The organism is Brevundimonas sp., from assembly GCF_041911375.1.
GTDB lineage: Bacteria > Pseudomonadota > Alphaproteobacteria > Caulobacterales > Caulobacteraceae > Brevundimonas.
This window is the reverse complement of record NZ_JAYRPA010000018.1, coordinates 1-111,030: the sequence shown is the minus strand read 5'-3', so window position 1 is coordinate 111,030 and position 111,030 is coordinate 1. Positions and strand designations below refer to the sequence as shown.

Sequence of the window (111,030 nt, the reverse complement as noted above, 5' to 3'; positions counted from 1 at the left end):
TTGTGCCGTTGACATTATAGCCGAGCACAACGGCGCCCGCCGCGCTAGGCGACCTAAAGGCGTAGCTGCTGCTGAACTTGTAATGCTCGCCGTCTCGCACCAGAACACCGGTCGCCACGAGTTCTCGTATGAGCTCTGAGTAGGACCCGATGCCGAGTCCGAAGTCGCTTTTCCCTTGGGCGAGCGATCCTGCCTGAACGACGAACTCCCCATCTATCAGGAGCGCGTCGGCGCGCAGTCCGTGTTTGCGATTTTCCAGGTGGAACGCCGTGGCCTCGGTAGCGGTAGGCATAGCCGTTGTCCGGGACGCCATTTCCACAGCGGGGCCGGTGGGTCGCATCTTCTGGACGAACATGTCGATCCGTACGGCAGGCAGGACCATGAACAGGTAGTCGAGGAAGGCTTCCATGTTCGCCCGCGCTGATTCCGACAGCCCGGGACGCGGCGGCGTGTTGCCGTTGTCTAGTGGCATGACGCCGACCTTGCGGGCCTCTTCGACCAGCCGAGATTCCAGAAATTTGGCGTGGGCCTTGTGCAGGTTGTTGGCTGCTGAGGTCACCAAGACGGCGGTGCTCCACCAGTCCTTGCTAGCTTCGTGGCTCTTCATCCGCGCGGCGATGTCCTCGCCTTCACCGATATAGGCCAGTGGCTTTCCGTCTCGCTCCCCAATCAGCAGGTAGACGCCGGTGAACGACGACTGCGTCCGCGCCAGCGCCTCCTTCAGCCGAGTGCGCGGCGCGACGAGGACGTGACCGGTCCAGTTGAAGACCTCAGCGGTGAGCATCCCGTCCGGGCGACCCTCGATGAAGTATAGTTCGAGGGACCGCCCCAAAACGCCCCCGTTCATGCCGCTTCCGCCCTTTCCATCGCGAGGCCGCGCACATCAATCTTGCCAGTGACGGCGGCGGAGATGAGAGCGGCGCGACGGTCTTGGAGGAGGCCAATAAACCGTTCTGATTGGCTGAGAAGCTCGTCATACTTGCCGATTTCTTGGTCGAGGAACTCCGCGATCTCCCCTTGCTCTTCGACCGGGATGACCGGCAATGGGACCTTCGCGAAATGGGAATACCGCAGCTCCTGACCATCACGAATGAGGTCCGTCGTAGACCGCAAGGCTTGGATATAGGGCAGGCACTTGAACAGGTAGGCGAAGAACGCAGCATGTACCCACTTGATGGGAGTCACCATGACGTAGTGAAAGCTGGTGCAACCTCTCAAGCGCGACCACTCAAGGCCGCCTTGGAAGCTCCTCATGCTGATGATGAAATCGTCTGGCTCGACGTGTCGAAGGCTGTCTTTGCCCATGATGACTTCGACGACCCTTCGCCCTTCGCGCTCGACGAAATCGGATTGAAGCAAAACACCGTACTTTTGGGAGGCGGTAAGCATCTGGTCTTCAGGTAGCGCGGGCTCGCTTCGAACCGCGAAGAGCCTTCGGCTTTGTGAAACCTCCCAATGCGCCGGCACTTTGCCCAGCCATTCGACGCCGGAGTCTTTCATCGGAGCGGCGGGGTCGAGGCCCTTGGTGACGGCGTGGGAGATGACGGCCTGGCGCTTCTCCTTCAGCAGCTCGATCAGCCGCCGCTGCGCCTCCACCAGCGCATCGATCTTGCCCGTCTCCCGGTCGAGGAAGGCGGCAATGGCGGCCTGTTCTTCGAGCGGGGGAAACGCCAACGGCAGGCCTCCCATGAACTCCCATCCGACCCTCGGCATCCGAGCGCCGAAGGTCGAGCCGTTCAGCTGAGACACGACTTCACGGGTTCGCAGTTGGTAGGCTGCAAACTGTGGAAGCACCGTTTTTTCGCTGCGGAGCACGTGAAAATCGCCGACGGCCTCGCCGTGCCGCTCTGTGACGTAGACCTTCGATAGGTAAGGGCGCAGCTTTCCGTAGAGGATGTCACCCGCTTCGAAGCCCACACCTTCGCCCTCGAAGTCGGAATCCGTTTCCACAAGGCGACCAGACCAACTTTCAATGTTCTCAAGCCCGACCGCCCATGAACGTCGGTCGGTCCGTTCCGTAACCAGCCGAAGGCCTCGCTTCAGCGACTTGACGTCCCAGTGGCTCGGCACCACTCCGAGCCACTCGACCCCGCAGTCCCGATAACTCTCGTACCTCGGTACAGTCACGCCGCCAGCCCCTCGATCATCGCCTTAATCCGGTCGGTCACCGCCAGCAGGTCGGCGTCGATCTCGGCTAGGTCACGCGGCGGCTCGAACACGTAGAAGTGCCGGTTAAAGGGGATTTCGTACCCGACCTTTGTCTTGCTTTCGTCTATCCAGGCGTCGGGGGTGTGGGGCACAATCTCACGTTTGAAGTAGGCCTCGACGTCCTCCGCCAGCGGCACGTTCTCGGTCTCACGCAGGGTGCTGTCCGGCTGGGGCTTGCCCTTGGCCTTGCCTTTCAGCCCGACCACAGGCTGGCCCTGGTCGTCCAGCAGGGGGCGTTCGACGGTGATGGTGCGATAGCCGAAGGCCTCGTTGTCGAAGAGGCGCGAAAGCGGCTGCAGCCTGACCTTAACGCCCTCGGGTGCGGCGGGCGGGGTCTCGCCATCGATCACAACCTCGCGCGCGATCTCCTTGCCGGCGGCGTCGATCATGGTCGCCAGCTGCGCCGCCTCGAAGCCGCCGAACAGGCGCGTCACCATGGCGATGTCGTCGTCGGACATCTCGCGCCGCTTGGAGCCCAGGCTCTTGCGCATCTTCCGCCAGAACACGCTGGCGTCGATCAGCTGCAGCTTGCCCTTGCGGCGCGCCGGCTTCCGGTTCGAGACGATCCAGACATAGGTGGCGATGCCGGTGTTGTAGAACATGTCCGTGGGCAGGGCGACGATGGCTTCGACCAGGTCGCTTTCAAGCAAATAGCGCCGGATTTCGCTCTCGCCCGAACCCGCGCCGCCGGTGAATAGGGGCGAGCCGTTCAGGACGATGCCGAACCGGCAGCCGCCCTCGGAGGCGGGCCGCATCTTCGACAGCAGGTGCATCAGGAACAGCAGCGACCCGTCGGACACCCGGGGCAGGCCCGGCCCGAACCGGCCGTTGAAGCCCTGTTGCTCATGCTCCTGGCGGACGACCTTCTCGACCTTCTTCCACTCCACGCCGAACGGCGGGTTGGACAGCATGTAGTCGAACTTCCGTGTCGGATGGCCGTCGTTGGACAGGGTGTTGCCCGGCATGATGTTGGCGACTTCTTGGCCCTTGATCAGCATGTCCGCCTTGCAAATGGCGTAGGACTCGTCGTTCAGTTCCTGGCCGAACATGGTCAGGCGCGCGGTCGGGTTGAGGCCCGCCAGATAGTCCTCGGCCACCGACAGCATGCCGCCGGTGCCGGCTGTCGGGTCATAGATGGTCCGCACCACGCTGGGTTTCGACAGCAGGTCGTCGTCCTCGACGAACAGCAGCGACACCATCAGCTTGATGACCTCGCGTGGGGTGAAATGCTCCCCGGCGGTCTCGTTGGAGAGTTCCGCGAACCGTCGGATCAGCTCCTCGAAGGCCAAGCCCATCTGGTGGTTGTCGACCGAGCCAGGGTGAAGATCGATGCGGGCGAACTTCTCGGCCACCTGATACAACAAGCCCGCCTTGGCCAGCCGGTCGATCTGGGTCGTGAACTCGAACCGTTCGAAGATGTCCCGGACCGCCGGCGAGAAGGCCTGGATGTAGGCGTAAAGGTTCTGGGCAATGTGGTCGGCGTCGCCGATCAGCTTCGCCATATCCATCGGCGAGATATTGTAGAAGCTCTGCCCCGCCGCGCGCAGCAGGAACGGCTCTGGGTTCAGGCCTTCTCCCGACCGCTTCTCGAGCTCCGCCAGCACAGCAGGCTTGGTCGCCGCCAGCACGCAGTCCAGCCGGCGCAGAACCGTGAACGGCAGGATCACCTTGCCGTAGTCGGACTGCCTGTAATCGCCCCTGAGCAGATCGGCGACCGACCAGATAAAGGCCGACATGGACTGATGATTCATGCGTTACTCCCGATACGGCGAGATAGCACACGAGAATGCACAACCATCAAGGCGTGCGCACAATTCTCGATAGACCACGCGGAGCCAATCCGGTCGATGCGTTCCGGGAATGCCGCTTATGCGCAGAGCGCGCCTCGCGCCCGTCAACGACGCGGAGCTGGACATCAATCCTTACCCTGGCGTTTAACGACGAACGTCGCGGGCTTGTGCATCTCCAATCGCCATCGATCGGCAGCTGCAGGGGAGTACAGTCGCGCTAACACCAATGCGTGCCAGATGCGGTCACATCCGGTCGGGGGATCAGACCCTCGTCGCGTATTGCAGGCGAAGTGTTTAAGCAGTCCATTGATCAGGCTATGGCCCCCGCCTCGGCATTTTGGCACGACGTGATCATAGGTCGGATAGCTGGGGCGATCTCGCGGAAAACCCCGTCTGAGGCTCATCGGCTCGCCACATCCTGCGCACCGCCCGTTCTGAGCCCAATGTAGAATTCGACGCTGCCGGCTCCGACGCTTGACCTCGCCATTCATTGACCGGCCACCATCCAGCTCTCCATGAGAGCACGGTCGTAAAAGCCGTGCCCCAAGCTCCCGCCTGCGCTGAATGCCTGCAGCTCGGGCCAAAGTTGAGCCGGCAACTTCCCTATCCGGGCCGCGATCTCTCGCGTTGTGATCAGCCGCCGCCCCAGTGCTTCGACTTCTGGCCGGGCATATTGGGTAGCACCTTTGGCGACCATCGGTGTGAGGTACTTGCGATAACGTAGCCAGCTAACGTCTTGAGCCGTACAGTTGAGGTGCTCTTCCACCTCCGATGACGTCATTTCCTCACGCCCCCAATCGGCAAGGTCGCCCGCTTGAAAAGCGAAGGGGTGCCCACCTTCTGAGCCGCCCATGAGAATGTGCCGCGCGGTCACCGGATGAACTCTCAGGTCGATGACGCGATTCTCAGGGCGACCGCCTCGCAGCCCTCCAGGAAGGTCTCCGTTTAGCGCTGCTCTAAGAAGCCGCCCCCACGGCTTCGGCCTCCCTCCAACGCCCTGCATGACTTCTCGAAGAGGGACGTCCTCGTCAGAAGCATCAGGCATCGCCGCCTGCGCCAGCTGGTCTAGAAAAGCTTCGGCGCTTTCCCGGGTGATGTGAAGGCCGTCATAAACCAACCGTGCCGCAGCGCTCGTCGTTTCGGCTAGCATGCCGAGCCCAAGCAGCTGTTCCACCGCCGCACGATGCATGCCGGTGCGTGATTGAAACTCCCGCAGAGACATTTGTGCTCTCAGCTCATCGCGCATTCGGTCCACGTGCACTTTCTGGAATGAGCCGTGCGTACGGCGCTCGCCTCCAATCTTCACTTCAGCAGGCAGGAGACCAGAACTGGCGAGCAACTTAACGTCCCGCCGCTCGAGCCGCAGCAAGCCAGCGGCCTGGGTTGTGCTAAGCCATGTTGCCTCCCAGCCGGGCGTTATGTTGCCTTTTTCGGGCCGCCCAAACTGCAGAATTTTAATGACGTCGGCTCTCACTGCGGGCCTAAGCGGGAACCGCAGCAGAGTCTCGAGGCGTTTGCGAAACGCCGACACGACGCCAGCACCATGCTGATGAAGGTCCCAGTGCGCGCGGTGAAAATCTAGGAGAAATTGGCCAGCCGCCGCGACATCGCAGACTTCCAGATTCACGCGGCCAAGGATTGACGGATCGCGCATCACCCGAAGGGGGCGGGCGATGGCGAGGATCAAGTCGTAAACGTCTGTTGGGCATCGAGCAGCGTAGATTGGCGGCAAGGCCATCATCGACCTCTCCTGCGCGGCTTCGTCGCCGAAAAACCCAAGAATCCAAGTCAGCGCCCTGCGGTCCTGTCGAGGTACGGTCTGGCGCTTGGCATCCGAGACAGGCGTTCTGCAATGACCGCAGATGTGGAGCGCGGTTGCACTCATCCAGGTGAGGGGTAGGCATCCACGTCTCGGGCACTGACTAATCAACAACTCCCAGGTACGCGGACAAAAGCCCAGGTCTTTAACCATCCATATGGCTTGGTCGGGGTCGCCAGCTGCATGTCGCGGGGGCACACGCCGTATGCCGCTCTCTATTTGACCGGGCGTCAGCCAAACACCGCCGAGGCGTCGGCGACCGCCCTGCAGACCCTCCACGCCCCACAGTCGGGCCCACGCATCTGGGGGCGCCGCGAAGCTTGCAAATAGCTGATCGGCGACCTTCCCCACCTTGTCGATACAGTTTCCCGCTAACGTGACGTTTAGGCCGACCGATCCGAAAATCGGCCGGATTCCCGGAAGGAAGTTGGGTTCTACGTTTCGAAGCAGGTATCCCGGGAGTGTTTCCCCGGGCGCAGGCATTACGGGGAAGAGCATGCTCTTCCCCGTCTCCTGACGCGCCGTCTCCGGCAGCAAGTCAGATGAGCTAGGCATCCGACAACTTTCGGAACGGATTAGTCTTGGCGAAGGCCTGTGGGATGGCCCAGCGATCCACGGCCAACGCCAGGTCGTACAGTTCCAGCCTAGTTGCGCCACGCCGGATGGCGATATCCAGCGCCGCGAGAAACAATCGAGATACACGGCCTACGACCCCTTGCGAGACCTCAAACAGTCCGGGCAAAAGTCCCGCCTCACCGAGGCATGAAGGTTCGGGGAGTATATCCTGCGCGACGATGACGGCCTCCAGCTTCGCCACAAATGCAGCGAACAGACGCCGATCTTCCGCACTTTTGCTATTCAGAGGATCCAGATCGCACGGCGCTAGGAGCCGACCATTCAGCTGAAGGTTGCACTTGAACATTTGTTCGGCGTCTTCGGTGCCGAGGAACACCATCGGGACAACGCCGCCATCAAGCATGCCTTTTAGGGTGTCTGTGACATCGTTGTTTTGGCCGTTGCGGTAGTTTAGATGCTGCACCTCATCGACGATCAGCAACTCGGTTCTAAATCGTTCAATGCAGGCAAAAGCACGCCGCTTGAGAGTAAGCTCGTTTCCGTACGCAACATACGGATCGCCGAACTTGTTGAGAATCGACGTCATAAGTTTCTTGGACGTACAAGCTTTCTCCAGGTCGATCTTCAGGATCGGCAGGAAGGTGTCGGTGCGAGGCCTCCGCCGCTGCACTAAGTCAATGTAGGCCTCGGCTGCCTTGGATTTCCCCGAACCGGTGGGAGCAAGGATGCGCAGTCCCATCTGCGGCTTGCCGACGGTTCTCCGACCGAGCTTCTGCAGGTAGTCGAAGCGATCATGAAGCTCTACGTGCTTGGGGTAGGGGACGAAGATCGATCTGAAGCGGTCAATTTTTTCGGCGACGAAGTCGTTCAAGTCAGCGCCCGACGGCGGATCGGTGAAATCCTCGCTCATTGGAATTCCTTCCATTCGTCGCCCCCGTGATCGAACACCGGAAATGCTCCTGTCTCAGGTTCACACGATGTTTGCTGGGGCCGCCTGTGAGCGGGCTTTCGCTTTCTTCCCCTAGGTGGCCGGACGGGCTTGATGCCGTTGTCTGAGCGCTCGTTGGCGAGGGCGTTGGTGGGCACGATGGGGGCCATGCCGTCATGACGCGGCTCCGCATAGGCGATCCTCATGCCCTTGCCTGCGAGTTGCTGGATCCGAGGAGAGGACAACAGGCGCGCTGCGGTACGCTTGCGTCGGCCGAGCTGACCATCCGGCCACGCCTCCTCGAAGGCATCCTTCAATGCGATGGTCGCTTCCGCCTCCTTCGCGGCGCGCTCATCGCCCCCTTCGCGCTTCCATTCGCTGATCCGTTGGTGCCGCCAAAGGGACAAGCCGCCCGCGTACTCAGGATCTGCGCAGGGCAAGGTGACGTACTGGCCAGCCGGAGCATCCCAAACGTGGATCTCACCTAAGTTGGCCGGATTGTATTTGATCGTCACCTTGGCCCGGGCCGAGCCTTCAGCCTTACTGCGAACCGGCTCACGAGCGGCTAGCTTCTCCAAAAGCGGGCCAGTGATCGCTGGGTCATGATACTGCAAGTTAAAGATGGAGACGCCGGACCTAGAAAGTGTACGGGTCTCGTAAGCGCCAGCCATCTTGTCGAGCTGCTGCTCATCGCTGATGACCTGGATCCCGCATTCCCGAACACCTTCAGACCAAATGCGCACAGGTGCGGCGCCGAGCGTCCGGTGTTGCTGAAGGTGATAGGTGCTGATCGTCGCCCAGATGAGCCTTTCCAGCTGATCCAGGGTTAGGACTGCGTCCTTCCTCGGATCGAGTTCCCACGCGCGTAGTTGAGCGATTGGAAATGTCCCTCCAGGGAGCTTGCGATTCAGCATCGAGTTCAGCGTGCCGAAAAACCGTTCGACCACGGCCTTGTAGGTTGGAGAGCGAGTTGGCGCCCACCTCACGGTCGTACCGATGTCTGTCATCGCTGCTTCGAACGATGTGCCCGAAAACTCCCACCCGTTGTCGACAACGATCTCGTCAAACTTGCCGAAAATGTCCTCCAGTTCGGGATTGTCGGGATATTGCTCGCGAAGGTGAAGCTTGGGGCGGTTGGCCCGCTTGATGCACTCCATCACTGCGAAGAGAGATGGAGGTTCGAATGACAGGACCCACCCGACGATGCAGCGAGAATGAACGTCGATGAGGACAGTCAACGTAGGCCGTCCTAGCAGCCTCCACCCCTTGGCGTTGATCACTGCGAAGCAGTCCAGGATCGTGTGATCCATCGCGCCCAGTAACAGCGGGCGGTTGGACACCAGCCCCTTCCCGCAGGCTTTGAAACGCTTGTCGGCCTCCTTTGGCCCGTACTTGGCGGCGACCGTCTCCCAGCACTCGGTCAATCGTACGTGGAGGCGAAAGCTTTCCTTGCTGGGAACCGCCAACACCCGGCGTTCGTGACGGCCAAGCCACCTATTGATCCTGGCAACTCTCGTACAAAGGCGTGCGTACGCTTCGCCGATGCTGGTCCCTCGCTCGGCCCAATAAGCCATAGCGCATCGATGCATCTGACGGTGGATACTTGGAGCGAGGCGCAGTGATCGAGGTACGCGGCTAGACATGCTAGTCATCGACCGAAGCTGACGTAGTCCCGGAGCCCCACGGTCGTTTAGCCATCGCCGGACGGTCGAGGGAGCAGGTTGCCGATGCTTGCCCAACTGCAGCGGCTTAGCCTTCCAAATCGAGGCGACTGCTCGCCTCAAGCCTTGGTCGCTGCGCGAATAATGACCCATGCGGTCCAGACCGATCAGTACTGCTTGGCGAACGAACGCACGGGGGTCTCGCGCAAGGATCGCTTCGAAGGAGTCCTCTCGGCGCTCCGCGATTCTTCGAGCTTTCGAACCGCCGACCGCGTCGATGCGTCGAGCCGACCCAGAAGCTATCTGCGCCTTAAGCCACGCCATGGTGGGCGACACGACCCCGCCGTCCCCGACGTCCACCTGGTAGGGTGCGGATGTGCGCTCGGAGCGCAGCAGTAGGAAGCCGCCGCCCATCACCTGCTCGAGATAGTGGCGCTCACCGTCGATCTCCCAGAGCTCGCCGGTCTTCAGCTGAATGTCGATCATTGGACTGCCTCCAGCGGACCGACGGGGGGCTGCGAGCTGACTGCTACGACCTCGCTATCGATGCTGAGCCGTTCCGAAAGGTCGATGCGAACGATCCGGCCAACCATCATCGCCTTCAACTTGGCCATTCCGACGGGCCGGCCACCGATGAGATCAGCCAGTGATCCAAGGGCATGCCTACCGCAGGCATCCAGACGGTCGAGCACGCGGTACACATCCATCTCGCCGTAGTTGGCAAGCCGCCAGGATTGAACGTCCTGGACGTTGTCGAAACGTATCCGGGGCTTGAATAGCGCTTCACGATACATCACCCGGAAGCGCCACCCGATCTGGCGACAAACTTCGGCTACACAATCGAGTTTGAGCGCGTAGTTGGGATCCTTCTGGAAACGCCGATCATTCTTGATCTCGACGACTTCCACCAAGCCGCTATCGAGCAAGCGTACGGCGTCGGCTATGTAAGTCCGCTTCTCGCCGTCGAGGACGAACTCGAACCGAAATGGCTGCGCTCGGTAGTCGACGACGGCTGTGTCGACCTCACTGTGCATCAGGAATGCGCGCTCGTTCATTCCTTCAAACGGGAACGCCCGGCCGGCTTTCCTGCTGGCGTAGGCGCCCGTCGTGATGCGTCGGCGACCAGTAATGATGGTGCGGATCGGCTGGCCCTTTGGCGTGATCACCAAAGTGGCGGAAGCCGCCAGGGCCTCCCAGCACCATGTTGTAACGGCAGGCGTTGCGACCTGCTCCAACGCATGCGCCAAGGTATCCGCCTGCATAATGGCAGGCGTGCGAGGGTTATGAGCGATGTTTGTCATCCTCAACTCCATGGATTTTGATGAAGTTGGGAACCGTGCAAGCGAAGACGGCCGGCCTGACTTGGAAGGCCGTTGACTTCGTATCTCATTGGGGAGATGCTCTGCCCATCGTCGTCAAACGAAGGGACCTTGCTTGGTTCCCAACAGAAGCCCGGGGTGGCAGCCCCGGGTTTTGTTGTTTCCGCCTCTAGGCGACGGATATTGTTGGATTTCTTAGGGCGGCCTCACGTCTTCCTCCGGCACTGCTATGGGCGAGGCGAAGCGCGATCTAATAAGAGCATCGCATAGGACTCACCGCTGGACGGGCGGGAGTTTCGCAGGCCATTAGCCAAGAGTCCAAAGTAATAATTTTGCTTACGGACGGAATGTGTCGGTCAGCTGTAATATATGTTCTTTGCAATATTCAGTGCGGACGGAGGGGCGAGTATCCGGCGTTAATTCTAAGCCAGATTCAGTTCAATCATGATCGACCGTTTGGTCGCATCCACATTCCGCTCAAAGGCCGCATGACGCCAGTAGTAGGCATTTGCTCTGCGCCCGGAATCCGACGTCCGGCTCGGAAGAGGCTCCAAGCCCAGCCTTCGACGGTCTAACGCTCGGAACCTTCGGCACCCGGCTCCGGACGCCGCTATGGCGGTAGCTGACCGCGCGCGTGATTAGAAGCCGGCAACCAGGGGGCGAGGGTTGATGTATCCTGGGCGGCATCTATGGTGAACGGCGTTGTCTAACGGTTGGGAGGGGATGATGAAGCGATTGGTGTTTTGTTTCGACGGCACCGGGAATACCCTCGACCGTCCGCACGCCACCAACGTGGCGATAACGGCGTCGGCGGTGAAGAACCTGCACAGGGGCGTCTCTCAAATCGTCTACTACGACGAGGGCGTCGGGACAGGAGGCTGGAAGGATAAACTGGTCGGCGGGGCCACGGGCGAGGGCCTCTTTCAGAGAGTCGTCGAAGGCTACAAATTCCTAGTCTTCAACTACGAACCCGGCGATGAGATTTTCATCTTCGGATTTTCCAGGGGTGCCTACACCGCTCGGTCCTTCGCCGGTTTGCTCCAGCACGTGGGAGTGGTGAACAGCTGCTTCGCCGACAAAATCCACGTCGCGGCTTCATTGTATCAGCAGCGGGAGAAGAAGGCCGCTATTGAAGAGCTCGACGAGATCAACCGTTTTCGAGCGGAGTTCTCACCGGATCTGTGCGCCAGCGAGCAGGACCGCGACTGGCGGGCCAAGTTCCAAGACGCGGCGGGCGCTCCAGACCTGCCGGTGCTCAAAATTAAGTACATCGGAGTCTGGGACACTGTGAAAACCCTTGGCGATCCTATGCTGGGGGATGATGACAGAGACGGCGAGTACGACGCTGCGGAGTTTCACGATCACCGCCTCCACGCATCGGTGGAGGCCGCCAGACATGCGGTCGCGATCGATGAGCGCCGCAAGAAATTCGACGTCACCCCTTGGGACAACATCGACGAACTGAACGCCGCGCGCGAAGTCTCGCCGGATGACCCCGAGCGGCCGTATCAACAACAATGGTTTCCCGGCGACCACGGCTCCGTCGGCGGCGGGGGCGAAATCCGTGGCCTGTCGGACGAGGCGCTGGAATGGGTATGGGCGGGTGCCAAGCGCCAGGGCCTGGGGTTGGACATCTCGCCCCATTCCAAGGTCTGGGGCATCCGGCCCGACGTCCTATCGCCGACAAGCAATTCCAACCCTGAGAAGAAGTCCTGGGACCTAGCTTCCGTGGTGATGCGCAATCTCCCGAAGGGGGACCGGGACGGGCCCATTGCGATGCACGAGATCTCAAAGGCCGCGCTTGTCCGCTGGGCGGCCCCGGAGGGGCAAAATCTCGCGCGTTGGAGGCCGAAGCCCTTGGACAGACTAAGGCGCGATATGGACGAACAGACAGCGGGCTACGAGCCGTGGGAGTTCATAGCCCGAGGGGGCTTCGAGGCTGAGGGCGACTATCCAGCCGCGGTTGATGGAAGAGGACAACCTCTTCGTCGCTACACGATCAGGGCTGGAACCCGCAGCCTCGCGGATATCGCCGCGCAGGAACTCGGAGACCCGGGGCGGACGGCGGAGATTCTAGCGCTGAATCGAACAACCATACTTGATCCTGATCGCTTCTACGCCGGTCAGGTAATCAACTTGCCCAATGTGTGACCGGCGGCCGATTGCCTGCTTCCCAGGGGGAGACGTCGCAAGGCGGCTGAAACATCCGATGCCGACGATGCAGGTGATTCCGAGGTTCAGATCATCCTCATGCTATCGTTTCCGGCGTAAGCTCCAGACCAGGCCAGAGAACGCGGTGATGAGGATCGCCAAGGCGCTAATGTGTTCCGGTGTAATGTTCATGACGCGTTCCTCCTGGATGTCGAAGAAGGAATATATTCCTACGTGACGTCAGGACTGGTCGTACGATGAGGCGGACCGTCCGTGTCTCCGGGGCTGCTCTGCGCCAGCACCGGACATCGCTCGGCTCCCGAAAAGCAGTCATCCAGCCTCTTCAACGGAACTTTTTGACAAACTCCGGACCTTCAATAAATCGTGGGGTTGAATCGTTGTTATCTCCCGCGCTTCAGAGGCCTCAGACTGTTCAAAGAAGACGGGCGGCACACGAATAGCCTGTCGTGTAGACGGGACTGCGCACCTCGGCGTTCGATCTACAGGCGCGGCGGACACCCGACGCGCGCGTCACTCAGCTCCCACGAGAGTAGGATGCCCAGCCCTTGGCGTTTCTCCAACGCACCGATCCGAACCGCCACGATTCGGTCTCAGGCGCGACTTCCGCCTGGACGGCTGCGATCTCGCCTGTTTCCCCCTTGTTCAAATATGTTGGCCCGATCGCGACACCCATTTCTTGGCCGGTGAAGGGCACCGAACGCCAGTTGTTCATCGCCAAGCTGCTCACCACGACGAAGCGGGTTTCTCCCCGCGTGGCCAGATCGCGCGCGCGCCTTGCGGGCCATCGATTCAATGAGGTCCCTGTATCAAGGATGGGCACCAAGACCCAATCTGGGCGAAAGGCATCGAGTAACTGGTCGACCACGGACATCTGCAGATCCTGACAGATCAGCATCAGACAGCGACCAAGCCCATCCAGATCGGCGATGTCGACGGCGTCAGACCAAGTGATCCGCTCCATCAGCTTCACCGCACCGTCCACCCCCGGGATCTCAAGGCCCTTTGCTGTCTCCTCGTGCATGGCATAGGCCGAAACCTTGCGATGCTCCCACAGCAGGCGGCCATTAGCGTTCAGCGCCGCAGCCCGATTGAAGGGACGGCCCTCTTCGACCGGCCCGTCCGCTGTTAGTCCCGAACCCGCAATGATGAGCCGCGCGGCGCTTCCTCCCAAGGTTGGAAGGCTCTGCGCAACCGTCTCCAGATCTTGATCATCGACCGCGAGCTCAGGAGCGATCAGGATGTCGCTGTCGGGGTTTGCGGCGACGGCCTTCAGCAACGCAGCGGAGGGATCGTATTTCGCGCCTTTCAGGACATCCAGATAGACGGTCCCGCCATCCCGGATGACTTCAGGGCGAAGGTCGGCCCCGGCTTCGGCCAGAGGTACAAATGTTACGACCTCGCTGGCCTTTCGTTCGCGTCGATGCGGGACGCCAGCGTCCACGGACTGATCGATGACCCGAACGGTCACCTCCAGCCGGCGGTCGTCTTCCCGGAAGGAGTCGAGATCCACGACCTTGAGCGCGGCGAATTGGTCTCCCAGCGAAAATGTCGCCTGATCAGGCGGCAACCTCGGACATCGCATGAGCGGCCCCTTGGCGATGAGACTCAACGCGCCGTCCGAGGCGTACGCCCCGGTGAGGGTTCGACGCTCTTCTACGTCCGCTAGCCAGTCCGGCCAGTGCGTGACCTGCGCGAGCGAGGGGCGCACCGAGCGCGGGTGTATGGCCATGAGGATATCGTCGAGAGTGCGCAGAGCTAGAAGCGTCGCGCTGACGCGCGCGCGCTTCGAGACGAAGTCGGTCCCGCTTCTCCAATCCTTGGCGAGAGCGTCACAGAAAGCGGCGACGGCGTCGCGACCATTCGACTGCCGAAGGGCGTCCAGCAGATCGCCATGAAGCTCTGGAGGCGGGGGGTCATTGCGTGCGAGGCGCGTGGCGCTGACACCCCGGACATAAGCCCAGATCACGAGAAATAGGGACGCCGGGTCCGGGGCACCCCGCCAATCGTCGGGATGGCTCATTCGTCAGGACGCGCGGGGCGCCCCTGCAGCTGCAGAATACGCTGCCGCAAGACGGCGAGCGGAGGCTCCGGGGCACCAGCTTCGTCGAGCGTCTCGGAAAGCGAAATATAGGTGCCAACGACCCGCTTAAGCTGGCGCGGATCGTCATGCCGCCCGCCGGATCGGGCATAGCGCAGAACCTGACTTTCAGCGCCCTCGGTTAAGGCACCTAGAGCTTCCGCCCGCCGGGGCGCGTCGGAGCCGATCGCCAGCGCCAGCCGCTCAATCTGGCGTACGAAGGTCACCGCCTGCCGACCCCGATAGTTGACCCCGAGACTGAGCCTGGACGCCTTTGTCCGAGGAAACACGGCAATGGCGAAGCTTGCCGCGAGGGTCTCGGCGTCGGGAGCCGCGACGACAATGTCGCAAAGTCGCTCAAACGTTGTGGTGTTTCGGATCACCATCGCGGGCGAGTATCTCGCGGCGGTCAGGATATCGGCGCTGGCCGATTGCGGATCTATCAGCAAGGCGCGCCCAATATGCCCTCTCGCCGCCATGTTGCGTGTGCGCGGGTCTTCGGGATGTCGAAGGAGGTTGATCAATCGCTCCCACTGATCCAGGGCAGCGTCCCGGTTCCCTGCGGCCATGTGAGCGTTCGCGCGGATCTCCGCGATCTCCGCGTGCATGAGCCTAAAGCGCTCCTCCTCCTCTGGCTGCGACGGTCCACGGATGTCGCCAAGCAGGGCTTCCGCCGCTGCAAGCTCCTGCTCCTGGTCCGCGGCGCGCGGGAGAGTGAGAGTCCGCGCAGTCATGATGCGCAGTTGCGCTCGGCGCATGAGGATGTCGGTCGTCTGAGGACCGTCCTTAAGGATGTCGTCCTTTTCAGCGGTCAGCTTGCCGAATGATCCCCCGAACGAGTAACGAAGGTCGAAGTTATCGATTGCATTGACCAGCTTGAGCCGCCAGTCGCCGTCACCCATGGCGTGCAGCTGACGAAGCAACAGAAGGGCTTTGCGGCCCAACTCCTCGCTTGGATACTCGCGCTCATCACTCCACAGCCAGTCTTGGGCCTGAAAAGCTGACGACACGAGGGCATCGACATAATCGGCGTCGAGTTCCCGGCTGGGATCGGCGTCGAGAGCTCCGTCCAGAAAGCGATCAAGTTCCTCGAAGGCGCGATCAGGATCGGCCGTCTCAAGCGACGCAAGATACTCCGGTGTAGTCATTCGAGGCTGCAGACGACGGCGGACCTCTTCCACCCATTCGGCGTCAATGCGCGGTGCCACGATCGCGTCGGATGCGATCTCCTGCGCCAGCCTTAGGTACTCGAACGTGAGAGGGTCGGCGGTAGGGCTCGTAGCCACGAAGGGCGCTAGGGTCTCGTAGAATGGAACGTTCGGCGCCGCCGCGATGGCCAGCTTGACCATGTCCGTCTCGACCCTGACCGGTGACAATCCCGCCTTGCGCATCTCTCGCTGAGCCCGGGATCGCGCATCGGCCTCCTCCGTCGGCCGGTCTTTGGACACGCGCATCGGCGCGAGCCTGATCTGGACGTCGTCGCCGCGCGTAGCGAGGATCGAGGCGGCGATATCGGCGACGCCCTCGGTGTTCTGGCGGTTGAGCACAAAACAGAGCACGACCTGATCGGGCAGCTGCATGGTGCAAATCCCTGCGACATCCGCCAGTCCCGTCCGGCTGTCGATGAGGATCATGTCGTAGCTGCGCCGTGCCCATGCCTTGAGGGACTCGAGCATCGCCCCTCCGGCGAATTCGCTGAAGAATGTCGGCCAATGGAATTCAGAAAGCGCTTCGGCGTACGGCGTCTCGCCGTCTTCGCCGATGAACTTCGATCCCGCCCCGATGATGTCTAGCTTGGCGCCCTTGGGCAGTCGGGCCTTCGGCACCAGCGGCTGGGCGCAGGCCTTAAAGGGCGCGCCTCCGGCGTAACGGTCGAATACGGAGCTGACGTCGTCCGACGTGGCCGCATTGAGCAAACTGGCGCGCCAGTTCACGAATAGGTCGAGCACTCCTGGTGCCTTACGAATTTCCCCCGCCGCTTCGTGGCCAGTGATGCCACGGAAATAGACGGCAAGGCCGGGTGCCTCCAGATCCCAATCCATCAGCAAGACGCGCTTGCCGGCCATCGCGCCTAGGAAGCCGACATTGGCGACAGCCATAGTTCGTCCGACCCCTCCCTTGTAGGAGAAGAAGGTGGTGATCCGCCCCTTCCGGCGACGCGAACCGGCCGCGGCCATCAGGCGGCCTTGTGAAGGCGCGCCGGGCGCTCTGCGAACGAAGGGATGCCCCGCATGTGCGACGGCAAGGCGTTCCGCTCTCCGTCTAGAGCTTCGCGGACGTCGGGTGCTCGAACTACGGGAACGGTTTCGACGACCGGGTTCAGGCCCAGCGCCTCCATGGTCGCCGCGGCGGCCGGCGTTAGTATATTGATCACTTCCGTTCCCTGCCGCCGGGAGGCCACAAGGCCCAGCTCGCGCAGAACAGCGAGTTTGCGACTGACAGTCTCAAGGCGCGTGCCGACCTTGAGTTGCAAGGCGTTGACAGTGAGAGGCCCGCCGAACAGCGCTTGCAGATAGGGCAGGTAGTGCCGGTTCCGGACATGCTCCACGAAGCGGCTGTCCGCGCGAGTATCCGCGATCCGCCCCGCAAGCAGTTGGGCGAAGGCTAGTTTGCCCAGGGCGTAGCCGGTCGCCATCTCATGCGCGCCCTCTCCTCTTGCTGCCGCTTGCACGGAGGCCGGTGATGCGACTAGCGCAGACTGAAATGCAGCTTGCAGAAGATCCGAAGCGGTCTGGATCCGCGTCGCATCGGTGCTTTCGATAGCGGTGCGCAGGCGATCTGCGAGCGCGGTATAAACCTTGGGCGGAAGGCCGCTGCCCTCTGCCCAAGCCGATAGAGCCTGGTCGAGAACGGACCAATTTGACGGTTTCTTGATTTTCAGGTTTTCCACGACCTCAACCTATATATCAACGCGCCGCGTATCAAGTAGCAGTCAATAAAGACGCTTGGGTTTCAATTCCGTTGCCCGGCGCTGCGCGATCGGCGTGCGGTGGGGTGTCGTTGGACAAGCTGGGCGCGGCCGATGAACATCCCATTTGGAGGTCTGGGCTTGAGCACCGCCTGCCCGAAGGCGGACATCGCCAAAGACCGCGTCGAGTCAGGAGCGGCCGATCGTGCCTGGCAGCAAGCGAACGGCGTATGTCAATCACACTAGGTGCAGATTCTGCGCCACTTAAGCTGGTTCTGAGCCAGCGTTAGGTGGTCTCGACACAGCATGGCGACCCCGGGAGGACTCCAACCTCCGACCTCGGCTTTAGGAAAGCCTTGCTCTATGCAGCTGAGCTACGGGGCCACGGGGCATGACCTAGCGGCTTGGCGGCGTCAGGAAAAGACGCCGCGCGTGTCCGACCATAAAAACCGTTGAAGAGCGCCCCGACCGGGCTGCGCGAACGAAGGCGTCTTGTGGCCGCGGCCGACTCGGGCACAAGATGTCGTGGCGAACAAAGGGCGAAAATGGCCGTGTCGGTGATTCGGTCCTGATTCGTTTCGCCCTTGTTCTCCAGCCGCGGACAGCGTCGTTAACCGATGTCCCAACCGCAGGGTTCAATCGCCCGGTCGCGCTTCACATTAGGCAAAGCCGCCGGTCTGGCGCAGGCCCTCCCACAGGGCCATGCCGGCGGTCACGGACAGGTTCAGCGAGCGCGCGCCCGCACGAAGCGGAATGACGACGCGGGCGTCGGCGGCGGCGTGGACATGGTCGGGCGCGCCGGCGCTTTCCTTGCCGAACAGCAGGGTGTCGTCGGGACGGAAGGCGAAGTCGGGCAGGGGCGTGGCGCCCCGGGTGGTGAAAAGGACCAGCCGGCCGTTGGGCCGGTCGCGCTGGAACGCCTCCCAATCGGCGTGACGCGTCATGTGCGACAGGGGGCCGTAGTCCAGCGCGGCGCGCTTCATCGCCCGATCGTCGAAGCGGAAGCCGGTCGGCTCGATCACATGCAGGTCCACGCCGAAGCAGGCCGACAATCGGATGCAGGCGCCGACGTTCTGAGGAATGTCAGGTTGAAAAAGGGCGAGACGCATTCTAAGGCCCTCCATACGCGCGACCTGGGGGTTTGTCGCGGTCTGTTTTGCGAACGTTTCTCAAGAAGCGTCAGCAACTTGCGGCGAGAGGCCGTGAGCCGCGGACCGTCGGGGATTTCTGGGTTCGTACAGTGGTCCGCGCCGGGCCCGGAAGGCTTCCGGTGAAGGCGAGGGCGGTGTTCGAGAGGTGAAACGTGGCCGAATCGGTCGTGCATTCTGAAGGCCCCCACGGCCCCGAGAGCGGTGATCCCAATCGCCGTGACTTCATCCATATCGCCGCGGGCGCCGCGGCCGTCGGCGCGGGCGCGATGATCGCCTGGCCGCTGATCAACCAGATGAACCCGGCGGCGGACACCCTGGCCCTGGCGTCGATCGAGTTCGACCTGACCAAGGTTCAGGAAGGCCAGCAGGTCGTCATCAAGTGGCAGGGCAAGCCGGTGTTCGTGCGCTATCGCACCGCCGCCGAGATCCAGAAGGTCGTGGCCGAGGGCGCCGTGGGCAGCCCGCCGCAGACCGATCAGGAACGCACCAAGGCCGGCCACGAGCCTTATCTGGTCGTCGTCGGCTCCTGCACCCACCTGGGCTGCGTGCCGACCTTCAACGCGGGCGACTACGGCGGCTGGTTCTGCCCGTGCCACGGGTCGCACTACGACGCGTCGGGCCGCATCCGTAAGGGGCCGGCGCCGCTGAACTTGGTCGTGCCGGACTATGAATACGTGTCCGACACCCGCGTGAAGATCGGCTGAGGACCAGGGGAGGATCATGAGCGATCACGAGAGCACCTACGTCCCGAAGACGGGCGTCGAGAAGTGGCTGGACAGCCGCCTTCCCATCATCCGCTTCGGCGCCGACTACATGTCGCTGCCGACGCCGAAGAACCTGAACTACTGGTGGACCTTCGGCGGCATCCTGGCCCTGTGCCTGATGACGCAGATCGTCACCGGCATCGTGCTGGCGATGCACTATACGCCGAACGTCGACCTGGCCTTCGCCTCGGTCGAGCGCATCATGCGCGACGTCAACGGCGGCTGGCTGATCCGCTACGTCCACGCCAACGGCGCGTCGATGTTCTTCATCGCCGTCTATCTGCACATGCTGCGGGGCCTGTACTACGGCTCCTACAAGGCGCCGCGCGAGATGATCTGGATCATCGGCTGCGTGATCTTCTTCCTGATGATCGCCACCGCCTTCTTGGGCTACGTCCTGCCGTGGGGCCAGATGTCGTTCTGGGGCGCTGAGGTGATCACCAACCTGATCGGGGCCATCCCGGGCATCGGCGAGCCGATCCTGATCTGGCTGCGCGGCGGGCCGGCGATCGACAACGCCACGCTGAACCGTTTCTTCTCGCTGCACTACCTGCTGCCGTTCGCCATCCTGGGCTGCGTCGTTCTGCACCTGTGGGCCTTGCACCACGCCGGTCAGAACAACCCGGTCGGCATCCTGATCCCCAAGGACCGGGCGAAGAAGGACCTGGTGCCGTTCCATCCGTACTTCACGGTCAAGGACGGCTTCGCCATCATCCTGTTCCTGATCCTGTTCGCCACGTTCGTCTTCTTCATGCCGAACGCCCTGGGCCACGCCGACAACTACATCCCGGCCAACCCGCTGCAGACGCCGGCGCACATCGTGCCCGAGTGGTACATGCTCCCCTTCTACGCGATCCTGCGCGCCATTCCGGACAAGTTCGGCGGCGTGGTGGCGATGTTCGCGGCGATCGGCGTGCTGTTCATCCTGCCGTGGCTGGATACGTCCAAGGTGCGCTCGATGCGCTACCGGCCGACGATGCGGACCTTCTTCATCATCTTCCTGGTGGTGGGCGTGGGTCTGGGCTGGTGCGGCGGCCAACTGCCCGACGCGCCGGTGATCCCCGGCATGCCCAGCTTCACCCTGTTCGACGGCCAGCTGAACTCGTACCTGTGGCTGACCCGCTTGTTCACCCTGTACTACTTCCTGTTCTTCCTGGTGATCATGCCGCTGGTGGGCCTGCGCGAGACGCCGCTGCCGATCCCAGCGACCATTTCCGAACCCGTGCTGCCCGGACCGGGCGCCCCGATGGGCGCCGCCTCGGTCGCCGCTCCGGCCTCGCCCGAGACGAAGGGCTGAGCGTCATGATGATTGGGAAACTCACCGTGTCGACGACCAAGATCATCGCTTCGGCGGCCGTTGCGCTGGGCCTGCTGGCCTCCGCCGCTCCGGCCCTGGCCGCCGGCGGCGCGGCGCACCCGCGTTCGGGCGGCTTCAGCTTCGAGGGACCGTTCGGGACCTTCGACCAGGGCCAGCTGCAGCGCGGCTACAAGGTCTATCAGGAGGTCTGCGCCGCCTGCCACGGCATGAACCTGATGCACTATCGGAACCTGGGCGACCGCAACGGTCCGTTCTGGAACCCGAAGTATCCGAACCCCAACGACAACCCGGTCGTGAAGGCGCTGGCCGCTGAGATCCAGGTGGCCGATATCGACAGCGAGACCGGCGAGCCGATCCAGCGGGACGCCACCCCGGCCGACCGCTTCCGGGCCCCCTATCCGAACGCCACGGCGGCGGCCGCGGGCAACGGCGGGGCCGCGCCGCCCGACCTGTCGGTGATGGCCAAAGCCCGCCACGACGGCGCCAACTACATCTACTCGCTGCTGTCCGGCTATCGCGCCGCGCCGGCCGGCCTGCAGATCCGCGACGGCCAGCACTACAATCCCTATATGGCCGGCGACCTGACGCCGTTCTGGACCGGCGACCACGACCACGTGCCGGAGGGCGGCTTCATCGCCATGCCGCCGCCGCTGCAGAACGGTCAGGTCACCTATGACGACGGTTCGCCCCAGACGGTCGACCAGTACGCCAAGGACGTCGCCGCCTTCATCGCCTGGACGTCCGAACCCAAGATGGTCGAGCGCAAGCAGGCCGGCTTCGGCGTGATGATCTTCCTGCTGATCTTCGCGGGCCTGACCTATGCCAGCTATCGCCGCATCTGGAAGGGCGTGGCGCACTAAGCGAAGGCGATCCGCCGATCGAATTCAGCCCGCCGGAGCCTGGCTCCGGCGGGCTTTCGTTTGCGACGAAAGGCGTCGTGCGCCGGAATCGACAGGCGCGTCCGCGCCCCCTAGGGTCTCAACCTGTTTTGGCTTAGGGGCTTTCCATGCGTTTGATATCGTCGTTCGCCGCCATCCTTCTGACGGGCGCGGCCCTCTCGGCCTGCGCCACCGCCGGCGGTTCCGGCGCGGCCCCGGCGTTCGACGCCGCCCGCATCTCCGAAGACATCCGTGTGCTGTCCGACGACAGCTTCGAGGGGCGCGGCATCGCCACCCCGGCCGAAGAGAAGGTCGTCCGCTATCTGAGCGAGCAATACGGCGCCGCCGGGTTCGAGCCGGGCGGTCCGAACGGCCAGTGGACGCAGGACGTAATCCTGAACCGCTTCACCCAGTCCAACGTCAGCGCCGCCCTGAAGCTGGGCGACTGGAGCCTGCCGCTGACCCAGGGGCGCGAGGTCGCCATCTCGACCCGCCGTCCGGCCGAGCATGTCAGCCTGAAAGACGCGCCCCTGGTGTTCGTCGGCTATGGCATCAATGCGCCCGAGCGTCAGTGGAACGACTTCAAGGGCCAGGACCTGCGCGGCAAGATCCTGGTGGTTCTGGTCAACGACGCCGACTTCGAAGAACCCGCGCTGAACACCTTCGGCGGCAAGGCCATGACCTATTACGGCCGCTGGACCTACAAGTACGAGGAGGCCGCGAAGCACGGCGCGGCGGGCGTGCTGATCGTGCACGAGACCGCGCCGGCGTCGTACGGCTGGGCGACTGTGGCCAACTCCTGGGGCGTGCCCCAGTTCGACATCCTGCGCCAGAACGCGGCGGCCGAGCGGGTGCCGATGGAGGGCTGGATCCAGCGCGACGTCGCCGTTGACCTGTTTCGCCGCGCGGGCCTCGATTTCGAGGCGCTGAAGGTCAAGGCGCGCAGCCGCGATTTCCAGCCGGTCCCGCTGCCCGGCGCATCCTTCTCGACCGAGTTCGACGTGGCGACGAACCAGGTCACCACCCACAACGTCATCGCCCGGCTGCCGGGAACGACGCACCCCGACGAGACGGTGCTCTACACGGCCCACTGGGATCACATCGGCATGGGCGAGCCCGACGCCAGCGGCGACCGGATCTTCAACGGCGCGGTGGATAACGCGTCCGGCACGGCAGGCCTGCTGGAGCTGGCGCGGATGTACGGCCGGGCGCCCCGCCCCGAGCGGTCGATCGTCATGATCAGCTTCACCGCCGAGGAAAGCGGCCTGCTGGGCGCGGAATACTATGCGTCCAACCCCGTCTATCCGCTGGCCCGGACCGTGGGCGGCTTCAACATGGATTCGATGAACGTCTACGGCCGGGTCACGGGCCTGGGCGTGACGGGCTACGGCCAGTCCGACTTCGACGAGCGGCTGGCGGCGGCGATCCAGCCGCAGGGGCGCACCCTGGTCCCGGACTATGAGAACGCAGCCGGCACCTATTACCGGTCGGACCACTTCCCGCTGGCCAAGCGCGGCGTGCCGATGGCCTATGCCGGCAGCCGCGGCGAGTTCCGCGACGAGCCGATCGCAGCGCGCGAGGCGTCACGCAGCGAATATGGTGCCAACCGCTATCACCAGGCGGCGGACGAATGGTCGCCGGACTGGGACTACAGCGGCATGATCGAGGACCTGACCGTCTTTTACGACGTGGGCCGCGCCCTGGCGAACGGCCGCGACTGGCCGCAATGGAAATCGGGATCGGAGTTCGGTGCGATCCGCGCCGAGACCGCCTCGCAACGCCAGGACTAAAGATGACGAAAATGTAAGGCGGCTGGCGCGCCCCGCCGCCTTACAGCTTCTCAGCCTTTTTCGTTGAGAGTGCCCAGATGCGTCGTTTCCTCGTCTCCAGCGTCGCCTGCGCGGCGATGATCGCCTCCGCCGCTTCGGCCCAGGATTTTTCCGCCCAGCGCCTGTCGGACGAGATCCGCACCATCAGCGCCGACGACTTCCAGGGGCGCAAGCCGGGGACCGAAGGCGAGCGCAAGACGCTGTCGTTCCTACAGGCGCAGTACGAGGCGATGGGTCTGCAGCCCGGCGGGCCGGACGGACAGTGGCTGCAGCGGATCGAGCTCAAGCGCTACACGCCGGCGGCGGGCGCCGCCGTCTTCTCGGTGACCGATCCGGCAGGCCAGGCCCATCCCTTGACCGTCGGGACCGATGTGGTCGTTCGTGCGGTCTCCAATGACGGGCAGGCCGATATCCAGGGCGCCGAACTGGTGTTCGCCGGCTTCGGCATCACCGCGCCCGAACGGAACTGGGACGATTACGGCGACATCGACGTGCGCGGAAAGGTCGTGGTGGTGGTCGGTGGCGAACCGGACGGCGACTTGTTCAACGGCGAGTACACCACCAACTATCAGTCGGCCGCCTACAAGGCCGACGAGGCCTTTCGCCGGGGCGCGGTCGGCCTGGTCACCCTGGCGGGCGAACGCGACTGGCGACGCGCCTCAGGCGGCGCTGCGCAGGAACGGACCCTGACCCCGGGCGCGGCGGACCTCGAGTTCACGGCGACCCTGAGCCAGTCCGGCAAGGCCTCGCTGGCCCAGGCGGCGGGCGTGGACGCCGCGCGTCTGGCCGGGGCGCAGGACGGATCGTTCAAGGCCTTCGCCCTGTCGGGCGCGACCCTGTCGGTAAAGCAGTCCGAGACGATCGGAACCCTGGTCACCCATAACCTGCTGGCGAAGATCGAGGGCGCCGAACGACCGGAAGAGGTCATCGTCTACTCGGCCCACTGGGACCACGTCGGCGTCGGCGGCGATCATGCCGGCGGAGAGGACAAGATCTTCAACGGCGCCTGGGACAACGCCTCCGGCACCATCGGCGTCCTGGAAATGGCGCGCGAACTCTCCAAGGCCCCGCGCCCCGCGCGCACCCTGGTCTTCGCCCACATGGCGGCCGAGGAGATGGGCCTCCTGGGCGCCTACGCCTATGTCGCCGACCCGGTCTATCCGCTGGAGACGACGGTGGCGGACATCAACATCGACATGTTGCCGCTGTCCGGCCCGACCCGCGACGTGCCGATCTTCGGCAAGGGCCAGAACACCCTGGAGGATGATCTGGACGCCCTGGCCCGCGTCGAGGGCCGCTACGTCTCCGACGATGGCCAGCCGCAACAGGGCTTCTATTATCGATCCGACCACTTCCCGTTCGCGCGCGCGGGCGTGCCGGCCCTGATGCCCTGGCATGGGGTGGATTTCGTCGAGGGAGGCAAGGAGGCCGGCTGGGCGGCGTGGCGGGCCCGCTTCGGCGCCGTCTATCACCAGCCGTCGGACGAGTGGTCGGCCGATTGGGACCTGACCAGCGCGGTCGAGAACCTGACCCTGCTCTACCGTCTGGGGCTGCAGCTGGCCAATGGCGACGAATGGCCGACGTGGAAGCCGACGTCGGAGTTCGGCCAGGTCCGCGTCCGCAGCGAGGCGGCGCGACAGTAGGGCGCTGAACCCGAGCTTGGCCTTGGCGTTAGGAGTGCATGAGACGTCTGTCGCCGCTGCTGCTTCTGCCTTTTCTCGTCGCCGCCTGCGACCACGGTCCAGTCAATCCGCCCGACGAACCCGCGCGTCCGATCCAGTCGCCCGAGGCGCTGCAGGAGATCCAGGCGCCGGGGCCGTCGTCGCTGGCCAATCGCGGGGCAAAGAGCTTTGTGGGACGCTGGGCGGCCAGCGCGGCATGGTGCGCCAATCCGCAGGGCGACCGGCGTCCGATCGAGATCACGCCGCTGCGTTTCGAGGGGTATGAGAACAGCTGCGCCATCGATCGCATCACAGAGGCCGCCAGCGGATACGAGCTGGCGCTGACCTGCGTCGCCGAAGGGCAGACGCAGCGCGAGCGGGTCTTCGTCGCGGCCAGCGGCGACATGCTGACGCTGGTCTATCTGGACAGGGGCCAGGACGCGACGACGCGGCTGGGCCGCTGTCCCGGCTCGCCCGTCCCGCCGAAGGAAGACACGCCCCTGGAAAAGGCGCTGAAGCGCTGAAGACGCCTCAGTTGTTGAACAGGAAGTGCATGACGTCGCCGTCCTTGACGACGTAGCTCTTGCCTTCGGCCCGCATCTTGCCGGCTTCCTTGGCGCCGGTTTCACCCTTCAGCGCGACATAGTCGGGATAGGCGATGGTCTCGGCGCGGATGAAGCCCTTTTCGAAGTCGGTGTGGATCACGCCGGCCGCCTGGGGCGCGGTGTCGCCCACATGGATCGTCCAGGCGCGCGCCTCCTTGGGGCCGACCGTGAAATAGGTCTGCAGGCCCAGCAGATTGTAGGCCTCGCGGATCAGGCGGTTCAGGCCGGGTTCCTCGAGGCCCAGGGTCTCGAGAAACTCCTTCTGTTCCTCGTCGTCCAGCACGGCGATCTCGGACTCGATCTGGGCGGAGATGACCACGGAGTTGGCGTTGTCCGCGGCGGCCCGGGCGGCGACCTTGGCCGATAGGTCGTTGCCCTTGTCGGCCGAACCTTCTTCGACGTTGGCGACGTAGAGGGCGGGCAGGGCCGTCAGCAGCTGCAGCATGTCCCAGGCCTTCTTGTCCTCCTTGGACACCTCGGCCAGGCGCGCGGGCTTGCCGGCGTTCAGCTGGGCCAAGGCCAAGTCGATCAACTTGAGGTTCAGCTGGCTTTCCTTGTCGCCCCCCTTGGCGCGCTTCTCGACCTGAACCCGGCGGCGTTCCAGGCTTTCCAGATCCGCCAGCATCAGCTCGGTCTCGATGATCTCCAGATCGGCGATCGGATCGATGCGGTTCTCGACGTGGGTGATGTCGTCGTCGACGAAGCAGCGGGCGACGAAGGCCACGGCGTCGCAGTCGCGGATGTTGGCCAGGAACTGGTTGCCCAGGCCCTCGCCCTTGGAGGCGCCGCGCACCAGGCCGGCCACGTCCACGAAGGTGATGCGGGCGGGGATGATCTCCTTGGACCCGGCGATGCCCGCCAGAACGCCCAGGCGCGGCTCGGGCACCGCCACGTCGCCGGTGTTCGGCTCGATGGTGCAGAACGGATAGTTGGCCGCCTGGGCCGCCGCCGTCTTGGTCAGGGCGTTGAACAGGGTGGACTTGCCGACGTTGGGCAGGCCGACAATCGCGACTTTCAGGGCCATGGGTATCCTCTCGAGGCGCGAGCCTTTAGCCGGTTCGAACCGGTTTGTCAGTCGTATGCGTGAAGGGCGGTGGTAAGGTGGCCGCTCAGGCCACCTTCACCCGCGTCGCGGCCTCGGGCAGGTCCTCGCCGAACGCGCGCTGATAGAACTCCGCGATGGTCGGGCGTTCCAGCTCGTCGCACTTGTTCAGGAAGGTCAGGCGGAAGCTCAGAGCCACGTCGCCGCCGAAGATCAGGGCGTTCTGGGCCCAGGTGATGACCGTGCGAGGGCTCATGACGGTGGAGATGTCGCCGTTCATGAAGGCGTTGCGGGTCATGTCGGCGACGCGGACCATGGCGGCGACCTGACGACGCCCTTCGGCGGTGGCGTACTCCGGCGCCTTGGCCACGACGATTTCGGCTTCCACGTCATGGTCGAGATAGTTCAGCGTCGTGACGATGTTCCAGCGATCCAGCTGCGCCTGATTGATCTGCTGGGCGCCGTGATACAGGCCCGTGGTGTCGCCCAGGCCGATGGTGTTGGTCGTGGCGAACAGGCGGAAGAAGCGGTTGGGGCGGATGACGCGGTTCTGATCGAGCAGGGTCAGCCGGCCCTGCGCCTCCAGCACGCGCTGGATGACGAACATCACGTCCGGGCGACCGGCGTCATATTCGTCGAACACCAGGGCGATCGGGCGCTGCAGCGACCAGGGCAGGATGCCCTCGCGGAACTCGGTGACCTGCTTGCCGTCCTGAAGGACGATGGCGTCCTTGCCGATCAGGTCGATCCGGCTGACGTGACTGTCCAGGTTGATGCGCACCAGCGGCCAGTTCAGGCGGGCGGCGACCTGTTCGATGTGGGTCGACTTTCCGGTGCCGTGATAGCCCTGGACCATGACGCGGCGGTCGAAGGCGAAGCCGGCGCAGATGGCGATAGTCGTCTGCGGATCGAAGCGATAGGCCTCGTCGATCTCGGGCACATGGCTGTCCCGCTCGGCGAAAGCGGGCACGGTCAAGTCGCTGTCGACGCCGAAGGCCTCGCGCAGCGTCACGCGACGGGTCGGCTCCAGCGTCAGCAGCGGATCGGGAGAGGCGTCGAGAGGGGAGGTCATGGGTGTGCGATTAGCGCAGGCGAGGGGCATGGTCGAGAGCGATCCTCCAGCGGGAAGCGGGGCAGGGGGACCGCCCGAAGGGGGACGGTGGGCATTTCGGGTCTGGCTGCACGCCTTCATTGCCGCGCGTGGCGTCGGGAGCAGGGACAGCCTAGTTCATGGCTGAAGGGCGAGAAGCGCCCTTCGGCCGATCAGGCCCTAGCGTCGGGGGGGCGACGCGGGCTAAAGCAGCCGTTCGGGGCGCGTCTGTCGGAGTTCATGGTGAAGATTGCCGAACGCTGGTTCGTCTGGGCCGGGATGGTCCTGCTGGGCGCGATCGCCCTGGCCGGCCTGGTGGTCGCCGTCTATGCGGCATGGCTCTTCCACGACCTGCCGGACGCCTCGGAACTGGCCGACTATCGCCCGCCGACGGCGACGCGGGTCTATGCCGGCGACGGCACTCTGATCGGCGAGTTCTCGGACGAACGGCGAATCTACGTCTCCTACGACCAGATCCCCGAGCCCGTCATCCATGCCTTCCTGGCGGCCGAGGACCGCAACTTCTTCCAGCACGGCGGCATCGACGTGTCGGGCATCGCCCGCGCCTCGATCAAGAACGTCCTGAACCTGGCCAGCGGCCGGCGCCTGGAAGGCGGATCGACCATCACCCAGCAGGTCGCCAAGAACGTCCTGCTGACCAACGAGACCAGTCTGAACCGCAAGCTCAAGGAAGCCATCCTGGCCAACCGCCTGGAGGCGACCCTGTCCAAGGAGCAGATCCTCGAGCTCTATCTGAACGAGATCTTCCTGGGCTATCGCTCCTTCGGCATCGCCTCGGCCGCCTACAATTATTTCGGCAAGTCGCTGGCGCAGCTGAACCCCCAGGAGGCGGCCTTCCTCGCGGCCCTGCCCAAGGGGCCGAACAACTATCATCCCAAGCGTCACCCCGGCGCGGCCAAGGGGCGGCGCGACTGGGTGCTGGGCGAGATGGAGCAGAGCGGCTGGCTCACCGCGGCCCAACTGCGGCAGGCCCGCGCCACGCCGCTGGTCACCCGCGACGCCCCCCAGCGCGCCGACTACAAGGACGCCGACTTCTTCGTGGAAGAGGCGCGCCGGCAGGCCACCGCCAATCCCCAGTTCGGCGAGCAGCTGCGGGCGGGCGGCTTCTACATGCGCACGACCCTGGATCCGACGCTGCAGACGGCGGCGCGCGAGGCGCTGATGCAGGGGCTCGAGAACTACGACCGCCGCCATGGCTGGCGCGGCGCCTGGGGCACGACCGACTTTGCGGACGGCTGGGAGAAGTCGGCGCTGGAGCAGCAGAAGACCCCGCCCGAGCGTCGGGCCTGGGAGGTCGCCGCCGTCGAGAGCGTCAGCGGCGACACCGTGCGCATTCGCACCGCCCGGGACGACCGCGCCGGCGCCCTGCTTTCCGCTGATGCGGCCTGGGCCAACGCCAACCGGCCGCTGAAGCGCGGCGACCTGATCCATGTCCAACGGACCGGGGGCCAATACGCCCTGAAGCAGGTGCCGCGCGTCAACGGCGCCCTGGTCGCGATCGAGCCGCAGTCCGGCCGGGTGCTGGCGATGGTCGGCGGCTACTCCTACGCCCTGTCCAGCTTCAATCGCGCGACCCAGGCCCGGCGGCAGCCCGGCTCGGCCTTCAAGCCGTTCGTGTACGCCACGGCGCTGGAGGGGGATTTCACGCCCGCATCCATCGTGCTGGACGCGCCCATCAGCTTCGCCGGCGGCCCGAACGGCCAGCGCTGGACGCCCGAGAACTACAGCCGCGAATACTACGGCCCGCAGACCCTGCGGCGCGGCCTGGAGCTGTCCCGCAACGTGATGACGGTGCGGCTGGCCCAGCAGGTCGGCATGAAGAAGATCGTCGATCAGTCCGCCCGCATGGGCCTGCCGGGCATGACCGCGAACCTGTCCGTCTCGCTGGGCGCGGGCGAGGTCACGCCCTATGACATCACCGCCGCCTACGCCGCCTTCGCCAACGGCGGGCGGCGCGTCCAGCCCTATCTGATCGACTACGTTCAGGACCGGAACGGCGAGACCATATTCAAGGCCGACAACCGCCAGTGCCGGGAATGCGGACGCGGCTTCTCGGGCCAGGAGTCGCCTCGGTTGCAGCCGCGCGGAACGCAGGTGATCGACCCGATCACCGCCTACCAGATGAGCTCGATGCTGGAAGGCGTGGTCCAGCGTGGCACGGCGGCCAGCGCACGGGGCCTCGGCCGCTGGGTGGCGGGCAAGACCGGCACGACCAACGAATACCGGTCCGCATGGTTTGTGGGCTTCACGACCGACATCGTCGTCGGCGTCTTCATAGGCTTCGACGACAATCGCCCGCTGGGCTATGGCGAGACCGGCACCACGGCGGCCGTGCCCGTCTTCGCCGACTTCATGCAGACGGCGCTGAAGACCCGGCCGGCGCGCCCGTTCGTGCGGCCCAAGAACGCGGTCTTCCGCACGGTGCGCGGCATCGAGGAAGCCTTCCGTCCGGGAACCGAGCGTCAGGCGCCGCCGCCCGTCCAGGCGCCGGTCACGCCGCAGGGGCCGCAGAACTACTATGACGTCATCCGTCGCGAGCAGGAGGCCGCCGCGGCCCCTAACGCCCCGCCGCCGCCGACCACCGCGCCGCCGCCGCCGAAGCGCGAGCCGGCCGAGGACCTGAGCGGCCTCTACTGAGGCCGCTCAGGCGCGAAACAGCAGCGAGCCGTCGCCGTAGGAGTAGAAGCGGTAGCCCGCGCCGATGGCGTGGCCGTAGGCCGTCTTCATCGTCTCCAGCCCCGCGAAGGCGCTGACCAGCATGAACAGCGTCGACTTCGGCAGGTGGAAGTTGGTCATCAGCACGTCCACCGCCCGGAAGCGGTAGCCTGGCGTGATGAAGATGGCGGTGTCGCCGTGGAACGGCCGGACTAGGCCGTCCTCGCCCGTGGCGCTTTCCAGCAGGCGCAGCGAGGTGGTGCCGACGCAGACGATGCGGCCGCCGGCGGCGTGGACGGCGTTCAGGGCCGCGGCCGTCTCCGCGGAGACCTCGCCCCATTCGGAGTGCATCTTGTGGTCGGCGGTGTCGTCCGCCTTCACCGGCAGGAAGGTGCCGGCGCCGACGTGCAGGGTCACGGCGTGGGTCGCGACGCCCTTCGCCCGGATCGCCTCGAGCAAGGCCGGCGTGAAATGCAGGCCGGCCGTGGGGGCGGCGACCGAGCCGTCGTGTTCGGCGAAGACGGTCTGATAGTCCGACCGGTCCCGGTCGTCCTCCGGCCGCTTGGCGGCGATGTAGGGCGGCAGGGGCATGACGCCGACCTCGCGGATGGCGTCGTCCAGCGCCGGACCGGACAGGTCGAACCGCAGCGTCACCAGGCCGTCGTCGCCCTTGGCCTCGACCGTGGCGTCCAACCGGCCCAGGTCGCAGGCGGCGTCGCCTTGGGCGCCGAACCGGATCAAATCGCCGGCCTTGATGCGCTTGCCGGGCTTCATGAAGGCGGACCAGACATCCGGCGCGTCGCGGTGGTGCAGGGTCGCCTCGATCTTGACGGTCAGGGTCTCGCCTTCGGGCCCGCGGCGTTGGCGCACGCCGGACAGCCGCGCCGGGATCACCCGCGTGTCGTTGAACACCAGGGCGTCGCCGGGTTGCAGGAAGTCGGGCAGGTCGCGGATGATCCGGTCGTCCAGCGCGCCGTCCTTCACCACCAGCAGGCGGGCGGAATCGCGCGGCTCCGCGGGGCGGAGGGCGATGTGCTCTTCGGGCAGGTCGAAGTCGAAATCTGCGGTCTTCATCAGGCGGCGCAATGGCCACGGGCCGGGCGTAGGGTCAAGGCGCGCCCGGCATGAGACCTTGTGTCTGACTGACACGACCCGCGGCACACGGCATGGTCGGGGCATGAAAATCCTGACCGTCCTCGCCATTCCCGTGTTCGCACTCGCCGTTTCGGCTTGCGAGATCGACACCTCCGCCCTTCAGGAAATCCAGGATACGGCCGCCACAGCCCAGGCGACCGCCGAAGCGATCAACAGCGGGTCGCTTCAGGCCCAGCAGCTGATGGAGAATCCAGCCGGCGCCCTGCAGGCCGCAATCGGCGCCACCCTGTCGAAGACGGCGACCGACCAGCCAGGCGTCTATGTCCTGACCGACCTGCAGACGGGATGTCAGTTCCTGGCCACCTACGCCGCCGACGGCGCGACCGTGAGTTCGGTGGCCCCGCGTGTCGAGCCCGCGCCCGGCGGCGGCACGCGCCAGCGCTGCATCGCCATTCCCGGCCTAAGCGGCGCTGCACAGGCCGAGGCTGAAGCCGAGGGCTAGTTTCGGATCGGCTGAAGGCGCGACGCCACGACGAAGAGGCAAGCGCGGCCGTGAACCGGATGCGGCGTGACGGGTTGGGCCGAGATGAACACCTTCGGCCTTCTTCCTTCCGCGCTCATCGGCGCCGTCGCCAGCGCCCGATCCATGACCCCGATGGCCGCCATCGCCTCGGCGCGGCTGGCGCACCGCGCCATGCCCGGGAAACTGATCCTGCTGGATCATCCGCTGTTCAAGTTCGGCGCCCTGGCCATGGGGGTGGGCGAACTGTTCGGCGACAAGATGAAGTCTGCGCCCGACCGCACCGTCTTCCTGGGCCTGCTGGCGCGCGTGATGAGCGCCGGAATCGCGGGCGCGGCGCTGGCGCCGCGGGGCCGTGAGCGGACCGGCGCGCTGGTGGCGGTCGGGACCGCGGTGCCCTTGGCCTATCTGACGCTGGCGGGCCGAAAGCGGGCGATGGCGCGAGTCGGACAGACCAGGAGCGGACTTGCCGAGGACGCGATCGTGGTCGCGGCCGGGCTCGCCGTGGTGCGTCTGGCGCTGCGCGGGCGACGCTGAGGCGTTGACCGGCGGGCCTTGGCGGGCCAAACGCTCGGCCCATGCTTCAGAACCTTGAAAATCTCGCCCGCGAGGCCCGGTCGTGGCCGTTCGAGCAAGCCCGTAACCTTCTGGCCCATGTGCTCAAGAAGCGGCTGTCGGACGCCGAGCGCAACGCGGCGCGGCTGCTGATCGACGCGGGCAAGGCGGACGAGGCGCTGGCGACCTTCGAGGCGCTTAATCGGCCGGTGATCCTGGAGACCGGCTACGGCCCCTCGGGCCTGCCGCACATGGGCACCTTCGGCGAGGTGGCGCGCACCACCATGGTCCGCAACGCCTTCCGCGCCCTGACCGGCGACCACTGGCAGACGCGCCTGATTGCCTTTTCGGACGACATGGACGGGTTGCGGAAGGTGCCGGAAGGCATTCCGAACCCCGAGATGCTGGCCGAGGATCTGCACAAGCCCCTGACCCAGGTGCGCGACCCGTTCGGCACGCACGACAGCTTCGGCGCGCACAACAATGCGCGGCTGCGGGCGTTTCTGGACAGCTTCGGCTTCGACTACGAGTTCATGAGCTCGACCGAGACCTACAGGTCCGGACGGTTCGACGAGGTGCTGCTGCGCCTGCTGGAACGGTTCGACGCCATCCAGGCCATCATGCTGCCGACCCTGGGCGAGGAGCGGCGGGCGACCTATTCGCCCTTCCTGCCCATCAGCCCGATAACCGGCCATGTGCTGCAGGTCCCCACCCTGGAGCGGAACGTGGAGAAGGGGACCATCGTCTTCGACGACCCCGCCGGCGGCCGCACCGAGGTTCCCGTCACCGGCGGCCATGTGAAGCTTCAGTGGAAGCCGGATTGGGCCATGCGCTGGACCGCGCTTGACGTCGACTACGAGATGTCGGGCAAGGACCTGATCGAAAGCGTGCGCGAAAGCTCCAAGGTCTGTCGCGCGCTGGGCGGGGTTCCGCCGGAGGGTTTCAACTACGAGCTCTTCCTCGACATCGAGGGCAAGAAGATCTCCAAGTCCAAGGGCAACGGCCTGACGATGGAGGAGTGGCTGCGCTACGGCACGCCCGAGAGCCTGTCCTGGTACATGTTCCAGTCGCCGAAGTCGGCCAAGAGCCTGCACTTCAACGTCATCCCGCGAGCGATCGACGACTACCTGGCCTTCATCGAGAGCTACAAGATCCAGGAGCCGGCCAAGCGGATCGACAACGCCGTCTGGTCGATCCATGCGGGAAATCCGCCAACCCACACCTCGCCGGTGTCGTTCGCCCTGCTGCTGAACCTGGTCGGCGTGGCCAACGCCTCGACCAAGGATCAGCTGTGGGCCTATTTCGCGCGCTACCTGCCCGAGGCGACGCCGGAGAACGAGCCGTTGCTCGACCGGCTGATGGACCACGCGCTGAACTACTACGAGGACTTCGTGAAGCCGGCGAAGGCCTATCGCCTGCCGGACGACAAGGAGAAGGCGGCGCTTGAGGATCTGGCGGAGAGGCTGAAGGCCCTGCCGGCGGACACCACCGACGGAGAGGTGATCCAGAACGAGGTCTATGCGGTGGGCAAGGCGCACGCCTTCGAGCCGCTGCGCGCCTGGTTCGGAGCGCTGTACGAAGTGCTGCTGGGCGCGTCCCAGGGCCCGCGCTTCGGTTCGTTCGCGGCCATCTACGGCCTGCCGCAGACGATCGAACTGATCGAGGCGGGCGCGCACGGGAAGCTGGCTCAAGGCTGATCCCGGCCTTGGGTGGAGGGTCTTTGGGGAGGCGGCGTTGCGTTACAGCATCGATGAGGACGCGCAGATCCTGCATGTCGACATGGCCGCCGGCGCGGCGGAAAAACTTCTGTCGACCACCCTGGCCCTAATCGGCGACCGGCCCGAGCTGTGCGGCTGGGACTGGATCGTCGAGGGCAAGCCGCTGCCCGAGGACGCGACGACCGATCACCTGGCCAGACTGGCGCAGTCGTGGGGGCCGCCGCCGGCGGTCGAGGCGGTCACGGTTTTCGTCGCTCACGATCCGCTGCTGCATCTGTGGGCGAGGGTGATGGACTTCCAGTTCGTGCGCCGAAGACACCTGGTGACGCGAGAGCTGGAGGAGGCGCGACGGCTGGTCGACAGTCGGCGCGCGCCTCGCCCTTCGGCCTAAACAAAGATGAACCGAAAATAACGGCCAGGCTCCGGCAGCCTTCAGCTTCGCCAATGCATTCTCTCACCCATCGGCAACGGGATGACAGGAGAACAGCCATGTCGAACAGGATCTTCAACACCGGTCTGGCCACGGCTGCGGCGCTTGCCGCTCTGGTCACCGCCGCCCCGATGGCGGCCCAGGCTCAGGCCAACGGCATCACCAACTGCGACGCCCCCGGCGGTCGTCAGCAGGTCGGCGCGCTGCTTGGCGCGGTGGTCGGCGGCGTCGTCGGCTCGAACCTGGCGCGCAACGAGCGGACGCTGGGCACCGTGGTCGGCGCCGGCGCGGGCGCGGCGGCCGGTTCCTACATCGGCTGCAACCAGCAGCGCACGCGGGCTGCGGCCCAGGCGAACGCCAACAGCTATCGCGCCGCGTCCAACCTGCGCATCCGCAGCGGTCCCGGCACCAACTATCGCCAGGCCGGCAGCCTGTCGGCGGGCCAGCCGTTCACCGCGATCGGCTCGCAGGGCGAATGGATCCAGATCGCCGGCGGCGGCTGGGTCAACGCCCACTACGTTTCGGCCTACTGACGGCCGCAGATGGCGTCGTGAGGCGCCGGCCACGCCCTTCTTCGCCCCTGGCGTGGCCGGCGTAGCATGATGAAAGGCTCGCGGCGCGCCGTTGAGCTTGGCCCCGTCCGGTCCGCCGGGCGGGGTCTTTTACTGGCTGACCCACAGGATGCGGGCCATCCACTCGATCTCTCGCCGCGGCACCACGCGGGCCGGATAGTCGGGGTTGATCGAGGCGAGGGTGGCGGTCCGTGCAGTCAGGGCTGCCAGTTCTTTGGCGACCACCTCGCCGGTGGACAGGCGGGCGACGACGCGGTCGCCGCGCCGGACCTGGTCGGCCTCGCGATCGACGATGACACGGTCGCCCTCGCGATAGAGCGGCGCCATGGAATCCCCGGTGATCCGCAGGCTGAACAGTCCGTCGCGGGGCCGGGGCAACTCGGTCTGGTCCCAGTCGCCGACAGGCAGGCCGGCGTCGTCGAAAAAGCCGTCCTCCCCGGCGCGCGCCAGCCCCAGCATGGGGATGACGGCGGGACGATCCGGCGCATCGTCCGCCAGCGCCGCGAAGTCCGCCAGCGAGACGCCTGTCGTTTCCAGGATTCGCGTCAGGCTTTCCGTTGACGGCCACCGCGGCCGGGGCGGCTCGCCCGGTCCGAAGCGCTTGGACGGATTGAACGTCGTGGGGTCCAGCCCGGCGCGACGCGCCAACCCCGAGGGCGACAGCCCCTGCTGGCGCGCCAGGTTGTCCAGGGCCTTCCACAGGCGGGCATGCGACAGGGGCAAGGCGACATGCTCCACGAAATGAGTCGCGGATACACTAGGCGAAAGCGATAGGAATGTCTGCCTATTCCAGGCCGGCGGCGCGTCGTTCCTGCCAGGCCCAGAAGGTGCCGACGATCAGGCAGGTGATGATCAGATAGCCGTTCAGGTTCATCACCGTGTACAGCGATGTGATCGGAAGGCGAGTGTCGATCATGATCAGGATATGACTCATCACCGATAGCAGTTGCAGGCCGGACGCCCAGACTGGCCAAGTCCGCCGGGATTTCCAGGCCAATCCGACAAAAACAGTGAGAACGACGACGTCTAGGGCGAACATCGCATAAGGAATATTGCTCGCTCCCATTCCCCCCTGAGTGAGGACCGATGCGAACCAAGCCATAAGATAGGCGCCGGCACCAATCCGTTCGGGATTGTCGCCTTTCAGGAAGGCGAACACGCCCATGCCCACCATGAACACCGCGCCTACCATCGCGTAGAGCATGTTCATACGAAATCACCCCCAAACGCCTTGGCGTCTGGGGGTGATAATGGCTCAGTTCAGCCCCGGAGAATACTCCTCAGGGCCAGATTACGGTAAATTCACGCGACGCGCAGATGGTCCTTGGTCCGATCGCGCGGCTGCGGGTCCAGCCAGTCGTCGGGCTTGCCGACGGGGCCGGCGGCGAAGGTGCCCCAACCCAGGCGGCGGTGATCCTTCTGCATTTCCGCGTGGCAGGCGATGATCGCTTCCCGCGCGACGGCGAGGGCGGCGATGGCTTCCATGGCCTTGGCCTGCGAACCGGTGGCCGCGACGGGCGACAGGGACAGGGCGGCGCGGGCGCCGATGAACGATTGCACCAGCGTCGTGGCCTGCGTGATGGCGGCGTCGACGGCGTGCTCGGTAGCGTAGAGGTCGCCTGCAACGCTGGCGACGACTTCAGTGCGGTCCATGAAAAGCCCCTGTGGGTTGGTCAGCAAGGGCTTAACCCTAACACGGCTTAACCTTGTTTGGTAGGGGCCTGTTTACGATTGTGCAATCGCGCGTAGTTGTCCATGCGCTCAGAGCGAGTGCATCGCGTAAGGCGTTGAAATTAATGCAGCGCTTGCGATCAGGCCTCCGCGTCCAGCAGGAAATGCGCTGTCAGCGAGGCGATGGGCTGCTCGCGCGTGTCCTGCCAGGCCTCGGCCAGGACGTGGGCGACGCGGCGGCCGGCGCGGCTGATGCGTGCGCGGGCGAAGACGTCCCTGGCGCGGCCGGTGCGCAGATAGGCGACCGTAACGTTGATGGGGCGCGGCAGTCGTGCGCCGGGGAAGCTGAGGGCGACCTGGGCGAGCGCGGTCATCTCCAGCAGGGCGGCGGTGGAGCCGCCATGCAGCGCCGGCAGCATCGGATTGCCGATCAGCTTGTCGTCGAACGGCATGACCACGGTCAGTTCGTCGCCGCTCATCCGCGTGGTCAGGTTCAGGAAGCGGGCGTAGGGCAGGCGGTCCAGCAGGGGTTCGGTCACGCGGCGGGCTCCGCGCCGGGGGTCCGGCTCTGATTGATGACGTAGGCGGCCTGGGCGGCGGCCACAGGGTTGGAAGGATCGTCCTCGAAAGCCCATCCGCGTACGAAGGCGACGGTGGGGCTGAGCCGGAAGCATTTCGCCTGGGCCAGAAGGTCGCGCCCCGGTTCGGCCGCTCGCATGTAGTCGACCCGCAGGTCCAGCGTCGCGACGGGCCGGAACGCGTCCATCGCCACCCAGACCGCCAGTCCGCCGACGTGATCCAACAGCGTCGTCACCAGTCCGCCGGCCAGCACGCCCGTCTCGGGATCGCCGACCCATTCGGGGCGCCAAGGCACGCGGATGCGCGGCGCATCGTCATGTAGCCCCTCGAACGTGAAGCCCAGGGCGTGGGTGTGGGCGGCGCCTGAGGCGAGCTGGGGCAATATGGTGGTCAGGAAGGTGTCGGACATGGCTGGGCCCCGTGGCGCGATTCCTTGAGCGTCCTGTATGCAGGGGCGACCCGAAGGCGTCGAGGGCGTTAGGACGACATGATCCGAGCCGAAGACCTGCTGCACCCCACGCCCGCCGGCCTGTACTGCCCGCCGGGGGACTTCTACATCGACCCCGTCCGGCCGGTGGATCGGGCCGTGGTCACCCACGGTCATTCGGACCATGCGCGCGCCGGCCACGGGGCGGTCCTGGCCACGCGCCAGACGCTGAACATCATGGCCGAGCGCTACGGCGAGGCGTTCACGGGACGCGAACAGGCCGCGGCCTACGGCGAGGCGACCGGGATCAACGGCGTGGACCTGCGCCTGGTCCCGGCCGGCCATGTGCTGGGTTCAGCCCAGGTGGAGGTGCGCTGGCGCGGCCTGACCATGGTCGTGTCAGGCGACTACAAGCGTCGTCGCGATCCTACCTGTGCGCCGTTCGAGCCGGTTCCGTGCCATGTCTTCATCTCCGAGGCGACCTTCGGCCTGCCGGTCTTCCGTCACCCGCCGGACACCGAGGAGATCGGCCGCCTGGTGCGGTCGCTGGGCCAGTTCCCGGAGCGGGCGCATCTGGTCGGCGCCTACGCCCTGGGCAAGGCGCAGCGGATCATCCGCCTGCTGCGCGAGGCCGGCTGGACGCGGCCCATCTATGTGCATGGTGCGATGGAGCGGCTGAACGCCCTGTATGAGCGCGAGGGCGTCGACCTGGGCCCGCTGCTGCCGACCCGGGACCTGCCCAAGGGCGCGCTGGGCGGAGAGGTGGCGATCGCGCCGCCCAGCGCGATCCAGGACCGCTGGGCGCGGCGCTTCGCCGATCCCATCGCCGCCTTCGCATCCGGTTGGATGGGCGTGCGGGCGCGGGCGCGTCAGCGGGGCGTGGAGCTGCCGCTGGTCATTTCGGACCACGCGGACTGGAGCGAGCTGACCGCCACTTTCGAGGCGTTGCGGCCCGAAGAGGTGTGGATCACCCACGGACGCGAAGAGGGGCTGCTGCGCTGGGCCGAACTGAACGGCATGAAAGGCCGCGCCCTTCGTCTCGTCGGCTATGACGAGGAGGACGATGCGGAAGACGAAGCGCCTTAGGCGGCGGAGCGATCGCCGTCTGCAGACCCGACTTCGGCCTCGGTTTCCGACAGGGCCGCGTTCATGGCCATCCGCAGCCGCTCGGGCTTGATCGGCTTCTCGACGACGGCGGCCATGCCGATCGACAGATAATGTTTGGCGTCTTCGGGATCGGCGTTGGCCGTCAGGGCGACGATCGGCGTCTGGCCGGCCGCGCCGGGCAGGGCGCGGATCGCCTGGGTCGCCTGAACGCCGTCCATCCGGGGCATCTTGATGTCCATCAGGATCAGGTCGAACCGTTGTTCCTGCACGGCGGCCAAGGCCTCCATGCCGTCTTCCGCCAGCTCGGAGCTGCAGCCGAACATTTCGCACAGCGCCTGGGCGACGACACGGTTGGTGGCGTTGTCGTCGACGATCAGAACGTGAGGCGCGCTCTTCAGCTCCAGGTCGGCGATGTCGGAGACGTTGGACGGCTGCTCATGCTCGATGACGGCGCGTTCGGCGGTGAGGTCGAAAGCGAAGGTGGCGCCGCGACCGGTGTTGTTCTCGGCCCAGATGCGTCCGCCCATCCGTTCGATCACCTGGCGGCAGATCGACAGACCCAGGCCGGCGCCGTCCGGCCCGGAGCCGTGCACGAACGGCTCGAAGATGCAGTTCACCCGGTCGGCGTCCACCCCAGGGCCGTCGTCGCGGACACGGGCCTCGATGTGAACGCGACCCGCCGCGGTCCACGCCTTCATGCCGGCCTCGACCACGCCGTTCCGGGCGAACTTCAGGGCGTTGCCGATCAGGTTGTTGAACACCTGCTTGAGCCGCACGCCGTCGATGACGGCCGCCAGTTCCGTATCGCCCTCATAGCTGACCAGCAGGGTCACGCCGTCCTGAGAGGCGCGCGGCGCCCACATGGCCTGGATGTCGTCGGTCAGCGCACGCAGCGGCGTCGGCGCGGGCGACAGCTCCAGTTCGCCGGCTTCCGCCTTGGACAGGTCGAGGGCGTCCTCCAGGATGCGCAGCAGCGTCTCCGAGGAATCCACGATGGTCTGGACGTGGGCCTGGGCGGCCTGGGTCAGCGGTTGTCGCCGCAGCAGTTCGGCCACGGCCAGGACGCCGTTCATGGGCGTGCGCAGTTCGTGGCTCATGATGGCCAGGAACTGGCTCTTGGCGCGGGCGGCCGCCAGGGCCTGGGCGCGGGTGTCGCTGAGGGCGGCCGCCTGTTCGGCCAGTTCACGGTTCTGGTTGCGCTGGCGCGTATTGACGGCCTGAAGCAGCGTCGCGGCGGTGCCGACCCCCAGATAGAGGCCGTCCCGCGTGACGATGAAGCCGCGCAGCAGGGCCGCCGGGCCGCCCTTGAGCATGATGTCGCAGAAGGAGTCGATCTTCACGCCCGCCTCGACCACGGCGGGCTCGGCGTCCATGACGAAGGTCACCGGCCGCCCCTCGTAGAGCGCATGTCCGTAGGGGCCGGCGATCTTTTCCAGGAAGGCTGTGCGTTCGACCAGGCCGATGGGTCGTCCGTTGTCGATGACCGGAATGACCAGGGTGTCCGGCTCGCACTGGAACCGCGCAAAGACCTCCGACCCGAGCATCGTCGGGGCGATCGGCTTCGGACGCTCGCAGAGGGCCTCGATCGTCGGCATGCGGCATGGAACTCCTGTACTTGGGCCACCATGCCCGCTGAGAATTTGCAGAATCGTTAAGCCACGACTGAACCAAGCCGAGGCGGCGCGCCGGTGTCGGCATCCGGCTTTTGCACCGAGCCGGCCGGTGATGTAGAAGGCCGCTCCGACCCGGCGTGGGTCTCCATCCCTTTGTGCATGCGCGCGGCCGACCGGCCGACCGCAGGTTTGTCATGAGCGTCATCCTGGAAAACACCCCTCCGACCTCGGCTCTCGTCCTGTTTTCGGGCGGACAGGACAGCGCCACCTGCCTGGCCTGGGCGCTGGAGCGGTTCGAGCGCGTCGAGACGGTCGGGTTCGACTATGGCCAGCGCCATGTCGTGGAGATGCAGGCGCGCCAGGCCGTGCGCGACGGGATGCGAAAGGCCCTGCCGCAAGGGGCCGACCGGCTCGGCGACGACCATGTGGTGGACCTGACGGGCTATGGCCGGATCGCCGAAAGCGCCCTGACCGCCGATCGCAAGATCGAGATGGATGCGCGCGGCCTGCCGACGACCTTCGTTCCCGGTCGCAACCTGATCTTCCTGGTCGCGGCGGCGGCGCTGGCGGACCGGCGCGGGCTCCAGGTGCTGGTCGGGGGCATGTGCGAGACGGATTATTCGGGCTATCCGGACTGTCGTCACGAGACGATGGAGGCGATGGCGCGGGCGCTGTCGCTGGGGCTGGACAAGCCGGTCGTGATCGACACGCCGCTAATGTGGCTGACCAAGGCACAGACCTGGGAACTGGCGGAGCGGATCGGCGGTGCGGCGCTGGTCGCGCTGATCATCGAGGACAGCCACACCTGCTACCAGGGCGACCGGACGCATCGGCACGCCTGGGGCTACGGCTGCGGCGAATGCCCGGCGTGCGAGCTGCGCGCGGCCGGTTATGACGAATGGGTCGCCTCGAAGTGACCTATTCGGCCAAGGAAGTCTTTCTGACGGTGCAGGGCGAGGGCGGGCAGGCGGGCCGTCCGGCCGTCTTCCTGCGTTTCGCCGGCTGCAACCTGTGGAGCGGGCGCGAGCAGGACCGGGCGAACGCGGTCTGCACCTTCTGCGACACGGACTTCGTCGGCGTGGACGGCGATGGCGGCGGCAAGTTCGCGACGCCGGATCTGCTGGCCGATCATGTCGCCGCCATGTGGCGGGGACGCGCGGGCGATCCGAAGCTGGTCGTATGCACCGGCGGCGAACCGCTGTTGCAACTGGATGCGCCGCTGATCGCCGCCCTTCACGCACGCGGCTTCGAGATCGCCATCGAAAGCAACGGCACCCTGGTTGCGCCAGACGGCGTCGATTGGATCTGCATCAGTCCCAAGGCCGACGCGGAGGTGGTCCAGACGCGCGGCGCGGAGCTGAAGCTGGTCTATCCGCAGGCCAAGGCCATGCCGGAGCGGTTCGAGCATCTCGATTTCGAGCGGTTCTGGCTGCAGCCCATGGACGGCCCCGATCAGGCGGCCAACACCGCCGCCGCCATCGAATACTGCCTGACCCACCCGCAATGGCGCCTCAGCGTCCAGACTCACAAGTACATCGGCGTCCGCTAATGCCCGTCTTCGAAATCACCAAACAGGCGACGTTCGACGCCGCCCACCACTTCCCCAACGAACCCGAGGGCAGCATCTATCGCCGCGTCCACGGCCACTCCTTCACGGTCGAGGCGACGGTGCGGTCGGAGACGCTGGACGACGAACACGGCTGGGTCGCGGACCTGGGCGCGCTGGACCGGGCGCTGAAGGCGGCGGCCGAGACGCTGGACCACGGCATGCTGAACGAGCACGAGGGGCTGGAGCTGCCCAGCCTGGAGAACCTGTGCCTGTGGTTCGCCAAGACCCTGAAGCCGGATTGGCCGGGGCTGTGCCGGGTGCAGGTGGCGCGGCCGACGATCAACGAGCGGTGCGTGCTGAGCCTGTGACGACCCGCGAGTGTCGCAAACACGCCGCCGGCATGGCGAACGTCTAGCGCCGTGCGCGCGCCATCGGAGCGCGCCCTAGCAGCTCTTGCCCTGGCGCTGGCGTTGCTCGCAGCGGCGCTGTTCGCGTTCCCACTCGCGCTGTTCGCGCTCGCGGCGGGCGCGCGTTTCCTCGTCCGAGGTGGTGACGGCGTCGAAGCCGGCGCCGACCACCGCGCCGGTGGCCTTGGCCGTGCCGCCCACGACGGCGGCTGTGCCGCCGACGACAGCCCCGACGAGGCAGCCCTGAAGCATCAGGCAGCCCCCCAGAACCACCACGATTTTAGAGACGGCGGAAAGGCGATTTCGACGGCGCATGCAGGACGACTCCAGAGATTCGCGATAGTCGCCCGATAAGGGTGAATGGAAGCTGACTTCAGGCGCCGCGTTGCGGAAGAAGTTTGCGACGTTGGCGCGCGATGGCCAGCGGGGTCCCGTCGGCGCCCCAGGCGACCGCTTCGTCCACCGTCCAGCCCAGGCCCAGGTCCAGCATGCGGAACTCGAAGAAGGCCCAGCCGTGGGGCGCGTTCTCCGGCGTCGGATCGGCCAGGATGTCGATGCGGAAGTCCACCGTGGTCATGGCGGCCGGCGTCTTCGACGTGGTCCAGGCCGGCGGATAGAGGGCGTCCAGCAGATAGCACAGGCCGACCTCGTCCAGCGGCCGGCCGTCGGCCAGCCGCATCCAGGTCCGCTCCACCGCCGCCTTGCCTTCGTTGCCGCCCAGGATGTTGGGGCCGCCGTCGAAGCGGTAGTCGACATGCCGCGAGAAGTGCGGCGCCATCGGGCCGCCGATGCGCGCCTCAGGGTCCAGACCGTCCAGCGGCGGAGGCGGGACATGGAGCGGCCTCAACGGCGGCGTCTGGGCGTCCAGTCCGTAGGTGCCGGTGGCGTGATGGGTCATGCGGCCGTCCTGGTCCGCCTCCACCGACGCATAGATGACGTTCCGGCCGCCCCGCAGCAGGCGGGGACGGAAGGCGACCGGCTCGCCGAACTTCGCCGCGGACAGATACTGGACCGACAGGGTGCGAAGCGGCGCCGTGATCGCCAGGCCTTGCCGCATGGCCTGGGCGCACAGGGCGGCCAGCAGCCCCCCGAACGGAAAGCCCTTTTCCGGCGGCAGGCTGTTGGGGCCGTTGGAGAAGTCGCCCGCCACGGCGGCGGAGAGGGCGCCGTCTTCCAGAACCCGGAACGACAAGGCGTCATCGAGGGAGAGGGGCGTCATCATGGCGCGATCCGTGGGCAGGCAAGGGGGACGGAGGGTCGGCGTCGACCCTCCGCCAGTCAAGGAACAGGAACGGCGAACCGAAAGGCCCGCAAGTCCGTTGTCAAACAAGACTGACCGACTGGGTTCGGATTGGCAACCCTCTTGCCAACAGGCTGACGCGGCGTCACCTTCCGCCCATGGGACGCACCGCCGACTACAGCCGCCAAAGCTGCTCCATCGCCGCCACTCTGGAGGTGATCGGCGACCCGTGGACCCTGCTGGTCATCCGTGACGCCTTCAACGGCGTCAGTCGGTTTGAGCAGTGGCAGGACAATCTGGGCGTGGCCAGGAACGTCCTGGCCGCCCGACTGAAGAGCCTGGTCCAGCACGGGGTGCTGGAGCCGCGTCTCTATTCCGAGCGTCCGCCGCGCAACGAATACGTTCTGACGGCCAAGGGCAAGGATCTGTATGGCGTGCTGGTCACCCTGCACGGCTGGGGCGCCAAGCACGTCTATGGCGACGCCGACAGCGGCATCGACATGGTCCACAAGACCTGCGGCCATACCCTGACCCCGCGCATCGCCTGCGGCTGCTGCAACGAGATCGTCAAGCCGAGGGATATTCGCCTGACTCGGGCCGAGAACCGGCCGACGGTCGGCGACGTCATGCCGAAGGAAGCGGCCTAGACGGTTGCTGCCGCTTTCTGTCAGCAGGTCTGCTAGGCTTGCGGCGTGTCTCGTTCCGAACGCCTCTTTGACCTGCTGAACGCCCTCAGGCGGCATCGCCGGCCGGTCAGCGGACAGACGCTGGCGGACGAGATGGGCGTCAGCATCCGCACCCTCTATCGCGACATCGCCAGCCTGCAGGCGCAGGGCGCCACCATCGAGGGCGAACCGGGCGTCGGCTATGTGCTTCGGCCGGGCTTCCTGCTGCCGCCGATGATGTTCACGCCCGAGGAGATCGAGGCCCTGGTCCTGGGCTCGCGCTGGGTGGCCGAGCGCGCGGACGGACGTCTTCGCGATGCGGCGCTGAGCGCGCTGGGACGGATCGGGGCCGTGCTGCCGAGCGACCTGCGCGACGAGATGGAAGCCTCGTCCCTCTTCGTGGTTCCAGGCGCGCCGTTCCCCGTCGATACGGTCGATCCAGCCCTGCTGCGCAAGGCGATCCGAACCGAGCGGCGGCTGACCCTGTGCTATCGCGACGAGGCCGGTGCGGCGTCGGAACGGGTGGTCTGGCCGTTCGCGCTGGCCTTCTTTGATCGAGTGCGGCTGCTTCTGGCGTGGTGCGAGCTGCGGCAGGATTTCCGCAGCTTCCGCACGGACCGGATCGTCGAGGCCGAGGTGCAGGAAGGGCGCTATCCGGCGCGACGTCAGGCGCTGATGAAGACTTTCCGCGAGATACAGGAAAAGCGGCGCGCGGAAGAACGCTGCTGACGGAAACTGGCAGTGTCGCGGTCTAGTTTGTTCCTGTCGAAACGATGGGAGGCGCTGATGACCGAGGCTGAAGACATCCTTCTGGACGTGGCCGATCCGGAGGCCAGCGCGCGGTTCTACGCCGGTCTTCTGGCGATCCGTCCGCTGGAGTCCGGGCCGGACCATGCGCTGTTCCTGCTGGGCTCCGGCCGGGCGCTCAGCCTGTGGCGACGGTCACGCGACCGGCCCGACGGCCTTAATGTACGTGAGGTGACCTTCCGCATGGACGGCCGGAGCGCGGTGGACGAAACCCATATGGACTGGTGGGACCGCGGCGCGCGTATCGTCCTGCCGCCGATGGACCTGGCGTGCGGCCGAAGCTTCGTGGCCCGCGATCCGGACGGGCATCGGCTGCGGGTCTACGCCGAGGCGTGACCGTCGGCGCAGTCCAGCGACCGCGCGCCGAAGCCGCCTATTCCCGCACATGCTTGTCCAGAAAGGCCAGGTAACCGTCTTGCGCCGTGATGCCAGCATCGGCCTTGTGATGCGGTCTGCGTGAAACAGGGGGGGCGAGACGGCGCGGCGCCGCTCGGCGTCGGTGGCGGATCGTCCCAGGGCAGGCGGCCCAGCGCATCGGATCCTCGCGACGGTTGATGACTTAAGGAGGCTTTACAACAGCACGACGGATGTGTCCTGCCTTCTTGAGGCACGGCGCTAGGCGACGGCCGCCTTGGTGTCGCGGATGAAGCCGCCGCCCAGGACCCGGTCGGGGTCGGCCGGATCGTAGAGCGCGCAGGCCTGGCCGGGAGCGACGCCTTCCTCGCCCTGGTCGAAAACGACCGCAACGGCGCCGTCGATCAGGGCCAGACGAGCAGGGGAGGGCTGACGCGTCGAACGCACGCGGGCCAGCACGGGGGCGCCGCTCTGGGCGGCCTCGGCGATGGTGGCCTGGTCGCCCAGCCAGTTGGTTTCTTCCAGCGTCAGCGAGGCCGTCAAAAGGGCTTCGCGCGGGCCGACGATGACGCGGCGCGTCTCGGGGTCCAGCTTGGTCACGAACAGGGGCTCGCCCACCGCGACGTTCAGGCCGCGACGTTGGCCGATGGTGTAGTCGGTGATGCCGGCGTGGGCGCCCAGAACGCGGCCGTCCATATGCACGATCTCGCCGGCCTCGCGCCCCTGCGGACGCAGGCGGTCGATCAGGGTGCGGTAATCGCCTGACGGCACGAAGCAGATGTCCTGGCTGTCCGGCTTGGCGGCGATCCTCAGGCCCAGCTCGGCGGCGACGCCGCGCACCTGCGGCTTTTCCAGGTCGGCCAGGGGGAAACGCAGATAGTCGAGTTGGTCCTGAGTGGTGGCGAACAGGAAGTAGGACTGGTCGCGCGAGTGATCGACCGCCTTGCGCATCTGCGAGCGATTGCCTGCGGCGGCGCGGCGGACGTAATGGCCCGTGGCCATGGCCTCGGCCCCCAGGTCGCGCGCGACGTCCAGCAGGTCGCGGAACTTCACGGTCTGATTGCAGCGGATGCAGGGGACCGGCGTCTGGCCCTTCAGATAGCTGTCTGCGAACTGGTCGATGACGGCGTCCTTGAACCGGCTTTCGTAGTCCAGGACATAGTGGGGAATGCCGATCATCTCGGCGGCCAGACGGGCGTCGTGAATGTCCTGGCCAGCGCAGCAGGCGCCCTTCTTCTTCAGCGCGGCGCCGTGATCGTAGAGCTGCAGGGTCACGCCCACGACGTCATAGCCGGCCTTGTGCAGCAGGGCCGCGACGACGGTGGAATCCACGCCGCCGGACATGGCGGCCACCACGCGTGCCCCGACGGGCAGGCCGACCGCCCGGCGCGCGCTCTCGACCGCCGCATCCATGTCGGTGCGGACGATGTCGGGGACGGCGCAGATGTCTTCGACCAGGGTCATCGCCGCCATTTAGGGCCGATCCGGCGCGATTTCGAGGCCCCGAACGCAACAAGGGCCGCATCCGTCGCCGGATGCGGCCCTTGTCGGTCTTCGGGGAGATCCTTCTAGGAGCGATAGCTCTGGATGCGCGTCGTGCGCAGCCCCTGCATGCCCCACTTGTCGATGGCCTTCTGCCAAGCGAGGAATTCTTCGGCCGTCAGGCGATACTTCGCCAGGGCGTCGTCCAGGCTGATCAAGCCGCCGCGCACGGCGGCGACGACCTCCGCCTTGCGGCGGATCACCCAGCGGTCCGTGTTCGACGGCGGCAGGTCTTTGAGGGTCAGGGGCGTGCCGGTGGGTCCGACCACGTATTGTTCGCCTTTGCTGTTAAGGCGTCGCTCTTGCAACATGGGCTTATGCCTCTTTCACCAACACCGTAGTCCGGTGAAGGTACCCACGCGCCGCTAAAGGCCGTTTAAGCGTCGTGGTGAAGGAACGACTAACCGCCGTCCCTTCCCGTGCGACTTTCTCAACGATGGTTGAGCGACGATTCATGGAGTTCAACGCTTACTTACCCGCCGATCAACGTTTGATGTTGATCAGCTCGGCCAGCATTTCGTCGGCCGTGGTGATGATCTTGGACGAGGCGGAATAAGCCCGCTGGGTCGTGATCAGGTTGGTGAATTCCTGCGACAGGTCGACGGTGGAGGCTTCCAGCTGCTGGGCGGCGATGAAACCCGCGCCGCCCGTGCCCGCCGCCTTCAGATTGAAGGTGCCGGACTGAAGGCTGACGGCGTAGGCGTTGCCGGACACTTCCTTGAGGCTGTCGGGGCTGGGGAAGGTGGCGACCGCCACCTGAGCGATGCGGCGCATCACGCCGTTGTCGAAGATGGCGGTGACGAAACCGCTCTCGTCGATGGTGATTTCGCTGAGGTTGCCGAAGGCCGTGCCGTTGGTGACGGTCGATTGCACCACCGAGGCCGTATTCAGCTGGCTGAGGCCGCCGGCCGAGGTGTTGAGGTCCAGCGTCACCGTCTGAGCCGCGATGCCCAGGCCGTCCGCCCACTTCACCTTGCCATCGTCCAGGGGATCGTTCGGATCGATCGTGTTGGTCGGGTCCGACTCCTCGAAGGTCAGGGTCGCCTGGGTCGGGTCGGCGAACAGGCCCATGCCCGCCGGCCAGCTCTGCATGGTGTCGACATCGAGGCGGCCGGAAGGGGTGAAGGCGATCAGGCCCGTCTTGATCTGCCCGTTCGAGTAGGGGGCGCCTGTCACCACGTCGTCAGCGGGAACCGCGACGATTTCGGCGTACCACTGGTTCGGCTCTTCGCTCTTGAGGAAACGGATTTCCAGGTTGCGTTGACCACCCTTGGAGTCGGACACCGGGATGTTCATCTTGAAATCGGGCTTAACGCCGACGGGGTTGTCGTCGTCGGCGTTGTACATCGCCATGGAGTTGACCCGCGGGTCGTACTTCGTCTTGGCGATGCCGTCCGTCGTCATGCCCAGGTCGGCGAGCGCAACCGTGTAGGCGGCGGGCGGGGGCGTGCCGGTGGTCGGCGTGATGGTGATGTCGCCGCCCGCGACCGCGGATGTTCCGTTGCTGCTCAGCGCGTTGTCCGGGACGAAGCTGGTCAGGGCGCCGGCGGCGTCATAGGTGGCGACGCCCTTGATCGTGATGATCCCGGACTTGATCGTGACGTTGTAGGTCCCGTCCGCCTGGCGGGCGTAGTTGACGCTGAAGTCGCGTTCCACCGGCGGGACGGCGGTGTCTTCAACGCCCTTGTACGATTGCGAGGCCGCAGCGCTGGACAACTCCTGCGTCGAGCGCAGGTTGGCGTTGATCTGGACGCGCGTGGTCGGCTCGGCGGTGCCGCCGACCGAGCCGATGTTGATCGAACGCAGGCGCGACAGATCCGACGGGTCGGTCGAGATCTCGCCGTTGGAGTCGACCGGCCATCCTTGCAGATAAAGGCCGGCGCTGTTCTTCAGATAGCCCAGGTTGTCGACGCGGAAGGCGCCGGCGCGGGTGAACAGGCGGGTGTCCGTGGCGGCGACGCCTTCGGCCTTGTCGGTCACCACGAAGAAGCCCTGGCCGTCCACCGCCAGATCGGTGCTTTCGGTGGTGCGCTGCAGTTGCCCTTCCTGGCTGATGAAGGAGCGGGCGCTCAGCGAGACGCCGCCGGCGGAGTAGCCGCCGCCCGACTTGGACTGGCTGTTCACCAGGGTCTGGAACTCGCCCTGGGTGCGCTTGTAGCCGACGGTGTTGACGTTCGCGATGTTCTGGGAAATCGCAGCCAGTGCAGCGGAGTTGGAGGTCAGGCCGGACACGCCGGCCAGCATGGCGCTGTTGAGGCTCATTGGGGTCGCTCCTTAAGCGAAACGGTCATCGAAAAGGCGGCGGAGCGCATCATGCGGCCGCCTCCTCGGTCGGGACGTCCGGATTCTCCGTATCGTCGTTGTCGTCGTTCGCGCGGATCTCGTTCAGCGAGATCACGGTCGAAAGCGGAAGGATGGAATCGCCGATCACCAGGTAGGGCTGGCCGTCGTACATCTCGACGCCGGTGACCCGGCCCTGGATCAGGGCCTGGCTGTCGATCTTGGCGCCCGTATCGTTCGTGGCGGTGACCTTCAGGGTGTAGACGCCGCCTTCCTGGTCCAGCGTGTCGCCGCCCTTCAGCTTTCCGTCCCAGGTGAAGGAATGGATGCCGGAGGACTTGTCCGGGGCGTCTCCTTCCCAGACCACGGCGCCCTTGCTGTCCACGACCTGCAGGGTGACGTTCTTGGCGTCCTCGGCCAATTCATAGGACCAGGTCGCCTTGCCGTCCTCGAACGAGGTCGCGGTCCAGGCGGCGGTCACTTCCTTGCCGATATAGTTCGACGCGCTGTCCAGGCCTCCGCCCGCCTGGGCCGCCACCAGGCTGGTCAGCAGGTCGTTGGTCAGCAGTTGCTGCTCCACGCCGGCCATCTGGGTCAGCTGGGCGGTGAACTCGTTGGAATCCAGCGGCGACAACGGGTCCTGGTTCCGGAGCTGCGTCGTCAGCAGCGTCAGGAAGGTCTCGAAGTTGTCGAACAGCGCGGTGGAGCCGGTGTTCAGGCGGGCGGCGGCGTCATTGGCGGAAACGGCTGTGGGCATGGTGTCAGACCCTCACATCGACGCGATCGGGCGTCGTGGCATGGTTGGTCCAGGCGCCGGGCGGAGGCGCGGCGGCTAGGTCGGCCTGGGCGGCCAGGCGGGAGCCGCCGGCGAACAGGGCGTTGCGTTGTTGCTGGCGGTCAAAGGCGCCGCCGCCCGAAGACGGGTCGCGCTGGTAGAAGTCGAGCGCCTCGTTCGAAACCTGGAACCCCGCTTCCTGCAGTTGCCGCCGCAGCTCGTCGGCTCGGCCGCGCAGATCAGCGGCTGCCGCGGGATTGTCGAAGGCCAGGCGCGCCGCCAGCTGGCCGTCTGAATCGATCTCGACCGTCACGTCGACGCGCCCCAGATCCTCAGGCGTCAGCACCATGTCGAAGCGGGTCGAGCGGCCTTCCAGCTTGCGCGCGATCTGGGCGGCCAGGTTGGCGGTGGTCTCGATCGTGGCGCGCGACAGGCTGGACGCCAGCGGGTCCCGGGCGACGGCGGCGGTCGCCTCTGCTGCGCGGGCCGTTTCGGGCGACAGCTCCGCCGAGGCGGGCAGGGGATCGACCAGGCGCTCAACCGCCGGGGACGGCGCAGGCGCGGCGTCGGCCGTGACGGCCGAAGGGGTGATGTCCGTCAGCGCGGATGCGCCCGAGGCGGCGACGGTGGGAGCCGTCTGCGTCACCGGCTCGGTCCTGGCGGCGCCGCCGGACGCGTCGGATGATCCGGCCGCGAGACGCGCATGGAGGCGCGCGCTCTCATCCCGCAGCGGGCGAAGCGGCTCTGGATGCGCGTCGGGCCTGGCGATGACCGGACCGGCAGCCGGCTGGGCGTCGGTCGAGGCGACGCCGTCCGGCTCGGCGGCGGCCGGCGAGTCAGAGGCGACATACGCCTCGTCGCTGTCCATGGCCGCCTGGGCCGTGACAGCCGCAGTGGCCAAGACCTGGCCGGGAACGGACGGCGCCGCCGGTCGCTGCAGGACGGCGGCGATCTGGACCGACGGAGCCGGGGAAGGCGCGGGCTTGTCGGCGGCGACCGGGATCGGCTCCGCGTCGACGTTCGTCACAGGGGAGGCGGAGGCGGTGTCATCGGCCGCCTCGGCCGCCCGCGACGCCAGGACGCCGGGCGCGCCGACCTCGACCTTCGGGGCCGGGCTCGGAGACTGGTCTTCGGCGTCGGTCGCGACAGAAAGCGTCGCCCTCACGGCCTGGGCGTCGTCGGAGCTGACAGGCGCAGGCAAGGCGTCGGCCGCTGCCGGCGCCGGGGCGAGTTCGCGCGTGGCGGAGACGGATGCGGCGACCGCCTTGACGACGGGTTCGGCGGCGGCCTGCTGCGGCGCGGCCTGCGCCTTGGGCTTGTCCTGGATCAGTGTCGAAGGCGCTGCGGCTTCAGCACGGGACGGAACGTCCTTTGTGAACGTGCTGGGCGTCGAGGGAGCAGGGGCTGCGTCGACGGCTTTCCCAGCACCGACGCGCATGGAAGCCTCGCTGGCTTCATTGGTCAGCGCCTGCATGGCGCGATCGCTCACGATCGGCTCCCCAGGGGCCTGGCCTTGGGTCGCAACGGTGGACGGAGACGGCGGTGCGGCGGGCGCCTCCTCAATCGTCACGCCGCCTTCGATGGCCGCAGACGGGGGCGGCGCCGCCACGATGGCCGGGGTTTCCAGGCCGACGACCGGAGCCGGCGTCTCGACCGGCGAATCCGCCGCCGTGGCGGATTCCGATGCCGGGGCGTCGGCCTCCCTGGAAGCGCTCTCGGTCGCCTCGACAATCTCGGGCGTGGGGACGATCGTTACAGGCGCGGCGACGACGGCCGGCGTCATCGTCTCAGCCCATTGCGTCGTCTCAGCCAGGTGTGTCGCGAGGCGTCCGGTCAGACGGCCCGGCTTTGCGGCGCCGTCCGCCGTGGCGGCTTTGCCCTCGCCCGCGAGGTCGCGACGACCCGAGGACTCCGCGACCCCGGCCATCGCCAGGGCGAAGGCCTCGGCGGCGTCTTGGACGCCGCCCGGCGTGGAGGCGCCGGCGCCGGCGGAAGCCGGAACAGGAGCGATGAGGGCGGCGGCGGAGGGCATGCGGGCGCAGGCGCTTTCTGAAAAAGGGGCGGCGCCTGCTGCGCCTGAATGTTCGCCGCTCGCATCGCAAGCGCCGGGCCAAGCCGGCTGGCCTGAGAATATCAAACGAAAACAGACGGTTGTTTTCAGGGCTGAGTGCGGCCTCCCTGTCTGGAAGGACGTTTCTTGCCGCATTGCGCCGTAATTTGCCGAGCAAGGGCGGACCGGCGGACGGCAGCGGCGAATGCGGCGGCGTCGCTTGGCTCGTCCCTTGCGTCGTCGCAGGTCATGAACGCGCTCTCGAGTCGCACATCGTTGGAATTCAAGGCCTTGCGGCGCACGCCACGGCGACCCGACAGGCAAGAACTGCGCGTGGGCGGGCAAGGCTTGCCGAGCGACGTCGGCGCGCGCGGGGAGATCCGCCCATGTCGCTGAACTCGATCATGAACATCGGCGTGTCCGGGCTGCAGACCGCCCAGACCCAGCTGCGCGTCGTTTCCGACAACATCTCGAACGTCAACACGCCCGGATACGTCCGCAAGGTGGTCGATCAGTCGGCGCTGGTCACCGGCGGCGGAGGCGCGGGCGTGGATGTCGCCCGAGTGCGCCTGTCCACCGACCGCTTCCTGCAGGCGGCGAGCATGAGCGCCAGCGCGGACTCGGCGCGCTACGCGGTCCGCAACGAGATGTACGACCAGATCCAGACGGCGTTCGGCGATCCCAGCGGCGACGGCGGCCTGTTCGGCGACATCGATGCGTTGTTCGCGAACTTCGCCTCCCTGGCCGAGACGCCGGCGTCCTCGACGGCGCGTCAGGACGCCGTCTACAAGACACAGGCGCTGTTCAACGAGGCCAAGTCGATCTCGCAGCGCATCCAGTCGTTGCGCCAGGAGGCGGACAGCCGGCTGGCTAGCGCCGTCCAGGCGGTCAATCCGCTGCTGGAGCAGATCGACAAGCTGAACAAGACCATCGCCACCGCCTCGGCCACCGGCCAGGACACGACCGGCGCCCAGAACGCCCAGCTGAACCTGATCAACCAGCTGTCGGAACTGATGGACGTCAAGGTGGAGGCGCGGTCGAACGGCGGCGTCACCATACGCTCCAACACCGGCGCCACCCTGGTGGGGGAGGGGCATGCGACCCTGTCCTATGCGCCCGCCGGCACGGTCGGGGCCACGACCAGCTTCAACGACGTCTGGTTGACCGAGCCTAGCGGCTCGCGCTCTCTGGCGCTGGAAGGCGTCGGCTCGGGGCAGATCAAGGGCCTGGTCGAACTGCGCGACAAGGATGCGCCTGCGGCGGCCGAACGTCTGGCCGAACTGACCGCGAAGATCGCCGACGAACTGAACCGCGCCCACAACGCCAGCGCCAGCATGCCGCCGCCGACGACGCTCACGGGCCGCAACACCGGCCAGTCGCTGGAAACGGCGCTGGCGGGCTTCACCGGCGTCGTCACCGTCGCGGCCGTGGACAATGCGGGCGTGGTCGCGGGCTCGGCCGTGATCGACTTCAACGTCAATCCCCCCACCACTCTGGCCGAACTGAATGCACAGCTGGCCGGCGTGGCGACGGCCAGCTTCTCCAACGGGGTGCTGACGCTGGAGGCCGCGGCTGGAAACGGCCTGGCCATCGCCGACGATGCGACCACGCCCAGCGACAAGAACGGCAAGGGTTTCTCGCACTGGTTCGGTCTGAACGACCTGGTCGTCAGCGACACGCCTTCGTCATACGACACCGGGCTGACCCTCGGCGCGCAGCATGGCTTCCCGGCGGGCGAAAGCCTGACCTTCCGCTTCACCGGAGACGACGGCGCGCGGGTCCGCGACATCGAAGTGGTGACGCCGGGCGGGACCGGGACGATGGCCGAGCTGCTGACCGCGCTGAACAACCCCGTCACCGGCGTCGGCCGCTACGGCGCCTTCAGCCTGGATGCTTCGGGCGCGCTGACCTTCAGGTCCTACGACAGCGCCGGTCCGACGATGTCGGTGGTGCGCGACACCACCACCCAGGTCCCGTCAGGGGTGTCGATGTCCGAGCTGTTCGGGCTCGGCGCCGGCGAGCGGGCGACGCGAGCGGAAGCCTTCTCGGTTCGCCAGGACATCCAGAGCGACCCGGCGAAGCTGGCGCTGGCGCGGCTGAACGTGTCGGCGGCGGCGGGAACGCCCGCGCTCAGCGGGGCGGACGGCAGCGGCGGCCTGGCCCTGTCGGATATCGGCAAGCGCGCGGTGAGCTTTTCGGCGGCGGGCGGGGCGGCGGCGGGCTCCAAGACCCTGTCCGGCTATGCGGCCGACTTCGCCGGCGACATCGGCGGTCGCGCGGCGGCCGCCAAGAGCCGCTCCGAAACCGCTTCGGCCGTGCTGGAGGAAGCCAACAACCGCCGCCAGGCCAAGGAGGGCGTCAACCTGGACGAGGAGCTGGTCAACATGACCACCTTCCAGCAGGCCTATAACGCCTCGGCCCGTCTGATCCAGGCGGCCAGCGACATGTACGACACCCTGATCGGGATGCTGAGATGACCCGCGTCGCCACCTTTTCGAACTATCAGTCGGCCCTGCTCGACCTGATGAGCGCCCAGAGCCGGGCCCAGCAGGCGCAGGAGCGCATCGACAGCGGCCGCATCGCGACCGACATGGCCGGCTACGGCCGGCAGTCGGAGTCGATCACGTCGCTGAAGTCCACCCAGACGCGGCTGGCCGGCTTCGTGGAGGCGGGAAAGTCCGCCGCCAGCCGTCTGGACGCGCAGGACCTGGCCATGAGCCAGGTTTACGCCGGCGGGAACGGCGCGCGGGAGGCGATCGCCAACGCCATGTCGGCGGGCAAGCTGGACAGTCTGATGACCGAGCTGGGCCTGCAGTTCCAGACCTTGCAGTCTGGGCTGAACGGGTCGTTCCAGGGGCAATACCTGTTCGCCGGCGGCCAGACCGACACCGCGCCGGCCACAGCCAAGTCGATGGCCGACCTGACGGCGGCGCCGACTGTGGACGACGTCTTCGTCAACGACACGCTGAAGCACAAGTCGCGGATCGACGAGAACACCACCCTGGAGACCGGCTTCCTGGCCAATGAGCTGGGCGGCGACCTGACGACGATCTTCCGCAACATCCAGGCCTATCAGGAAGGCACGCCGGTGGTGATCGACGGCGTGACCTACACGCCGGCCGGCGCAGGGACCCTGACCGGGCAGCCGACGGCGGCCGTGCAGGCCTTCCTGACCGAGCAAATGAAGCAGCTGGACGCGGCCAACAAGGGCGTCACCAACGAGACGGCCAGGAACGGCCTGATGCAGAACCATGTCGAGGAGACGCTGAACGCGCACGAAGGCCAGCAGACCTCGCTGGACAAGCTGATGCTCGACAAGACCGGCTACGATCCCGCGCGGGCGATCACCGACCTTCAACTGGCGCAGGTGGCGATCGAGGCCTCGGCGCAGGTGATCAACTCGCTGCGGTCGACATCCCTGCTGGACCTGCTCCGCTAATCCGTAAGTCCCTGACGGAAAAAGACAACGGCCACGCTGGACGCTGATCAAGGTTGGAACGTATCATGAACGAATGGCGCGTCTCGATCTTCGACACAAGTTGTCCGTTCTTGCCGATGCGGCGAAATACGACGCCTCCTGCTCCTCGTCCGGCACCTCGAAGCGGGACTCGGTCGGGGGCAAGGGGATCGGTTCGACCGAAGGCATGGGCATCTGCCACGCCTATACGCCGGACGGCCGCTGCGTCAGCCTGCTCAAAATCCTGCTGACCAACTTCTGCATCTACGACTGCGCCTACTGCATCAACCGGGCGTCGTCGAACGTGGAGCGGGCGCGCTTCACCGCCGACGAGGTGGTGGACCTGACGCTGAACTTCTATCGGCGGAACTACATCGAGGGGTTGTTCCTGTCGTCCGGCGTCATCCGCAACAGCGACTATACGATGGAGCAGCTGGTCCTGGTGGCCAAGACGTTGCGGGAGGTGCACGACTTCCGCGGCTATATCCATCTGAAGTTGATCCCCGAGGCCGATCCGAAGCTGGTGGAGATGGCGGGCCTGTACGCCGATCGGCTGTCGGCCAACATCGAATTGCCGCGCGACGAGGCGCTGGCCCGTCTGGCGCCGCAGAAGGACGTTGGCGTCATCAAGAAGGCGATGGGGCAGGTGCGGCTCGGGGTCGAGGCCGCCAGGCCGGGCAAGCGCGACCGGGTCAAGCCGCCCCGCTTCGCGCCGGGCGGCCAGAGCACCCAGCTGATCGTCGGTGCGGACGGGGCGCCGGACACCGAGATCCTGGACCGCAGCGCCTCCTTGTATGGCGGCTATGGGCTGAGGCGGGTCTATTATTCCGCCTTCAGCCCCATACCCGATTCCAGTTCGGCCCTGCCGCTGTCGAAGCCGCCGCTGATGCGGGAGCATCGGCTGTATCAGGCCGACTGGCTGATGCGGTTCTACGGCTTCTCCGCGCCGGAGATCGGGGAAGGGGCCAGCGGAGGCATGCTGGATCTGGCGATCGATCCCAAGCTGGCCTGGGCGCTGAATGCGCGCGACCGCTTTCCGGTCGACGTGAACCGCGCCCCGCGCGAGATGCTGCTGCGCGTTCCGGGTTTGGGAGTGAAGGCGGTGGACCGGATCATTTCGGTGCGCCGCTACCGGACCCTGCGGCTCGAGGACGTGGGGCGGCTGACGCGCTCGGTGGCCAAGGTGCGGCCCTTCATCACCGCCCTGGACTGGACGCCCGGCGGCCTTACCGATGCGGCGGACCTGAAGGCGCGCGTGACGCCGCAGGCGCCCGAGCAGCTGAGCCTGTTCTGATGGAAGCGGCGGTGCTGGCGTCGGAAACGGATTTCGACGGATGGAGGAAGGCGGCGCGCGCGATGCGGGCGGCGGGGATCGAGCCGGCGACGGCGCGGTTCGTGGTGGCCGGGGCCGCCTCGTCCGGGCAGGGCGGACTGTTCGACGGTCTGGACCCGCAGCCGGCCCGCCCGCACGCGGCGCGCGGGGCTGGCGAGTTCTCTGTGCCCGCCGCCTTCGTGGATCTGGCGCGCGAGGTCGTGCTGCATCGCTCGACCGATCGGTTCGACCTGCTCTATCGGCTGCTGTGGCGGCTGGCGGACGAACCGAACCTGATGAAGGTGATCTCGGATCGCGATGTCGCCGACGCCCTTGAGCGGGCCAAGAACGTCAGCCGTGCGTCGCACAAGATGAAGGCCTTCGTCCGCTTCCGGCAGGTGCAGGACGACCGGGGCGAGGCTTGGGTCGCCTGGTTCGAGCCGCCGCACCGCGTGCTGGAGAAGACCGCGCCCTTCTTCCAGCGGCGGTTCACGACGATGCGCTGGTCGATACTGACGCCGGACGGCTCGGCGTTCTGGGACGGCGAGACGTTGCGGCTCGGTCCGCCGGCCACGCGGGACATGGCGCCGGCGGAGGACGAGATCGAGGCGTTCTGGAAGACCTATTACGCCTCCACCTTCAACCCGGCGCGGCTGAAGGTGAAGACGATGCAGGGCGAGATGGCCAAGGGATACTGGAAGAACCTTCCGGAGGCGGCCTTGATCCCGGAACTGGTGGCCGCCTCGCAGGTTCGAACTGAGACCATGGTCGCCACGCCCGCACCCCAACCCAACACCCGTTTCGCCCGCGCGGTCGCGCGCGACCTGCACGTGGATCGGCCGGCCGACGACGCCGTGCCCGACAGCCTGACGGAGATCGCGCGCGGCGTTCAGGTATGCCGGCGCTGCCCCCTCTATCGCGATGCGACTCAAGGGGTCTGTGGCGAGGGGCCCAAATCCGCGCGGTTGATGATCGTGGGCGAGCAGCCCGGCGATCAGGAGGATCTGGCGGGTCGCCCCTTCGTCGGACCGGCGGGCCAGGTGCTCGACGCCGCGCTGGCCGAGGCGGGCATCGATCGGTCCGACGTCTATGTCACCAACGCCGTCAAGCACTTCAAGCACGAACCACGCGGCAAGCGCCGGCTGCACAAGACGCCGAACGCCGGAGAGGTCCAGGCCTGCCGCTGGTGGCTGGACGCCGAGCGCCGGCTGATCCGGCCGAAGGTGGTCGTGGCGCTGGGCGCGACGGCAGGGCTAGCGGTGCTGGGCCGCAAGCCGGCGGTGATCAAGGAGCGTGGACGGCTTATCGATCTTGCTGACGACAGCGTGGCGGTTCTGACGGTCCACCCCTCCTATCTGCTGCGCCTGCCCGACGCCGCCGCCAAGGCCGAGGCGCGGGCGCATTTCATTGACGATCTGCGGGTCGTACGTCGTCATCTGGCCTGAAGGCGAACGAAACCCGCGCGACCGCGTTTGAACCCCGCCGCCAGCGTAGCGGTTAGGGGACGGACGCATGGGGGCCACAGGTTCCACTCGAAGAGCGATTCAGCCGGGGGGTGAATGTCATCGCACGTTGACTTCACGCGCGGGCTTGACCATTAGCCGAGTTGCGATTTCGGCTTTGCCCGAAGGCCGGGGAGCGGCCCCGGCCGTTGCTTGCCGATACGGGGACCGATGAGCCAGGCGGATTATGAAATCCAGGATGCGGCGGACGGCGCGTCCCTGCGCTTGACGGGCGACTGGACCACGACCGGGCTCGGCCGTTTGCCGCAGAGGCTGGAGCGGGACCTGGGCGGGCGGCGCATAGAGGGCGTTGACACCTCCGGCCTTGGCCGTTTCGACACGGCCGGCGCCCTGGCGTTGGTGCAGGCCTCTGGCGGCGGCGTGCCCGAGGCGGCATGGAAGGATCGCCCAGAGGCCGGCCGCATCTACCAGATGATCGAGACGCTGGAGCGCAAGAGTGCGGCGCCCCCCAAGCGCCAGGACATGCTGACGCGCTCGTTCGCCAAGATCGGCCGCGGCGTCTATGACTTCGGCGGCGAGGCGATGCTGTCGCTTGCCTTCCTGGGTCGGCTGATGACGGCGGTGGTCGAGGCCGCCCGGCATCCCGGCGGCATCCGCTGGCCGGCCTGGATCAGCCAGGCGGAGCGGGCGGGTCTGGACGCCATTCCGATCGTCATGATCACCAACTTCTTCATCGGCGCGGTCGTGGCCTTCATCGGTGTGGATCTGCTGACCGACTTCGGCGCCCAGGTCTTCGCGGTCCAGCTGATCGGCGTGGCCATGTTCCGCGAGTTCGCCGTGGTGATCGCGGCCGTCCTGCTGGCCGGGCGTTCGGCCTCATCGTTCGCGGCGGAAATCGGCTCGATGCGGATGAACCAGGAGGTGGACGCCATGCAGGTCATGGGGGTCAATCCGTTCCAGGCGCTGGTCGTGCCGCGCCTGGCGGCGCTGGTCGTCATGCTGCCGCTCCTGACCTTCCTGGGCATGCTCGGCGGCCTGTTCGGCGGCCTGATCGTCTGCTGGACCTCCCTGAACCTTGGCCCCGCCTTCTTCTTCCAGCGGCTGGTCGAGGATGGGACCATGGCCCAGCACATGATGGTCGGCCTGGTGAAGGCGCCGGTCTTCGCCCTGGTCATCGCCGCCATCGGCTGCCGCCAGGGCATGTCCGTGGCCGGCGACGTGGAAAGCCTGGGCCGTCGGGTGACCTCGGCGGTGGTTCAGGCCATCTTCGCCATCATCTTCCTGGACGCGGTCTTCGCGCTGATCTTTCTGGAGCTGGACATATGACCGGCCCTGACGAACGGCCCGCCGACGGCGCGCCGGACAATCTGATCGAAGTGCGGGGCCTGCTGAGCCAGTTCGGCGACCGGACGATCCATGAGAACCTGGACCTGGACCTTCAGCGGGGCGAGGTGTTGGGCGTGGTTGGCGGCTCCGGCACCGGCAAGACGGTGCTCCTGAACACCATCATCGGCCTGAAGGAGCCAGAGGGCGGGACCATTCGTCTGCTGGGCCACGACCGGTCTGATCTCAGCAACGACGCCGCTGCCGACATCGAGCGGCGCACCGGCGTCCTGTTCCAGCAGGGCGCGCTCTTCTCGTCGCTCAGCGTGCTGGAGAACGTCGCCTCGCCGCTGGTGGAGCACACCAAGCTGCCCAAGCAGACGATCTACGAACTGGCCGAGCTGAAGATCGCCATGGTCGGGCTGCAGCCGGAATCGCACTATCTGAAGCCGGCCGAGCTGTCGGGCGGGATGAGGAAGCGCGTCGGCCTGGCGCGGGCCCTGGCCCTGGATCCCGAACTGCTCTTCCTGGACGAGCCGACGGCGGGCCTTGACCCGATCGGGGCGGCCGCGTTTGACGAGCTGATCCGCAATCTGTCGGACGACCTGGGTCTGTCCGTCTTCATGATCACGCACGATCTCGATAGCCTTTACGCCATCTGCGACAAGGTCGCGGTGCTGGCGGACAAGCGGGTCGTGGAAAAGGCCACGGTGCAGGAGCTGGAGCGCTCCGACCATCCGTGGATCAAGGAATACTTCCTGGGGCCGCGCGGTCGCGCCGCCACCAAGGCCGCCTGAGGAGAGCGGAAACCATGGAGAGAGACGCACACTACGCCGCGGTCGGCATCGCCACCGTCGCCCTGCTGGCGGCGCTGGCGGTGTTCACCATCTGGCTGGCCCGGTTGCAGTTCGCCAACGACTACGATCTGTACGACATCGTCTTCTACGGGCCCGTCAACGGTCTGTCGGAAGGGGGCGAGGTGCATTTCAACGGCATCCGCGTCGGCGAGGTGACCGACCTCAACATCGACCAGAAGCGCGGCGACCAGGTCGTCGCCCGCGTGCGGATCGACGGCGAGACGCCGGTGCGCGTGACCTCGCGCGCGCAGCTGGAGCCGCAGGGCATCACCGGCCTGAACTATATCCAGATCACGGCTGGCGCCGCAGACAGCGCCCTGCTGAAGGGGCAGTACCCTGACAATGTGGTGCCCGTGATCCAGAGCCAGCCTTCGCCCATCGCCGAACTGCTGAGCGGTTCGGGCGCCGTGCTGGCCCAAACGGTCGATGCGCTGAACCGCATCAACCGGGTCATGTCGGACGACAACATCCGCAGCTTCTCGACCAGCGTGAAGAACGTCGAGTCGCTGACCACCGAGCTGGAGGCGCGCAAGGCCATGTTCCAGCAGATGGAGGAAGCCGTCACCAACGCCAACAGGGCGATCCAGGAGTATCAGGGCCTGGCCGCCGATGCGCGTCAGGTGATCAACACCGACGGCCGCGAGGCCATCGCCAACATCAATCAGGCGACGGCCGAGGCCCGTCAGGCCATCGCCTCGGCCAATCGCTCGATCACCGGGCTGGAGCAGCCGCTGGACAGCTTCGCGACATCCAGCCTGCCGCAGCTCAGCCGCACGATCGAGGAGCTGCAGGACGCCACGCGCTCTCTGCAGTCGCTGATCGACGACGTTCGGGCCAGCCCGCGCGACTTCATCGGGCGCCCGCAATCCAAGGAACTGGAGGTTCAACCGTGATCGGTTCGGCTTTGAAGATCGGCGCGGCCGCGGCCGCCGCCCTGGCGCTGAGCGGCTGCTCACTGCTGTCGACGCCGGATCCGGTGCAGCTCTACCGGTTCGGCGCGGTGATGGACACGCCCGCCCAGGCCGGGGAGCGGCCGGCGCCGGTTCTGGTCTCCATCCGCCGGATCGAGTTCCCTGACGCGACCAAGGACGACCGGATCCTGGGCGTGACCGGCACTCAGACCGCCTACATCGGCGGGGCGCGCTGGGTCTCGCCGGCCGAGACCCTGTTCGATGACAGCCTGATGGCCGCCTTCGCCGCCCGGCCGGACCAGGTGCGGGTGCTCGACCGCCGCGAGCCGGGCACGACGCCGCTGGTGCTGCGGGTGACGGTGTCCAGCTTCGAGGCCCGCTATCTACAGGGCCCGGAGGCTGCGCCGACCGTGGTCATCACCGCCCGCGCCCAGCTGCGCAACACGCCCGAGCGCGAACGCGGCGCCGGCCCGATCCGCCCCGAGGACGGACGCACGGTGGAGCGGGTCTTCACCGTCTCCCAGCCGGCGGCCGACAATCGCGTCTCCGCCATCGTCGAAGCGTTCGACATGGCCACGCGCGACATCAACACCCAGCTGGTCGACTGGACGATCCGGTCCGCGCCCGCGCCGCTGGCCGCGGCGCGGTAACGGCCGGACCTAGGCCAGGCCCGCGGCGACGGTGTAGGTCGCCTCGGTCTTGGCCGCGACCTCGTCCAGGCTCACGCCATCGGCCAGCTCGACCAGTTCAAGGCCCGATCCGTCAGGCTTGACGTCGAAGACGCACAGGTCGGTGATGATACGGCTGACCACGCCCGTGCCGGTCAGGGGAAGGGTGCAGCTCTTCAGCACCTTGGACTGGCCGTGCTTGTTGGCGTGGTCCATCACGACCACCACCCGCTTGACGCCGGCGACCAGGTCCATGGCGCCGCCCATGCCCTTCACCAGCTTGCCGGGGATCATCCAGTTGGCGATGTCGCCGTTCTCGGCCACTTCCATCGCGCCGAGGATCGACAGGTTAATGTGGCCGCCGCGGATCATGGCGAAGCTGTCGGCGCTGCTGAAATAGCTGCTCTCGGGGATCTCGGTGATCGTCTGCTTGCCGGCGTTGATCAGATCGGGGTCCTCTTCGCCCTCATAGGGGAAGGGGCCCATGCCCAGCATGCCGTTCTCGCTCTGCAGCGTCACGGTCATGCCCTCGGGAATGTAGTTGGCGACCAGGGTCGGGATGCCGATGCCCAGGTTCACATAAAAGCCGTCCTGCAGCTCCTTGGCGGCGCGTTCGGCGAGCTGTTCGCGGGTGCGGGCCATCAGACATTCCCTCCTTGGGCTACCGCTTCGCTACTTGAGCCGGGCTCCTTCTTGCGGACGGTGCGCTGTTCGATGCGCTTTTCGGACACGGTCTGGATCAGGCGGTCGACGTAGATCCCGGGGGTGTGGATGTGATCCGGGTCGAGCGCGCCGACGGGGACGATCTCCTCGACCTCCACCACGGTGACCTTGCCGGCCGTGGCCATCATCGGATTGAAGTTGCGGGCGGTCTTGCGGAACACCAGATTGCCGCGCTCGTCGGCCTTCCAGGCCTTGACGATGGACAGGTCGGCGACCAGGCCCGTCTCCATGACGTAGTCGCGGCCGTCGAAGGTGCGGACCTCCTTGCCCTCGGCGACCAGGGTGCCGACGCCGGTGGCGGTGAAGAAGGCCGGGATGCCCGCCCCGCCCGCGCGGATGCGCTCGGCCAGGGTGCCCTGGGGGTTGAACTCGAGCTGGAGCTCGCCGGCGAGATACTGGCGCTCGAACTCCTTGTTCTCGCCGACGTAGGACGAGATCATCTTGGCGATCTGGCGGGTCTCCAGCAGCTGGCCCAGGCCGAAGCCGTCGACGCCCGCATTGTTGGAGATGACGGTCAGGCCCTTCACGCCCGAGGCCTTCAGGCCGGCGATCAGGTTCTCGGGGATGCCGCACAGGCCGAAGCCGCCGGACATGACGGTCATTCCGTCGAAGGTCAGGCCCTCCAGCGCTGACGTGACGTCGGCGTAGATCTTACCCATCGCTCTCCCTCTTTTCATCGCCTGATGAATATCGGCGTCTGCGGCCACGCCTACCCCGGCGACGACGACGGGGCAAGCGGCCGATCGAGGGTGATTTCAGACGGTCGGCGCGAAAAACACCGTGTGAATGGTGTGAATCGTCTGAAATCCGATCCTGTCCTCGGCCCCGAACCGGGAGATGGGGCGGGCGCCGGGCTTGGCAAGGCCGCCCGAACGGCGAACGAAAAAGGCCCGGACGATGGTCCGGGCCTTTCGTGGATCAGTTGACCGTCGCCTTGACGATCTTGCCCGGGTTGCGGGGCGGTTCGCCCTTGGGCAGGGCGTCGATGTGCTCCATGCCGGATTCGACCTGGCCCCAGACGGTGTACTGGCGGTCCAGGAAGGTGGCGTCGTCGAAGCAGATGAAGAACTGCGAGTTGGCGCTGTTCGGGTCCGAGGTGCGGGCCATGGAGCAGACGCCGCGCACGTGCGGCTCGGCCGAGAATTCCTGCTTCAGGTTCGGCTTGGACGAGCCGGAGGTGCCGGTGCCGGTCGGATCGCCGCCCTGGGCCATGAAGCCGGGGATGACGCGGTGGAAGACGACGCCGTCGTAGAAGCCTTCCGAGGCCAGTTCGGTGATGCGGGCGACGTGGTTGGGGGCCAGGTCGGGGCGCAGCTTGATGACCACGTCGCGGGCTTCGCCGTCGCCGGTGTCCAGGGTGAAGGTCAGGGTGTCGGCCATTTCGGACGTCCTCTTTGGGTTGATTTCGGGCGGGACATAGCCCGCAACGCCGGTCGGGGCTATGTGGGAACGATGAGCGAAGACGAAAAGCCCCAGGAACCCAAGGTCGGGGAGCGCCGCCGGATGGTGCGGCCGCCCACGGGCGGCACCGCCGCCGGGCGCGGCATGGGCCAGAAGATGAAGACGGCGGACACCAAGTCGATGTCCAGCCAGCAGTGGATCAAGCGACAGCTGTCGGACAAGTGGTCGGAGAAGGCCCGCGCCGAGGGCTGGCGTTCGCGCGCGGCCTTCAAGCTGATCGAGATCGACGACAAGTTCCGGCTGATCCGGCGCGGCAGCCGGGTGATCGACCTGGGCGCGGCGCCGGGCGGCTGGGTGCAGGTGGCCCTGGACCGGGGCGCGACGGCGGTGGCGGGGGTCGACCTGCTGATGATCGAGCCCATCCCCGGCGCGACCTTGCTGCAGGCGGACTTCACCCAGCCGGGCGTGGACCAGCAGCTGATCGACGCCATCGGCGGGCCGCCGGACCTGGTGCTGTCGGACATGGCGCACAACACGGTGGGGCATCGCCAGACCGATCACCTGAAGATCATCGCCCTGATCGAGATCGCGGCCGACTTCGCCATCCGCACGCTGCGGCCGGGCGGAAACTTCGTGTCCAAGAACTTCCAGGGCGGCGACGCGGGCGGGGTGCTGACCCGGCTGCGCGAGGAGTTCGAGACGGTGAAATACGTTAAGCCGGCCTCCAGCCGGAAGGACAGCGCCGAGGTCTTCCTGGTGGCGCTGAACAAGCGATGAGCCAGGCGGTGGTCCGGCAGGCGGTCCCGGACCAGGCGGCTTTCATCCGGCCCTTCATGCCTTCGCAGCCGGACCGCGGTCAGGGCGCCGGCTTCTGGGCTTCGCTCAGCCCCGGAATGACGGTGAGCGTGGGCGCAGCGGCTCAGGCTGTCGCCGGGCGGGACCGGGCGCGGCGGGCTTCGATGCGCAACCAGATGCGGTCGTGGATGGTGAAGAAGACGGTCTGCACCAGGGGTTCGATCACGCCGATGGCCAGGGCGATGCGCAGGCTGCCGGTCAGGGCGAAGGCCACCGCGACCGCGACCGCGAAATGCATCACGCCATAGGTCACGGTCTTTAGCGCGATCTGCTTCAGCGAGCGGGGCAGGGCGTGGGAGTGGCCGTGGTCCGGCGCGTAGTCCGGCCCATAGCCGTGATTGTCGTGAACGCGGGCCTGCTCCTCGGGCGACATGATGTCGAGGCGGGCGGTGAAGGCTTCCGCCGCCTCCTCGATGCCGGACGCCATCCGGCGCCGCTCGACCCGGTGCCAGACGCGGTCGTGGATCGAATAGGCGATGGTCTGGAAGAAGGGCTCGACCACGCCGACGGCCAAGGCCAGCCGCCAGTCGCGCGTGATGGCGAAGGCGACCAGGACGGCCACGACCAGGTGCATGACGCCGTAGCTGGCGATCTTCAGCGCCAGCTTGCGCGCGGTGCTCAGGATGAGGCCGACCATGATCTGAGAATGGTGTCCGGCCGAAGCGGTTGCAAAACAATAAATTCTATCGCGTCGATAAGCCGGAGAGGACGCCGAGAGCGCGGTGGAGCGGGCGCGTTCGCAATGCGTGATCGCGAGCGGCGACATCCGGCCTTGCCGTTCACCCCCGCAGCCCGTTATACGCGGCCCGCAAAACGGAGACTCCCTATGGAGATACGCGAAGGACTGACCTTCGACGATGTTTTGCTGGAACCCGGCCCGTCCGAGTTCATGCCGGCGATGGTCGATGTCTCGACCCAGCTGACGCGCGACATCAAACTGAACATCCCGCTGCTGTCGTCCGCCATGGACACGGTCACGGAAAGCCGCCTGGCCATCGCCATGGCCCAGTCCGGCGGTCTGGGCGTGCTTCACCGCAACATGACCATCGAGGAGCAGGCCGACGAGGTCCGCGCCGTCAAGCGCTACGAAAGCGGCATGGTGGTCAATCCGGTGACGGTGACGCCGGACACGACGCTGGGCCAGGTGCGCGAGATCGTCGAGCGCAAGAAGATCTCGGGCTTCCCGGTGGTGGACCCCAAGTCGGGCAAGCTGGTCGGCATGCTGACCAACCGCGACATGCGCTTCGACACCGATCCGAACCGCAAGGCCGCCGAGCTGATGACGACCGGGACGCTGTACACGGTGCGCGAGGGCGCCGGCCGTGAAGAGGCGACCGCCATCCTGCGCGAGAAGAAGATCGAGCGGGTCATCGTCGTGGACGAGGATTATCGGGCCGTCGGCCTGATCACGATGAAGGACATCCAGAAGGCCCAGGCCTTCCCCCACGCCGCCAAGGACGAGCAGGGCCGCCTGCTGGTGGGCGCGGCCTCGACGGTCGGCGACGCGGGTTACGAGCGCGCGATGGCCCTGGCCGAGGCCGGCGCCGACGTTGTGGTGATCGACACGGCCCACGGCCACTCCTCGTCGGTGGCGGCGGTGGTGGAGCGGATCAAGCGCGAATCGAACCGCATCCAGATCATCGCCGGCAACGTGGCCACCTATGACGCGACGCGCGCCCTGATCGACGCCGGGGCGGATGCGGTGAAGGTCGGCATCGGCCCGGGCAGCATCTGCACCACCCGCATCGTCGCCGGCGTGGGCGTGCCGCAGCTGACCGCCGTGATGGACGCGGCGCGGGCGGCCAAGGAGTCCGGCGCGCCGGTCATCGCCGACGGCGGCATCAAATATTCGGGCGACCTGGCCAAGGCCATCGCGGCCGGCGCCAATGTGGCCATGATGGGCTCGATGTTCGCGGGCACCGACGAAAGCCCCGGCGAGGTCTTCCTGTACCAGGGGCGGTCCTACAAGTCGTATCGCGGCATGGGCTCCGTCGGCGCCATGGCCCGCGGCTCGGCCGACCGCTACTTCCAGAAGGAAGTCTCGTCCGAGAAGCTGGTGCCCGAGGGCATCGAGGGCCAGACGCCGTACAAGGGGCCGATCAGCCCCGTGCTGCACCAGCTGGTCGGCGGCCTGCGCGCCTCCATGGGCTATGTCGGCGCCGCCACGATCCGGGACTTCCAGGACCGCGCGCGCTTCGTGCGCATCACCGGCGCCGGCCTGCGCGAAAGCCATGTCCATGACGTGATGATCACGCGAGAGGCGCCGAACTACAGACAGGGATAGGGCCATGACGACCGAACTGACCTATCTGGCCCTGACGCTGATCCTGGCGCTGGTCCACATCCTCGCGCCGGCCCTGGGTCGGACGGCGCAGTTCGGTCTGGCCTGGAACGCCGGCGCGCGCGATACGCCGGTCGGGCCGTCCCGCCCGGTGGTGGGCCGTCTGGAGCGGGCGCAGGCCAATCTGTTCGAGACACTGCCCCTGTTCATCGGCGCGGTGCTGATCGCCCATGTGATCGGGGCGTCCGGCGCCCTGACGGCGTGGGGGACGGCGCTCTATTTCTGGGGGCGCGTGGTCTATGCGCCGCTCTACGCCCTTGGCGTTCCCTATGTCCGGTCGCTGGTCTGGCTGGTCTCGCTTGCGGGACTGGTCATGGTGCTGGCGTCCCTGTTTTTGCTCTGAAAGTCCGCCTTGACCCCAGCCGCCCGCCTCGCCGCCGCCGCCTCCGTCCTGGACTCCATCGCCCAGGGCCGCCAGCCGGCGGAAGCCGTCCTGAAAGCCTGGGGCGGGGCCAACCGCTACGCCGGGTCCAAGGACCGCCGCGCCATCGCCGACCGGGTCTACAAGGTGCTGCGCGCGCGCGGCCGCCTGTCGTGGATCATGGGCGGGCGCGAGGACGGCCGGGCCCTGGTGATCGGCTCGCTGCACGCCATCGACGGCCTGTCGCTGGAAGAGATCGAGGCCCTGCACGCGGGCGACGGCTATGGGCCGCGGCCCTTGTCCAAGCAGGAACGCAGCCGCATCACGGCGGGGCAGGGCGAACTGCCGGGCTGGGTCGCGGCCGGCCTGCCCGAGTTCGTGGTCAAGGATTTCAAGGCGACCTTCGGCGCGCGCTGGGCCGAGGAGGCCCACGCCCTGATGGCGCCGCGGGCCCCGATCGACCTGCGTGTCAACGGCGCGGCCGCCACGGTGGATGAGGTCGAGACCGAACTGCGCGAGGCGGGTCTGGAGGCGTCTCGCACGCCCTGGTCCGAATGGGGACTGCGTCTGCCGTCGGAGCCGCCGCCCAACATCCAGGCGCTGGACGGGTTCAAGGCCGGAAGGTTCGAGATCCAGGACGAGGGCAGCCAGATCGTGTGCTGGCTGGCGGGCGCCGAACCCGGCATGACGGTGGTGGACTATTGCGCCGGCGGCGGCGGCAAGACCCTGGGCCTGGCCCAGGCCATGACGGGGCGGGGCAGGCTGATCGCCTCCGACGTCGTCAACAAGCGGCTGGAGAACATCCGTCCCCGTCTGCAACGCGCGGGCGTCGAGGCGGAACTGGTGCTGATCGGCCAGAACGGCGGCGGTCTGGAAGACCTGAACGGCCAGGCGGACCTGATCTTCGTCGACGCGCCCTGCTCGGGATCGGGCACCTGGCGGCGGCGGCCCGAGGACGCCTGGCGTCTGACGGCGGAAGAGGTCGACAGGCTGCACGCCCTGCAGGTCCGCATCCTGGGCCAGGCGACCAGGCTGGTGAAGCCGGGCGGGCGTCTGGTCTATGTCACCTGTTCGATGCTGGCGCGCGAGAACGAGGCCAGCGCCGACGCCTTCGAGGCGGCCCACCCCGGCTTCCGTCCGGTCCCCGTCGCCGATGTCATGTCGGCGCCGCAGCTGACCGAGGCCGCGCGGGCGAGGTTCGCCGAACTGGCGTCGGGCGCGCGTCTGCGCCTGTCGCCCGCCTCGGCCGACACCGACGGCTTCTTCGCCGCCGTCTACGAGCGCACGGCATGAGGCTGGCGCGGCATGGCGGGGTCTCGGTCCTCTATGTCATGGCCGCGCCCGCCGAATACGGCGACCATCTGAAGGCCCGGATCGATCCGCTGATGACCGGCGTCGGGCCGGTCGAGGCCGCCGTCGTCCTGACGGCCGCCCTGGCGCGACTTCAGGCGGCGGGCGACCTGCCGGACCTGATCGTGTCGCTGGGCTCGTGCGGGTCGCGGGTGCTGGAGCATGCGGCCGTCTATCAGGCGTCGTCGGTGGCCTATCGCGACATGGACGCCAGCGCGCTGGGCTTCCCGAAAGGCGTGACGCCGCTGCTGGAGCAGCCTGCGATCCTCGCCTTGCCGTGCCCCATCCCCGGCGTGCCGACCGCGACCCTATCGACCGGGGCCAACGTCGTCTCGGGGGCCGCCTATGACGCGATCGAAGCCGAGATGGTGGACATGGAGACCTGGGCCCTGGTCCGGTCGGCCCAGACGTTCGGACGGCCGCTGCTCGCCCTGCGCGGCGTGTCGGACGGCCGCGCCGAGTTGAAGGCGCTGGAGGACTGGACCTCCACCCTGCACCATGTCGACGAAAATCTGGCCGCGGCCCTGGACCGCCTGATCGCCGTGCTGGACGTCGACGGTCTCGCCGCGCTTGAAATCCCGGCTTCGCAAGGCCAAGACCCCGCGCAATCTCTCGCCCCGGATTCGACCTCATGACCCAGCCGACCCAACACCAGAAGGTGCTCATCGTCGATTTCGGCAGCCAGGTGACGCAGCTGATCGCGCGGCGCCTGCGCGAGGCCAGCGTCTATTGCGAGATCCACCCGTTCCAGAAGGCCGAGGCCGCTCTGGCGACCATGAACCCGGCGGCCATCATCCTGTCGGGCGGTCCCGAGAGCGTGCATGAAGAGGGCAGCCCGCGCGCGCCCCAGGCGGTGTTCGAGGCCGGCGTGCCGGTGCTGGGCATCTGCTACGGCGAGATGACCATGTGCGAGCAACTGGGCGGCAGAGTCGAGGGCGGCCATCACCGCGAGTTCGGGCGCGCCGAGATCACCGTACAGAAGGCCTCGCCCCTGCTGGCCGGCCTGGCCCCGGTCGGCGCGGAGGAGACGGTCTGGATGAGCCACGGCGACAAGATCGTCGCCATTCCCGAGGGCTTCGACGTGGTCGCCTCGTCGTCGGGCTCGCCCTACGCCGTGATCGCCGACGAGAGCCGCCGCTTCTACGGCGTGCAGTTCCACCCCGAGGTGATGCACACACCGCGCGGCCACCAGATGCTGAAGAACTTCACCCACGGCATCGCCGGGCTGAAGGGCGACTGGACTATGGCCGCCTATCGCGACGAGAAGATCGCCCAGATCCGCGAACAGGTCGGCGACGCCAAGGTGATCTGCGGCCTGTCCGGCGGAGTCGATTCATCGGTCGCGGCGGTCCTGATCCACGAGGCCATCGGCGACCAGCTGACCTGCGTCTTCGTCGACACCGGACTGCTGCGCAAGGACGAGGCCAAGCAGGTCACGACCCTGTTCCGCGAGCACTACAACATCCCCCTGATCCACGTTGACGCGTCGAAGGAATTCCTGGGCGAGCTGGCCGGGATCTCCGACCCCGAGACCAAGCGCAAGACCATCGGCCGCCTGTTCATCGAGGTGTTCGATCGCGAGTCCGCCAAGATCGAGGGCGCCGAGTTCCTGGCGCAGGGCACCCTCTATCCCGACGTGATCGAGAGCGTCTCCTCGTCCAGCGGCAAGGCCCACGTCATCAAGAGCCACCACAACGTCGGCGGCCTGCCGGACTATATGAAGCTGAAACTGGTCGAACCGCTCCGTGAACTGTTCAAGGACGAGGTCCGGGCGCTCGGCCGCGAGCTGGGCCTGACCGACGCCTTCGTCGGCCGCCATCCCTTCCCCGGACCGGGCCTGGCCATCCGCATCCCCGGCGAGATCACGCCCGAGGCGGTCGACACCCTGCAGCAGGCCGACGCCATCTATCTGGACGAGATCCGCAAGGCGGGCCTGTACGACAGCATCTGGCAGGCCTTCGCCGTCCTGCTGCCGGTCAAGACCGTCGGGGTGATGGGCGACGCCCGCACCTATGAAAAGGTCCTGGCCCTGCGCGCGGTCTCGTCCACCGACGGCATGACGGCGGACTTCTACCAGTTTCCCTGGGACGTCCTGGCCAGGACCGCCACGCGCATCATCAACGAAGTCCGCGGCGTGAACCGGGTGGTCTATGACGTGACGTCCAAGCCGCCCGGGACGATCGAGTGGGAATAATTCGGGCCTTTCGGGAGCTTTCGAGAACGCTTCCGAAATTGGCTATAAGTTGCTGACGCAAAAGTGAATTCTGTCGAGACCCTTCGGAGCCTTTCGGAGGGTCTTTTTTTCGTGATGCCGACCTGTCTGACGGTATCGCGCTCCGTTGCTCCCGTGGATTCCGGCTCATACCGTCTGGGCCACGGCGAGCCGATGACGGTATTCTTTTCACGCAAGACGCTGAAAAGGCGAGAAAATACCGACCTCGAGCCGCCGATTTCCGGACCTGTCCGGTGCGAGGAGATTTTACCGTGCTTACCGATGCCGCTCTGAAGAATTTGAAGCCCAAATCAAAGCCTTACAAGAGTACCGACAGGGACGGCTTGTACGCCTACATCTCGCCTGGGGGAGCGATCTCGTTCCGCTACGACTACCGCTTCAATGGTCGGCGAGAGACGCTCACCCTGGGGCGCTACGGGCGGGGCGGTCTGAGCCTGTCGCAGGCGCGGGAACGTCTGTTCGAGATAAAGCGGACCATCGCGGAGGGCGTCTCGCCCGCCTTGGAGAAGCAGCGCGCCAAGCGTCGTCTGAAAGAGGCGCGCAGCTTCGAGCATGTCGCCCAGCGTTGGATGGACACCGCACCGATGGCGGACAGCACGCGGAACATGCGCCGGTCGATCTTCAATCGCGAGGTGCTGCCGCACTGGCGAAACCGCCTGCTCAGCGAGATCACTCCCGACGACATCCGGGCGCACTGCAAGACCATCGTGGACCGTGGCGCGCCGGCGACGGCGATCCATGTGCGCGACATCGTCAAACAGATCTACGCCTGGGCGATCCTGCACGGAGAGAAGATCGACAATCCGGCGGACGGCGTCGGGCCGGCGTCGATCGCGACCTTCCGGCCGCGAGACCGCAGCCTGTCGCCGAGCGAAATCCGCATCATGCTGGGGCTTCTCGGAGAGGTGGCGACCCTGCCGACCATCCGGCTCGGGCTGAAGTTCATCCTGCTCAGCATGGTGCGAAAGAGCGAACTGCAGGATGGCGTCTGGCCAGAAGTGGATTTCGAGAACGCCGTCTGGTCGATCCCCGCGGCGCGGATGAAACGGTCCCGGCCCCACAACGTCTATCTGTCGACCCAGATGCTCGACATCCTGATCGCCCTGAAGACCTGCGCGGGGAACTCCAAATACATCCTTCCGTCGCGCTACGACGCGGACGCGCCGATGTCGCGGGCGACCTTCAATCGCGTGACCTCCGCCATCGCCGAGCTGGCGAAGAAGCGGGGGCTGCCTTTGGAGCCGTTCACCGTGCACGACCTGCGGCGGACGGCCTCCACCCTGCTGCACGAGATGGGCTTCAATTCGGACTGGATCGAAAAGGGCCTGGCTCACGAGGAGCGGTCGTCGCGCGGCGTCTACAACAAGGCGGAGTTCGAGATGCAGCGACGGCATATGGCGCAGCAGTGGTCGGACGCGGTCGAGGCCTGGGAGGCCGGGCGGACGTTCACGCCGGTGCTCAGTGTGCCGGAGGGAGAGGGACCTCGCTTCGATCCGAAGTTCTGACGGGTCGGCTGACGCGTCGGCGGACGTCGGGCGGCGGGGCGCGGCGGATCGGCTGGTTGCGGCGCCGCTCGAGCCAGGCCTCGACCTCGGCCAGGTCCCAGACCACGCAGCGGGGCGTCAGGAGGAACCGCTTCGGAAACTCGCCTCGGCGCTCCATCTCCCAGATGGTGCTGTCGGCGAGCGGCACCATCTGGTGCAGTTCAGGCTTCTTGATCGTGCGCCGCAGGGGCGGGGTGGTCTGGCCCATCGGGTCTCTCTCCTCAGAAGGCGAGAATCGAAGGCGAACGGCGGGAACGCCGAAACCCGTAACCTTGGCGCCGTGATACGCCCAGGGACGGGTCCCTAGTGGTGGGGACAGTCGGCGTCCTGAAGCACCTCGATGACCTTGCACGCCGAGACCCGTCCGCCGGCGCAGTTGATCGTCATCCGGGAGAGCTCGCCCTGAAGCGCTTGGAGTTGCCGGATCTTTTCGGTCACCTCGGCGAGGTGACGCTCCGCAATCTGATTGGCTTCGCTGCACGTCCGGTCCGGGTGATCCGCCAGATCCAGGAGCGAGCGGATGGCGTCGAGATCGAAGCCCAGCTGACGGGCGTGTCGGATGAAGGCGAGCCGGCGTCGCGCAGGCTCATCATAGAGGCGACGGTCGCTGGCGGTGCGCGGCGGCTCGGGCAGAAGCCCGGCCTGTTCGTAGAACCGGATGGTCGGCACCTTCACGCCGGTCGCGGCGGACAATTTGCCGATGGTCAAGACGGGCGCAGGGGAGGCGGTCATAAAGCGAAAATAGGCGCTTGATCCTCTAGTGACTAGAGGATGTAGACCGAGCTCATGGACCAGACCGAAACCTCCTGCCGCCCGACCTCCGGCTGCTGTGGTCATGACGTGAAGTTCGACGGCGCCACGCCGGCCTATCGCCGCGTGCTGGTGGCCGTGATTGCCATCAACCTCGTCGGCTTCGTCGCGGTGTTGGCCGGCAGCGTCGCGCAGGGGTCGGCCGCGCTCGCCGCCAATGCGCTCGACTTCCTCGCCGACAGCGTCACCTACGCCGTCAGCCTCTGGGTCATCGGGCGATCGATGCGCCTGCGCGCGGGAGCGGCGCTCGCCAAGAGCGCCAGCCTGGTCGTGCTGGGGCTGTCTGTCCTCGGCTTCGCAGTCTGGCGGGCCATGACCGGGGCAGCGCCGGAGGGCTTCGTGATCACGGGCCTGGGTCTGTTCGGCTTCGCCGCCAACCTGGTCGCCGCCGCCTTGCTGCTGCGCTTCAGGGACGGAGACGCCAATGTTCGATCGGTCTGGCTCTGTACGCGCAACGACCTGGCCCACAGCCTCGGTGTCGCCGCGGCGGGCGGTCTGGTCTGGCTGACGGGATCGCGCTGGCCGGATCTCGCCGCCGGCGCCCTGCTGGCCTTCATCTTCCTGCAATCCGCCTGGTCGATCACCCAACAGGCGCTGGTCGAGACCCGCGAGGCCGCTCGCTCGTCCGCCGCCCTGCCTGGAGCGGGCGCTTGATCCGCCGGGCTCGATCAGGCGTGACCGGTCGTCGCAGCAGGGCGGGCCGGAGCGCCTGCCCGTCGCGCAAGGCCGGGGTCGCCGGAGCAGCGTACTGTGTAACAGATTGCCGATACGGGCGAACGAAAGTATGCAGCCGCCGATGACCTGGTCGATGGTGACATGGGCGAAGTTGATTCTGGCGGTGACCTTCGTCGCCGCCGCCTTCTTCGTCGCGCCCATCGCTGACGCAGCGACCTGCCAGCCCGAACCGCCCGCCGCCCACGCGCTGGTCGATCACGATCCGGCCGAAGGCGACCACGCCGGCGGCAAGGACCACGGCATCTGCTCGCACGGCCATTGCCATCATACCGCCGCCGCTCGCACGACGGTCGGCGAGGACCTGCCTCTGCAAGCCTTCGACCGGCCGCTCCACGCCTTGCCCCTGAGCGATCTCTTCGGCTCCATCGCGCCCGACGGACTGAAACGCCCTCCCAGAGCCTGACACGACGACCGCGCTTCCGCGCGGGCTCTCTCGTGTCACTCCCTCTGGAAGATGAATCATGCCTGCCTCATATCGCCGGCCGCCGCGTTTCGCGGTCGGCTGCGCGCTCGCCGCTATCGCGGCTGTGCTGGCCAGCCCCGCGTGGGCTGACCCTGCGCCTTCGTTCGCCGAGCTCCTCGCCCGGCTAGACCAGACCCCGGCCACCCTGGAAGCCGGCGCGCTTCTGGACGCCGCTGAAGCCCGGGCGCGCCAGGCGCGTGTCCGCCCCAACCCGACCCTCGCCCTCGACGCCGAGAACGCGTTCGGGAGCGGGCCCTTCTCTGGCTACGGCAATGCCGAGACCACGCTCTCGATCACTCAGAATCTTGAGCTCTGGGGTCGACGCACGGCTCGCATCAACGCGGCCCGCGCCGATGCCGGGACCGCCTCGCTCCGACGAGACCTGGCCGTGGTCGACGCCGCCGGACGGTTGGCGCTGGTCTACGCCGACGCCGAGGCGGCCGAGCGTCGCGCGACCTTGGCCGAGGAGAACCTGAGCCTCACCCTCGCCGACGCCCGCGCGGCCCTGGTGCTGGTGGAGGAGGGGCGCGAGCCGCTTCTGCGCGGCATCCAGGGCGAGAGCGAAGCCGCCGCCGCGCGCGCCGGTCTCGACGAAGCCATCGCCGAACGGGACGCGGCCTTCGCCCGGCTCACGGCGGTGGCCATGCTCGCCGAGCCGGTGACGACGATCGACGTCAGCTTGCTGGACCTCGCGCCAGCGACCGCCCTTTCGCCGACGGACCAGACGCCGACCGTGCGCGTGGCCGAGGCTGAGCGCTCGGCCGCCGAAAGCCGCATCGCGGTCGAACGCACCCGGTCGCGACCGGACGTCAGCGCCAGCGTCGGACTTCGCCGCTACGAGGCGGAAGACGCGACGGCGCTGACCTTCGGCCTCAGCCTGCCCCTGCCGCTGTTCGATCGGAACCGCGGCAACATCGAAGCCGCCCAGGCGGACTTCAGGGCGGCCGACGCCCGGCTGATGACCGCCCGTCAGGAAGCCCAGGCGGACCGGGCCGCAGCACAGGCGCGCCTCCGCGCCTCGGTGAGCCGCGTCAACGCCGCCGACGCCGGGGTGACCTCCGCCGAAGAAGCCTACCGCCTCTCGCGGATCGGCTTCGAGGCGGGCCGGATCTCGCAGCTCGAGCTTCGCGCGACCCGTACCGCCCTGGTCAACGCCAGAACCGCCGCCGTGGACGCCCGCCTCGCCCGGGTCCGCGCGGAAATCGATCTCGCGCGCCAGGACGGCCGCGCCCCCTTCCAAGGAGCCCAATGATGCGCAAGCGCACTTCCAACAAGACCTTGTTGATCGGCGGGGTCGCCGCCCTCGTCATCCTCGGGGCCGGGGGTCTTTACCTCGCCATGGGGCGGTCGGATCCGCCCGCCGCCGAAGGCGCGGCGGCTGAAGGCGAAGCCGGTCACGCCGAAGAGGAGGGCGGTCACGCCGAAGGCGAGGCCGAAGCGCCCGAGGGCTTCGTCGCTCTCAGCGCCGCCCAGGCCCAGGCCGCCAATCTGGTCGTCGTCGGCGTCGGTCGGGGCGGGGGCGCCGAGACCCGGCTCTCCGGTCGCGTCGAGCCCATGATCGACGCCCGCGCCGCCGTCGCCGCGTCCGTCGGCGGACGGGTGGAACGGGTGCTGGTGGCGCCCGGCCAGTCCGTTCGGATCGGCCAGCCCCTGGCCAGCCTCGTGAGCGGCGACGCGGCCACCTTCCGCGCCGACGCGGATGCGGCCGCGGCCCAGTCCGAAGTCGCGCGCCAGGCCTATCAGCGCAACAGCAACCTCGCCGACCAGGGCGTCGTCGCCCGGCAAGAGGTCGAGGCGTCCCGGGCGCAGCTGCTGAGCGCTGAGGCGGCGGCCCGAGCGGCCCGCGCGCGGTCGAGCGCGGCCGGATCGCCCAACGCCGCCGGACGGCTGAGCGTGAACAGCCCGATCGCCGGCGTGGTCACCAGCGTTCAGGTCGGCCCGGGCGGCTTCGTCCCGCAGGGCGGCGTGATCGCCGAGGTGACCAACCCCGCCCGCGTCGAACTCGTGTTCAACGCGCCGCCGCACCTTGCGGCGCTCGTCCGCGCGGGATCGACCTTGCGGGTCTCCAGCCCCGCGGGCGATTTCGACGCCGTCGTCACCGGCGTCGCCGCCGGGGCCGGCGCGGAAAGCGGCGCCACCGTGATCCGGGCGCGCCCGACGGGAGCGACCCTGCCGCCGGCCGGCTCCGCCGTTACCGGCGCGATCGTGACGGGTGAAGCCGCCGGCGGCCTGACCGTGCCGACGGAAGCCATCCAGACCGTCGACGGCGCCAGCGTCGTCTTCCTCCAGGTCCCGAACGGCTTCCAGCTCCGTCCGGTGCTCGTCGGTCGCCAGGCCGGGGGACGCACGGAGATCCTGCGCGGCCTCGACGGGTCCGAGCGGGTCGCCGGAACCAACGCCTTCCTCCTCAAAGCCGAACTCGCCAAGGGCGAGGCCGAGCACGGCCACTAGGGGGGCGCGCGCATGTTCAAATTCATCATCGAACTGTCGGTCAAATTCCGATGGTTCATCGTCCTGGCCACGGCGCTCGTCGCGGCCTACGGCCTCCTCGAACTGACACGGTTGCCGATCGACGCCGTGCCGGACATCACCAACCGCCAGGTGCAGGTGACCACCGTCGCCCCGGCCCTGGCCCCCGAACAGATCGAACGTCAGGTCACCTATCCCATCGAGACCGCCATGGCCGGCATCCCCGGCCTGACCTCGACCCGGTCGCTGAGCCGCAACGGCTTCAGCCAGGTGACCGTCATCTTCACCGACCAGACGGACATCTATTTCGCCCGTCAGCAGGTCGCCGAACGACTGGCGCAGGCGCGCGAGACGATGCCCGAAGGCGTCGAACCGGCGCTGGCGCCCATCACCACCGGCCTGGGCGAGGTGCTGATGTGGACGGTGGACTACAAGCCGTTCAACAGCGCCAACCTGGCCAAGCCGGGCCAGACCGGCTGGCAGGCCGGCGGCGCCTATCTGACGCCTGAAGGCGATCTCCTCACCACCCCGCAACAGCGCGCCACCTATCTGCGCACCGTGCAGGACTGGATCATCGCTCCGCAGATGCGGACGGCGCCCGGCCTGGCCGGCGTCGATACGGTCGGCGGTTATGTGAAGGAATACGCGGTTCGTCCGGATACGGCGCGTCTGTCGGCCTACGGGCTCGGCATGGGCGACCTCATCCAGGCGCTCGACCGGGCCAACACCCAGGCCGGGGCCGGCTATGTGCAGCGTGCGGGCGAGGCCCTGACCGTTCGCACGGACGCGCTGGCCTCGACCGTGGAGGACCTCGCCCAGGCACCTGTCGTCAATCGAAGCGGCCTTGTGGTCCGCGTCGCCGACGTCGCCACCGTCGAGGTCGGCCAGGCTCCGCGTCTGGGCGGCGCCAGCCGCGACGGACACGAAGCGGTCCTCGGCACCGCCCTGATGATCGCGGGCGGCAACAGCCGCACCGTGGCCCAGGCCGCCGGCGACCGGCTCGAGGAGGTGCAGAAGACCCTGCCGCCCGGCATCGAGGCCGTGACGGTGCTGGACCGAAGCGCCCTGGTGAACTCGACCATCGCCACGGTGGCGCGCAATCTGACCGAAGGCGCGCTCTTGGTCATCGTCGTGCTCTTCCTGCTGCTCGGCAACATCCGGGCGGCGAGCATCACGGCGTTGATGATCCCGATCAGCTTCCTGTTCGCCGTCATCGGCATGAACCGGTTCGGCATCAGCGGCAATCTGATGAGCCTCGGCGCGCTGGACTTCGGGCTCCTTGTCGACGGCGCCGTGGTAGTTGTCGAGAACACCCTGCTGATGCTCAGTCAGAAGCGCGCGGAGGCCGGGCGCATGCTGACGCGGCACGAGCGTCTCGGCGTCGCCGCCGCGGCGGCGCGCCAGATGGTCAAGCCGGCCGCCTTCGGTCAGCTGATCATCCTGCTGGTGTTCACCCCCTTGCTGATGCTGGAAGGGGTCGAAGGCAAGACCTTCATCCCGATGGGCGCGACGGTCATGCTGGCCCTGGTCGGCGCCTTCATCTTCTCCTTCACCTTCGTGCCGGCGATGACGGCGCTCCTGGTGCGGGATCCCAAAAAGGTCGAGGTCGACGAACACGGCCACGCCCACGAGCACGAGACCTTCCTGCTGCGCCACGCGCGCCGCTGGATCGCTCCGGCCATTCGCACGGCCGTCGATCGTCCGAAGATCGTCCTGCTTTCCGCGCTCGGCGCCCTGGTCATCGGCGGCGTCACCTTCACCACCCTCGGCCGGGAGTTCATCCCGACCCTGGACGAAGGCGACATCGCCATGCAGGCGCTGCGGGTTCCGTCGGCTTCGCTCGAGCAGTCGCTCGCCATGCAGATGGCGATCGAGCGGGCGATCAAGGCCCAGCCGGAAGTGGAGACCATGTTCTCGCGGACCGGCACCGCCGAAGCGGCGGTGGACCCCATGCCGCCCAACATCTCCGACAGCGTCATCGTTCTGAAGGACCGCAAGGACTGGCCCAACCCGGGTCTGGAGAAGGAAGAGCTGATCGCCCGCTTCGAGGAAGTCGCGTCGCGGCAGATCGGCAACAACTTCGAATTCAGCCAGCCGATCGAACTCCGCTTCAACGAGCTGATCTCGGGGGTGCGGACTGATCTGGCGGTCATGGTCTATGGCGACGACTTCGCCACCATGCAGCGGGTCGCCGACCAGGTGGCCAACGCCCTGCGCCAGACGAACGGGGCGGCCGACGTGAGGGTGGAGCAGGCGTCCGGCCTGCCGACCCTGACGATCAGCGTGGACCGCTTCGCCGCGGCCAACTACGGCCTGTCGGCGGCGGACGTCTCCGAGGCGGTTTCGGCCGCGATCGGCGGCGCCGAGGCCGGCCGCATCTTCGAGGGCGACCGGCGTTTCGACGTCGTGGTCCGTCTCCCCGACGGCGCGCGCAACGATCCGGCGGCGCTGGCGGCCTTGCCGATCGTGTCATCGACCGGCGTGACCGTGCCCCTGTCCTCGGTCGCGCGCATCCAGAGCGCCGAGGGACCGAACCAGATCAGCCGCAACGACGGCAGCCGCCGCATGGTCGTCCAGGCCAATGTGCGCGGTCGCGATCTGGGCGGTTTCGTCACCGACGCCCAGAAGTCGGTGGATCAGGTTCAGCTCCCCCCGGGCGTCCGCCTGGACTGGGGCGGCCAGTTCGAGAACCTCAAGCGCGCCGAACAGCGGCTGGGCCTGGTCATTCCGATCGTCTTCGTCCTGATCGGCGTGTTGCTGTTCATGGCTCTGGGCTCCTTCGCCGAGGCGGGTCTGGTGTTCGCCTGCGTGCCGCTCGCCCTGGTGGGCGGGGCGCTGGCGCTGCTCCTGCGCGGCATGCCGTTCTCCGTCTCGGCGGCCGTCGGTTTCATCGCCGTCTCCGGCGTGGCGACGCTCAACGGCCTGGTGCTCATGCAGGCGATCCGCGAGCGGCTTCAGGCGGGATTGCCGCCCCGTGACGCGGCCATCGAGGGTGCGTCCAGCCGCCTGCGGGCGGTGCTCACCACCGCCATGGTGGCGATCGTCGGATTCATTCCGATGGCCATCGCCCACGGCGCGGGGGCCGAGGTTCAGAAGCCGCTGGCGACCGTCGTCATCGGCGGCCTGATCACCGCCACCGCCCTGACCCTGCTGGTCCTCCCGACCTTCGCGGCCAAGGCGGTGCGTCATCGCAAGGACGAGGGGATCGAAGACTGATGGCCCGGCCCCAGGATGACCGTCAGCAGCGCCGGACGCTGCTGACGGTTCTCGGCCTCAACGCCGGCCTGGCGGCGGCGCTCGGAATCGGCGGCGTGTCCGCCGATTCCAGCGCCTTGCTGGCCAATGCGCTGGATAACGCCTCGGACGCGGCGGTCTATCTGATCAGCTTTTTGGCCATCGGTCGGGCAGGGACCTGGAAACGGGGCGCCGCAAGGGCGTCGGGGATCATGCTGCTGGTCTTCGCCGTCGGCGTCCTCGTCGACGCCGTGCGCCGGGTGATCACCGGAACCGAGCCGATCGGTCCGACCATGATGGCGCTCGCCCTGGTCGCCGCCGTCGTCAACCTGATCTGCCTGCAGCTCATCCGCCGCCAGCACAGCGGCGACGTCAACATGAAGGCGGCCGAGACCTTCAGCTTCAACGACTTCGTGTCCAACGGCGGCATCCTCGTCGCCGGCGGTCTGGTCCTCTGGCTCGACCAGGCCTGGCCCGACCTCGTCGTCGGCGTCCTCGTCGCGGCGATCGCGATCAAGGGCGGCATCGAGATTCTCCGCGACGCCAACGCCGCCTCCGACCCCCCACAGGAACGCGCTTCATGACCAACCACGACCAATCCAACGGGCACGCTCACGACCACACCGCCGGGGCCAACGCCCGGCAGCTCACCATCGCCCTGGCGCTGACCGGGACCTTCCTGATCGTCGAGGTCATCGGCGGCCTGGTGTTCAACAGCCTCGCCCTGCTGTCGGACGCCGCGCATATGTTCACCGACGCGGCGGCCCTCGCCATCGCGCTGCTGGCGATCAAGATCGGCCAGCGGCCGGCGGATGAGAAACGCACCTTCGGCTATCGGCGGTTCGAGATCCTGGCGGCGGCGTTCAACGCTGTCCTGCTTTTCGTGGTCGCCGGCTACGTTCTCTACGAGGGGATCAAGCGCATCGTCGCCCCGGAGCCCGTCGGCTCGATCGGCATGCTGATCGTCGCCGCCGCCGGCCTGGTGATCAATCTGATCTCCATGCGCATCCTGTCGAGCGGCAAGGATCGCAGCCTCAACGTCAAGGGCGCCTATCTGGAGGTCTGGGCGGACATGCTCGGATCGCTCGGCGTCCTCGTGGCCGCCGTCGTCATCACCGTGACGGACTGGCGCTGGGTCGATCCGATCGTCGCGATCGCCATCGGCCTGTGGGTCCTACCCCGGACCTGGATCCTGCTGCGCGACACCACCCACATTCTGCTGGAGGGCGCCCCGCGCGGCGTGGCCCTGTCGGACGTGCGGGCCGCCATCCTCGCCACCCCCGGGGTCGCCAGCCTCCACGACCTCCACGTCTGGGTCTCGGGCGCGGATCAGGCGAGCTGCACGGTTCACGTCGTGCTGGCCGAGAACGCCGACGCGGACGCTGTCCGACAGGCCGTCGGCGACATGCTGGAAGAGCGGTTCGACCTGCATCACACGACCGTCCAGACCGAGATCGAGCCCTGCGGTGACGCCGGAGGTCTGCACGTATGACTCCACGAGACGACCCCGGCGGGTCCGCCGCCATGTCCGGTGACGAGATCCAGGCCGTCCAGCACCGGCGCAAGTGGTTCGCCCTCGCGGCGGCACCCGTGATGCTGATCTGGGCGTCCTTGGTGAGCGCCGTGCCGACCTGGGAGCATCCGATCGAGCACCTCGGTCTGATCGCCATCATGATCTGCGTCATCGGACGGGCTTGGTGCTCGCTCTATATCGGCGGGCGCAAGAAGGCCGAGATCGTCCGCGACGGGCCGTACTCGCTCTGCCGCAATCCGCTCTACGTCTTCAGCTTCGTCGGCGCGTTCGGCGTCGGCGCCCAGACCGGCAGTCTGGCCGTCGGCTCGGCCTTCGCGGTCGCGGCCTGGGGGTTGTTCCGCGTGGTGGTCGCCCAGGAGGAGGCCTTCCTGAACGGGGCCTTCGGTTCGACCTATACGGCGTACCGCGCCCGGACCCCGCGCTTCCTGCCGGACCTGCGGCTGTGGCGCGACGACCCCGAGCGCACGGTCCGACCCCTCTACTTCCTGCGGACCGTCCGCGACGGACTGTTCTTCCTCGTCGCCATCCCCGTGTTCGAGGGCCTGGAGCGCCTGCAGCAGCTCGGCTGGCTCGATCCCCGACTGCAGCTCCCCTGATCCCAATGACCCCGCTTCGACCCCCAAGGAGTTAGCCATGAAACGCACCGGTTGGATTTCGGTGATCGCGGTCTTCCTCGCCGTCGCCGCCTTCGCCTTTGGAATTCTGTCCCGTCGCGGCGCGCCCGACGCCTCCAGCCTGCCGCCCGTCGAGGCGCGGGCGATCGACGCTCACGCCGGCCACGAGGGCGCCCCCTCGGATACGCCGTCGACCCGCGCCTATCGGGAGGCCGCCGACCGCATGCACCAGGCGATGAACATCGACTACTCCGGCGATGCCGACATCGACTTCCTGCGCGGCATGATCGCCCACCACGAGGGCGCCATCGCCATGGCCAAAATCGCCGTGGAGGAGGGCGAGGCGGATGACGTGCGCGGCCTGGCGCAGGAGATCATCCGCGCCCAGGAAGCCGAGATCCTTCGGATGCGGATCATGTTGGCGCGGCACGAGGACGCGCCGGCCGATCCTGTACGGCCCTGACCTCATGGCGGGCAAGCGCTTCACGGTCCGTAGCCGCAGCATCCGCTGGCGCGAAGGGCGCTACAAGGGCCGCCGCGGCTCGAGCCCGCGCCCGCCGCCGAAGCCGCGGCCGGTGCTCGATGTCGTGATCGCCGTCGGCGCCAGCCTGGTCGCGGCCTTCTTCGTCCTGTGCATGGCCTTCTCCCTGCTCGGCGCCTACGGAACGCCGCTCTACATCGGCTACGGCGTGATGATGGGCCTGGTGACGGGCGGCTGTCTGGTGTTCGGTCCCCGCGACCGGGCGGGGTTGATGATCGCCGGCGGGCTCGGCGTGTTCTGCGTCGCCGGAACCCTCATCCTGTACGGGGTGCGGGCGGACGTGCACTACCATCCGCACGCCAACGAACGCCCCGCCGCCACAGGGAAGCGCGAATGACGATCAGCTCCGGTGTGGAAGGTCAGGCCCGCCGCCCCGCGCGCATCGCACGCGGCGGCTGGCTGGACGTGCTGCGGTTCGCCGCCGGATCGCTGATCATCCTCTACCACTTCCGGGAAGCGGCCCCGCTGCCGCTCGGACAGATCCATCCGGTGTTCGACCGGGGGTTCCTGCTCACCGACTTCTTCATCATCGACTCCGGCTATGTGCTGGCCCGGATCTACGGCGAGCGTCTGGCCTCGGGCGGGATGGACGTCAGGACCTACGCCCGGCAGCGGCTGCTGCGCGTGTTCCCGGCCCATCTGGCCGTGATCGCCGGTCTCGCGGCCCTCGTCGCGGCCGCCGCGTTGGCCGGAGTCCGACCGAGCAATCCCCAATGGTTCGACTGGAGCCAGTTGCCCGCCCAGGCCTTGCTCGTGCAGGCCTATGGCGTGCCGGGCGGTGTCGGCTGGAACGCGCCGACCTGGACGCTGTCGGCCCTGATCGGCTGCTATCTGCTCCTGCCATGGATCTGCCGGGCGCTCTGGCGCCGGCCCTGGGCCGTGGCCGCGGTCGCGGTCGCCCTGCTTTTCGCCGCCGACGTCGCCAGCCGCGTCTGGCTGGGTGACCCGGTCTATCGCCTTCCGCTGCGGTTCGGGTTCCTCCGCGCCTTTCCGCTCTTCCTGCTGGGCGTGGCCGCCGCCGTGGTCGGTGCGCGCGTCTACGTGCGCCCCGCGGTGGCGGGCGCCCTGGGACTGGGCGCCTTCGGCGCGCTGGCGCTCCTGCAGTCGGCGGGGCCCTTCGGTCTGGCCTCCCTTGTTCTGATGACCCTCATCATCTGGGCGGCCGGCGCCTTGCCCGTGGTGCGCCCGTCGCGCCTGATCGAACACCTCGGCCTGATGTCGTTCGCGATGTTCCTCACCAATGAGGTGACCCGAATCGTCTGGTTCGGTGCTTTCGACGCCGTCGGTCAGTCGGACTGGTCCGTCGGGATACGCTGGGGCGTCTGGGCCGCCGGTCTGGCGGCGGCGTTCATGGGGGCGGCGGCGTTCCGGTATGGGTTCGACCGGCCGGTTCAGGCCAGGTTGAACCCGCCGAGGCCTGCGACGCCTGCGCCGGGGGTCAGCGCGGATCGGCCGGTGGCCTAGGGTCAGGGCCCCGCGCTCGCCAAGGCGTCCAGATAGCCGTCGCAGCCGGTGAAATAGCCGTCTACGCCCTCCATCACATCGGCAAGGACGGAGAGGTCCATATAGCCGTGGGCCAGCTCGATCGGCCGCCCCTGGGTGTCGACCGGATATCGGAACGAGAAAGAGCCGGGATCGACGGTCGCGAACTCCGCGACGAGCCTGCCGACCGCAGCGGTCGCGCCGTCCTCGTCGTCGCTCCCGAACGCCTGGAGCACCGCCTCGAACTGCGTCCACAGTTTGGTGAGGTCGTGAGACTTCCAGATGGGATCAACGCCGACGGTCCGGCCGTAGGTCGAGATCAGATACTTCAGCGAGAGTTCGAGGAATTGGCGGTAGTTGAAGATGATCGGGAAGACGAGGGTGTCACGATCGGCCGTGTCCTCGACGGCCTGTTTGACCAGACTGTCCGCCGCCCGCTTGTAGCCGGTCAGCATCAGCACCATTCGGCTATGCGGATGCTCAGCCAACACGGCGTTCCCGTCCCACCGGGCCGAGACCTGAAAAAGTCTGTCGTCCGCCTTCGGCCATCGGAAGGGGCGTTGCATCAGGTCATCAAAGCTCATGGGTTCGCTCTCCGGATCACCGCGTCCATATAGGGTCATGAAGTTGATCCCACAGACGATGTTCGACGTCTTCGCGCTCGCCCTGCCGCGGGGCCACGGTTTTGGCGACCGCCCGCCCATTGGCGCGTGGGGCGACGCGGCGGGGATGGTGTGCGGCATCGTCACCCAGAAGATGGAGGACGGTTCGCTCGGGATCATCGCCATGCGACGCCGCGTCGATCACGTCTGGACGGTGACCGGGGAGGAGATCGGCTTTGCGAGCCTTGAGGACGCCAAGGCCCGCCTCGAGCTCCTTTTGCGCATCGGCGCGCCCCCCAGAGCCTCTCCCGCCCAACACCGCGCCACGGCCTCCGCTACACGATCTCAAGGGTCGGACGCCCGGCGATCAGTTCTCGGTTCTCCTGCGATCCACGCACCATCTCGCCGCATGGGTCCTGAACCAGCTCTATCTCGCCTTGCCCAATCCGGACCGGAACTGGGCGGGCGACTGCCAGACCCGGAACTTCCACACGCGGATGTGGGAGGCTCAGCTGCTCGCGGCCTTCCGCGAGCAGGGGCTTCTCGTCGGTCAGCCTGTGGACTCCCCGGACTTCCATATCCAGAACCCATTGGGCGGAGAGGCCTGGGTCGAAGCGGTGACCGCCAACCCCGAGGTGCCGTTCGAGCACGTCAACGCGCCGAGAAGCGCGCCGCCGACTGAGCGAGACGCGCTGTTCTTCGGACCGGCGGCTGTTCGGTTCGCCAAGACCCTCGGCAGCAAGCTGCAGCGCGGCTACGATCGGATGCCGCACGTCACGGGCAAGCCATTCATGCTGGCGGTCGCGGACTTCCATGCGCCCGCGTCGATGCTCTGGACCCGCGAAGGCCTGATCGGCTACCTCTACGGCGAAGGGGCGGAGGTGGCCGACGACGGCGGGCGCAAGGTGGCGCGGACCACCAGGGCGGCGCACCTGCAGGGGCCGTCGGCCTTTCCCGCCGGACTGTTCGCCAACGCCGACCACGCCGAGCTGTCCGCCGTCATCTTCTCCAACGCCTGCGCCATCTCGAAGCTCAACCGGGTGATGGTGTCCGCTGGAGCCGAGGCCAAGGGGCTGCGCTACAGCCGCATCGGCCGCTTCTTCGATCGGCGGCCGGGGGCTCTGGAGGGCGAGCCCTTCTGTCTTGACGTCGCGAGTCCGGAGTACCGCGGGCTCTGGCCCCAAGGCTATGAACCCTGGTCGGCGGAGATGGAGGTGTTCCACAATCCCTACGCCCGACACCCAGTCCCGCACGCCCTTCTGCCCGAAGCGACCCACTGGTTCAAACAGGACGGCGAGCGGGTGTGCACGTCCTTCTACGAGACCTCCATCCTCTGGTCGGAGACCCATATCACGGACCTGGACCAGCCTGCCCCGCGCCTTGAGGACTTCCTTCGCCCGGCCGCCCCGTAGCGCAAGAGCGCGGTTGGCGCCGCCGCGCGCGCCGGAACCGGTCGTTAGGCCGCCGAGCGCATGAGAATGTCAGGGAACAGTGCGTGGACGATGCGGCCCTCCACGGAGCCTTGGGTGATCTGGGGAGAGGTGAGGGAGGCCCGGAGCTTGCGCGCGACGCTCGGCTTCTGCAGAGCAGCCAACTGATCGGTCGCTCCGGCCACACGCCGGATCAGCCCCGCGAACTTGTGGCGCTCCTCGCTGTTGCTGAAGAAGGTGTTGAGCATCTCGACCAAGTTGCTCTGCTTGGTCGCCACAGGCTGCCGCAGCTCCAGCGACAGGATCAGGCTGACGAGCACCGGGATCTGCAGGGTGTCGAGGTCGCGGGGCTCCACCCCCGGGAGGGCGACGCGTTCCACCAGCTCCTGCAGCAGGTCCTGCCGGGCCTGCCACGGAAGGTGCCCTTCCACGACGGCCTCTCGCCATCGACGCAGATAGTCGACGTTCCAGGGCGCGACGGCGTAGGGCAAGCCCGAGGCGGGCCATTGCAGATCAGACAGGGCGAAGATCGCGGACCGCCAGTCGCGCCCGTCCTCCCAATGGCAGCGCACGAGGAAGCGGCCTTCCTCGCGCGATCGGGCCAGGACCTCTTCATCGAGCGAGAACAGGTTCTTGTTGTGCGAATAGAAGATGTCGAGGAAGGCCGTCAAAAGCAGCCGGCGAGGAACGGGCTGGAACTTCCACGTCAGCCAGAGCAGGTGGTAACCCTCTCGCCCGTAGAAATGCTCTCGGCTGTCGATGATCGGCAGTTGCGTGCTTGAGAGCTGGATCTCCAGCGCCAGGCTTCGGCCGTTGTTGATCGCCCGTACGTCGGGCCGTCGGTGGCCGGTCTCGCCTCTCAGATACTCGTCGATATGGATTGAGCCGGCCTCCGTCGCCGGATCGATGGCGAGAATCTCCCCGACCTGATGTTTGAGCCAGCTGTGGAGAGGGCTCTCCTGCGCGCCCTGAAACTGCGCGGCGCTGCGCTGATCGACCGTGGCGGGGTCCCCTGTCCACCAGGGGCAGGTCGTCGGCGCACCCTTGTGGTGACGCCAGTAGGGCAGGCGGGTGCGCGCTTCCTTTGGCGCATAGACGCCGTGGCCGCATTGCTCGCAGACATAGGCGGCCGCCCCTTCGCGGCGGGCGGCCGCGGCGTTGCGGCGGATCTTCTGGTAGCGGTCGGGATCAATGGCGAGAAGCTGGTCGCTGGTGATGGTCGCGCCGGTCGACAGGTCGGTGACCCGTTCCAACGTCCTTTGCGGCTTCCTGACCGTTGCGACCATGTCCTCTCCGTGTTCCCAGTATGTTCACTGCGTGATTCCGCGCAAGGGCGATCGGATCGTCATCGGTCGGAAGCGCTAGGGGCTCCGCCCCCGCGCGGGCCAGGGTGAAGCGGCTACGCCGCCGGACCGGCCGGTCTCCCCGACCTTCCGCGCCGGCGAAGGCGCGATCCCCGGAGTAACGGGCAGGCTTGTGCAGGTCGGGCGATCCCCCTCCGGCCGGTCCTCCCTGGCCCTTGCTACCCCGGTCTCGCCGACGGGCAGGGTTTCAGGCGCGCAGTTCGCGTGCCTGCAACCCTTGCCCAAAGGAGGCAGAGACATGACTGCTCAATCCACCCAAACCGTCGCGACCGAAGCGACCGCGCCGCAGCACGGCGCGGAGGTGATCGTGCCGCTGAACCGGCTCAAAGCCTCGCCGAAGAATGCGAGGAAGACCCCGCACAGCCCGGCGACCATCGAGGCCTTCGCAGCCTCCATCAAGGCCAAGGGGGTGCTGCAGCCGCCCGTGGTCGAGATCGAGCGGGACGGAGAGGGCGCCCCGACCGGGAACTACCTCGTCACCATCGGCGAGGGTCGCCGTCAGGGGCTTCGACTGCTGGCCAAGCGTAAGGCGATCAAGCGGACCCACCCGGTGCGCTGCATCGTGGACGCCGAGAACGACGCCCATGAGATCAGCCTCGACGAGAACATGACCCGCGAGGCCATGCATCCCGCCGATCAGTTCGAGGCCTTCCAGCGGCTGGCGGTCGAAAAGGGCTACGGTCCCGAGGAGATCGGCGCCCGGTTCGGCGTGTCGGCTCATGTGGTGCGCCAGCGGCTCCGGTTGGGCGCGGCCGCGCCCGAACTGATGGCGGCCTATCGGGACGGGGCGCTGGCCTTGGACCAGTTGATGGCCTTCTGCGTGAGCGCGGATCAGGACCGGCAGCGGCAGGTGTTCGAGCAGTTGGGCGAATACCGTCCCGTCCACGCCATTCGTCGGGCCATGACCGAGGCCAAGGTGCGGGCCGACGACCGGCGCGCGGTCTTCGTCGGCGTCGAGGCCTATGAAGCGGCGGGCGGGACGGTGCTGCGCGACCTGTTCACCGAGGACGGCGGCGGCTGGCTGGAAGACCCGGCCCTTCTGGACCGGATGGTCAGCGACAAGCTGACCGGTCTCGCCGACGAGGCGCGCCAGCGGGAGGGCTGGAAATGGGCCGAGGCGGCGTCCGAGTACGCCGAGGTCAGCGCCCTGGGCCGGGTCTATCCGGTCGAGGTCGTCCGCTCCGAGGCCGACGCGGCGCAGATCGCGGGCCTGTCGGAGGAGTACGATGCGCTCGTGTCGGGATCGGACGGGCAGGAAGTGCTGCCGGACGCGGTGGACGCCCGGCTGGAGGAGATCGACGCGGCGCTGCAAGCCTTCGGCCCGGATTTCGACTACACGCCCGAGGTCAAGGCGCGGGCCGGGGTGATGGTCCTGCTGGGCCACGACGGGCTCGCCCGGTTCGAGCGGGGGCTGGTCCGGGCCGAGGACGCTGTCGAGGATCGGCGCCCCGATCCCGAAGCGCCGGAAGGCTGGTCCGAGGAGGCGGAGCGGGAAGGGGATCCGAGCCGCCGAAGGGGCGAAGATCGGCGTCGCCGGCGCGATCCCGCTCCGCGGCCGGGAGGGCTTCACGGTTCTGGTATTCGTAGACGCCCATCAGATTGCCGGTCGCCCACCGGCGTCCGATGGTCTGCGCGAACAGGGTGTCCGAGAAGGCGCCGTCGGCGGCCGTCCCGTACCGGGCGCGGGTCTCCGCGCCGTCGTAGTCGTCCCGCAGGACGACATTGATCACGCCGCCCACCGCGTCCGCGCCGTAGAGGGCGGACGCACCGTCCAGCAGGACGTCAATGCGCTCGACGGCGGCCGTGGGAATAGAGGAGACGTCGGCGAAGTCGCCCTTCGAGCCTGTGCCCGCGATGCGGCGGCCGTTGACGAGCACCAGGGTCGCGTCGCTGCCGAGGCCGCGCAGGTTCACGCCGTTGGAGTAGTTGGCGTTGGTCCCGCTGCGATCACCCCCGTTGCTGATGGTCGCGTCGTTGGCGGTGCCGGCGAAATTCTGCGGCAGGGCGGCCAAGGCCTGGGCGACGGTCGCGTGGCCGTCCCGGTCGATCTGGTCGCGGCTCACCACCACGACAGGGGAGGGGCCGTCGACCACCCCGCGCAGCAGGCTCCCCGTCACTACGACTTCGTCCAGCTGCGTGGTCTGCAGGTCGTCGGCGTCCGCGCGGAGCGACGGATCGACCAGCACGAAGACATTGGGCCGGCTCCGGCGATAGGTCAGGCCGGTGTCCCGCAGGAGCAGGGCCAGCGCCGTCTCGACCGGATAGTGTCCGGACAGCGCCGGCGAGGCCCGATCGGCCACGAGCGCGCTCGGATACAGAATCTGCTGGCCGCTCTGTCGCGCGAAGGCGGGCAGGGTGCGCGACAGCGGCCCCGCCGGAATGTCGAAAGGGCGCGCGGCCTCGATCTGCTGGGCGCAGACCGGCGTCGCCGACGCCATCAGAAGCGCCGCGAGCGCCGTCGAAGTGAAGCCCTGTCTCATGTCTCTCCCCCGGTTTCTTATCCGCATTGATGCGGGACCGGGAGGAGACGACCGGTCGCGGGGCTTACCCTAAGTCAGGGGGCAGATTATTTTTCGAAGCGCCCGACAGAATGATGCGGCCGTCGTCGGCCCGCTCGGCGTCGAGCGCATAGAGGTCGCGCAGGGCGGCCACGAAGCCGTCGACATCGCCCGCGTCGAAGACGCCGCTCACGCGGATCGTGGAAATGTCGCCGGCCCGCAGCTCTATGGGATGGCGGGTGTAGCGATTGACCTCCGCGACGGCGACGCCGATCGGCGTTTCGTGGAAGGTGAGCCGGCCTGTCGTCCAGCTGGTGGCGGCCGGAAGGTCCGTCGTCGCGATCTCCGGCTCCCGCGCCGAGGTCACCAGCTGCTGGCCGGGTCTCAGCGACCATTGCCGCTCCGGCCGCGCGGAGGTCCGGACATCGACCCGGCCCTCGACGAGCACCACCCGGGCGCCCGAGCCGAACCGCCGGACGTCGAAGCTGGTCCCCAAAGCGGTCACCTCGGTGTCGCCGGCCCTGACGATGAACGGCCGGGCGGGATCGCCGGCGACGTCGAAACGGGCCTGTCCGTCCACCAGCGAGACCAAGCGTCGTCCGTCTGTCAGACGCACGTCGATCTTGGATCCTGTGTCGAGCGTGACCCGCGAACCGTCCTCGAGCTGCACGACGCGACGTTCTCCGATGTCGGTCAGATAGGCCGCGGGCTGTTGGGAGGACCACAGCCACCAGCCGGCCGACAGGGCCACGACGATCGCGCCGACGGCGCCGACGGGACTGAGGACGCCCAACAGGCGTTTGCGGCCCTTTCGGGTGGCCGAGCGCGTCCGCGCGTCCTGCGAGAGGGCAGCCATCTCGGGCTGATCCGCCAGGGTCCTGGTCGCGTCCCACATCGCCTGCATGCGATCGAAGGCCTGGGCGTTCTCGGGGTCGCGGCGCCAGGCGCTGAAGGCCTTCACGTCGGCGGTTGTGACCTTGCGCTGGTTGAGCCGCGCGAACCAGTCGGCGGTCTCCTTGCGTCTGATGTCGGCGTCAGCCTCGGTCGTCATCAGTCTTCGCCTAAAGGTCCAGCCGCAGCGCGCAATACTCGAGCGCCTTGGACATTCGCCACTCCACGGTCTTGACGCTGATCTCGAGCTCCCGGGCGATGTCCGGATAAGTCATACCGTCAAAGCGGCTCAAGACGAATACGTCGCGGTAGAGTTGAGGCATCGACCTCACGATCTGGGCGAGCAGAACCTGGTCGAACTGGGATGCGATCTCGACGTCGGGCGCGCGAAGGTCGACGTCGGCGCGCCGTCGGCGCTCCCGTCGGCCGTTGTCGCGGACGAGGTTCATGGCCACCTGGAGCAGGAAGGCGCGAGGATGGGCGATGCCGTCCTCCGCGTACGGAGCGATGCGGATATAGGTCTCCTGGACGACGTCCGCCGCGTCTTCCGGGCTGACCCGGGCCCTGAGGCGACGGTTCAACCACGCGGCGTAGCGGCGATACAGGCCATTCAGCCCGTCGCCGGCGTCAGCTCGCAGTTGCTTCGCTTCGGTCACCATGCCTCTCCGGCCGCAATCCAGGCGGCTGGAATCCGGGACGCGGCCGAACGGCCCCGGGCGCAGGCGCTCGCGCGCCCGACACGGTGATCCGGTCAGCGACAGCCACGCCGTGCGTGGGTCGTCGAAGAAGGTATCGCGCAGGGGATTCCAGGCCCCTGCCGACGCGAGGTCGGCGACACGAGCATGAATCAAACGGAATCCCGACGCAAGGCGGAGGGGTCGGGCGTTGGAATCCTCTGCGAAACGAGGCCCGTTGCTTCGGTGCGCAGCGCCGCCTCCGCCAGCGGCGAACCCCGGCTCCAGCTGCGCATCTATCTCACGGCGCCCGACCCGATGGCTGTAATCGCTGGCCGTCGAACCTTCAACCGGCGCCCGGCGTCCGCAAGAATCCTGCGGGAAGCCCGCAATTGATTGACGTTGCGACGGTCGGAACGCGACGTGTACGGATCGACGGGAACAACCAGTGGTGCAGTATGGAATCCGTTTCCGAAGACCCGGACCGTCCGCGTAACGTCGTATCGTTGAGCCCCCGCGAACAGGAGTGCCTGCAGTGGGTCTGCCGGGGCAAGAGTTCAGCCGACATCGGAACCATACTGTCGCTCTCGCCCCGCACGGTGGACAGCTATCTTGAGAAGGTCTGCTCGAAACTGAGGGTGAGGACACGGGTCGAGGCGGTCGCGTCGGCGGTTCGGCAGGGGTTGATCGAAGCGGAATGAGGGGAGGGGGCGGGTCTGGAACTTCTGCGATGAAGCCCGGCGTTTCGCCGTCGATCGCCGCCGACGCATTGCGTCCCCTGGCTCAAGACCGACGCCTATCGTTCCGGAACCCGCCGAGGCCCTTGTATCACATCGCGGTTCCCGCCGAGTCCGGCGCAGGTTAAGGTCGGGAGATGGGGTTTGGCGAACATCGACGATTCATCGTCTTGGCGATCGTGGCGGCGGGCTTGGGCGCGGCGGGTTGCCGCGACTTCGATCCCGACCTGGATCCGCCCGAGGTCAAGCAGATCGTCTGTCGTGAGGTGGGCAAGCCCACGCCCAGCCCAAGCCTGGTTTATGTGCTCGACACTGGCGCGGATCGCGTCACCTGGGCCAACGGGCCGGGGGCGCCCGAAGGGCGGTTGAAGGTCGAGGATCACGCCTACCGGTTCGATTTCGGCGACCACGCCGCGACGGTGAACCGGTTCGACGGCGACATGGTCCGCGAGACGGGGCGCGCGCCTTTCCTGGACGGGGGCGCGGCGACCAAGGACAATCGGCGGCTGGCCTGGACCTGCGCCGCCCAGGCGGAAGGGCCGAAATTCTAGTCATGGCGCGACAGGGATCGAAAATCGAAGGGCCGATGGCCGTGCTGACCGGCGATCTGGTGGGGTCGACGGGGTTGAAGCACGGCGATCTGCTGGGCGTGCGCCAGGCGCTTGAGGACGCGGCCGGCCAGATCGCCGGATGGGGCCGTGGCCGGGTCCATGGCCCGGACTTCTTTCGGGGCGATTCCTGGCAGCTGGTTCTGGAGGAGAGCGGCCTCTATCTGCGCGCCGCCATCTATCTGCGCACGGCGCTGTTGGCGCTGGAGCCCGCGGCCGACACGCGCATCTCGATCGGCGTGGGTCAGGTGGAGGCGCTGGACGAGGCGTATGTGTCGCGTTCCGTCGGCGAGGCCTTCACCCTGTCGGGACGCTCGCTCGACGACATGAGCCGGCTCGACGTCTTCAGTCTCAACGTGGCGAAGCCGGCGTCGTCCCTGATGCTCATGCCCGTGGTGCTGTCGTTCTGCAGCCATGTGGTGGGAGAATGGTCGCCTTCGCAGGCGCGCGCCGCCCTGGAAGCGCTCAAGCCCGGCTCGAGGACCCAGGGGGATGTCGCCGAGGCGCTCGGCATCACCCGGCAGGCTGTCAACAAGACCTATCTGCGGTCTGGTCTTCCCTCCGTCCTGCTGGCCATCGAAGCCTTTGAGACGCTTGATCCGGGGGCTAACGCCTGATGGTCCTCAAAGCCGCCCTTCTCCATAAAGCAACCAGATCGGGTTGCTTTGGCGATAGCAACCTGAATCGGTTGCTTTTGGAGAAGCAACCTCGCTCGGGAGGTTGTCGGCGGTGCTAGAGACTCTTCTGACCCTAACGGTCGCGCATATCCTCGCGGACTTCCTGCTGCAGACGCGGTGGATCATCGACCACAAGCGCGAGCCCGTCGCGTTCGGGCTCCATATCGCCATCGTCGCGGCGCTGACATGCGGACTGTCAGGATCCCTAGACCCTCGCATGCTCGGGCTCATCATCGTCAGCCACGCCTTGGCGGATTGGACCAAGCTGGCGTGGGTGGCGCGCGGCAAGACCCCCGATGAGCGCAAGGCGCGCGACACCTTCCTCGTCTTCAGCCTCGATCAGGTCTTCCACCTGACCATGATCGCGACGGCGACCCTGCTCTGGCCTTCGACGGTCGCCGACGGCTGGTGGGGTGGCCTGCCGGCCGAGCAACAACGCTTCTACTTCCAAGCCCTGTCGGCCGTCGGCGGCGTGGTCCTTTCGGTCACGGCCGGCGGCATCGTCATCGACAAGCTGCTCGAACGGTTCGGGCCGCACAGGGACGAACCCGCGCCGGCCACGCCGGCCGGACAGGCGGCGCCGGGCCAGCAGACCGGGTCGACGCCCACGACCGAACGTGGTCTGCCAGGCGGCGGCCAGGCCATCGGATGGCTGGAGCGGGGCCTGACCCTGCTCTTCCTCATGATCGGTCAACCCGAGGGGGTCGGTCTCCTGCTGGCGGCAAAGTCGATCCTACGGTTTTCGGACAAGAACGCCCGGGCCCACACCGAATACGTCATCATCGGCACCCTGCTGAGTTTCGGATGGGCCATCATCACCGCCGTCCTGACCCGGGTCGCACTCCAGCACTGGGGCTGACGGCATAGGAGGAGACGTCATGGGGGTGGTGCGTCTGGGTGCGGACGGTAGCATTGAAGTCTTGGAACCCGGCACGCCTGAAGAGGCGGAACGCGCGCGGGAAGGCCTGCTCAATGTGGCTTGTGCCCTAGGGCGGCTGGCGGCCGCGCGAGACTTCGCAGAGGCTCAGAAGGGTGCAGGATCAATCCCATCCACTGAGGAAGAAATCACACCCTCCATAGACAGCGCCATGTGATATCCTGTGGCAGTCCATGTATCGAAGCGATTCTCTGAAAAACGAGGCGCGAGGCGTTGTCAATACATCTCGAAAGATGTCGTGATCACGCGCTTTTTACATGAGACTATTTCCCCAATGATTTCAGTTGTCTTGAGTTTTATCGGACTCCCAGACGGCGCCTGCGCAAGGGTCTTGACCAAAGCTGTTAAATTTCAGTCCTGTATTCGATCTCAGGTAATCGAGTGGGCGGCGCGAGACGGTGACCTTCGGTTCCTACGGTCCGGCGGGACTCTCCCTGGGGGAGGCGCGGGAAAAGCTGCGTGAAGCGAAGCGCCTGATCGCCGAGGGCGTTTCACCGGCGCTGGACAAGCAACGCGTGAAACGCAGGCTGAGAGAGGCCCAGCGGTTTGAACAGGTGGCGATCCGGTGGATGGACCACGCTCCGATGGCCGACAGCACGCGCCAGATGCGACGGTCGATCTTCAACCGAGAGGTTTTGCCCGAATGGCGAAACCGGCTCCTGAACGAGATCACGCCGAACGACCTGAGAGCGCACTGCATGACCATTGTGGATCGCGGCGCCCCGGCGACGGCCATCCATGTTCGCGACATCGTCAACAAATCTACGCCTACGCCATCCTGCACGGCGAGAAGATCGACAATCCCGCCGACGGGGTCGGGCCGGCGTCCATCGCGACCTTCCGGCCGCGGGACCGGTCGCTGTCGCCGAGCGAGATCCGGATCGCGCTGAACCTGCTGGGGGAGGTGGCCACCCTGCCGACCATCCGTCTCGGGCTGAAGTTCATCCTGCTGAGCATGGTGCGGAAGAGCGAATTGCAGGACGGGACCTGGGACGAGGTCGATTTCGAGAACGCAGTTTGGTCGATCCCGAAAGAGCGGATGAAGCGGTCGCGGCCGCATAACGTCTACCTGTCGACCCAGATGCTCGACATCCTGATCGCGCTGAAGACCTGCGCCGGGAACTCTCGCTACATCCTGCCGTCGCGCTATGACGCCGACGCGCCGATGTCGCGGGCGACTTTCAACCGGGTGACCAGCGCCATCGCCGAGCTGGCGCGCGAGCGCGATCTGCCCCTGGAGCCCTTCACGGTTCACGACCTGCGCCGGACGGCCTCCACGCTCCTGCACGAGATGAGTTTCAACTCGGACTGGATCGAGAAATGCCTCGCCCACGAAGAGCGATCTTCCCGCGGCGTGTACAACAAGGCCGAATTCGAGGCCCAGCGGCGCCACATGGCCCAGCAGTGGTCAGACGCCGTGGACGCCTGGGAGGCGGGGCGCGGATTCACGCCGGATCTGACTATCCCGGAAACGGCCGGCCCTCGTTTCGATCCGCGGCTCTGACCGGGCGGGTGATCCGCTTGCGGACATCGGGCGGCGGCGCCCGGCGGATCGGCTTGGCCCGCCGAAGCGCCAGCCAGGCTTCCACCTCGGCCAGGTCCCAGACCACGCAGCGCGGGGTCAGCAGGAAGCGCCGGGGAAACTGGCCGCGCTGCTCCATCTCCCAGATGGTGCTGTCCGCCAATGGCACCATCTGACGGAGCTGCGGCTTCTTGATCGTGCGCCTCAGCGGCGGGTCGGCCTGGGCCATCGAAGATCTCCATGTTGTCATGGGAATCGAACTCGAAAGGCTGCGGCAGGCCAAGCCGCCAAACTCTCCACCGTAAGCTTACGGCCGGCTGCAGAGCGGGGATTGCACATTTCTATAGTTCGACTAGTTCGGAAATATGGAAACCGCAGCCTCGATTCTTGCTCTCGCCGCCCTGGCGCAGTCGACGCGGCTGGAGGCGTTCCGACTTCTCGTGCGGCACGAACCGGCCGGTCTGCCGGCCGGTGACATCTCCAACCATCTGGCGATCCCGGCCAATACCCTGTCGTCGCATCTGGGGGTGCTGTCCCGAGCGGGACTTATCAAATCGGAGCGTCGCAGCCGGTCGATCATCTACCGGGCCGATCTGGACCGGCTGCGCGACCTGGTCCTGTTCCTGCTCAAGGACTGCTGCGGCGGCCGGGCGGAGCTATGCGAGCCTCTGCTGGCCGAACTGACCCCCTGCTGCGCCTGAGGATCCCGTGGACGTCATCATCTATCACAACCCGGCCTGCGGGACGTCGCGCAACGCTCTGGAGCTCATTCGCCACGTCGGCATCGAGCCGCACGTCATCGAGTATCTGAGGTCGCCGCCATCGCGCGTCATGATCGCCTGGCTGGCCGAACGAACCGGCAAGCCGCTGCGCGACCTGTTGCGCGACAAGGGCACGCCCTTCGCCGACCTGGGCCTCGGGGACCCGGGCCTGACAGACGATCAGTTGCTCGATGCGATCGAGGCCCATCCGATCCTGCTCAATCGCCCGATCGTCGTCAGTCCTCTCGGCGTCGGCCTGTGCCGACCGTCCGAGGCCGTTCTGGACCTCCTGCCCGCCGATGATCTCAAGCGGTTCACCAAGGAGGACGGCGAGGTCGTCATCGAGGCGGCTGGCCTTCGGGTGGCGCGATGATCGATACGCCGGTCACCGACGCGGCCCCGCCGCGCCGCCTGTCCTTTCTCGACCGCTGGCTGACGGGATGGATCTTCGCCGCCATGGCTTTGGGCGTCGCACTGGGGACTCTGGTTCCCGGCCTGCCCGCCTGGGTCGACGGCCTCTCGGTCGGGACCACCAACATTCCGATCGCCATCGGCCTGATCCTGATGATGTATCCTCCGCTGGCCAGGGTCCGGTACGAGGAACTGCCGCGCGTCTTCGCCGACAAGCGGGTGCTGGCCCTGTCCCTGTTCCAGAACTGGGTGCTGGGCCCTGTGCTGATGTTCGCCCTTGCGGTCATCTTCCTGCGCGACCAGCCGGAATACATGACCGGCGTGATCCTGATCGGGCTGGCGCGCTGCATCGCCATGGTGCTGGTCTGGAACCAACTGGCGCGGGGCGACGACCAGTATGTCGCCGGTCTCGTCGCGTTCAACTCGATCTTCCAGATCCTGTTCTTCAGCCTCTACGCCTGGGTCTTCCTCACCGTCCTGCCGCCCCTGTTCGGCCTGCAGGGCAGCGTGGTGGACGTCAGCGTCTGGACCATCGCCGGCGCCGTTCTCGTCTACCTCGGTCTTCCCTTCCTGGCCGGCTTCCTGACCCGGCGCAGCCTGATCGCCCGCCGCGGGGCCGACTGGTACGAGCGGCGCTTCCTGCCGCGCATCGGACCGATCACCCTGATCGCCCTGCTGTTCACCATCGTGGTCATGTTCAGCCTGAAGGGCGGCGAGGTGGTGGCCCTGCCGCTGGACGCCCTGCGCATCGCCATTCCCCTGACCATCTACTTCCTCGTCATGTTCGTGGTCAGCTTCCTCATGGGCAAGCTGATCGATGCCGACTACCCGCGCACGACCGCCCTGGCCTTCACCGCCGCCTCAAACAATTTCGAGCTGGCCATCGCGGTGGCCATCGCGGCCTTCGGGCTGACCTCGCCGGTCGCCTTCGCTGCGGTCATCGGTCCGCTGGTCGAGGTGCCGGTGCTGATCCTTCTGGTCTCGGTCGCGCTGTGGATGGGCCGACGCTGGTTTCCGGACACGGCCCCGCCGGCGGACGCCGCCTGATGGTCGTGCTGCATCTCCTGGACGCGGATGACGCCGGCCTGATCGCGGCCCTGCAGGGCGAGGGCCTGCCGGAGCCCGGGGCCGGCCGCTACTTCCGAGCCGACGACGACAGCGCCCTGGCCGGCTACGTCGGCCTGGAAGGAGAGGGGCGGGACCTGCTGCTGCGCTCCCTGGTCGTACTCGCTGGCCTGAATTCGCGGGGGCTCGGGAGCCGGATCCTGAGCGCCGCCGAGGCCGCGGCGAGCGAGCTGGGCGGAGAACGGCTCCACCTGCTCACCACGACGGCCGAGCCCTTCTTCGCCCGGCGCGGCTTCGCCGCCGCAGATCGGGCGGCCGCGCCCGCCGCGATCCGGCGAACCCGCGAGTTCGCAGACATCTGCCCGGCCTCGGCCGCCTATCTGACCAAGGATCTCGGATGATCTTCGCCCGCCTGCGGCCGCTGCCGGATCCCGATCATCTGCCGGCCCTGGACGCGGCCTATCTGTCGAGCAACCCGGCCGCCGGCCTGGGTCCGCACGACCACCCGCCACGCATCCTTCTCCTGTACGGGTCGCTGCGCGAGCGCTCCTATTCGCGGCTCTGCGTCGAGGAAGCGGCCCGCTTGCTGCAGCGCATGGGATGCGAGACCCGCATCTTCGACCCCTCCGACCTGCCTCTGCCGGGCTCGCCCGGCGACGACGACCATCCGGCGGTGCGCGAGCTGCGCGAGCACGCCCTGTGGTCGGAGGGCATGGTCTGGTGCAGTCCGGAACGGCACGGCCAGGTCTCCGGACTGATGAAGCTGCAGATCGATCACCTGCCATTGAGTTTGGGCGGCATGCGCCCGACCCAGGGCCGCACGCTCGCGGTGATGCAGGTGTCGGGCGGTTCCCAGAGCTTCAACGCCGTCAACACCCTGCGCCTTCTGGGCCGCTGGATGCGGATGATCACCATTCCCAACCAGTCGAGCGTGGCCAAGGCCTTTCAGGAGTTCGACGAGGCCGGCCGGATGAAGCCTTCGGCCTACTATGAGCGCATCGTCGATGTGATGGAGGAGCTGGTGCGCTTCACTGTCCTCACTCGACCGCACGCCACCCAGCTCGTGGACCGCTACTCCGAGCGCAAGGCGGCCGGCAGTCCGGTCGAGGCCGCAGCGGATCTCTCCGCCATCGCCATCGCGCGTCAGGCGTGAGGCCGCGTCGGCGGCGCCTTGCGGCGTCGCGCGCCTGGCAAAGGTGGTAATTCGCCACTTCTGGCGAATTAGGCGGGTTGTTGGCGGTAACTCGCCAGATGTGGCGAATTGCGATCCTCCCTGTTGAGGCTCGGGTCTTGAGCGACCGACCTGGCGAAGTGCCGTGCCGGCGTCGTGCGGTCCCGCCTATCCTCGATCGACCAGCGAATAGCTTGTGCTGCGCCCGCCGCCTTCATCCTTCACGAGGATGCCCCGCCCCACCAGATCGTTGATGTCGCGCAGGGCCGTGTCGGGCGAGGACCTCGTCAGCGCCGCCCATTTGGTCGAGGTGAGCTTGCCTTCGAAGCCGTCGAGCAGCCGGTTGATGACCGTGCTCTGGCGCTCGCTCAACGTCTGACCTGCTAGCGCCTCCCAGAAGCGCGCCTTGCGCATGACATGCGTCAGGGTGGTTTCCGCGCCATCGAACGCGCGATCGAGGCAGCCGAGGAACCAGTCCAGCCAGAGGGACACGTCCAGCGCGCCTTTCTGGGTCGCCTCCAGGGTGGCGTAGTAGTCCTTGCGCTCCAGCCTGATCTGGGCGGACATGCTGTAGAAGCGTTGAGCGCTTTTCTCGGAGCGGGCGAGCGCCATGTCGGCGATCGCCCGCGCGATCCGGCCGTTCCCATCGTCGAACGGGTGGATGGTCACGAACCACAGGTGGGCGATCGCGGCCTTGAGGACCGGATCCGTCCGCGGCTCGTCATTGAACCAGTCGAGGAACGCCCGCATCTCGTCCTGCAGACGGTCGGCAAGGGGCGCTTCATAGTGCACGCGCTCTCGTCCGAAGGGGCCCGAGACGACCTGCATCGGGCCGGAGCTCTCGTTGCGCCAGGCGCCGACGACGATCCTCGTCATGCCGCTGCGCCCGGTCGGAAACAGGGCGGCGTGCCAGGCGAACAGCCGTTCCTCGGTGAGCGGAGACGCAAAGTTCTGGGTCGCGTCGAGCATCATTTCGACGAGGCCTTCGACGTTGCGATCCGCGGCGGCGAGGGCCCCGATATCCATGCCGAGGCGGCGGGCGATGGAGGATCGCACCTGATCCTTGTCGAGCAGCTCGCCTTCGATTTCGCTGGATTTCAGGACATCTTCGGTAAGGGTCTCGAGGACGGCTTCAGCGCGGAGGTCGAAGCCGAGCGTGTGCATCCGGCCAAGCAGAAGGCCCTGGCGATGACGGACGGCTGCGAGGCGATCGGCAAGCGCGTCAGCGCGCCAGTCCAGACGCGGCCAGCCTTCGATCTCATGGATGTATTGCGCCATTCCCCGCACTCCTTGCGGAGAATATGGGCGCTATTCGCCGCAAGAGCAAGGTTATTCTCCGCGCGAAGTGCGGAGAATAGGGCGCCTAATCTCCGCACCAAGCGTGGTCTCCGCACGCTATCGGCTGCGGCCCCGCACCTTGGGTATCCGCGGACGGCGCGGCTATCGGCGCCCAAGCAGCTCCGAAACCCTGCCAACGGGTCGCAGTTGAGGGCCTCAGACGCCCGCTCAAGAGGCTGGGCGCGCGCCTTTCGGCGCCGCATGCCGGGAGAAGCCGACCACGAGGATAGCGATCGTCAGAAGCTGAACGGCGACGCCTTCGACCGTCGGATAAAGACCGAGGATCTCGATGCGGGGGATCCACGCCAGCGGATGGACATCGAGCCAGCCCGCCTCCTGCAGCGCCGCCACCCCCTTGCCGACGAGGACGACCGACAGGATGGCCATCAGGATCGAGCTCAGGGAGAAGAACCGGCCGATCGGGAGGCGCTTGCTGTAGGCCAGCAAGGCCCAGGCCACCACGGCCAGGATCGCCACCGCCGTAAGGGCGCCGGCCAGCATGCCGAGATGGCCGCCCTGGCTCCAGATCGCCGCATAGAACAGGATGGTCTCGAACACCTCGCGGTAGACCACCACGAAGGCCAGCAGGAACAGGAACCAGGCCGACCGTTTCGACAGGGCGTGAGAGAGCTTGTCGCGGATATAGGTCTGCCAGGCGTCGGCGTGCGACTTGCCGTGCATCCAGATGCCGACCGAGACGAGCACGACGGCCGCCAGAAGCGAGCCGAACCCTTCGGTCAGCTCCCGGCTGGCGCCGCTGATGGAGATGAAGAAGGTCGCGGCCGCCCAGGTGGCGCCGCCGGCGACCAGCGCGGCCACCCAGCCGCCGTGGACGTAGCGCAGCACCTCGGGACGTTCGGCCTTCCTGAGGAAGGCGATCATCGCCACCACGATGAGGATGGCTTCCAGACCTTCGCGCAGCAGGATGGTGAAGGCGCCGAGGAAGCTGGCGAGATTGTCCGCCTCCTGGGGCGCGAGTGCGCGTTCGGCCGTGTCCAGCAGGGCGTTCGCGCGGGCGACCCGGTCCGCGACCTCCTGGGCCGGCGCGCCCCTGCTGATCGAGACGCGCAGGTCGGTCATGGCCGTCTCGACCCGCCGCAGCAAGGCGCCGTCGCGGGCGCCCAGCGCCGGCTCCATCGGTTCGACGCCGTCGAGATAGGCCGACAGGGCCAGGTCGGTCGCGGCCCTGCGATCGCCCCGGCGATAGGCGGCCTCGCTTTCGGCCAGTCGCGTCCGGGCCAGGGACAGGGTCGATCCCTCGGCGCGGACCGTCGCCTCCGGGTGGCGGCGCAGGTAGGCCGTGACCGCCCGTGCCTTCGTCTCGCCGATCCTTGTCGCCAGCTCGGCCGGCGTCGCCTGGGTGAGGGCGGCCAGGTCCGGGAAGACGGCGCGGATCGCCGGGTCGCTCTCCCAGAGGCGTCGACCTTCGGCGGCTTCGGCGTCGGTGAAGGCGAACCGGCCCACGTAGAAGGCCAGGGCCCAGCGGTCCTCGGCCGGCAGATGGGCGAAGCTGGCCATCGCCGTGCCCTCCAGCCCCTGATCGATGACCTGGTAGAGGCCGAACACGCTGCGCTGACGGGCGCGCTCCACATCCGCGAAGGCGATCGCGGGCGGATCAAGCCCCTCGGCGCCCGGGCCGTCGGCGCGTCCGGTCACGCCATGGCAGACCGAGCATTGCTCGGCATAGAGCGTCGCGCCGCGGGCCAGATCAGGCGGGAACGAAGGCGCCAGCGGGCTCGGATAGGCCGTCAGCACCGCGCCGGCGAGCGCCTTGGCCCGGTCGCCAACGACGCGCGGATCCGCCTTGTCCCTGATGGCCGCCTGCAGGGCCTCGGCGTCGCGGACCAGACCGGCCTTGGCCGGATTCGGCGGCAGGGCGTCCAGGCGGGTCCGGATCTGGCCGCCGAACTCGATCATCTCCCCGTATTCGGCCGGATTGGTCACCTGACCGTCGGCCACCGCGCCGGCGTAGTCGACCGCTACATAGTCGAGCAGCCGCCAGGCGACCTGGGCCTCGGAGGCGGACGGCGTCTGGGCCAGGGCGGGCGCGGCCAGCCCCAGGGCGAACAGCAGGGCAAGCAGACGGAGCAGAGGACGCATGGTCAATCCAGATGTGAACGGCTCGCATTAGCATTCAGGCGGCGACGCTGTCGCGCTTTATTCGCGACGCGGCCGGGCTCGTAGGCGGCTACGGGTCCTCTACGCCCGCCGGGACGCCTCGGCGCCGCGCGGCCAGCCCGGGCAGCCACGCGACGGGCGGTCGTTACAGGTGGATCGTGCGGTCGGCCACAGCCAGGCATGCCTCGCGCAAGGCTTCCGGAAGCGTCGGATGCGCATGGCTCGTCCGCGCCACGTCTTCGGCCGCCGCGCCGAATTGCATGACGGCGACCGCTTCATGGATCAGGCTGCCCGCGTCCGGCCCCAGGATGTGCACGCCGAGAATCCTGTCCGTGCCGGCGTCCGCCAACACCTTGACCAGCCCGTTCTTCTCCAACCGCGCCTTGGCCATGGCGTTTGCCGAGAACGGAAAGCGCCCGACGCGATAGGCCACGCCGGCCGCCTTGAGGTCGTCCTCGGTGCGCCCGACTGAGGCCAGTTCCGGCCAGGTGTAGACGACGGCCGGGATCGTTCCGTAGTCGACATGGCCCGCGGCGCCGGCAAGGCGCTCGGCAAGGGCGATCCCTTCTTCCTCCGCCTTGTGGGCCAGCATGGCGCCGCCGATGACATCGCCGATGGCGTAGACCCCTTCGGCGCTGGTTCGAAAGCCGTCGTCGACCGGAATATAGCCCCTTGGGTCCGGCTTGATGCCGACCGTCTCCAGATCGAGTCCGTCGGTGGCGGGACGTCGGCCAATGGACACGAGCACGACATCGGCCTTGATGGTTCCTCGCGCGCCGTCTCCCATGGGCTCGACCTCAAGGACGACGTCGTCCGCCTCCATTCGCGATCCGACCACCTTGTGCGCCAGGCAGAATTGGAAGCCCTGGGCCTCGAGCACCTTGTGCAGCGCCGTCGACATCTCTGAATCAACGCCGGACGCGATCCGGTCGAGCACCTCGACGACGGTGACCTCGCTGCCGAGACGGCGCCAGACGGAGCCCAGCTCCAGTCCGACATAGCCGCCGCCGATCACCGCCAGATGGCGCGGCGCCGCCGTCAGGCTGAGGGCGCCCGCCGAGGTGACGATCCGCTGCTCGTCGATGGGCAGGTCCGGCAACGTCGCCGCTTTCGATCCGCTGGCGAGCACGATCGCCTTGCGGACCTGCACCTCGAAGCTGCCGTCCGGGGCGCTCACTTCCACACGGTCGCGCGACAGCAGCCGGCCGCGGCCCTGCAGGCGGGTGACCTTGTTCTTGCGCAGGAGGTAGGCGACCCCTTCACCAAGCTCCGTCACGACCCTGGCCTTGTGCCGCATGACGCCTGCAAGGTCGGCCCGCACATTGTCGACCAGGACGCCGAAAGCCTCGAGATTGCGGGCCATCTCCAGCCGCTCTGTGGCCTGCAGCAGCGCCTTTGACGGAATGCACCCGATGTTCAGGCAGGTTCCACCGAGGAGTTCCCGGTCGTCGATAACCGCCACCGACATGCCGAGCTGGCTCGCCCGGATGGCGCAGGGGTACCCGCCCGGCCCGCCGCCGATTATCACCAGGTCATAGGATGTCATCGAAGCCATCGCGTCAGCCTTCGCTGTAAGTGAAAGAGGGACGAAGGCGCCGGCCACCCGCATGAGCAAACATCAGGCGCCGCCCTCACGCGGGGAAGTCCGACGCGTCATCATTCGGAACCCGCTCCTGGGGAGGGCCGGAAGGCGGCGGAAGTCGATCTCCAGATCCTGAGCCGGCAGCCGGTAGTTCAGGCCGGCGAGCAAGCCGAGGGCCCGCTCCATCAATTCGACGACGATGCTTTCGCCGGGACAACGGTGACCGGTCAGGGCGTTCCCGCCGCCTTGGGGAATCAGGCCGAACGCGTCCCCGGAGCCGTCGATGAAACGCTCTGGCCGGAATTCGTCGGGATCGGTCCAGACGGCAGGATCGTGATTGGAGCCATAGAGATCGAGGATCACCTGCCGACCCACCGGGAAGTCAAGGTTGCGCCAGCGAAACGGCGCGCGCACACGCCCGATCACCGCCGGGAAAAACGGATAAAGGCGTCGCACCTCCTGAACGAAGGCGCGGCGGCGGCCGGCGTCCGCGGTGGCCAGACGGGCCGCCGCGGGGTGCGCCTGCATCGCGTGCGCCACAAACACGATATAGACCGAGGTCGCCACGGTCGGCCTCAGCACATTGGCCAGTTCGACCGCCGCCGTCCGGGCCGCCAACGGTTCGCCATCATCCGCGCTCGCCCAGGCCCAGGCGTAGGCGGCGGTGTCTGGATCCGGCGCCAGTCGTCCGGCGCGAATGCCCTCGATGATCGAGGCCAGCCAGGCGTCGACGCGTCGCCGCGCGTACCTCGACCACAGGTGGCGAGGCCCCCGCGATCCTGCCGCGTCAAACAGCGCCCTGAGGTGACTGACCCGTTTCGCTTCGTCGTCGGGATTCAGCGGCACCCCCGCCCAGCGGCAGACGGCGCGGGTGAGCACCGGCTGCAGGGCGTCGTACAGCACGATCTCTTCCTGGCCAGCCCATTCAACGGCCGCGCGTCGCCATTCCGCCTCGAACAGGTCGCCCAGCCGCGCGATCCGTTCCGGCGACATAAGAGCCATGAACACGCGTTTGCGGGCGCGGTGCGCTTCGCCATCCAGGCCCTGGACGCCGCCTTCGCCGAGCAGTGTGCGTCGGACAGGCGCCGGCATGGCGCCCGCGCGCGAGATGCGGGTCTCGTCGTAGAAGACCTGGGCCGCTTCGCGCCCTCTCAGACAGGCCGTCTCCTTCAGCGCCAGACGGGTCTCGATTGCGTCCGCGCCGGCCTGCTCGAACAGGCGGGAGATGCGCCTGTACGGGTCCGTCAAAAGGGCGAACGTCTGATCGGCGTGTCGCTGTGTCGATCGATGCGCCATCGAAGTCCTCCATGGACGAAGGGAGCGCGACGAGGGCCGCGGGATTACTCAAAACGTCGCGGTGACCCAATGGCTCCTGCATCATCCCGGGCCCGTTCTGACCTTCAGCGCCGACCTGCACGGCGAGGCCGAGGAGCGGTGCAAACCCGGGTCGGGTTCGTCTTCAAACCGGCGCCGAGGGATCGTGCAGGGCTTCGATCACCTTGCAGGCGGACACGCGGCCGCCGGCACATTCCGCCGTCATCCGCGAAAGCTCGCGTTGCAGGGCCCGGAGTCGGGCGATCTTATGCGTCACCTCCGCCAGATGACGTTCGGCGAGGATGCTGGCTTCGGCGCAGGGCCGATCAGGGTGATCGGACAGATCCAGCAGGGAGCGGATCGAGTCCAGATCGAAGCCCAATTGCCGTGCATGCCGAATGAACGACAGGCGGCGTTCCGCCGCGTCGTCATACATCCGCCGGTCGCTGGCGGTGCGCGGGGCGGCGGGAAGCAGGCCGATCTCCTCGTAGAAGCGGATGGTCGGGACCTTGACGCCGGTGGCCGCGGCGAGCTTGCCGATAGGGCGCAGGCCGGACGAGGCCGGGGAGGGCAGGGTCATCGCATCATCTCGCAGCAGCGGGCTGAAGGGCGGCAGGCGCAGGACGGAAAAGGATCATCGGCCCAGCCCCATGAGGACGATGGCGGCGCCGAAGGCGGCGATCGTGGAAGCGCCGGTAAGGGCCATGCCGAAGGCCCTGGCCGCCGCGCCCCGGGCATAACCGTGGGCGAACAACACGCGGCCGATCAGATAGAGGGCGACCAGCACCGGCAGCACGACCATCTCCTCGCCGCGCAGCACGGTGGCGAGCACCAGGTGGGCGCCCACCGCCAGGACCGTCTGCTCCAGGGTGTTCTGAAGCACGGCGGCAGGCACGGCGAGCCTCGAGCTGGGCGCCGCATAGGCGGAACCCGGCCGGTCGGCGTCGGACCGGAACCGGATGATCGCCACGGCCCTCAAACAACCGGCGAGCCACAGGAAAACGAGGAGGTCCGCCTTCAGGGCGTAGGCCAGCCGATCAGCTGTCGCCATGTCCGGCGCGGCGCCCAGGAGACGTGGCGAAAGCCATAGCCAAGCTGACGCCACCGCCGCAGCGGTGATGAGAATCGCCAACCCCGAACGGACGGCGATCGCCTTCTGTTCGGCGGAAAAGGTCATCGCGCCGCCCGTCCCAGGGTCGACGTCGCCGGGCGGCCGTCCGAGCCCCGGACGGTCAGGAGGAGCAGCGCCACGCCGCAAACAATGGCCGCATCGGCGAGGTTGAAGGTCGGCCAGTGCACGTCGCCCCAATGAAGATCGATGAAATCCGTCACCGCGCCGGAGCGCAGACGATCGAGCAGGTTCCCGAGCGCTCCACCGGCGATGAGGCTCGCCGCGACCGCCGTGACGGCGCTTCGCGTACGCCAGATCCAGGTCAGCAGGACGCCGATGATCAGGAATGCCACGGCGCTCAGGGCCCATCGTCCCACCGCGCCCGAGTCTGCGAACAGGCCAAAGGTGACGCCGGGATTGAATCCCAAACGCAGCGCGAGGAACGGCGTGAGGTCCACCGGGCTCTCGAGTCGGGCGCGAGCCGCGGCCTTGGCGGCCTGATCCAGAGCGGCGATCAGCATGAAGAACGAGAAGGCGATCGCCCGCATGCGGCTGGGACCGCGTCGCGACGGGTGCATCGTGATCATGAGGCCTCCTGTGGATTTCGTCCGATTGTGCGTCCTCTAGCTACTAGAGGATCAAGTCGGTTCCGCCAAACCGCGTCTTTTTGGGCGAGGCATCCATTTTTGTTCTTGATCCTCGAGCGACTGGAGGATGCATTCTCGTGGTGAAAGGCGGACTTCGATGACTGACTCCCTCTCGTCCCCCGAACCGGCGGCCGCCGGCTGCGGCTGCGGCGCGGCCGTCAAGTTCGACGGCGCCACGCCGGCCTATCGCCGCATCCTGATGGCGGTGATCGCTATCAACGGCGCCGCCTTCCTGGCCATCGCCGGCGGCGCGGCCCTGCAGGGCTCGGCCTCGCTGGGTGCCAACGCCCTCGACTTCCTGGCCGACGCCGCCACCTACGGCATCAGCCTGGCCGTGATCGGGCGCTCGGTCGCCGTGAGATCCGGGGCCGCCATCATCAAGGGCGCCAGCCTCGCGGCGCTGGCGCTGTTCATCCTTGGCTACGCGATCTGGCGGGCGACCTCGGGGGCGCCCCCGGAAGGCGTCGTCATCACCGGCCTGGGCGCCCTGGGCTTTTTCGCCAACGCCCTGGCCGCGCTGCTGCTGGTCCGCCATCGCGAAGGCGACGCCAATGTCCGTTCGGTCTGGCTGTGCACGCGCAACGACCTGATCCAGAGCCTGGTGGTCGCGGCCACGGGCGTGGCCGTCTGGTTGACCGCCTCTCGCTGGCCCGACCTGATCGCCGGCGCGATCCTGGCGGTGGTCTTCCTGCAATCCGGCTGGTCGATCATTCGTCAGTCCCGCGAAGAACTGAAGGCCGCCGCGTGACCGCGAACTTCACCCCCGCGCTCGGCCATACAGCCCTGAGCGGGCTGTATGATCCGGCCATCGCGCTTTTGACCCGGGAACCGCTGTGGCGGAGCCGCCTTCTCGAACAGGTGGCTCCGTCCCCTGGCGAGACGATCATCGATCTTGGATGTGGAACCGGCTCATTCGCGATCGCCATGGCGAACCGGGCGCCGGACGCGCGCATCTTCGGCCTCGATCCCGACGGCGACATCCTCAGGCGGGCCGAGACGAAGACGGCCGCTGCAGGTCAGGCCGTCCGTTTCATCCAGGGGTTTTCGCGCGATGTGGCGGCGCTCCTGGGCGAGGACGCCGCCGACAAGGTGGTCTCCAGCTTGGTCTTCCATCAGCTGCCCATGGCCGAGAAGCGAGCGGGCCTCGCCGCGAGCCTGCGGGCGCTCAAGCCGGGCGGAACGCTGCATGTCGCGGACTACGGCCGCCAGTCGGGTGCGATGCGCGTGCTCTTCCGCCTGGTGCAGTCTCTGGACGGCTACGAAAACACCCAACCGAACGCCGACGGCGTTCTGCCTACGCTGATGGCCGAGGCCGGCTTCACACAGGTTCAAGTGCTCGATGTCATCCCGACCGCCACCGGATCCATCTCTCTGTATCGGGCGGTGCGACGATGAGGCGATTGATGTCGCGGCGCACCGTGTTATGGGACGGCATGGGGTTTCCCTCGACTAGGCATGGGTGGATGGCGGCGCTGCTCGCGTCGTTCCTGGCCCTGTTCGTCCTGGTTTCCGCAGCCGACGCCTTCGCCTGCGCACCCGAGACCGGAAGCTTGCAAGGCCTGGCCGCGTCGGACGTCGTCGCTGTGTCCGATACAGGTCACGGCGAACGCAAGGACGCAGCAGGTCAGGTCGCCTGCGCCCACGGCCATTGCCACCATTGCGGCATTACCGCGCCGCCGGCGATTGACGACATGAGGTCGATGGCCCTCGATCGCGCGCCCTTGGCGCCATCGCTCGATCAGGCGCCGGCCTCCCGGATGCCCGCCGGTCCCATGCGCCCGCCCAGAACCTGACGTGACCTCGCGTTCGCGCGCGCCCTTCACGTCAACCTTCCGGGACATGAGACATGCCATCCCCTATTCGCCGCTTGCCGCCTTTCGCGGTCGGCTGCGCTGTGGTCGCCCTGACGACCGCCTTGACCGGCCCGGCCTGGGCCGATCCCGCGCCATCCTTCCGGACCCTGCTTGAGCGCATAGGGGCCAGCCCCTCCGCGGCCGAGGCCGACGCCTTGCTCGAGGCGGCCGAGGCCCGGGTGCGTCAGGCGCGCGTGCGGCCCAACCCCACCGCGGCGCTTGAGGCGGAGAACGCCTTCGGCAGCGGACCCTTCTCCGGCTACGACAACGCGGAAACGACGCTCTCGCTCACGCAGGATCTCGAACTGTGGGGCCGGCGCGGCGCCCGGGTGGAGGTGGCGCGGGCGGAGGCGGGCACGGCCGTGCTGCGTCGCGATCAGGCGGTCGTCGACGCCGCCGGACGGCTGGCGCTCGTCTATGCCGAAGCCGAAGCCGCCGAGCGCCGCTTCGCCTTGGCCGAGGAGGCCCTCAGCCTGACCATCGCGGACGCCCGCGCGGCCCTCGTGCTCGTGGAGGAGGGGCGCGAGCCCCTGCTGCGCGGCATCCAGGCCGAGAGCGAGGCGGCGGCCGCTCGCGCGACCCGCGACGAGGCGCAGGCCGAGCGGGACGC

106 protein-coding genes, 1 tRNA gene and 3 pseudogenes (1 of these 110 only partly in view) are annotated in these 111,030 nt (G+C 67.3%); 63 read left to right on the top strand and 47 right to left on the bottom strand.

Annotated features, from left to right (window positions below; all coding sequences use genetic code 11):
* From ACE3PU_RS03040 to ACE3PU_RS03010, 7 genes and pseudogenes are all read right to left on the bottom strand, one after another.
* On the bottom strand, positions 1–847 hold the 5' portion of the coding sequence (locus ACE3PU_RS03040) for a GIY-YIG nuclease family protein (RefSeq protein WP_374386510.1). Its footprint begins 65 nt before the window's first position; only the first 847 of its 912 coding nucleotides appear in the window; its start codon is at positions 845–847; its stop codon lies off the left edge, out of view.
* Between the two features lie 707 nt (positions 848–1,554).
* Positions 1,555–1,668, bottom strand: a pseudogene (locus tag ACE3PU_RS03035) (hypothetical protein); the annotation flags it as partial.
* Positions 1,669–2,123: 455 nt separating this feature from the next.
* Positions 2,124–3,959, bottom strand: a complete 1,836-nt coding sequence (locus ACE3PU_RS03030; protein WP_374386508.1) for an N-6 DNA methylase — start codon at positions 3,957–3,959, stop codon at positions 2,124–2,126.
* 526 nt (positions 3,960–4,485) lie between these two features.
* The gene (locus tag ACE3PU_RS03025) at positions 4,486–5,685 is read right to left on the bottom strand and encodes a hypothetical protein (RefSeq protein ID WP_374386506.1); all 1,200 of its coding nucleotides are present in this window, start codon (positions 5,683–5,685) and stop codon (positions 4,486–4,488) included.
* A gap of 679 nt (positions 5,686–6,364) precedes the next feature.
* Positions 6,365–7,303, bottom strand: a complete 939-nt coding sequence (locus ACE3PU_RS03020; protein WP_374386504.1) for a TniB family NTP-binding protein — start codon at positions 7,301–7,303, stop codon at positions 6,365–6,367.
* On the bottom strand, positions 7,300–9,468 hold the full coding sequence (locus ACE3PU_RS03015; protein WP_374386502.1) for a Mu transposase C-terminal domain-containing protein: 2,169 nt from the start codon (positions 9,466–9,468) through the stop codon (positions 7,300–7,302). Before ACE3PU_RS03015 ends, ACE3PU_RS03020 begins: the two co-directional genes overlap by 4 nt.
* Positions 9,465–10,283 (bottom strand): TnsA endonuclease N-terminal domain-containing protein, encoded by an 819-nt coding sequence (locus tag ACE3PU_RS03010; protein ID WP_374386500.1) that lies wholly within the window; start codon positions 10,281–10,283, stop codon positions 9,465–9,467. Before ACE3PU_RS03010 ends, ACE3PU_RS03015 begins: the two co-directional genes overlap by 4 nt.
* 744 nt (positions 10,284–11,027) lie before the next feature.
* Here ACE3PU_RS03010 and ACE3PU_RS03005 point away from each other — a divergent pair.
* Complete coding sequence (locus ACE3PU_RS03005; protein ID WP_374386498.1) at positions 11,028–12,452, top strand: phospholipase effector Tle1 domain-containing protein; 1,425 nt, start codon at positions 11,028–11,030, stop codon at positions 12,450–12,452.
* A 535-nt stretch (positions 12,453–12,987) separates the two neighbouring features.
* On the opposite strand, the gene ACE3PU_RS03000 is transcribed toward ACE3PU_RS03005, so the two are convergent.
* The 5 genes from ACE3PU_RS03000 to ACE3PU_RS02980 all read right to left on the bottom strand — a co-directional run bounded on the left by ACE3PU_RS03000 (position 12,988) and on the right by ACE3PU_RS02980 (position 18,567).
* Positions 12,988–14,493: a hypothetical protein gene (locus ACE3PU_RS03000; RefSeq protein WP_374386496.1), complete on the bottom strand. Its 1,506-nt coding sequence runs from the start codon at positions 14,491–14,493 to the stop codon at positions 12,988–12,990.
* Entirely contained in the window at positions 14,490–16,727 is a 2,238-nt protein-coding gene (locus ACE3PU_RS02995; RefSeq protein ID WP_374386494.1) for a KGGVGR-motif variant AAA ATPase, read from the bottom strand. Before ACE3PU_RS02995 ends, ACE3PU_RS03000 begins: the two co-directional genes overlap by 4 nt.
* Entirely contained in the window at positions 16,727–17,440 is a 714-nt protein-coding gene (locus ACE3PU_RS02990; protein WP_374386492.1) for an ArsR/SmtB family transcription factor, read from the bottom strand. The genes ACE3PU_RS02995 and ACE3PU_RS02990 overlap by 1 nt, the downstream gene beginning before the upstream one ends.
* Before the next feature lie 325 nt (positions 17,441–17,765).
* A tRNA-Arg gene (locus ACE3PU_RS02985) sits at positions 17,766–17,842 on the bottom strand.
* Between the two features lie 275 nt (positions 17,843–18,117).
* Positions 18,118–18,567, bottom strand: coding sequence for a tRNA (cytidine(34)-2'-O)-methyltransferase (locus ACE3PU_RS02980; RefSeq protein ID WP_374386490.1), 450 nt, complete (start codon positions 18,565–18,567; stop codon positions 18,118–18,120).
* Between the two features lie 194 nt (positions 18,568–18,761).
* Here ACE3PU_RS02980 and petA point away from each other — a divergent pair, with 194 nt between their 5' ends.
* The 6 genes from petA (at position 18,762) to ACE3PU_RS02950 (ending at position 25,583) form a co-directional block, all read left to right on the top strand.
* Positions 18,762–19,313, top strand: coding sequence for a ubiquinol-cytochrome c reductase iron-sulfur subunit (petA, locus tag ACE3PU_RS02975; RefSeq protein WP_374386488.1), 552 nt, complete (start codon positions 18,762–18,764; stop codon positions 19,311–19,313).
* Positions 19,314–19,329: 16 nt separating this feature from the next.
* Positions 19,330–20,670, top strand: coding sequence for a cytochrome bc complex cytochrome b subunit (locus ACE3PU_RS02970; RefSeq protein WP_374386485.1), 1,341 nt, complete (start codon positions 19,330–19,332; stop codon positions 20,668–20,670).
* Between the two features lie 8 nt (positions 20,671–20,678).
* Positions 20,679–21,551, top strand: a complete 873-nt coding sequence (locus ACE3PU_RS02965) for a cytochrome c1 (protein ID WP_374386483.1) — start codon at positions 20,679–20,681, stop codon at positions 21,549–21,551.
* A gap of 146 nt (positions 21,552–21,697) precedes the next feature.
* A complete protein-coding gene (locus ACE3PU_RS02960; RefSeq protein WP_374386481.1) occupies positions 21,698–23,359 on the top strand; it encodes a M28 family metallopeptidase in 1,662 nt (553 codons plus the stop codon).
* A gap of 77 nt (positions 23,360–23,436) precedes the next feature.
* Complete coding sequence (locus tag ACE3PU_RS02955) at positions 23,437–25,041, top strand: M28 family peptidase (RefSeq protein ID WP_374386479.1); 1,605 nt, start codon at positions 23,437–23,439, stop codon at positions 25,039–25,041.
* A 38-nt stretch (positions 25,042–25,079) separates the two neighbouring features.
* Positions 25,080–25,583 (top strand): hypothetical protein, encoded by a 504-nt coding sequence (locus ACE3PU_RS02950; RefSeq protein WP_374386476.1) that lies wholly within the window; start codon positions 25,080–25,082, stop codon positions 25,581–25,583.
* Positions 25,584–25,590: 7 nt separating this feature from the next.
* Here the strand turns inward: ACE3PU_RS02950 and ychF are convergent, their stop codons facing one another.
* Together ychF and cobS are read right to left on the bottom strand one after the other, a co-directional pair.
* Entirely contained in the window at positions 25,591–26,688 is a 1,098-nt protein-coding gene (gene ychF, locus ACE3PU_RS02945) for a redox-regulated ATPase YchF (RefSeq protein WP_374386473.1), read from the bottom strand.
* An 85-nt stretch (positions 26,689–26,773) separates the two neighbouring features.
* Positions 26,774–27,778: a cobaltochelatase subunit CobS gene (gene cobS / locus ACE3PU_RS02940; protein WP_374386470.1), complete on the bottom strand. Its 1,005-nt coding sequence runs from the start codon at positions 27,776–27,778 to the stop codon at positions 26,774–26,776.
* A 258-nt stretch (positions 27,779–28,036) separates the two neighbouring features.
* On the opposite strand from cobS, the gene ACE3PU_RS02935 reads away from it, so the two are divergent.
* Positions 28,037–30,454, top strand: a complete 2,418-nt coding sequence (locus tag ACE3PU_RS02935) for a penicillin-binding protein 1A (RefSeq protein ID WP_374386468.1) — start codon at positions 28,037–28,039, stop codon at positions 30,452–30,454.
* Between the two features lie 6 nt (positions 30,455–30,460).
* Here the strand turns inward: ACE3PU_RS02935 and queA are convergent, their stop codons facing one another.
* Positions 30,461–31,546, bottom strand: coding sequence for a tRNA preQ1(34) S-adenosylmethionine ribosyltransferase-isomerase QueA (gene queA / locus ACE3PU_RS02930; RefSeq protein WP_374386466.1), 1,086 nt, complete (start codon positions 31,544–31,546; stop codon positions 30,461–30,463).
* 103 nt (positions 31,547–31,649) lie between these two features.
* Between queA and ACE3PU_RS02925 the strand changes: the two genes are divergently transcribed.
* The 5 genes from ACE3PU_RS02925 to ACE3PU_RS02905 all read left to right on the top strand — a co-directional run bounded on the left by ACE3PU_RS02925 (position 31,650) and on the right by ACE3PU_RS02905 (position 35,323).
* Positions 31,650–32,069 carry a hypothetical protein gene (locus ACE3PU_RS02925; protein ID WP_374386464.1) on the top strand — a complete coding sequence of 140 codons (420 nt, stop codon included), beginning with the start codon at positions 31,650–31,652 and terminating at the stop codon, positions 32,067–32,069.
* A 66-nt stretch (positions 32,070–32,135) separates the two neighbouring features.
* Positions 32,136–32,624 (top strand): hypothetical protein, encoded by a 489-nt coding sequence (locus ACE3PU_RS02920; RefSeq protein WP_374386462.1) that lies wholly within the window; start codon positions 32,136–32,138, stop codon positions 32,622–32,624.
* 41 nt (positions 32,625–32,665) lie between these two features.
* Positions 32,666–34,339: a lysine--tRNA ligase gene (locus ACE3PU_RS02915; RefSeq protein WP_374386460.1), complete on the top strand. Its 1,674-nt coding sequence runs from the start codon at positions 32,666–32,668 to the stop codon at positions 34,337–34,339.
* Between the two features lie 37 nt (positions 34,340–34,376).
* The gene (locus tag ACE3PU_RS02910) at positions 34,377–34,751 is read left to right on the top strand and encodes a hypothetical protein (protein WP_374386458.1); all 375 of its coding nucleotides are present in this window, start codon (positions 34,377–34,379) and stop codon (positions 34,749–34,751) included.
* A 98-nt stretch (positions 34,752–34,849) separates the two neighbouring features.
* On the top strand, positions 34,850–35,323 hold the full coding sequence (locus ACE3PU_RS02905; RefSeq protein ID WP_374386455.1) for an SH3 domain-containing protein: 474 nt from the start codon (positions 34,850–34,852) through the stop codon (positions 35,321–35,323).
* Positions 35,324–35,452: 129 nt separating this feature from the next.
* Here the strand turns inward: ACE3PU_RS02905 and ACE3PU_RS02900 are convergent, their stop codons facing one another.
* The 5 genes from ACE3PU_RS02900 to ACE3PU_RS02880 all read right to left on the bottom strand — a co-directional run bounded on the left by ACE3PU_RS02900 (position 35,453) and on the right by ACE3PU_RS02880 (position 38,021).
* Positions 35,453–36,085 carry a helix-turn-helix transcriptional regulator gene (locus tag ACE3PU_RS02900; protein WP_374386453.1) on the bottom strand — a complete coding sequence of 211 codons (633 nt, stop codon included), beginning with the start codon at positions 36,083–36,085 and terminating at the stop codon, positions 35,453–35,455.
* Between the two features lie 61 nt (positions 36,086–36,146).
* Positions 36,147–36,572 (bottom strand): hypothetical protein, encoded by a 426-nt coding sequence (locus tag ACE3PU_RS02895; protein ID WP_374386451.1) that lies wholly within the window; start codon positions 36,570–36,572, stop codon positions 36,147–36,149.
* A gap of 92 nt (positions 36,573–36,664) precedes the next feature.
* Positions 36,665–37,015 carry a hypothetical protein gene (locus ACE3PU_RS02890; RefSeq protein ID WP_374386449.1) on the bottom strand — a complete coding sequence of 117 codons (351 nt, stop codon included), beginning with the start codon at positions 37,013–37,015 and terminating at the stop codon, positions 36,665–36,667.
* 158 nt (positions 37,016–37,173) lie between these two features.
* On the bottom strand, positions 37,174–37,572 hold the full coding sequence (locus ACE3PU_RS02885; protein WP_374386447.1) for a PaaI family thioesterase: 399 nt from the start codon (positions 37,570–37,572) through the stop codon (positions 37,174–37,176).
* Positions 37,569–38,021, bottom strand: coding sequence for a PaaI family thioesterase (locus tag ACE3PU_RS02880; protein WP_374386445.1), 453 nt, complete (start codon positions 38,019–38,021; stop codon positions 37,569–37,571). The genes ACE3PU_RS02885 and ACE3PU_RS02880 overlap by 4 nt, the downstream gene beginning before the upstream one ends.
* A 78-nt stretch (positions 38,022–38,099) precedes the next feature.
* Between ACE3PU_RS02880 and ACE3PU_RS02875 the strand changes: the two genes are divergently transcribed.
* Positions 38,100–39,125, top strand: a complete 1,026-nt coding sequence (locus tag ACE3PU_RS02875) for a ligase-associated DNA damage response exonuclease (RefSeq protein ID WP_374386443.1) — start codon at positions 38,100–38,102, stop codon at positions 39,123–39,125.
* Here the strand turns inward: ACE3PU_RS02875 and ACE3PU_RS02870 are convergent.
* Positions 39,122–40,741 carry a response regulator gene (locus ACE3PU_RS02870; protein ID WP_374386441.1) on the bottom strand — a complete coding sequence of 540 codons (1,620 nt, stop codon included), beginning with the start codon at positions 40,739–40,741 and terminating at the stop codon, positions 39,122–39,124. The two genes, ACE3PU_RS02875 and ACE3PU_RS02870, sit on opposite strands and share 4 nt — an antisense overlap.
* Positions 40,742–40,953: 212 nt before the next feature.
* On the opposite strand from ACE3PU_RS02870, the gene queC reads away from it, so the two are divergent.
* Genes queC through ACE3PU_RS02855 form a run of 3 tightly spaced genes read left to right on the top strand, consistent with a single transcriptional unit; the run spans position 40,954 to position 42,676 of the window.
* Positions 40,954–41,676 (top strand): 7-cyano-7-deazaguanine synthase QueC, encoded by a 723-nt coding sequence (gene queC / locus ACE3PU_RS02865; protein WP_374386439.1) that lies wholly within the window; start codon positions 40,954–40,956, stop codon positions 41,674–41,676.
* Positions 41,673–42,308, top strand: a complete 636-nt coding sequence (gene queE, locus ACE3PU_RS02860) for a 7-carboxy-7-deazaguanine synthase (protein ID WP_374386561.1) — start codon at positions 41,673–41,675, stop codon at positions 42,306–42,308. The genes queC and queE overlap by 4 nt, the downstream gene beginning before the upstream one ends.
* Complete coding sequence (locus ACE3PU_RS02855; RefSeq protein ID WP_374386437.1) at positions 42,308–42,676, top strand: 6-pyruvoyl tetrahydropterin synthase family protein; 369 nt, start codon at positions 42,308–42,310, stop codon at positions 42,674–42,676. The genes queE and ACE3PU_RS02855 overlap by 1 nt, the downstream gene beginning before the upstream one ends.
* Positions 42,677–42,751: 75 nt before the next feature.
* Here the strand turns inward: ACE3PU_RS02855 and ACE3PU_RS02850 are convergent, their stop codons facing one another.
* Both ACE3PU_RS02850 and ACE3PU_RS02845 read right to left on the bottom strand, forming a co-directional pair.
* Positions 42,752–43,030: a hypothetical protein gene (locus ACE3PU_RS02850; RefSeq protein ID WP_374386435.1), complete on the bottom strand. Its 279-nt coding sequence runs from the start codon at positions 43,028–43,030 to the stop codon at positions 42,752–42,754.
* Positions 43,031–43,088: 58 nt separating this feature from the next.
* Positions 43,089–43,934 carry a thioesterase family protein gene (locus ACE3PU_RS02845; RefSeq protein ID WP_374386433.1) on the bottom strand — a complete coding sequence of 282 codons (846 nt, stop codon included), beginning with the start codon at positions 43,932–43,934 and terminating at the stop codon, positions 43,089–43,091.
* A 179-nt stretch (positions 43,935–44,113) separates the two neighbouring features.
* Between ACE3PU_RS02845 and ACE3PU_RS02840 the strand changes: the two genes are divergently transcribed.
* From ACE3PU_RS02840 to ACE3PU_RS02830, 3 genes are read left to right on the top strand one after another with little or no spacing between them, the layout of a single operon-like run.
* Entirely contained in the window at positions 44,114–44,602 is a 489-nt protein-coding gene (locus tag ACE3PU_RS02840) for a winged helix-turn-helix transcriptional regulator (RefSeq protein WP_374386431.1), read from the top strand.
* Between the two features lie 45 nt (positions 44,603–44,647).
* Positions 44,648–45,349 carry a helix-turn-helix transcriptional regulator gene (locus ACE3PU_RS02835; protein ID WP_374386429.1) on the top strand — a complete coding sequence of 234 codons (702 nt, stop codon included), beginning with the start codon at positions 44,648–44,650 and terminating at the stop codon, positions 45,347–45,349.
* A gap of 57 nt (positions 45,350–45,406) precedes the next feature.
* Positions 45,407–45,763, top strand: a complete 357-nt coding sequence (locus tag ACE3PU_RS02830) for a VOC family protein (RefSeq protein WP_374386427.1) — start codon at positions 45,407–45,409, stop codon at positions 45,761–45,763.
* A 279-nt stretch (positions 45,764–46,042) separates the two neighbouring features.
* Here ACE3PU_RS02830 and mnmA read toward each other — a convergent pair whose 3' ends face one another.
* The 5 genes from mnmA to ACE3PU_RS02805 all read right to left on the bottom strand — a co-directional run bounded on the left by mnmA (position 46,043) and on the right by ACE3PU_RS02805 (position 52,410).
* A complete protein-coding gene (gene mnmA, locus ACE3PU_RS02825) occupies positions 46,043–47,245 on the bottom strand; it encodes a tRNA 2-thiouridine(34) synthase MnmA (RefSeq protein ID WP_374386425.1) in 1,203 nt (400 codons plus the stop codon).
* A gap of 104 nt (positions 47,246–47,349) precedes the next feature.
* On the bottom strand, positions 47,350–47,634 hold the full coding sequence (locus tag ACE3PU_RS02820) for a DUF1153 domain-containing protein (protein WP_201217154.1): 285 nt from the start codon (positions 47,632–47,634) through the stop codon (positions 47,350–47,352).
* 172 nt (positions 47,635–47,806) lie between these two features.
* The gene (gene flgE / locus ACE3PU_RS02815; RefSeq protein ID WP_374386422.1) at positions 47,807–49,585 is read right to left on the bottom strand and encodes a flagellar hook protein FlgE; all 1,779 of its coding nucleotides are present in this window, start codon (positions 49,583–49,585) and stop codon (positions 47,807–47,809) included.
* 49 nt (positions 49,586–49,634) lie between these two features.
* Positions 49,635–50,360: a flagellar hook assembly protein FlgD gene (locus ACE3PU_RS02810; RefSeq protein ID WP_374386419.1), complete on the bottom strand. Its 726-nt coding sequence runs from the start codon at positions 50,358–50,360 to the stop codon at positions 49,635–49,637.
* A gap of 4 nt (positions 50,361–50,364) precedes the next feature.
* A complete protein-coding gene (locus tag ACE3PU_RS02805) occupies positions 50,365–52,410 on the bottom strand; it encodes a flagellar hook-length control protein FliK (RefSeq protein ID WP_374386416.1) in 2,046 nt (681 codons plus the stop codon).
* 404 nt (positions 52,411–52,814) lie between these two features.
* Here ACE3PU_RS02805 and flgK point away from each other — a divergent pair, with 404 nt between their 5' ends.
* The 8 genes from flgK to ACE3PU_RS02765 all read left to right on the top strand — a co-directional run bounded on the left by flgK (position 52,815) and on the right by ACE3PU_RS02765 (position 62,401).
* The gene (gene flgK, locus ACE3PU_RS02800) at positions 52,815–54,905 is read left to right on the top strand and encodes a flagellar hook-associated protein FlgK (RefSeq protein ID WP_374386414.1); all 2,091 of its coding nucleotides are present in this window, start codon (positions 52,815–52,817) and stop codon (positions 54,903–54,905) included.
* Positions 54,902–55,867: a flagellin gene (locus ACE3PU_RS02795; protein WP_374386412.1), complete on the top strand. Its 966-nt coding sequence runs from the start codon at positions 54,902–54,904 to the stop codon at positions 55,865–55,867. The genes flgK and ACE3PU_RS02795 overlap by 4 nt, the downstream gene beginning before the upstream one ends.
* A 73-nt stretch (positions 55,868–55,940) precedes the next feature.
* Positions 55,941–57,179, top strand: coding sequence for a putative DNA modification/repair radical SAM protein (locus ACE3PU_RS02790; RefSeq protein WP_374386410.1), 1,239 nt, complete (start codon positions 55,941–55,943; stop codon positions 57,177–57,179).
* Entirely contained in the window at positions 57,179–58,642 is a 1,464-nt protein-coding gene (locus ACE3PU_RS02785; RefSeq protein WP_374386408.1) for a UdgX family uracil-DNA binding protein, read from the top strand. The genes ACE3PU_RS02790 and ACE3PU_RS02785 overlap by 1 nt, the downstream gene beginning before the upstream one ends.
* Positions 58,643–58,870: 228 nt before the next feature.
* Entirely contained in the window at positions 58,871–59,986 is a 1,116-nt protein-coding gene (locus tag ACE3PU_RS02780; RefSeq protein ID WP_374386406.1) for an MlaE family ABC transporter permease, read from the top strand.
* Positions 59,983–60,780 carry an ABC transporter ATP-binding protein gene (locus ACE3PU_RS02775; RefSeq protein WP_374386404.1) on the top strand — a complete coding sequence of 266 codons (798 nt, stop codon included), beginning with the start codon at positions 59,983–59,985 and terminating at the stop codon, positions 60,778–60,780. The genes ACE3PU_RS02780 and ACE3PU_RS02775 overlap by 4 nt, the downstream gene beginning before the upstream one ends.
* A 14-nt stretch (positions 60,781–60,794) precedes the next feature.
* Entirely contained in the window at positions 60,795–61,733 is a 939-nt protein-coding gene (locus ACE3PU_RS02770; RefSeq protein WP_374386402.1) for an MlaD family protein, read from the top strand.
* Positions 61,730–62,401 carry an ABC-type transport auxiliary lipoprotein family protein gene (locus ACE3PU_RS02765; protein WP_374386400.1) on the top strand — a complete coding sequence of 224 codons (672 nt, stop codon included), beginning with the start codon at positions 61,730–61,732 and terminating at the stop codon, positions 62,399–62,401. Before ACE3PU_RS02770 ends, ACE3PU_RS02765 begins: the two co-directional genes overlap by 4 nt.
* 9 nt (positions 62,402–62,410) lie before the next feature.
* Here the strand turns inward: ACE3PU_RS02765 and ACE3PU_RS02760 are convergent, their stop codons facing one another.
* Positions 62,411–63,061, bottom strand: coding sequence for a 3-oxoacid CoA-transferase subunit B (locus ACE3PU_RS02760; protein ID WP_374386398.1), 651 nt, complete (start codon positions 63,059–63,061; stop codon positions 62,411–62,413).
* Complete coding sequence (locus ACE3PU_RS02755; RefSeq protein WP_374386396.1) at positions 63,061–63,801, bottom strand: CoA transferase subunit A; 741 nt, start codon at positions 63,799–63,801, stop codon at positions 63,061–63,063. The genes ACE3PU_RS02760 and ACE3PU_RS02755 overlap by 1 nt, the downstream gene beginning before the upstream one ends.
* Positions 63,802–63,825: 24 nt before the next feature.
* On the opposite strand from ACE3PU_RS02755, the gene ACE3PU_RS02750 reads away from it, so the two are divergent.
* Positions 63,826–64,068, top strand: a complete 243-nt coding sequence (locus ACE3PU_RS02750; RefSeq protein ID WP_374386394.1) for a hypothetical protein — start codon at positions 63,826–63,828, stop codon at positions 64,066–64,068.
* Here ACE3PU_RS02750 and ACE3PU_RS02745 read toward each other — a convergent pair.
* Complete coding sequence (locus ACE3PU_RS02745; protein ID WP_374386392.1) at positions 64,061–64,522, bottom strand: peptidylprolyl isomerase; 462 nt, start codon at positions 64,520–64,522, stop codon at positions 64,061–64,063. The genes ACE3PU_RS02750 and ACE3PU_RS02745 overlap by 8 nt on opposite strands.
* A 72-nt stretch (positions 64,523–64,594) precedes the next feature.
* Between ACE3PU_RS02745 and ACE3PU_RS02740 the strand changes: the two genes are divergently transcribed.
* A complete protein-coding gene (locus ACE3PU_RS02740; protein WP_374386390.1) occupies positions 64,595–65,320 on the top strand; it encodes an RlmE family RNA methyltransferase in 726 nt (241 codons plus the stop codon).
* A gap of 142 nt (positions 65,321–65,462) precedes the next feature.
* Here the strand turns inward: ACE3PU_RS02740 and ACE3PU_RS02735 are convergent, their stop codons facing one another.
* The gene (locus ACE3PU_RS02735; RefSeq protein ID WP_374386388.1) at positions 65,463–66,035 is read right to left on the bottom strand and encodes a DUF2061 domain-containing protein; all 573 of its coding nucleotides are present in this window, start codon (positions 66,033–66,035) and stop codon (positions 65,463–65,465) included.
* 189 nt (positions 66,036–66,224) lie between these two features.
* On the opposite strand from ACE3PU_RS02735, the gene guaB reads away from it, so the two are divergent.
* The 6 genes from guaB to ACE3PU_RS02705 all read left to right on the top strand — a co-directional run bounded on the left by guaB (position 66,225) and on the right by ACE3PU_RS02705 (position 73,188).
* Positions 66,225–67,682 carry an IMP dehydrogenase gene (gene guaB, locus ACE3PU_RS02730; RefSeq protein WP_374386386.1) on the top strand — a complete coding sequence of 486 codons (1,458 nt, stop codon included), beginning with the start codon at positions 66,225–66,227 and terminating at the stop codon, positions 67,680–67,682.
* 4 nt (positions 67,683–67,686) lie between these two features.
* Positions 67,687–68,082 carry an MAPEG family protein gene (locus tag ACE3PU_RS02725; RefSeq protein WP_374386384.1) on the top strand — a complete coding sequence of 132 codons (396 nt, stop codon included), beginning with the start codon at positions 67,687–67,689 and terminating at the stop codon, positions 68,080–68,082.
* Positions 68,083–68,091: 9 nt separating this feature from the next.
* Positions 68,092–69,393 (top strand): RsmB/NOP family class I SAM-dependent RNA methyltransferase, encoded by a 1,302-nt coding sequence (locus tag ACE3PU_RS02720; RefSeq protein ID WP_374386382.1) that lies wholly within the window; start codon positions 68,092–68,094, stop codon positions 69,391–69,393.
* On the top strand, positions 69,390–70,085 hold the full coding sequence (locus ACE3PU_RS02715) for a 5'-methylthioadenosine/S-adenosylhomocysteine nucleosidase (RefSeq protein ID WP_374386380.1): 696 nt from the start codon (positions 69,390–69,392) through the stop codon (positions 70,083–70,085). The genes ACE3PU_RS02720 and ACE3PU_RS02715 overlap by 4 nt, the downstream gene beginning before the upstream one ends.
* Positions 70,082–71,644 carry a glutamine-hydrolyzing GMP synthase gene (guaA, locus tag ACE3PU_RS02710; RefSeq protein ID WP_374386378.1) on the top strand — a complete coding sequence of 521 codons (1,563 nt, stop codon included), beginning with the start codon at positions 70,082–70,084 and terminating at the stop codon, positions 71,642–71,644. The genes ACE3PU_RS02715 and guaA overlap by 4 nt, the downstream gene beginning before the upstream one ends.
* A 290-nt stretch (positions 71,645–71,934) precedes the next feature.
* Complete coding sequence (locus ACE3PU_RS02705; protein WP_374386376.1) at positions 71,935–73,188, top strand: tyrosine-type recombinase/integrase; 1,254 nt, start codon at positions 71,935–71,937, stop codon at positions 73,186–73,188.
* Here the strand turns inward: ACE3PU_RS02705 and ACE3PU_RS02700 are convergent.
* Both ACE3PU_RS02700 and ACE3PU_RS02695 read right to left on the bottom strand, forming a co-directional pair.
* Complete coding sequence (locus tag ACE3PU_RS02700; RefSeq protein ID WP_161638689.1) at positions 73,142–73,435, bottom strand: AlpA family transcriptional regulator; 294 nt, start codon at positions 73,433–73,435, stop codon at positions 73,142–73,144. The genes ACE3PU_RS02705 and ACE3PU_RS02700 overlap by 47 nt on opposite strands.
* A 95-nt stretch (positions 73,436–73,530) precedes the next feature.
* On the bottom strand, positions 73,531–73,959 hold the full coding sequence (locus ACE3PU_RS02695; RefSeq protein ID WP_374386374.1) for a helix-turn-helix domain-containing protein: 429 nt from the start codon (positions 73,957–73,959) through the stop codon (positions 73,531–73,533).
* A gap of 54 nt (positions 73,960–74,013) precedes the next feature.
* Here ACE3PU_RS02695 and ACE3PU_RS02690 point away from each other — a divergent pair, with 54 nt between their 5' ends.
* From ACE3PU_RS02690 to ACE3PU_RS02640, 11 genes are all read left to right on the top strand, one after another.
* A complete protein-coding gene (locus tag ACE3PU_RS02690; RefSeq protein ID WP_296166054.1) occupies positions 74,014–74,691 on the top strand; it encodes a cation transporter in 678 nt (225 codons plus the stop codon).
* 130 nt (positions 74,692–74,821) lie between these two features.
* On the top strand, positions 74,822–75,175 hold the full coding sequence (locus ACE3PU_RS02685) for a hypothetical protein (protein ID WP_374386371.1): 354 nt from the start codon (positions 74,822–74,824) through the stop codon (positions 75,173–75,175).
* A gap of 58 nt (positions 75,176–75,233) precedes the next feature.
* Positions 75,234–76,487 (top strand): TolC family protein, encoded by a 1,254-nt coding sequence (locus tag ACE3PU_RS02680; RefSeq protein WP_374386369.1) that lies wholly within the window; start codon positions 75,234–75,236, stop codon positions 76,485–76,487.
* On the top strand, positions 76,487–77,686 hold the full coding sequence (locus tag ACE3PU_RS02675; protein WP_374386367.1) for an efflux RND transporter periplasmic adaptor subunit: 1,200 nt from the start codon (positions 76,487–76,489) through the stop codon (positions 77,684–77,686). The genes ACE3PU_RS02680 and ACE3PU_RS02675 overlap by 1 nt, the downstream gene beginning before the upstream one ends.
* A 12-nt stretch (positions 77,687–77,698) precedes the next feature.
* A complete protein-coding gene (locus ACE3PU_RS02670) occupies positions 77,699–80,920 on the top strand; it encodes an efflux RND transporter permease subunit (protein ID WP_374386365.1) in 3,222 nt (1,073 codons plus the stop codon).
* A complete protein-coding gene (locus ACE3PU_RS02665) occupies positions 80,920–81,522 on the top strand; it encodes a cation transporter (protein ID WP_374386363.1) in 603 nt (200 codons plus the stop codon). The genes ACE3PU_RS02670 and ACE3PU_RS02665 overlap by 1 nt, the downstream gene beginning before the upstream one ends.
* The gene (locus ACE3PU_RS02660) at positions 81,519–82,430 is read left to right on the top strand and encodes a cation diffusion facilitator family transporter (protein WP_374386361.1); all 912 of its coding nucleotides are present in this window, start codon (positions 81,519–81,521) and stop codon (positions 82,428–82,430) included. Before ACE3PU_RS02665 ends, ACE3PU_RS02660 begins: the two co-directional genes overlap by 4 nt.
* A 32-nt stretch (positions 82,431–82,462) precedes the next feature.
* Positions 82,463–83,068, top strand: a complete 606-nt coding sequence (locus ACE3PU_RS02655) for an isoprenylcysteine carboxylmethyltransferase family protein (RefSeq protein WP_374386359.1) — start codon at positions 82,463–82,465, stop codon at positions 83,066–83,068.
* Positions 83,069–83,105: 37 nt separating this feature from the next.
* Positions 83,106–83,549, top strand: coding sequence for a DUF305 domain-containing protein (locus ACE3PU_RS02650; RefSeq protein ID WP_374386357.1), 444 nt, complete (start codon positions 83,106–83,108; stop codon positions 83,547–83,549).
* Positions 83,550–83,553: 4 nt separating this feature from the next.
* The gene (locus ACE3PU_RS02645; protein ID WP_374386355.1) at positions 83,554–83,964 is read left to right on the top strand and encodes a hypothetical protein; all 411 of its coding nucleotides are present in this window, start codon (positions 83,554–83,556) and stop codon (positions 83,962–83,964) included.
* Positions 83,961–85,091 (top strand): acyltransferase family protein, encoded by a 1,131-nt coding sequence (locus ACE3PU_RS02640; RefSeq protein ID WP_374386353.1) that lies wholly within the window; start codon positions 83,961–83,963, stop codon positions 85,089–85,091. The genes ACE3PU_RS02645 and ACE3PU_RS02640 overlap by 4 nt, the downstream gene beginning before the upstream one ends.
* Before the next feature lie 2 nt (positions 85,092–85,093).
* Here the strand turns inward: ACE3PU_RS02640 and ACE3PU_RS02635 are convergent, their stop codons facing one another.
* Entirely contained in the window at positions 85,094–85,693 is a 600-nt protein-coding gene (locus tag ACE3PU_RS02635) for a hypothetical protein (protein ID WP_374386351.1), read from the bottom strand.
* A gap of 455 nt (positions 85,694–86,148) precedes the next feature.
* Between ACE3PU_RS02635 and ACE3PU_RS02630 the strand changes: the two genes are divergently transcribed.
* Positions 86,149–87,123: a hypothetical protein gene (locus tag ACE3PU_RS02630; RefSeq protein WP_374386349.1), complete on the top strand. Its 975-nt coding sequence runs from the start codon at positions 86,149–86,151 to the stop codon at positions 87,121–87,123.
* A gap of 44 nt (positions 87,124–87,167) precedes the next feature.
* Here ACE3PU_RS02630 and ACE3PU_RS02625 read toward each other — a convergent pair whose 3' ends face one another.
* A complete protein-coding gene (locus ACE3PU_RS02625; RefSeq protein ID WP_374386347.1) occupies positions 87,168–88,394 on the bottom strand; it encodes a DUF6035 family protein in 1,227 nt (408 codons plus the stop codon).
* A gap of 349 nt (positions 88,395–88,743) precedes the next feature.
* Between ACE3PU_RS02625 and ACE3PU_RS02620 the strand changes: the two genes are divergently transcribed.
* Positions 88,744–90,231 (top strand): ParB/RepB/Spo0J family partition protein, encoded by a 1,488-nt coding sequence (locus tag ACE3PU_RS02620; protein WP_374386344.1) that lies wholly within the window; start codon positions 88,744–88,746, stop codon positions 90,229–90,231.
* Positions 90,232–90,244: 13 nt separating this feature from the next.
* On the opposite strand, the pseudogene ACE3PU_RS02615 reads toward ACE3PU_RS02620, so the two are convergent.
* From ACE3PU_RS02615 to ACE3PU_RS02605, 3 genes and pseudogenes are all read right to left on the bottom strand, one after another.
* Positions 90,245–90,943 (bottom strand): annotated as a pseudogene (locus tag ACE3PU_RS02615) (TonB-dependent receptor plug domain-containing protein); the annotation flags it as partial.
* A gap of 106 nt (positions 90,944–91,049) precedes the next feature.
* Positions 91,050–92,054 (bottom strand): FecR domain-containing protein, encoded by a 1,005-nt coding sequence (locus tag ACE3PU_RS02610; protein ID WP_374386342.1) that lies wholly within the window; start codon positions 92,052–92,054, stop codon positions 91,050–91,052.
* Positions 92,055–92,064: 10 nt separating this feature from the next.
* Positions 92,065–92,745, bottom strand: coding sequence for an RNA polymerase sigma factor (locus ACE3PU_RS02605; RefSeq protein ID WP_374386340.1), 681 nt, complete (start codon positions 92,743–92,745; stop codon positions 92,065–92,067).
* A 281-nt stretch (positions 92,746–93,026) separates the two neighbouring features.
* On the opposite strand from ACE3PU_RS02605, the gene ACE3PU_RS02600 reads away from it, so the two are divergent.
* The 5 genes and pseudogenes from ACE3PU_RS02600 to ACE3PU_RS02580 all read left to right on the top strand — a co-directional run.
* Positions 93,027–93,269 (top strand): LuxR C-terminal-related transcriptional regulator, encoded by a 243-nt coding sequence (locus ACE3PU_RS02600; protein ID WP_374386338.1) that lies wholly within the window; start codon positions 93,027–93,029, stop codon positions 93,267–93,269.
* 206 nt (positions 93,270–93,475) lie between these two features.
* On the top strand, positions 93,476–93,856 hold the full coding sequence (locus ACE3PU_RS02595; protein WP_374386336.1) for a hypothetical protein: 381 nt from the start codon (positions 93,476–93,478) through the stop codon (positions 93,854–93,856).
* Positions 93,857–93,891: 35 nt separating this feature from the next.
* Positions 93,892–94,530 carry a hypothetical protein gene (locus ACE3PU_RS02590; RefSeq protein WP_374386334.1) on the top strand — a complete coding sequence of 213 codons (639 nt, stop codon included), beginning with the start codon at positions 93,892–93,894 and terminating at the stop codon, positions 94,528–94,530.
* 112 nt (positions 94,531–94,642) lie between these two features.
* Positions 94,643–95,449: a DUF3307 domain-containing protein gene (locus ACE3PU_RS02585; protein ID WP_374386333.1), complete on the top strand. Its 807-nt coding sequence runs from the start codon at positions 94,643–94,645 to the stop codon at positions 95,447–95,449.
* A 458-nt stretch (positions 95,450–95,907) separates the two neighbouring features.
* Positions 95,908–97,031 (top strand): annotated as a pseudogene (locus tag ACE3PU_RS02580) (tyrosine-type recombinase/integrase); the annotation flags it as partial.
* Here ACE3PU_RS02580 and ACE3PU_RS02575 read toward each other — a convergent pair.
* Positions 96,988–97,278, bottom strand: coding sequence for an AlpA family transcriptional regulator (locus ACE3PU_RS02575; RefSeq protein WP_066624841.1), 291 nt, complete (start codon positions 97,276–97,278; stop codon positions 96,988–96,990). The pseudogene ACE3PU_RS02580 and the gene ACE3PU_RS02575 sit on opposite strands and share 44 nt — an antisense overlap.
* A 136-nt stretch (positions 97,279–97,414) precedes the next feature.
* Between ACE3PU_RS02575 and ACE3PU_RS02570 the strand changes: the two genes are divergently transcribed.
* From ACE3PU_RS02570 to arsH, 5 genes are read left to right on the top strand one after another with little or no spacing between them, the layout of a single operon-like run.
* The gene (locus ACE3PU_RS02570; RefSeq protein WP_003169314.1) at positions 97,415–97,750 is read left to right on the top strand and encodes a helix-turn-helix transcriptional regulator; all 336 of its coding nucleotides are present in this window, start codon (positions 97,415–97,417) and stop codon (positions 97,748–97,750) included.
* 7 nt (positions 97,751–97,757) lie between these two features.
* Positions 97,758–98,183 carry an arsenate reductase (glutaredoxin) gene (gene arsC / locus ACE3PU_RS02565; protein ID WP_003169312.1) on the top strand — a complete coding sequence of 142 codons (426 nt, stop codon included), beginning with the start codon at positions 97,758–97,760 and terminating at the stop codon, positions 98,181–98,183.
* A complete protein-coding gene (arsB, locus tag ACE3PU_RS02560; protein WP_054765657.1) occupies positions 98,180–99,268 on the top strand; it encodes an ACR3 family arsenite efflux transporter in 1,089 nt (362 codons plus the stop codon). The genes arsC and arsB overlap by 4 nt, the downstream gene beginning before the upstream one ends.
* Positions 99,268–99,687 carry a GNAT family N-acetyltransferase gene (locus tag ACE3PU_RS02555; RefSeq protein WP_003169309.1) on the top strand — a complete coding sequence of 140 codons (420 nt, stop codon included), beginning with the start codon at positions 99,268–99,270 and terminating at the stop codon, positions 99,685–99,687. The genes arsB and ACE3PU_RS02555 overlap by 1 nt, the downstream gene beginning before the upstream one ends.
* Positions 99,684–100,439 carry an arsenical resistance protein ArsH gene (gene arsH, locus ACE3PU_RS02550; protein ID WP_003169308.1) on the top strand — a complete coding sequence of 252 codons (756 nt, stop codon included), beginning with the start codon at positions 99,684–99,686 and terminating at the stop codon, positions 100,437–100,439. Before ACE3PU_RS02555 ends, arsH begins: the two co-directional genes overlap by 4 nt.
* A 186-nt stretch (positions 100,440–100,625) precedes the next feature.
* Here arsH and ACE3PU_RS02545 read toward each other — a convergent pair whose 3' ends face one another.
* The 7 genes from ACE3PU_RS02545 to lspA form a co-directional block, all read right to left on the bottom strand.
* Positions 100,626–101,735, bottom strand: a complete 1,110-nt coding sequence (locus tag ACE3PU_RS02545; RefSeq protein WP_374386327.1) for a Fic family protein — start codon at positions 101,733–101,735, stop codon at positions 100,626–100,628.
* A gap of 228 nt (positions 101,736–101,963) precedes the next feature.
* Positions 101,964–103,895, bottom strand: coding sequence for a cytochrome c/FTR1 family iron permease (locus ACE3PU_RS02540; protein ID WP_003169303.1), 1,932 nt, complete (start codon positions 103,893–103,895; stop codon positions 101,964–101,966).
* Between the two features lie 163 nt (positions 103,896–104,058).
* The gene (gene lpdA, locus ACE3PU_RS02535) at positions 104,059–105,459 is read right to left on the bottom strand and encodes a dihydrolipoyl dehydrogenase (RefSeq protein ID WP_197273300.1); all 1,401 of its coding nucleotides are present in this window, start codon (positions 105,457–105,459) and stop codon (positions 104,059–104,061) included.
* A 72-nt stretch (positions 105,460–105,531) separates the two neighbouring features.
* Entirely contained in the window at positions 105,532–106,791 is a 1,260-nt protein-coding gene (locus ACE3PU_RS02530; RefSeq protein WP_054765659.1) for a cytochrome P450, read from the bottom strand.
* A gap of 163 nt (positions 106,792–106,954) precedes the next feature.
* Positions 106,955–107,359 (bottom strand): helix-turn-helix domain-containing protein, encoded by a 405-nt coding sequence (locus ACE3PU_RS02525; protein ID WP_082382792.1) that lies wholly within the window; start codon positions 107,357–107,359, stop codon positions 106,955–106,957.
* Between the two features lie 84 nt (positions 107,360–107,443).
* Positions 107,444–107,986: an MAPEG family protein gene (locus ACE3PU_RS02520; RefSeq protein WP_374386323.1), complete on the bottom strand. Its 543-nt coding sequence runs from the start codon at positions 107,984–107,986 to the stop codon at positions 107,444–107,446.
* Positions 107,983–108,507 (bottom strand): signal peptidase II, encoded by a 525-nt coding sequence (gene lspA / locus ACE3PU_RS02515; protein ID WP_374386320.1) that lies wholly within the window; start codon positions 108,505–108,507, stop codon positions 107,983–107,985. The genes ACE3PU_RS02520 and lspA overlap by 4 nt, the downstream gene beginning before the upstream one ends.
* Before the next feature lie 157 nt (positions 108,508–108,664).
* On the opposite strand from lspA, the gene ACE3PU_RS02510 reads away from it, so the two are divergent.
* From ACE3PU_RS02510 to ACE3PU_RS02495, 4 genes are all read left to right on the top strand, one after another.
* Positions 108,665–109,315, top strand: a complete 651-nt coding sequence (locus ACE3PU_RS02510; RefSeq protein ID WP_054765662.1) for a cation transporter — start codon at positions 108,665–108,667, stop codon at positions 109,313–109,315.
* On the top strand, positions 109,312–109,962 hold the full coding sequence (locus ACE3PU_RS02505) for a class I SAM-dependent methyltransferase (protein WP_054765663.1): 651 nt from the start codon (positions 109,312–109,314) through the stop codon (positions 109,960–109,962). The genes ACE3PU_RS02510 and ACE3PU_RS02505 overlap by 4 nt, the downstream gene beginning before the upstream one ends.
* A gap of 68 nt (positions 109,963–110,030) precedes the next feature.
* Positions 110,031–110,360, top strand: a complete 330-nt coding sequence (locus ACE3PU_RS02500) for a hypothetical protein (RefSeq protein WP_066624846.1) — start codon at positions 110,031–110,033, stop codon at positions 110,358–110,360.
* 74 nt (positions 110,361–110,434) lie between these two features.
* The coding region (locus ACE3PU_RS02495) for a TolC family protein (protein WP_374386317.1) at positions 110,435–111,030 on the top strand (596 nt) is incomplete at its 3' end.

Excerpts from the sequence above, each read along its gene's own strand:
- ACE3PU_RS02785 (WP_374386408.1), top strand. The coding sequence starts at position 57,179 with ATGGAAGCGGCGGTGCTGGCGTCGGAAACGGATTTCGACGGATGGAGG.
- ACE3PU_RS02960 (WP_374386481.1), top strand. The coding sequence starts at position 21,698 with ATGCGTTTGATATCGTCGTTCGCCGCCATCCTTCTGACGGGCGCGGCC.
- ACE3PU_RS02850 (WP_374386435.1), bottom strand. The coding sequence starts at position 43,030 with ATGCGCCGTCGAAATCGCCTTTCCGCCGTCTCTAAAATCGTGGTGGTT.
- lpdA (WP_197273300.1), bottom strand. The coding sequence starts at position 105,459 with ATGACATCCTATGACCTGGTGATAATCGGCGGCGGGCCGGGCGGGTAC.
- ACE3PU_RS02925 (WP_374386464.1), top strand. The coding sequence starts at position 31,650 with ATGAAAATCCTGACCGTCCTCGCCATTCCCGTGTTCGCACTCGCCGTT.
- ACE3PU_RS02735 (WP_374386388.1), bottom strand. The coding sequence starts at position 66,035 with ATGGTCGGCCTCATCCTGAGCACCGCGCGCAAGCTGGCGCTGAAGATC.
- ACE3PU_RS02685 (WP_374386371.1), top strand. The coding sequence starts at position 74,822 with ATGCAGCCGCCGATGACCTGGTCGATGGTGACATGGGCGAAGTTGATT.
- flgE (WP_374386422.1), bottom strand. The coding sequence starts at position 49,585 with ATGAGCCTCAACAGCGCCATGCTGGCCGGCGTGTCCGGCCTGACCTCC.
- ACE3PU_RS02965 (WP_374386483.1), top strand. The coding sequence starts at position 20,679 with ATGATTGGGAAACTCACCGTGTCGACGACCAAGATCATCGCTTCGGCG.
- ACE3PU_RS02575 (WP_066624841.1), bottom strand. The coding sequence starts at position 97,278 with ATGGCCCAGGCCGACCCGCCGCTGAGGCGCACGATCAAGAAGCCGCAG.
- ACE3PU_RS02690 (WP_296166054.1), top strand. The coding sequence starts at position 74,014 with ATGGACCAGACCGAAACCTCCTGCCGCCCGACCTCCGGCTGCTGTGGT.
- ACE3PU_RS02855 (WP_374386437.1), top strand. The coding sequence starts at position 42,308 with ATGCCCGTCTTCGAAATCACCAAACAGGCGACGTTCGACGCCGCCCAC.
- ACE3PU_RS02955 (WP_374386479.1), top strand. The coding sequence starts at position 23,437 with ATGCGTCGTTTCCTCGTCTCCAGCGTCGCCTGCGCGGCGATGATCGCC.
- ACE3PU_RS02655 (WP_374386359.1), top strand. The coding sequence starts at position 82,463 with ATGTCCGGTGACGAGATCCAGGCCGTCCAGCACCGGCGCAAGTGGTTC.
- ACE3PU_RS02995 (WP_374386494.1), bottom strand. The coding sequence starts at position 16,727 with ATGGCCGCGGCCGGTTCGCGTCGCCGGAAGGGGCGGATCACCACCTTC.
- ACE3PU_RS03005 (WP_374386498.1), top strand. The coding sequence starts at position 11,028 with ATGAAGCGATTGGTGTTTTGTTTCGACGGCACCGGGAATACCCTCGAC.
- arsB (WP_054765657.1), top strand. The coding sequence starts at position 98,180 with ATGATCGATACGCCGGTCACCGACGCGGCCCCGCCGCGCCGCCTGTCC.
- ACE3PU_RS02555 (WP_003169309.1), top strand. The coding sequence starts at position 99,268 with ATGGTCGTGCTGCATCTCCTGGACGCGGATGACGCCGGCCTGATCGCG.
- ACE3PU_RS02805 (WP_374386416.1), bottom strand. The coding sequence starts at position 52,410 with ATGCCCTCCGCCGCCGCCCTCATCGCTCCTGTTCCGGCTTCCGCCGGC.
- ACE3PU_RS02695 (WP_374386374.1), bottom strand. The coding sequence starts at position 73,959 with ATGACCGCCTCCCCTGCGCCCGTCTTGACCATCGGCAAATTGTCCGCC.
- ACE3PU_RS02680 (WP_374386369.1), top strand. The coding sequence starts at position 75,234 with ATGCCTGCCTCATATCGCCGGCCGCCGCGTTTCGCGGTCGGCTGCGCG.
- queA (WP_374386466.1), bottom strand. The coding sequence starts at position 31,546 with ATGAAGACCGCAGATTTCGACTTCGACCTGCCCGAAGAGCACATCGCC.
- ACE3PU_RS02895 (WP_374386451.1), bottom strand. The coding sequence starts at position 36,572 with ATGAACATGCTCTACGCGATGGTAGGCGCGGTGTTCATGGTGGGCATG.
- ACE3PU_RS02950 (WP_374386476.1), top strand. The coding sequence starts at position 25,080 with ATGAGACGTCTGTCGCCGCTGCTGCTTCTGCCTTTTCTCGTCGCCGCC.
- ACE3PU_RS02980 (WP_374386490.1), bottom strand. The coding sequence starts at position 18,567 with ATGCGTCTCGCCCTTTTTCAACCTGACATTCCTCAGAACGTCGGCGCC.
- ACE3PU_RS03030 (WP_374386508.1), bottom strand. The coding sequence starts at position 3,959 with ATGAATCATCAGTCCATGTCGGCCTTTATCTGGTCGGTCGCCGATCTG.
- ACE3PU_RS02845 (WP_374386433.1), bottom strand. The coding sequence starts at position 43,934 with ATGACGCCCCTCTCCCTCGATGACGCCTTGTCGTTCCGGGTTCTGGAA.
- ACE3PU_RS02520 (WP_374386323.1), bottom strand. The coding sequence starts at position 107,986 with ATGACCTTTTCCGCCGAACAGAAGGCGATCGCCGTCCGTTCGGGGTTG.
- ACE3PU_RS02820 (WP_201217154.1), bottom strand. The coding sequence starts at position 47,634 with ATGTTGCAAGAGCGACGCCTTAACAGCAAAGGCGAACAATACGTGGTC.
- ACE3PU_RS02740 (WP_374386390.1), top strand. The coding sequence starts at position 64,595 with ATGAGCGAAGACGAAAAGCCCCAGGAACCCAAGGTCGGGGAGCGCCGC.
- ACE3PU_RS02880 (WP_374386445.1), bottom strand. The coding sequence starts at position 38,021 with ATGTCCGACACCTTCCTGACCACCATATTGCCCCAGCTCGCCTCAGGC.
- ACE3PU_RS02635 (WP_374386351.1), bottom strand. The coding sequence starts at position 85,693 with ATGAGCTTTGATGACCTGATGCAACGCCCCTTCCGATGGCCGAAGGCG.
- ACE3PU_RS02875 (WP_374386443.1), top strand. The coding sequence starts at position 38,100 with ATGATCCGAGCCGAAGACCTGCTGCACCCCACGCCCGCCGGCCTGTAC.
- ACE3PU_RS02545 (WP_374386327.1), bottom strand. The coding sequence starts at position 101,735 with ATGGCGCAATACATCCATGAGATCGAAGGCTGGCCGCGTCTGGACTGG.
- ACE3PU_RS02755 (WP_374386396.1), bottom strand. The coding sequence starts at position 63,801 with ATGGGTAAGATCTACGCCGACGTCACGTCAGCGCTGGAGGGCCTGACC.
- ACE3PU_RS02830 (WP_374386427.1), top strand. The coding sequence starts at position 45,407 with ATGACCGAGGCTGAAGACATCCTTCTGGACGTGGCCGATCCGGAGGCC.
- queC (WP_374386439.1), top strand. The coding sequence starts at position 40,954 with ATGAGCGTCATCCTGGAAAACACCCCTCCGACCTCGGCTCTCGTCCTG.
- ACE3PU_RS02905 (WP_374386455.1), top strand. The coding sequence starts at position 34,850 with ATGTCGAACAGGATCTTCAACACCGGTCTGGCCACGGCTGCGGCGCTT.
- ACE3PU_RS02760 (WP_374386398.1), bottom strand. The coding sequence starts at position 63,061 with ATGGCCCGCACCCGCGAACAGCTCGCCGAACGCGCCGCCAAGGAGCTG.
- ACE3PU_RS02840 (WP_374386431.1), top strand. The coding sequence starts at position 44,114 with ATGGGACGCACCGCCGACTACAGCCGCCAAAGCTGCTCCATCGCCGCC.
- ACE3PU_RS02795 (WP_374386412.1), top strand. The coding sequence starts at position 54,902 with ATGACCCGCGTCGCCACCTTTTCGAACTATCAGTCGGCCCTGCTCGAC.
- arsH (WP_003169308.1), top strand. The coding sequence starts at position 99,684 with ATGATCTTCGCCCGCCTGCGGCCGCTGCCGGATCCCGATCATCTGCCG.
- ACE3PU_RS02890 (WP_374386449.1), bottom strand. The coding sequence starts at position 37,015 with ATGGACCGCACTGAAGTCGTCGCCAGCGTTGCAGGCGACCTCTACGCT.
- ACE3PU_RS02870 (WP_374386441.1), bottom strand. The coding sequence starts at position 40,741 with ATGCCGACGATCGAGGCCCTCTGCGAGCGTCCGAAGCCGATCGCCCCG.
- ACE3PU_RS02660 (WP_374386361.1), top strand. The coding sequence starts at position 81,519 with ATGACCAACCACGACCAATCCAACGGGCACGCTCACGACCACACCGCC.
- ACE3PU_RS02750 (WP_374386394.1), top strand. The coding sequence starts at position 63,826 with ATGAATATCGGCGTCTGCGGCCACGCCTACCCCGGCGACGACGACGGG.
- ACE3PU_RS02650 (WP_374386357.1), top strand. The coding sequence starts at position 83,106 with ATGAAACGCACCGGTTGGATTTCGGTGATCGCGGTCTTCCTCGCCGTC.
- ACE3PU_RS02790 (WP_374386410.1), top strand. The coding sequence starts at position 55,941 with ATGGCGCGTCTCGATCTTCGACACAAGTTGTCCGTTCTTGCCGATGCG.
- ACE3PU_RS02500 (WP_066624846.1), top strand. The coding sequence starts at position 110,031 with ATGGCGGCGCTGCTCGCGTCGTTCCTGGCCCTGTTCGTCCTGGTTTCC.
- ACE3PU_RS02665 (WP_374386363.1), top strand. The coding sequence starts at position 80,920 with ATGGCCCGGCCCCAGGATGACCGTCAGCAGCGCCGGACGCTGCTGACG.
- ACE3PU_RS03010 (WP_374386500.1), bottom strand. The coding sequence starts at position 10,283 with ATGACAAACATCGCTCATAACCCTCGCACGCCTGCCATTATGCAGGCG.
- cobS (WP_374386470.1), bottom strand. The coding sequence starts at position 27,778 with ATGACCTCCCCTCTCGACGCCTCTCCCGATCCGCTGCTGACGCTGGAG.
- ACE3PU_RS02715 (WP_374386380.1), top strand. The coding sequence starts at position 69,390 with ATGAGGCTGGCGCGGCATGGCGGGGTCTCGGTCCTCTATGTCATGGCC.
- guaA (WP_374386378.1), top strand. The coding sequence starts at position 70,082 with ATGACCCAGCCGACCCAACACCAGAAGGTGCTCATCGTCGATTTCGGC.
- ACE3PU_RS02510 (WP_054765662.1), top strand. The coding sequence starts at position 108,665 with ATGACTGACTCCCTCTCGTCCCCCGAACCGGCGGCCGCCGGCTGCGGC.
- ACE3PU_RS02970 (WP_374386485.1), top strand. The coding sequence starts at position 19,330 with ATGAGCGATCACGAGAGCACCTACGTCCCGAAGACGGGCGTCGAGAAG.
- ACE3PU_RS02770 (WP_374386402.1), top strand. The coding sequence starts at position 60,795 with ATGGAGAGAGACGCACACTACGCCGCGGTCGGCATCGCCACCGTCGCC.
- ACE3PU_RS02620 (WP_374386344.1), top strand. The coding sequence starts at position 88,744 with ATGACTGCTCAATCCACCCAAACCGTCGCGACCGAAGCGACCGCGCCG.
- ACE3PU_RS02570 (WP_003169314.1), top strand. The coding sequence starts at position 97,415 with ATGGAAACCGCAGCCTCGATTCTTGCTCTCGCCGCCCTGGCGCAGTCG.
- ychF (WP_374386473.1), bottom strand. The coding sequence starts at position 26,688 with ATGGCCCTGAAAGTCGCGATTGTCGGCCTGCCCAACGTCGGCAAGTCC.
- ACE3PU_RS02700 (WP_161638689.1), bottom strand. The coding sequence starts at position 73,435 with ATGGGCCAGACCACCCCGCCCCTGCGGCGCACGATCAAGAAGCCTGAA.
- ACE3PU_RS02610 (WP_374386342.1), bottom strand. The coding sequence starts at position 92,054 with ATGACGACCGAGGCTGACGCCGACATCAGACGCAAGGAGACCGCCGAC.
- ACE3PU_RS02540 (WP_003169303.1), bottom strand. The coding sequence starts at position 103,895 with ATGCGTCCTCTGCTCCGTCTGCTTGCCCTGCTGTTCGCCCTGGGGCTG.
- flgK (WP_374386414.1), top strand. The coding sequence starts at position 52,815 with ATGTCGCTGAACTCGATCATGAACATCGGCGTGTCCGGGCTGCAGACC.
- ACE3PU_RS02530 (WP_054765659.1), bottom strand. The coding sequence starts at position 106,791 with ATGGCGCATCGATCGACACAGCGACACGCCGATCAGACGTTCGCCCTT.
- ACE3PU_RS02935 (WP_374386468.1), top strand. The coding sequence starts at position 28,037 with ATGGTGAAGATTGCCGAACGCTGGTTCGTCTGGGCCGGGATGGTCCTG.
- ACE3PU_RS02675 (WP_374386367.1), top strand. The coding sequence starts at position 76,487 with ATGCGCAAGCGCACTTCCAACAAGACCTTGTTGATCGGCGGGGTCGCC.
- ACE3PU_RS03015 (WP_374386502.1), bottom strand. The coding sequence starts at position 9,468 with ATGATCGACATTCAGCTGAAGACCGGCGAGCTCTGGGAGATCGACGGT.
- ACE3PU_RS02775 (WP_374386404.1), top strand. The coding sequence starts at position 59,983 with ATGACCGGCCCTGACGAACGGCCCGCCGACGGCGCGCCGGACAATCTG.
- ACE3PU_RS03000 (WP_374386496.1), bottom strand. The coding sequence starts at position 14,493 with ATGAGCCATCCCGACGATTGGCGGGGTGCCCCGGACCCGGCGTCCCTA.
- ACE3PU_RS02745 (WP_374386392.1), bottom strand. The coding sequence starts at position 64,522 with ATGGCCGACACCCTGACCTTCACCCTGGACACCGGCGACGGCGAAGCC.
- ACE3PU_RS02600 (WP_374386338.1), top strand. The coding sequence starts at position 93,027 with ATGGAATCCGTTTCCGAAGACCCGGACCGTCCGCGTAACGTCGTATCG.
- guaB (WP_374386386.1), top strand. The coding sequence starts at position 66,225 with ATGGAGATACGCGAAGGACTGACCTTCGACGATGTTTTGCTGGAACCC.
- ACE3PU_RS02780 (WP_374386406.1), top strand. The coding sequence starts at position 58,871 with ATGAGCCAGGCGGATTATGAAATCCAGGATGCGGCGGACGGCGCGTCC.
- ACE3PU_RS02725 (WP_374386384.1), top strand. The coding sequence starts at position 67,687 with ATGACGACCGAACTGACCTATCTGGCCCTGACGCTGATCCTGGCGCTG.
- ACE3PU_RS02915 (WP_374386460.1), top strand. The coding sequence starts at position 32,666 with ATGCTTCAGAACCTTGAAAATCTCGCCCGCGAGGCCCGGTCGTGGCCG.
- ACE3PU_RS02645 (WP_374386355.1), top strand. The coding sequence starts at position 83,554 with ATGGCGGGCAAGCGCTTCACGGTCCGTAGCCGCAGCATCCGCTGGCGC.
- ACE3PU_RS02810 (WP_374386419.1), bottom strand. The coding sequence starts at position 50,360 with ATGCCCACAGCCGTTTCCGCCAATGACGCCGCCGCCCGCCTGAACACC.
- mnmA (WP_374386425.1), bottom strand. The coding sequence starts at position 47,245 with ATGACCCTGGTCGAAGACATCTGCGCCGTCCCCGACATCGTCCGCACC.
- ACE3PU_RS02670 (WP_374386365.1), top strand. The coding sequence starts at position 77,699 with ATGTTCAAATTCATCATCGAACTGTCGGTCAAATTCCGATGGTTCATC.
- lspA (WP_374386320.1), bottom strand. The coding sequence starts at position 108,507 with ATGATCACGATGCACCCGTCGCGACGCGGTCCCAGCCGCATGCGGGCG.
- ACE3PU_RS02590 (WP_374386334.1), top strand. The coding sequence starts at position 93,892 with ATGGCCGTGCTGACCGGCGATCTGGTGGGGTCGACGGGGTTGAAGCAC.
- ACE3PU_RS03020 (WP_374386504.1), bottom strand. The coding sequence starts at position 7,303 with ATGAGCGAGGATTTCACCGATCCGCCGTCGGGCGCTGACTTGAACGAC.
- ACE3PU_RS02640 (WP_374386353.1), top strand. The coding sequence starts at position 83,961 with ATGACGATCAGCTCCGGTGTGGAAGGTCAGGCCCGCCGCCCCGCGCGC.